98 protein-coding genes, 1 tRNA gene and 2 pseudogenes (1 of these 101 running past the window's edge) are annotated in these 115343 nt (G+C 70.1%); 53 read left to right on the top strand and 48 right to left on the bottom strand.

Going from position 1 to position 115343, the window contains the following annotated elements; genetic code table 11:
* Positions 1 to 227 precede the first annotated feature (227 nt).
* Positions 228 to 1688 (top strand): hypothetical protein, encoded by a 1461-nt coding sequence (locus ABD908_RS00005; RefSeq protein WP_344989104.1) that lies wholly within the window; start codon positions 228 to 230, stop codon positions 1686 to 1688.
* A gap of 24 nt (positions 1689 to 1712) precedes the next feature.
* Here the strand turns inward: ABD908_RS00005 and ABD908_RS00010 are convergent, their stop codons facing one another.
* Positions 1713 to 2027 (bottom strand): hypothetical protein, encoded by a 315-nt coding sequence (locus tag ABD908_RS00010; RefSeq protein ID WP_344989107.1) that lies wholly within the window; start codon positions 2025 to 2027, stop codon positions 1713 to 1715.
* 131 nt (positions 2028 to 2158) lie between these two features.
* Here ABD908_RS00010 and ABD908_RS00015 point away from each other — a divergent pair, with 131 nt between their 5' ends.
* The gene (locus tag ABD908_RS00015) at positions 2159 to 2524 is read left to right on the top strand and encodes a DoxX family protein (RefSeq protein WP_344989110.1); all 366 of its coding nucleotides are present in this window, start codon (positions 2159 to 2161) and stop codon (positions 2522 to 2524) included.
* 18 nt (positions 2525 to 2542) lie between these two features.
* Here ABD908_RS00015 and polA read toward each other — a convergent pair whose 3' ends face one another.
* The 9 genes from polA to ABD908_RS00060 all read right to left on the bottom strand — a co-directional run bounded on the left by polA (position 2543) and on the right by ABD908_RS00060 (position 17038).
* Entirely contained in the window at positions 2543 to 5302 is a 2760-nt protein-coding gene (polA, locus tag ABD908_RS00020; RefSeq protein WP_385920478.1) for a DNA polymerase I, read from the bottom strand.
* A 51-nt stretch (positions 5303 to 5353) separates the two neighbouring features.
* Positions 5354 to 7330, bottom strand: coding sequence for an ArnT family glycosyltransferase (locus ABD908_RS00025; RefSeq protein ID WP_344989113.1), 1977 nt, complete (start codon positions 7328 to 7330; stop codon positions 5354 to 5356).
* Between the two features lie 69 nt (positions 7331 to 7399).
* Complete coding sequence (locus ABD908_RS00030) at positions 7400 to 8170, bottom strand: ABC transporter ATP-binding protein (protein WP_344989116.1); 771 nt, start codon at positions 8168 to 8170, stop codon at positions 7400 to 7402.
* Positions 8154 to 9065: an ABC transporter ATP-binding protein gene (locus tag ABD908_RS00035; RefSeq protein ID WP_385920473.1), complete on the bottom strand. Its 912-nt coding sequence runs from the start codon at positions 9063 to 9065 to the stop codon at positions 8154 to 8156. The genes ABD908_RS00030 and ABD908_RS00035 overlap by 17 nt, the downstream gene beginning before the upstream one ends.
* Complete coding sequence (locus ABD908_RS00040) at positions 9062 to 10291, bottom strand: branched-chain amino acid ABC transporter permease (RefSeq protein WP_344989119.1); 1230 nt, start codon at positions 10289 to 10291, stop codon at positions 9062 to 9064. The genes ABD908_RS00035 and ABD908_RS00040 overlap by 4 nt, the downstream gene beginning before the upstream one ends.
* Positions 10288 to 11328 (bottom strand): branched-chain amino acid ABC transporter permease, encoded by a 1041-nt coding sequence (locus tag ABD908_RS00045; RefSeq protein WP_385920470.1) that lies wholly within the window; start codon positions 11326 to 11328, stop codon positions 10288 to 10290. Before ABD908_RS00045 ends, ABD908_RS00040 begins: the two co-directional genes overlap by 4 nt.
* 3 nt (positions 11329 to 11331) lie before the next feature.
* Positions 11332 to 12567, bottom strand: a complete 1236-nt coding sequence (locus ABD908_RS00050) for a branched-chain amino acid ABC transporter substrate-binding protein (protein ID WP_344989123.1) — start codon at positions 12565 to 12567, stop codon at positions 11332 to 11334.
* Positions 12568 to 12798: 231 nt separating this feature from the next.
* On the bottom strand, positions 12799 to 14880 hold the full coding sequence (locus ABD908_RS00055) for an ArnT family glycosyltransferase (protein ID WP_344989126.1): 2082 nt from the start codon (positions 14878 to 14880) through the stop codon (positions 12799 to 12801).
* An 82-nt stretch (positions 14881 to 14962) separates the two neighbouring features.
* The gene (locus ABD908_RS00060; RefSeq protein ID WP_425584323.1) at positions 14963 to 17038 is read right to left on the bottom strand and encodes an ArnT family glycosyltransferase; all 2076 of its coding nucleotides are present in this window, start codon (positions 17036 to 17038) and stop codon (positions 14963 to 14965) included.
* A gap of 412 nt (positions 17039 to 17450) precedes the next feature.
* Here ABD908_RS00060 and ABD908_RS00065 point away from each other — a divergent pair, with 412 nt between their 5' ends.
* A complete protein-coding gene (locus ABD908_RS00065; RefSeq protein WP_344989132.1) occupies positions 17451 to 17603 on the top strand; it encodes a hypothetical protein in 153 nt (50 codons plus the stop codon).
* A gap of 97 nt (positions 17604 to 17700) precedes the next feature.
* Here the strand turns inward: ABD908_RS00065 and ABD908_RS00070 are convergent, their stop codons facing one another.
* The 3 genes from ABD908_RS00070 to ABD908_RS00080 form a co-directional block, all read right to left on the bottom strand.
* Complete coding sequence (locus tag ABD908_RS00070) at positions 17701 to 18855, bottom strand: N(5)-(carboxyethyl)ornithine synthase (RefSeq protein WP_344989135.1); 1155 nt, start codon at positions 18853 to 18855, stop codon at positions 17701 to 17703.
* The gene (locus ABD908_RS00075; RefSeq protein WP_344989140.1) at positions 18852 to 18980 is read right to left on the bottom strand and encodes a hypothetical protein; all 129 of its coding nucleotides are present in this window, start codon (positions 18978 to 18980) and stop codon (positions 18852 to 18854) included. Before ABD908_RS00075 ends, ABD908_RS00070 begins: the two co-directional genes overlap by 4 nt.
* A gap of 141 nt (positions 18981 to 19121) precedes the next feature.
* Positions 19122 to 19304, bottom strand: a complete 183-nt coding sequence (locus ABD908_RS00080) for a hypothetical protein (protein ID WP_385920460.1) — start codon at positions 19302 to 19304, stop codon at positions 19122 to 19124.
* A 29-nt stretch (positions 19305 to 19333) separates the two neighbouring features.
* On the opposite strand from ABD908_RS00080, the gene ABD908_RS00085 reads away from it, so the two are divergent.
* From ABD908_RS00085 to ABD908_RS00100, 4 genes are all read left to right on the top strand, one after another.
* Positions 19334 to 19594, top strand: a complete 261-nt coding sequence (locus tag ABD908_RS00085; RefSeq protein WP_385920457.1) for an integrase core domain-containing protein — start codon at positions 19334 to 19336, stop codon at positions 19592 to 19594.
* Between the two features lie 202 nt (positions 19595 to 19796).
* On the top strand, positions 19797 to 19985 hold the full coding sequence (locus ABD908_RS00090) for a hypothetical protein (protein ID WP_344989143.1): 189 nt from the start codon (positions 19797 to 19799) through the stop codon (positions 19983 to 19985).
* A gap of 142 nt (positions 19986 to 20127) precedes the next feature.
* Positions 20128 to 20286 (top strand): hypothetical protein, encoded by a 159-nt coding sequence (locus ABD908_RS00095; protein WP_344989145.1) that lies wholly within the window; start codon positions 20128 to 20130, stop codon positions 20284 to 20286.
* 320 nt (positions 20287 to 20606) lie between these two features.
* Positions 20607 to 20688: transfer RNA gene (locus ABD908_RS00100), tRNA-Leu, on the top strand.
* Between the two features lie 81 nt (positions 20689 to 20769).
* Here the strand turns inward: ABD908_RS00100 and ABD908_RS00105 are convergent.
* A complete protein-coding gene (locus ABD908_RS00105; RefSeq protein WP_344989148.1) occupies positions 20770 to 21879 on the bottom strand; it encodes an alpha/beta hydrolase in 1110 nt (369 codons plus the stop codon).
* A gap of 133 nt (positions 21880 to 22012) precedes the next feature.
* On the opposite strand from ABD908_RS00105, the gene ABD908_RS00110 reads away from it, so the two are divergent.
* Positions 22013 to 22621 (top strand): ANTAR domain-containing response regulator, encoded by a 609-nt coding sequence (locus ABD908_RS00110; protein WP_344989151.1) that lies wholly within the window; start codon positions 22013 to 22015, stop codon positions 22619 to 22621.
* Here ABD908_RS00110 and ABD908_RS00115 read toward each other — a convergent pair.
* A complete protein-coding gene (locus ABD908_RS00115) occupies positions 22596 to 24161 on the bottom strand; it encodes an alpha/beta hydrolase (RefSeq protein WP_344989154.1) in 1566 nt (521 codons plus the stop codon). The two genes, ABD908_RS00110 and ABD908_RS00115, sit on opposite strands and share 26 nt — an antisense overlap.
* Before the next feature lie 75 nt (positions 24162 to 24236).
* A complete protein-coding gene (locus ABD908_RS00120) occupies positions 24237 to 24530 on the bottom strand; it encodes a hypothetical protein (protein WP_344989157.1) in 294 nt (97 codons plus the stop codon).
* 133 nt (positions 24531 to 24663) lie between these two features.
* Between ABD908_RS00120 and ABD908_RS00125 the strand changes: the two genes are divergently transcribed.
* Positions 24664 to 25710 carry a cytochrome c oxidase assembly protein gene (locus tag ABD908_RS00125; RefSeq protein ID WP_344989160.1) on the top strand — a complete coding sequence of 349 codons (1047 nt, stop codon included), beginning with the start codon at positions 24664 to 24666 and terminating at the stop codon, positions 25708 to 25710.
* Between the two features lie 17 nt (positions 25711 to 25727).
* Here ABD908_RS00125 and ABD908_RS00130 read toward each other — a convergent pair whose 3' ends face one another.
* The 6 genes from ABD908_RS00130 to lgt form a co-directional block, all read right to left on the bottom strand.
* Positions 25728 to 26459, bottom strand: coding sequence for a rhomboid family intramembrane serine protease (locus tag ABD908_RS00130; RefSeq protein WP_344989163.1), 732 nt, complete (start codon positions 26457 to 26459; stop codon positions 25728 to 25730).
* A 26-nt stretch (positions 26460 to 26485) separates the two neighbouring features.
* A complete protein-coding gene (locus tag ABD908_RS00135) occupies positions 26486 to 29347 on the bottom strand; it encodes a DUF2232 domain-containing protein (protein ID WP_344989165.1) in 2862 nt (953 codons plus the stop codon).
* Positions 29348 to 29355: 8 nt separating this feature from the next.
* Positions 29356 to 29670 (bottom strand): hypothetical protein, encoded by a 315-nt coding sequence (locus ABD908_RS00140; protein WP_344989167.1) that lies wholly within the window; start codon positions 29668 to 29670, stop codon positions 29356 to 29358.
* Positions 29667 to 30602, bottom strand: a complete 936-nt coding sequence (locus ABD908_RS00145) for an acyl-CoA thioesterase (RefSeq protein ID WP_344989170.1) — start codon at positions 30600 to 30602, stop codon at positions 29667 to 29669. Before ABD908_RS00145 ends, ABD908_RS00140 begins: the two co-directional genes overlap by 4 nt.
* 98 nt (positions 30603 to 30700) lie before the next feature.
* A complete protein-coding gene (gene pyk / locus ABD908_RS00150; protein ID WP_344989172.1) occupies positions 30701 to 32119 on the bottom strand; it encodes a pyruvate kinase in 1419 nt (472 codons plus the stop codon).
* 70 nt (positions 32120 to 32189) lie between these two features.
* On the bottom strand, positions 32190 to 33182 hold the full coding sequence (gene lgt, locus ABD908_RS00155) for a prolipoprotein diacylglyceryl transferase (RefSeq protein WP_344989470.1): 993 nt from the start codon (positions 33180 to 33182) through the stop codon (positions 32190 to 32192).
* A gap of 85 nt (positions 33183 to 33267) precedes the next feature.
* Here lgt and ABD908_RS00160 point away from each other — a divergent pair, with 85 nt between their 5' ends.
* From ABD908_RS00160 to ABD908_RS00175, 4 genes are all read left to right on the top strand, one after another.
* Entirely contained in the window at positions 33268 to 34347 is a 1080-nt protein-coding gene (locus tag ABD908_RS00160; protein WP_344989175.1) for a lycopene cyclase family protein, read from the top strand.
* Between the two features lie 138 nt (positions 34348 to 34485).
* Positions 34486 to 36738, top strand: coding sequence for an EAL domain-containing protein (locus tag ABD908_RS00165; RefSeq protein ID WP_344989178.1), 2253 nt, complete (start codon positions 34486 to 34488; stop codon positions 36736 to 36738).
* Between the two features lie 113 nt (positions 36739 to 36851).
* Complete coding sequence (locus tag ABD908_RS00170; RefSeq protein WP_344989181.1) at positions 36852 to 37730, top strand: 1-acyl-sn-glycerol-3-phosphate acyltransferase; 879 nt, start codon at positions 36852 to 36854, stop codon at positions 37728 to 37730.
* Entirely contained in the window at positions 37727 to 39808 is a 2082-nt protein-coding gene (locus ABD908_RS00175; RefSeq protein ID WP_344989185.1) for an AMP-binding protein, read from the top strand. Before ABD908_RS00170 ends, ABD908_RS00175 begins: the two co-directional genes overlap by 4 nt.
* Before the next feature lie 113 nt (positions 39809 to 39921).
* Here the strand turns inward: ABD908_RS00175 and ABD908_RS00180 are convergent, their stop codons facing one another.
* Positions 39922 to 42432, bottom strand: coding sequence for a helix-turn-helix transcriptional regulator (locus ABD908_RS00180; protein ID WP_344989188.1), 2511 nt, complete (start codon positions 42430 to 42432; stop codon positions 39922 to 39924).
* An 82-nt stretch (positions 42433 to 42514) separates the two neighbouring features.
* On the opposite strand from ABD908_RS00180, the gene ABD908_RS00185 reads away from it, so the two are divergent.
* From ABD908_RS00185 to ABD908_RS00195, 3 genes are all read left to right on the top strand, one after another.
* Positions 42515 to 42673 (top strand): hypothetical protein, encoded by a 159-nt coding sequence (locus ABD908_RS00185; protein ID WP_344989191.1) that lies wholly within the window; start codon positions 42515 to 42517, stop codon positions 42671 to 42673.
* 423 nt (positions 42674 to 43096) lie between these two features.
* Complete coding sequence (locus ABD908_RS00190; RefSeq protein ID WP_344989193.1) at positions 43097 to 45019, top strand: DUF222 domain-containing protein; 1923 nt, start codon at positions 43097 to 43099, stop codon at positions 45017 to 45019.
* Positions 45020 to 45352: 333 nt separating this feature from the next.
* Positions 45353 to 45628: a hypothetical protein gene (locus tag ABD908_RS00195; RefSeq protein ID WP_344989196.1), complete on the top strand. Its 276-nt coding sequence runs from the start codon at positions 45353 to 45355 to the stop codon at positions 45626 to 45628.
* Positions 45629 to 45708: 80 nt separating this feature from the next.
* On the opposite strand, the gene benC is transcribed toward ABD908_RS00195, so the two are convergent.
* From benC to benA, 3 genes are read right to left on the bottom strand one after another with little or no spacing between them, the layout of a single operon-like run.
* Positions 45709 to 48357: a benzoate 1,2-dioxygenase electron transfer component BenC gene (benC, locus tag ABD908_RS00200; RefSeq protein ID WP_344989199.1), complete on the bottom strand. Its 2649-nt coding sequence runs from the start codon at positions 48355 to 48357 to the stop codon at positions 45709 to 45711.
* A gap of 12 nt (positions 48358 to 48369) precedes the next feature.
* Positions 48370 to 48921: a benzoate 1,2-dioxygenase small subunit gene (gene benB / locus ABD908_RS00205; protein WP_344989202.1), complete on the bottom strand. Its 552-nt coding sequence runs from the start codon at positions 48919 to 48921 to the stop codon at positions 48370 to 48372.
* The gene (benA, locus tag ABD908_RS00210; RefSeq protein ID WP_344989205.1) at positions 48918 to 50438 is read right to left on the bottom strand and encodes a benzoate 1,2-dioxygenase large subunit; all 1521 of its coding nucleotides are present in this window, start codon (positions 50436 to 50438) and stop codon (positions 48918 to 48920) included. Before benA ends, benB begins: the two co-directional genes overlap by 4 nt.
* 245 nt (positions 50439 to 50683) lie before the next feature.
* Here benA and ABD908_RS00215 point away from each other — a divergent pair, with 245 nt between their 5' ends.
* The 10 genes and pseudogenes from ABD908_RS00215 to ABD908_RS00260 all read left to right on the top strand — a co-directional run bounded on the left by ABD908_RS00215 (position 50684) and on the right by ABD908_RS00260 (position 59036).
* Positions 50684 to 51586, top strand: a complete 903-nt coding sequence (locus ABD908_RS00215; RefSeq protein ID WP_344989208.1) for a LysR family transcriptional regulator — start codon at positions 50684 to 50686, stop codon at positions 51584 to 51586.
* A 5-nt stretch (positions 51587 to 51591) separates the two neighbouring features.
* A complete protein-coding gene (locus ABD908_RS00220) occupies positions 51592 to 52695 on the top strand; it encodes a mandelate racemase/muconate lactonizing enzyme family protein (protein WP_344989473.1) in 1104 nt (367 codons plus the stop codon).
* Positions 52696 to 52768: 73 nt separating this feature from the next.
* Positions 52769 to 53665: a catechol 1,2-dioxygenase gene (catA, locus tag ABD908_RS00225; RefSeq protein WP_344989211.1), complete on the top strand. Its 897-nt coding sequence runs from the start codon at positions 52769 to 52771 to the stop codon at positions 53663 to 53665.
* Complete coding sequence (gene catC, locus ABD908_RS00230; protein ID WP_344989214.1) at positions 53665 to 53946, top strand: muconolactone Delta-isomerase; 282 nt, start codon at positions 53665 to 53667, stop codon at positions 53944 to 53946. Before catA ends, catC begins: the two co-directional genes overlap by 1 nt.
* 94 nt (positions 53947 to 54040) lie before the next feature.
* Positions 54041 to 54736 carry a 3-oxoacid CoA-transferase subunit A gene (locus ABD908_RS00235; RefSeq protein WP_344989217.1) on the top strand — a complete coding sequence of 232 codons (696 nt, stop codon included), beginning with the start codon at positions 54041 to 54043 and terminating at the stop codon, positions 54734 to 54736.
* A gap of 77 nt (positions 54737 to 54813) precedes the next feature.
* A complete protein-coding gene (locus tag ABD908_RS00240) occupies positions 54814 to 55410 on the top strand; it encodes a 3-oxoacid CoA-transferase subunit B (protein WP_385924284.1) in 597 nt (198 codons plus the stop codon).
* A gap of 25 nt (positions 55411 to 55435) precedes the next feature.
* Positions 55436 to 55591 (top strand): annotated as a pseudogene (locus ABD908_RS00245) (acyl-CoA dehydrogenase family protein); the annotation flags it as partial.
* 16 nt (positions 55592 to 55607) lie between these two features.
* Positions 55608 to 56066 carry a MarR family winged helix-turn-helix transcriptional regulator gene (locus tag ABD908_RS00250; protein WP_344989222.1) on the top strand — a complete coding sequence of 153 codons (459 nt, stop codon included), beginning with the start codon at positions 55608 to 55610 and terminating at the stop codon, positions 56064 to 56066.
* A complete protein-coding gene (locus tag ABD908_RS00255; protein WP_344989225.1) occupies positions 56063 to 57655 on the top strand; it encodes a chloride channel protein in 1593 nt (530 codons plus the stop codon). The genes ABD908_RS00250 and ABD908_RS00255 overlap by 4 nt, the downstream gene beginning before the upstream one ends.
* 70 nt (positions 57656 to 57725) lie before the next feature.
* Positions 57726 to 59036: an aryl-sulfate sulfotransferase gene (locus ABD908_RS00260; protein WP_344989228.1), complete on the top strand. Its 1311-nt coding sequence runs from the start codon at positions 57726 to 57728 to the stop codon at positions 59034 to 59036.
* A gap of 5 nt (positions 59037 to 59041) precedes the next feature.
* Here ABD908_RS00260 and trxA read toward each other — a convergent pair whose 3' ends face one another.
* The gene (gene trxA / locus ABD908_RS00265) at positions 59042 to 59407 is read right to left on the bottom strand and encodes a thioredoxin (protein ID WP_344989231.1); all 366 of its coding nucleotides are present in this window, start codon (positions 59405 to 59407) and stop codon (positions 59042 to 59044) included.
* A 196-nt stretch (positions 59408 to 59603) separates the two neighbouring features.
* On the opposite strand from trxA, the gene ABD908_RS00270 reads away from it, so the two are divergent.
* From ABD908_RS00270 to ABD908_RS27525, 9 genes and pseudogenes are all read left to right on the top strand, one after another.
* The gene (locus ABD908_RS00270; protein ID WP_344989233.1) at positions 59604 to 60140 is read left to right on the top strand and encodes a GNAT family N-acetyltransferase; all 537 of its coding nucleotides are present in this window, start codon (positions 59604 to 59606) and stop codon (positions 60138 to 60140) included.
* 187 nt (positions 60141 to 60327) lie between these two features.
* On the top strand, positions 60328 to 61110 hold the full coding sequence (locus ABD908_RS00275; protein WP_344989235.1) for a GntR family transcriptional regulator: 783 nt from the start codon (positions 60328 to 60330) through the stop codon (positions 61108 to 61110).
* Positions 61107 to 61334, top strand: coding sequence for a 4Fe-4S dicluster domain-containing protein (locus ABD908_RS00280; RefSeq protein WP_344989237.1), 228 nt, complete (start codon positions 61107 to 61109; stop codon positions 61332 to 61334). The genes ABD908_RS00275 and ABD908_RS00280 overlap by 4 nt, the downstream gene beginning before the upstream one ends.
* Positions 61335 to 61405: 71 nt before the next feature.
* Positions 61406 to 62776 carry an ABC transporter substrate-binding protein gene (locus ABD908_RS00285; RefSeq protein WP_344989240.1) on the top strand — a complete coding sequence of 457 codons (1371 nt, stop codon included), beginning with the start codon at positions 61406 to 61408 and terminating at the stop codon, positions 62774 to 62776.
* Positions 62773 to 63654 carry an ABC transporter permease gene (locus ABD908_RS00290; protein WP_344989243.1) on the top strand — a complete coding sequence of 294 codons (882 nt, stop codon included), beginning with the start codon at positions 62773 to 62775 and terminating at the stop codon, positions 63652 to 63654. Before ABD908_RS00285 ends, ABD908_RS00290 begins: the two co-directional genes overlap by 4 nt.
* Positions 63651 to 64397 carry an ABC transporter ATP-binding protein gene (locus ABD908_RS00295; protein WP_344989246.1) on the top strand — a complete coding sequence of 249 codons (747 nt, stop codon included), beginning with the start codon at positions 63651 to 63653 and terminating at the stop codon, positions 64395 to 64397. Before ABD908_RS00290 ends, ABD908_RS00295 begins: the two co-directional genes overlap by 4 nt.
* A 22-nt stretch (positions 64398 to 64419) precedes the next feature.
* Complete coding sequence (locus ABD908_RS00300; protein WP_344989249.1) at positions 64420 to 67107, top strand: fumarate reductase/succinate dehydrogenase flavoprotein subunit; 2688 nt, start codon at positions 64420 to 64422, stop codon at positions 67105 to 67107.
* Positions 67108 to 67159: 52 nt separating this feature from the next.
* Positions 67160 to 67663, top strand: a complete 504-nt coding sequence (locus tag ABD908_RS27520) for a hypothetical protein (RefSeq protein ID WP_425584326.1) — start codon at positions 67160 to 67162, stop codon at positions 67661 to 67663.
* Positions 67564 to 67800: pseudogene (locus tag ABD908_RS27525) on the top strand (RNA ligase family protein); the annotation flags it as partial. The gene ABD908_RS27520 and the pseudogene ABD908_RS27525, both read left to right, overlap by 100 nt.
* Before the next feature lie 287 nt (positions 67801 to 68087).
* On the opposite strand, the gene ABD908_RS00305 reads toward ABD908_RS27525, so the two are convergent.
* A complete protein-coding gene (locus tag ABD908_RS00305; RefSeq protein WP_344989252.1) occupies positions 68088 to 69623 on the bottom strand; it encodes an AMP-binding protein in 1536 nt (511 codons plus the stop codon).
* A 935-nt stretch (positions 69624 to 70558) separates the two neighbouring features.
* On the opposite strand from ABD908_RS00305, the gene ABD908_RS00310 reads away from it, so the two are divergent.
* Positions 70559 to 71365 carry an EAL domain-containing protein gene (locus tag ABD908_RS00310; protein WP_344989253.1) on the top strand — a complete coding sequence of 269 codons (807 nt, stop codon included), beginning with the start codon at positions 70559 to 70561 and terminating at the stop codon, positions 71363 to 71365.
* Positions 71362 to 72441 (top strand): Helicase associated domain protein, encoded by a 1080-nt coding sequence (locus ABD908_RS00315; protein ID WP_344989256.1) that lies wholly within the window; start codon positions 71362 to 71364, stop codon positions 72439 to 72441. The genes ABD908_RS00310 and ABD908_RS00315 overlap by 4 nt, the downstream gene beginning before the upstream one ends.
* 54 nt (positions 72442 to 72495) lie before the next feature.
* Here the strand turns inward: ABD908_RS00315 and ABD908_RS00320 are convergent, their stop codons facing one another.
* From ABD908_RS00320 to ABD908_RS00365, 10 genes are all read right to left on the bottom strand, one after another.
* On the bottom strand, positions 72496 to 72837 hold the full coding sequence (locus tag ABD908_RS00320; protein ID WP_344989259.1) for a metal-sulfur cluster assembly factor: 342 nt from the start codon (positions 72835 to 72837) through the stop codon (positions 72496 to 72498).
* Positions 72834 to 73292, bottom strand: coding sequence for a Fe-S cluster assembly sulfur transfer protein SufU (gene sufU, locus ABD908_RS00325; RefSeq protein ID WP_344989262.1), 459 nt, complete (start codon positions 73290 to 73292; stop codon positions 72834 to 72836). The genes ABD908_RS00320 and sufU overlap by 4 nt, the downstream gene beginning before the upstream one ends.
* Positions 73292 to 74590 (bottom strand): cysteine desulfurase, encoded by a 1299-nt coding sequence (locus tag ABD908_RS00330; protein ID WP_344989265.1) that lies wholly within the window; start codon positions 74588 to 74590, stop codon positions 73292 to 73294. Before ABD908_RS00330 ends, sufU begins: the two co-directional genes overlap by 1 nt.
* A 28-nt stretch (positions 74591 to 74618) precedes the next feature.
* Positions 74619 to 75389 carry a Fe-S cluster assembly ATPase SufC gene (gene sufC, locus ABD908_RS00335; RefSeq protein ID WP_344989268.1) on the bottom strand — a complete coding sequence of 257 codons (771 nt, stop codon included), beginning with the start codon at positions 75387 to 75389 and terminating at the stop codon, positions 74619 to 74621.
* Between the two features lie 60 nt (positions 75390 to 75449).
* On the bottom strand, positions 75450 to 76682 hold the full coding sequence (gene sufD, locus ABD908_RS00340; RefSeq protein WP_385924279.1) for a Fe-S cluster assembly protein SufD: 1233 nt from the start codon (positions 76680 to 76682) through the stop codon (positions 75450 to 75452).
* Between the two features lie 12 nt (positions 76683 to 76694).
* Positions 76695 to 78167 (bottom strand): Fe-S cluster assembly protein SufB, encoded by a 1473-nt coding sequence (gene sufB, locus ABD908_RS00345; protein WP_344989271.1) that lies wholly within the window; start codon positions 78165 to 78167, stop codon positions 76695 to 76697.
* A complete protein-coding gene (locus ABD908_RS00350; protein ID WP_344989274.1) occupies positions 78164 to 78940 on the bottom strand; it encodes a helix-turn-helix transcriptional regulator in 777 nt (258 codons plus the stop codon). The genes sufB and ABD908_RS00350 overlap by 4 nt, the downstream gene beginning before the upstream one ends.
* 104 nt (positions 78941 to 79044) lie before the next feature.
* Positions 79045 to 79845, bottom strand: coding sequence for an alpha/beta fold hydrolase (locus ABD908_RS00355; RefSeq protein WP_344989277.1), 801 nt, complete (start codon positions 79843 to 79845; stop codon positions 79045 to 79047).
* 180 nt (positions 79846 to 80025) lie between these two features.
* Complete coding sequence (locus ABD908_RS00360) at positions 80026 to 84942, bottom strand: DEAD/DEAH box helicase (protein WP_344989280.1); 4917 nt, start codon at positions 84940 to 84942, stop codon at positions 80026 to 80028.
* Positions 84935 to 88324 (bottom strand): hypothetical protein, encoded by a 3390-nt coding sequence (locus ABD908_RS00365; protein WP_344989283.1) that lies wholly within the window; start codon positions 88322 to 88324, stop codon positions 84935 to 84937. Before ABD908_RS00365 ends, ABD908_RS00360 begins: the two co-directional genes overlap by 8 nt.
* Positions 88325 to 88407: 83 nt before the next feature.
* Between ABD908_RS00365 and ABD908_RS00370 the strand changes: the two genes are divergently transcribed.
* The 4 genes from ABD908_RS00370 to ABD908_RS00385 all read left to right on the top strand — a co-directional run bounded on the left by ABD908_RS00370 (position 88408) and on the right by ABD908_RS00385 (position 92660).
* Complete coding sequence (locus tag ABD908_RS00370; RefSeq protein WP_344989286.1) at positions 88408 to 90630, top strand: 3'-5' exonuclease; 2223 nt, start codon at positions 88408 to 88410, stop codon at positions 90628 to 90630.
* 96 nt (positions 90631 to 90726) lie between these two features.
* Positions 90727 to 91731 carry a hypothetical protein gene (locus ABD908_RS00375; protein ID WP_344989289.1) on the top strand — a complete coding sequence of 335 codons (1005 nt, stop codon included), beginning with the start codon at positions 90727 to 90729 and terminating at the stop codon, positions 91729 to 91731.
* Between the two features lie 216 nt (positions 91732 to 91947).
* A complete protein-coding gene (locus tag ABD908_RS00380) occupies positions 91948 to 92178 on the top strand; it encodes a nucleoside/nucleotide kinase family protein (protein WP_344989292.1) in 231 nt (76 codons plus the stop codon).
* A gap of 20 nt (positions 92179 to 92198) precedes the next feature.
* A complete protein-coding gene (locus tag ABD908_RS00385; RefSeq protein ID WP_344989294.1) occupies positions 92199 to 92660 on the top strand; it encodes a nuclear transport factor 2 family protein in 462 nt (153 codons plus the stop codon).
* Positions 92661 to 92665: 5 nt separating this feature from the next.
* On the opposite strand, the gene ABD908_RS00390 is transcribed toward ABD908_RS00385, so the two are convergent.
* Together ABD908_RS00390 and ABD908_RS00395 are read right to left on the bottom strand one after the other, a co-directional pair.
* The gene (locus tag ABD908_RS00390) at positions 92666 to 93601 is read right to left on the bottom strand and encodes a dienelactone hydrolase family protein (RefSeq protein ID WP_344989297.1); all 936 of its coding nucleotides are present in this window, start codon (positions 93599 to 93601) and stop codon (positions 92666 to 92668) included.
* Between the two features lie 53 nt (positions 93602 to 93654).
* Positions 93655 to 94476 carry a hypothetical protein gene (locus ABD908_RS00395; RefSeq protein ID WP_344989299.1) on the bottom strand — a complete coding sequence of 274 codons (822 nt, stop codon included), beginning with the start codon at positions 94474 to 94476 and terminating at the stop codon, positions 93655 to 93657.
* Between the two features lie 83 nt (positions 94477 to 94559).
* Here ABD908_RS00395 and mptB point away from each other — a divergent pair, with 83 nt between their 5' ends.
* Genes mptB through ABD908_RS00415 form a run of 4 tightly spaced genes read left to right on the top strand, consistent with a single transcriptional unit; the run spans position 94560 to position 99246 of the window.
* Positions 94560 to 96416, top strand: a complete 1857-nt coding sequence (mptB, locus tag ABD908_RS00400; protein ID WP_344989301.1) for a polyprenol phosphomannose-dependent alpha 1,6 mannosyltransferase MptB — start codon at positions 94560 to 94562, stop codon at positions 96414 to 96416.
* A 6-nt stretch (positions 96417 to 96422) separates the two neighbouring features.
* Complete coding sequence (locus ABD908_RS00405) at positions 96423 to 97373, top strand: ABC transporter ATP-binding protein (RefSeq protein WP_344989303.1); 951 nt, start codon at positions 96423 to 96425, stop codon at positions 97371 to 97373.
* Entirely contained in the window at positions 97370 to 98176 is an 807-nt protein-coding gene (locus tag ABD908_RS00410) for an ABC transporter permease (RefSeq protein WP_344989306.1), read from the top strand. Before ABD908_RS00405 ends, ABD908_RS00410 begins: the two co-directional genes overlap by 4 nt.
* A 56-nt stretch (positions 98177 to 98232) precedes the next feature.
* On the top strand, positions 98233 to 99246 hold the full coding sequence (locus ABD908_RS00415; protein ID WP_344989309.1) for a COX15/CtaA family protein: 1014 nt from the start codon (positions 98233 to 98235) through the stop codon (positions 99244 to 99246).
* On the opposite strand, the gene ABD908_RS00420 is transcribed toward ABD908_RS00415, so the two are convergent.
* Positions 99185 to 99520 (bottom strand): hypothetical protein, encoded by a 336-nt coding sequence (locus tag ABD908_RS00420; RefSeq protein WP_344989312.1) that lies wholly within the window; start codon positions 99518 to 99520, stop codon positions 99185 to 99187. The two genes, ABD908_RS00415 and ABD908_RS00420, sit on opposite strands and share 62 nt — an antisense overlap.
* 65 nt (positions 99521 to 99585) lie before the next feature.
* Here ABD908_RS00420 and ABD908_RS00425 point away from each other — a divergent pair, with 65 nt between their 5' ends.
* The gene (locus tag ABD908_RS00425; RefSeq protein ID WP_344989315.1) at positions 99586 to 100551 is read left to right on the top strand and encodes a quinone oxidoreductase family protein; all 966 of its coding nucleotides are present in this window, start codon (positions 99586 to 99588) and stop codon (positions 100549 to 100551) included.
* Between the two features lie 77 nt (positions 100552 to 100628).
* Here the strand turns inward: ABD908_RS00425 and ABD908_RS00430 are convergent, their stop codons facing one another.
* Positions 100629 to 101642 (bottom strand): heme o synthase, encoded by a 1014-nt coding sequence (locus ABD908_RS00430; RefSeq protein WP_385920397.1) that lies wholly within the window; start codon positions 101640 to 101642, stop codon positions 100629 to 100631.
* 238 nt (positions 101643 to 101880) lie between these two features.
* On the opposite strand from ABD908_RS00430, the gene tkt reads away from it, so the two are divergent.
* The 5 genes from tkt to pgl all read left to right on the top strand — a co-directional run bounded on the left by tkt (position 101881) and on the right by pgl (position 108453).
* Positions 101881 to 104001, top strand: coding sequence for a transketolase (tkt, locus tag ABD908_RS00435; protein ID WP_344989321.1), 2121 nt, complete (start codon positions 101881 to 101883; stop codon positions 103999 to 104001).
* Positions 104002 to 104088: 87 nt separating this feature from the next.
* The gene (gene tal / locus ABD908_RS00440) at positions 104089 to 105240 is read left to right on the top strand and encodes a transaldolase (protein WP_344989324.1); all 1152 of its coding nucleotides are present in this window, start codon (positions 104089 to 104091) and stop codon (positions 105238 to 105240) included.
* On the top strand, positions 105240 to 106802 hold the full coding sequence (zwf, locus tag ABD908_RS00445; protein WP_344989327.1) for a glucose-6-phosphate dehydrogenase: 1563 nt from the start codon (positions 105240 to 105242) through the stop codon (positions 106800 to 106802). Before tal ends, zwf begins: the two co-directional genes overlap by 1 nt.
* On the top strand, positions 106799 to 107722 hold the full coding sequence (locus tag ABD908_RS00450) for a glucose-6-phosphate dehydrogenase assembly protein OpcA (RefSeq protein WP_344989478.1): 924 nt from the start codon (positions 106799 to 106801) through the stop codon (positions 107720 to 107722). Before zwf ends, ABD908_RS00450 begins: the two co-directional genes overlap by 4 nt.
* Positions 107719 to 108453, top strand: coding sequence for a 6-phosphogluconolactonase (pgl, locus tag ABD908_RS00455; protein ID WP_385920393.1), 735 nt, complete (start codon positions 107719 to 107721; stop codon positions 108451 to 108453). Before ABD908_RS00450 ends, pgl begins: the two co-directional genes overlap by 4 nt.
* A 105-nt stretch (positions 108454 to 108558) precedes the next feature.
* Here pgl and ABD908_RS00460 read toward each other — a convergent pair whose 3' ends face one another.
* The 5 genes from ABD908_RS00460 to ABD908_RS00480 form a co-directional block, all read right to left on the bottom strand.
* A complete protein-coding gene (locus tag ABD908_RS00460; protein ID WP_344989330.1) occupies positions 108559 to 109350 on the bottom strand; it encodes a VOC family protein in 792 nt (263 codons plus the stop codon).
* A gap of 28 nt (positions 109351 to 109378) precedes the next feature.
* Entirely contained in the window at positions 109379 to 110341 is a 963-nt protein-coding gene (locus ABD908_RS00465; RefSeq protein WP_344989332.1) for a hypothetical protein, read from the bottom strand.
* Complete coding sequence (locus ABD908_RS00470) at positions 110338 to 110685, bottom strand: hypothetical protein (protein WP_344989335.1); 348 nt, start codon at positions 110683 to 110685, stop codon at positions 110338 to 110340. The genes ABD908_RS00465 and ABD908_RS00470 overlap by 4 nt, the downstream gene beginning before the upstream one ends.
* Positions 110682 to 111017 (bottom strand): YbaB/EbfC family nucleoid-associated protein, encoded by a 336-nt coding sequence (locus ABD908_RS00475; protein WP_344989338.1) that lies wholly within the window; start codon positions 111015 to 111017, stop codon positions 110682 to 110684. The genes ABD908_RS00470 and ABD908_RS00475 overlap by 4 nt, the downstream gene beginning before the upstream one ends.
* 111 nt (positions 111018 to 111128) lie before the next feature.
* Positions 111129 to 111908 (bottom strand): hypothetical protein, encoded by a 780-nt coding sequence (locus tag ABD908_RS00480; RefSeq protein WP_344989341.1) that lies wholly within the window; start codon positions 111906 to 111908, stop codon positions 111129 to 111131.
* 188 nt (positions 111909 to 112096) lie between these two features.
* Here ABD908_RS00480 and ABD908_RS00485 point away from each other — a divergent pair, with 188 nt between their 5' ends.
* Positions 112097 to 113242 (top strand): acyl-CoA dehydrogenase family protein, encoded by a 1146-nt coding sequence (locus tag ABD908_RS00485; protein WP_344989344.1) that lies wholly within the window; start codon positions 112097 to 112099, stop codon positions 113240 to 113242.
* 95 nt (positions 113243 to 113337) lie between these two features.
* On the opposite strand, the gene ABD908_RS00490 is transcribed toward ABD908_RS00485, so the two are convergent.
* On the bottom strand, positions 113338 to 113781 hold the full coding sequence (locus ABD908_RS00490; RefSeq protein WP_344989347.1) for a limonene-1,2-epoxide hydrolase family protein: 444 nt from the start codon (positions 113779 to 113781) through the stop codon (positions 113338 to 113340).
* A 179-nt stretch (positions 113782 to 113960) separates the two neighbouring features.
* On the opposite strand from ABD908_RS00490, the gene ABD908_RS00495 reads away from it, so the two are divergent.
* Positions 113961 to 115343 carry the 5' portion of a serine/threonine-protein kinase gene (locus ABD908_RS00495; protein ID WP_344989350.1) on the top strand. It continues 270 nt past the right edge of the window, so 1383 of the gene's 1653 nt are visible here — the first part of the coding sequence; the start codon lies at positions 113961 to 113963; the stop codon falls past the right edge of the window.

The raw sequence follows: 115343 nt of genomic DNA on the forward strand, positions 1-115343 counted from the left end.
AGGCCGTCGACCGCGCCCGACGCCTTCAACGCCGCCGCGACATCCGCTGTCGTCTCCGCGGACCGCAACTGATGCGACAGGCCTTCAGCCGCTGCCTCAGGCTCCCGCTCCACCGTGTTCGTCATGCTGTCATCCTTCCGTGAGGAGGACTTACACAGACCATTTGACACGCCCCGTTCCGCTTGATCGCGCGACTGACCGATCCACGACGCCGCGGACCGGTCTTCGTGGCGGCCGCCGACTTCATGCGGGACAACCACGAGCAGATCCAGCAACACGTCCAGGACCTGACCCGCGACACCGTCGGTACCGCCGCGGCTTTCGTGCTCACCGGACGCGCGTCCGGACGATTCGCCGAGTTGATCGGCGATAGCCACGCCGTGCAGTGTGGCACCCTGCGTACGTTCCTGCCCCGTGTGGTCCCGCGGGACGCGAGCGACGGCCGGCGACACCGGTTCCTTACCAGGAGATCGTTCCTGGACTCGATGCGCGACCCGAAGCCGACGGCGCGGATCCTCTGGGCCCGGTCCCGCGACCTCGCACTCACCACCCGCCTCCCTGACGGGGTCTTGGCCGTCGACCGGGAGCTTCGCCGCAGACTCGACGACCTTCTTCTGGCATCGCTGCTGCAGGTGGACGAGGCACCGGTACTGCCAGCCGAAGAACTCGCCACCGCCGTCGCTGAGCCGCCCATCGAGGAGAGCCCGCAGGAGCCCGAGCCCGGCGAGACGGTTGCCCGCGCGACGCCCCTCGATCTGTTCAAGCATCGTCCCCGTGCGCCCAAGTCCGCGCCGCAATCGACGTCCACGGCGCGACCGACCGAGGCCGAAACAGGCGCATCGCCCGCCTCAGGTGTCCTGACGTCGATCAAGGCCGTCGTCGGTCGCGTGCTCGGTGGCGTCCCGGTCACCGTAGAGGCGATCCGACGACTCGGTGATCTCGCCGTGGCCGGCGCGGCGGCGAGTGCCGCCCACGCCGATCTGAAGGCACGTATAGACGGACTCGAGACCGAACTGTTGGTGGCCAGCGATGAACGCGATTCCCTCCGCGCCGACTTGGAGGGCGAGCAGCTGGACCACGCCATCGCATCGGATCAGGTGCGCGAACTCGAGCGCCAGACCCGGTCCCTGCAGATAGAGCTGAGTCGGGTGGGACTGGCAGAGCAGGCGTGGTCGGTACCGGACGTCGCCCCACGAGACATCGCACCGGACAGCTTCGCCGATCTACTCGACCGTTTCGATGAACTCGAGTACCTGCGGTTCACCGGTGACGCCTCCGAGGTCCTCGAACTCGGCGAGCGCGACGCGGTCGGCACCTGGGCCAAGAAGACCTGGGACGCACTTCTCGCGCTGGACGACTACGCCGCTGCGCGACTCGGCAGCTATCGGGGCAGCATCGACCAGTTTCTCCAGAACCCGCCGCACGGCAGCCACGTCTTTCCGCCCAACAAGCATGCTTACACCGAGTCCGAGACCGTCCAGAACAATCCGAAGATGCGGCGAGAGCGCATGCTTCCTGTACCGAAGGCGGTGCACCAGGCCGGCGTCGTCTTCATGCCCGCGCACTTCAAGATCACCATTTCGGGAACGATCAGCCCACGCATGCACTACTACGACGACCTGTCCGGCACCCGCAAGATCTACGTCGGGTACATCGGCTCACATCTGACGAACACGCAGACGAACTGATCGCAGTGCAGCATCGACCATCGTTCAGCGCGCCTCGAGGATCTCCAAGATCCGGTCGAGCTTCGAACTGTGCTCAGCGAGCAGAACACCTTGCTCAGCAAGCAGAACACTGTGCTCGGCAAGCAGAACACTGTGCTCGGCAAGCAAACCGCCGTGCTCGTTCAACCGACCGTCGATCCCGTCCAACCGACCATCGATGCTGTCGAGTCTCTCGTCGTGGCGCTTCAGGACCTCCCCATGCTCCTGCTGCGTTTCGGCGATGCGGTCCACGATGTCGTACACGTCATCGACGTCGTGCCGTAGTCGCCGGACGTCCTTCTCGATGTCTGTTCTCCCCATCGGCTCAGTTTAGCCCCGCCACGACTCACCGCATGTTCAAAATGCCCGGAATGCCGCGCAGGTGCACGACAACGCAACGCCGACGGCCGGGCGTAGCCTGGAAGCACCGCAAGCACCGGAACGAGGCGCACATGACCGCGATCATCCTCTCCATCGTCCTGGCCCTGATCAGCGCGGGCGCCGGGATCCCGAAGCTGATCCTCAAGGGCACGCCCGTCGACAACCTGCGCGGCCACGCCTTCACCGACACCCAGATCCGGCTGATCGGCGGGGCCGAGGCCGCGGCGGCCGTCGGGCTGCTGATCGGCATCGCGGTGCCCTGGCTCGGCGCGGCCGCGGCGGCCGGCATGACGATCCTGCTGCTCACCGCCACCGGCTTCCACGTCCGGTGGGGCGACTACGGGAGGGGACGTGCCGGGGTCATCGAGTCCCTGCCCGCTCTCATCCTCGCCGTGTTCGCCGCCGTCACACTGGGTTTCGTGATCGGCCAGACCTAGAATCCCCGTGCGCGGCGGTCAGTGCGCCGCGTCGTCCCAGCTCCGCCCGTACCCGACGGACACGTCCAGCGGCACGGACAGTTCGATGGCGTGACCCATCTCCTGCCGCACCATGGCCTCGAGCTCGGCGCGCTCGCCGTCCGCCACCTCGAGCACCAGCTCGTCGTGCACCTGCAGCAACATCCGCGACCGAAGCCCCCTCTCCCGCAACGCTTCCTGCACGCCGATCATCGCCACCTTGATGATGTCGGCCGCGCTGCCCTGGATCGGCGCGTTGAGCGCCATCCGCTCGGCGCCCTCCCGGCGCATCCGGTTGGTGTTGGTCAGGTCGGGTAGATACCGCCGCCGGCCGAAGATCGTCTCCGTGTACTCCTTGCGCGTGGCGTCCACCACCACGTGCTGCAGGTAGTCGCGTACCCCGCCGAACCGCGCGAAGTACGCCTCCATCTGTTCCTTGGCCTCGTCACGCGAGATCTTCAGCTGCGCAGCGAGACCGAAAGCCGACAGCCCGTACGCCAGACCGTACGACATCGCCTTGACCCGGCGGCGCATATCGGGCGTCACCTCGTCGATCGGAACGCCGAACGCCCGCGACCCCACGAAGTTGTGCAGATCCTCGCCGGTCTGGAACGCCTCGATCAGCCCCGCGTCCTTCGACAGGTGCGCCATGATCCGCATCTCGATCTGGCTGTAGTCGGCGGTCATCAGGGTCTCGAAACCGTCGCCGGCCACGAACGCGTGCCTGATCTGCCGGCCCGCCTCGGTACGCACCGGGATGTTCTGCAGGTTGGGCTCGGTCGAGGACAGGCGCCCGGTCGCGGCCACCGTCTGGTTGAACGTCGAGTGGATGCGGCCATCGAGCGCAACGGATTTCAGAAGCCCCTCGACGGTCACCTTGAGCCTGGTCGCGTCACGGTGTTCGAGCAGGTACCGCAGGAAGGGGTGCTCGGTCTTCTCGTACAGCCCCTCCAGCGCATCGGCGTCGGTGGTGTACCCGGTCTTGGTCTTCTTGGTCTTGGGCATGTCGAGCTTGTCGAACAGCACCACCTGCAACTGCTTCGGCGAGCCGAGGTTGATCTGCTCGCCGATCTCCTCGAACGCCGCCGTCTCGGCCGCCCGGATCCGGTCGGCGAAGTCGCTCGCGAGGCCCTCGAGATGGTCGACGTCGACCGCGATTCCCGTCTCCTCCATCACCGACAGCACCTGCAGCAGCGGCAGTTCCATCTCCTCGAGCAGCGGCAGCGACTCGATCTCCGTGAGCTCGGTATCCAGCGCGGCGGCGAGGTCGACCACAGCCCGCGCGCGCAGCAGTTGTTCTCGTGCCTTCGCCCCGTCGATGGTGTCGGGGTCGTCGAGCAGCGACAGCTGGGCATCACCGTCACCGTCGCCCTCCACCCGCAGCTCCCGCTTGAGGTACCGCAGTGACAGGTCGTCGAGGTTGAAGCTGCGCTGCCCGGGCCGCACCAGGTAGGCCGCGATGGAGGTGTCGGACGTGAGCCCGCCCAGCTCCCAGCCGCGGCTGTGCAGCGCGTGCATGGCCCACTTCGCCCCGTGCACCGCCTTCGGCTCCGCGGCATCGGCGAGCCACGCACCGAGAGCCGCCTCGTCCTCGGGGGTCAGCGTGGATGTGGCGATGTACCCGCCCTCGCCGTCCGACGCGGCGATCGCGACGGCCTCTACGTCACCGTCGACCACCACCTCGGCGCCGATCACCCCGAGCCCGTGCCGCTGCCCCGTCCGCGCATGCGCCGCGAGCCAGACGCCGACGGTGCCTGCCGGCACGATCCCACCGGATATCTCGAAGCCCTCGTCGACCTCCGGCTCGGTGGACGCGAGGTCGGTGAAGATGCGGTCCCGGAGCACCCGAAACTCGAGGTCGTCGAACAGGCGGTGGATGGCGTCGCGGTCCCACGGCTGCAGCGCGAGATCGGAAGGCGTGAACGGCAGCGTCATGTCGCGGACCATCTCGGTGATCTGCCGATTGAGCTGCACGCTCGCGAGGTGCGCGCGGAGGTTGTCGCCCACCTTGCCGCGCACCTCGTCGACGTGCATGACGAGGTTCTCGAGGTTGCCGTACTGCTGGATCCACTTGGTGGCGGTCTTCTCCCCCACGCCGGGGATGCCCGGCAGGTTGTCCGACGGGTCGCCCCGCAGCGCCGCGAAGTCGGGGTACTGCGCCGGCGTGAGGCCGTACTTCTCCTCGACCGTGGCGGGTGTGAAGCGCGTGAGATCCGAGACGCCCTTGCGGGGGTAGAGCACGGTGACGTCGTCGTTGACCAGCTGCAGCGAGTCGCGGTCGCCGGTCACGATGAGCACCTTGAACCCCTGTTCCTGGGCGCGGGTCGCCATCGTGGCGATGACGTCGTCGGCCTCGTACCCCGCCTCCGCCATGACCGGGATCCCCATCGCGCCGAGCACGTCCTTGGTGACGTCCACCTGCCCCTTGAAGTCGTCGGGCGCCGACGACCGCTGCGCCTTGTACTCCGGGAACATCTCGCTGCGAAACGTCTGCCGGGACACGTCGAACGCCGCACCCACGTACCCCGGCCTCTCCTCCTTGAGCAGGTTGATCAGCATGGCCGTGAAGCCGTACACCGCGTTGGTCGCCTGCCCCGACGACGTGCGGAACTTGCCCCCGTCCAGCGGTAACGCGAAGAACGCCCGGAACGCCATCGAGTGCCCGTCGATCAGCAGCATCGTCGGTCGCTCACCGGCACCGTCGGGTTCGACGGTGCCGGTGCCGGCCGGAGCGGAGGCGGAAGCGTTCGGTGCGGTCACATCGGCAGTCTAGTGCGGGCCACCGACAGGCCGGGCCTGGCGAACGCCGGGCTACCGCCCGCCGAACGCCGCCGCGGGCGGGTTCGCCAGGTCGTACACGGTCATGCCGCCGACGGTGACGGGCGTGAAGTACTTCTGCACCCACGCGGTCACCTGGTCGGTCGCCGCGTTGCCCGATCCCCACCCGGTGTTGCACGCCGGATTCGTCTCCGCCTGATCCGGCTGGTCGCTCGCCGGGTCGGACGCGGCCCCGCCGCCCCAGCGATTCGGCGCCACGATGAAGTAGCGGACCTCGCGGGCACGCACGTAGCCCTGGAACTGCGTGAGGTTCGGGGAGGGATCCTGGCCGGTGAACCCGCCGACCGCGATCAGCGAGGTGTGCGTGTTCAGCTCGAGGGTGGCCGCCTGCATCGAGCCGTTCACTGCCGCCGACCAGTGGGTATCGGTCTTGGAGAGCAGCGTGTCGACGTCGTCGTTCGGCGTGTTGAAACCGAACCCGCCGAAGCCCGACACCGGCCGCAGCGTGAGACCCGGCCCGGCGTGCGAGTTCGCGACTGCGGCCACGGCGTACGACGCGGAGCCCCCGACCACCGCCACCGCCGCCAGCGCGAGGCCCACGACCGTCAGCGCCGTCCGCGTGCGGACACCCGCGACCCGCTCCCCGGGAACGAGCGCCGCCACCACCGCCGCGACGGTGGCGACCAGCACGATCCACCGCATCGCCGGAGCGAACGAGGTGTCCCGGGACAGCAGGACGAACCCCCAACCGCCACCGATCGCGATCAGCAGCGCCAGGCCCGCGCGGCCCGTCCACCGGTCCCGCCGACGCCACATCTCCACGACGCCGAGCGCGAGCGTCGCCGCAACGGCCGGTGCCATCGACAGGCTGTAGTACGACGCGGCGCGCTTCATCTCGGCCAGGACCAGACCGTCGACCAGCATCCACACACCGAACACGAGCACGCCGACGCGCATCAGGTCGGTGCGCGGCGCGCGCCCACGGGAGACCAACGCCAGCACGAACGCCACCAACGCCACGGGCACCAGGAAACCGATCTCGAGGCCCCACTCGCCGGTGAACAGCCGAGACAGACCCGGCTGCGCGCCGAACGGGCCGAAGCCGCCGTGGTGGTGGGCCAGCCGCTCGCGCATCTGCTCGATGAACTCGGGCACCGGGCAGTCCGCCGGACGCGATCCCCATCCGCCCCCGCCGTTATGGCTGCCGAGCAGCCGCCCGAACCCGTTGTATCCGAAGACGAGATTCATGAACGAGTTGTCCGTCGAGCCGGCCATGTAGGGCCGGGAGTCCACGGGCCACAGCATCGTCAGCACCACGTACCAGCCGGCCGACACCACCAGCGCGGCCGCCGCCCCGAGCAGGTGCTGGATCCGCTTGCCGACGGTGACGGGCGCGGCGATCAGGTAGGCCAGGCCCAACGCAGGCAGCACCATCAGGCCCTCCAGCATCTTCGCGAGGAAGGCGAACCCGAGCGCGACCCCTGCGAGAGCCAGCCACCGTCCGCCCCGGCCCTGGACCGCCCGCACCGTGCAGTACGCGCCCAGGATCATCAGCGTCACCATCGCGCCGTCCGGGTTGTTGTACCGGAACATCAGCGCCGCCACGGGCGTCAGGGCCAGCAACGAACCCGCGATCAGGCCCGCCCCTCGACCGGCGACGCGACGCACGGCCCCGTACAGCAGGCCGACGGATACGACGCCCATCAGCACCTGCGGGAGCAGCATGGACGCGCTCGAGAACCCGAAGATCTTGCCCGACAGGCCCATCACCCACTGCGATACGGGCGGCTTGTCCACGGTGATCGAGTTCCCGGGGTCGAGCGAGCCGAACAGCAGCGCCTCCCAGCTCCGCGAGCCGGCCCACGCCGACGCCGCGTAGAAGGAGTTACCCATCTGATTGACGGTGATGTTCCAGGCGTAGAACACCGCGGTGGCCAACAGGAGCAGGACGACGGGGCCGTGCTCGGAGAGCACCCGTCGCGCGCGTTCTTGATCCAGAGAGCGATTCACCGAGCCAGCGTCGCTGTGGTTCGTGCCAGCCGGCTGCCTGGTTCCCGGGAGTTACCTATGAGCCCGGTGTCAGGCGACGCCCAGGTAGGCCGCGCGGATGGCCGGGTCGCCGAGCAGCGTGCGCCCCTCGCCGGTGACGGTGACGTCGCCGGTCTCGAGCACGTACCCGCGGTCGGACCGGCTCAGCGCCTGCTGCGCGTTCTGCTCCACCAGCAGGGTGGTGGTGCCCTCGTCGTGGATCTTCGCGATGATCCCGAAGATCTGCTGGATCACCATGGGCGCCAATCCCATCGACGGTTCGTCGAGCAGCAGGAGCTTGGGGCGGGCCATGAGCGCGCGCCCGATCGCGAGCATCTGCTGCTCGCCGCCGGACATGGTGCCGCCGGCCTGCTTGCGCCGTTCGGCGAGTCGCGGGAACAGGTCGAAGACGTAGTCCAGGGTCTCCCGGTACGCGGTCTTGTTCGGGAACTTCCGCCCGTGGCAGCCCATATCGAGGTTCTCCTGGACCGTCATACCGGGAAACACGCGGCGGCCCTCGGGGACCTGCACGATGCCCTCCTTGACCCGGATGTGCGCGGGCATGTGGGTGATATCACGCCCCTCGAACAGGATCCGGCCGTGGGCCGGGGTGAGCAGCCCGGACAGCGCGCGCATCGTCGTCGACTTACCCGCGCCGTTGGCGCCCAGCAGGGTCACCAGTTCGCCGGGCGCCACCGTCAGGCTGATCCCGTGCAGCGCCTCGATCCGGCCGTACCGCACCACGAGGTCACGGACCTCGAGCATCGCGTCGGTCGACGTCGCGTCGCGGGAACCCGGCTGCTTCTCAGGCGGTCTGGTCATCGGGCACCCCCAGGTAGGCCGCGATCACCGCGGGGTTCTCGCGGATCTCGGCGGGCAGACCCTCGGCGATCTTGCGGCCGAACTCGAGCACGACGATGCGGTCGCACACCCCCATCACCAAGCGCATGTCGTGCTCGATGAGCAGGACCGTGTAGCCGTCGTCGCGAATCTTGCGGATCAGCGCCATCAGTGCCGACTTCTCGCTGGGGTTGAACCCGGCTGCAGGCTCGTCGAGGCACAGCAGCTTGGGCTCGGTGGCGAGCGCGCGGGCGATCTCGAGCCGGCGCTGGTCACCGTAGGGCAGGTTGCGCGCCCGCACCGCGGCGCGGTGCCCGATCCCGACGAATTCGAGCAGCGCCATGCCTCGTTCGGCGGCGTCGCGCTCCTCGGCCCAGTGCCGCGGCAGCCGCAACGCAGCCCCGACGACGGAGGTGCGGTGCCGCGCGTCCGTGCCCACCACGACGTTCTCGAGCGCGGTCATCTCGGAGAACAGCCGGATGTTCTGGAAGGTACGCGCGATTCCGAGGCGGGTGATCTGGTTGCGCTTGACCTTGGCGAGCGCGGCACCGTCGAACAGCACCCGTCCGCCGCTGGGCCGGTACACACCGGTGATCGCGTTGAAACAGGTCGTCTTGCCCGCGCCGTTGGGGCCGATGAGCCCCAGGATCTCGCCGCGGCGGATGTCGAAGGTGACGTCGTCGAGCGCCTTGAGGCCCCCGAACGTGACCGAGAGATGCTCGACCCCGAGCATCGTCTCGCCGACGTCGACCGCGACGTCCCGCTGCGGCGCGACCACCTCGGCGACGATCTCCTCGTGCGTCTCAGGCTGTGCGTCCGGCTCAGGCCCCGCGTGCTTCTGGGGCCGCTCGGAGTCCTCCGGCTGCGGCCCGGTCACCGGGTCCCTCCCGGTGCGAGGCCGCGGTACACCTGTCGGCCGAAGGCGATCAGCTTCTGCCGGGCGGGGAACAGGCCCTGCGGCCGGAAGATCATCAGCACCACGAGGGAGATGCCGAAGAACAGGTATTTGTAGTCACCGAGCGACTGGCCGCCCACCTGGATGCCCTGCACCCGCGCCGGCAGGTACACGATGAGGAACGCGCCCACGATCACGCCCAGCTTGTTGCCCTGGCCGCCGAGCACCACCGCGCAGAGGAAGAGCATCGAGTTGATCACGTTGAAGTTCAGCGGGTCCACGTACTGCACCTGACCCGCGTACAGCGCGCCGGACAGACCTCCGATGCCGGCGCCGATCACGAACGCCCACAGCTTGAATCGGAAGGTGGGCACGCCCATGATCTCGGCCGCGTCCTCGTCGTCTCGGATCGCGACCCACGCACGCCCCACCCGCGACCGCTCGAGGTTCCCCACCACGAGCAGCACGGCGATCACCAGGATCATCCCCAGCCAGTACCACCACACACCGAAGTTGGCTGTGCTGGAATGGTTTCCATTCGACAGCACGCCCGCGTAGTTGTTGGACGCCGACTTGCCGATCGGCGGGAACGCCAACTGGTCGAGCCCCGGGGAGCCGTTGGTGATGTCGGTGAGGTTCTCGGCCGACAGGCGCACGATCTCGCCGAACCCGAGCGTGACGATCGCCAGGTAGTCGCCTCGCAGGCGCAGCGTCGGGGTGCCGAGGATCAGGCCGGAGATCGCGGTGAACAGCATCGCCAGCGGCAGGCACGCCAGCCACGCCCACGCCCCGGTGTTACTGAACAGCCCGTGCGAGCCCCCGTTGAACAGGGGGCTCGACGGGCTGGTGAGGATCGCGACGGTATACGCCCCGACCGCGTAGAAGCCGACGTAGCCGAGGTCGAGCAGCCCCGTCTGGCCCACGACGACGTTGAGGCCGATGGCGATCAGGGCGTACATCGCCACCTGCGCCATCACGGCACCGAAGTCGATGGCGGTCGTGGAGATCAACGGCGGGTGGATCACGGGCAGCAGGGCGAGGATCAGGACCACCGGCACACCGACGCCCCACTGCGCGGGCCGGGACAGGCCGTCCCACCAGTCCCGAATCGGGTCCGCGAGGCCGCGACCGCGCCGCGCGGCCCCGCCCGGGTTCGGCCCCTCGTCCGGCGGTGCCCCTCCGCCGGGCTCCGACGTCGTAGCGGTCATGCGCGCGCCCTCCCCAACTTCTCCCCGAGCAGCCCGCTCGGGCGGATCATCAGGACCAGCACCAGCAGAACGAACGCGATGACGTCCTTCCACTGGTTGCCGAACAGGATCGCGCCGTAGTTCTCGAACACGCCGAGCAGCAACCCACCCAGCAGAGCGCCGCGGACGTTGCCGATGCCGCCCAAGACAGCGGCGGTGAAGGCCTTGATCCCCAACAGGAATCCGCCGTTGTAGATGATGGCCGACGTCTGCCACGTGGCGTACAGGATGGCGGCGGCGCCCGCCAGGACCCCGCCCAGCAGGAAGGTGAGCATGATGACCCGCTCGCGGGAGACCCCCATCAGGGTCGCCGCGTCCGGGTCCTGCGCCACCGCTCGGATCGCGCGCCCGAATCCTGTGCGGTTGATCAGCACGTCGACCAACGCCGCCAGCACCAACGCGGAGATGATGATGACGATCGCCGTGTTGCGCACGGCCGCCCCGAACACCGTGAACTCGGTGACCGGTGAGACGAGCGCGATGCCGGGCTGCGCGCTCGACCCGCCCAGCGTCGGCGTCGTGTTCAGGTTCGGCAGGACGTACTGGACGATCTCCTGGAGCACGAACGACATACCGATCGCGGTGATCAGGAACACGAGCGGCTTCGCGCCCCGGCGCCGGAGCGGGCGGTAGGCCACCCGCTCCAGGCCGAGTGCGACCAGCCCCGACGTGACCATCGCGGCCAGGCCGGCGACGATCAGGTACCCGATCGTCGTCACCAGGCCCTCGTTGTAGGCGTTCCCGTTCGGAGTGAACCCGAGTGCGAGGAGCGCAACGTACTGACCGAACATGCCGACCATGAACACTTCGGAGTGCGCGAAGTTGATCAGCTTCAGCACGCCGTACACCAGCGTGTAGCCGACGGCGACGAGGGCGTAGATCGCGCCCCACGTCAGCCCTTCGACGGTCAGCCCCCAGAAACCGTGTAGCAGCCCCGACGGGTTGAACTGGATGGACGAGGCGTGTGCCGTACCGCCGACGATCAGTGCGAGGTGCACGCGCTACTTGACCTCGTACATCCAGATGAGCGCGTTCGTGAGCTCACCCTGGTCGGTCCACTGGTAATGGCGGGCCAGGCCGGTGCCGTTATAGGTCTTCACGAAGTCCAGCAGCTCGGGACGGGTGCGCTTGCCCTCCTCGATGCCCTTCATCAGGATGGTCGCCAGGTCGTACGCCTCGACGGAGTACACGCCCGGCTCCTGGTTGAAGGCCTTGGTGTAGTCGGCCTTGAACGGGTCCTTGGCGGGCCCGCACGGGCAGGACAGGTAGGCGCCGCCGGCCGCGGATCCGGCCTGTGCCACGAAGTGCGGATCGTTGACACCGTCGCCGGAGACGAACTTGGCGGTCACGCCGCCCTGGCGCAGCTGCTGAACGAGCGGCGACGCCTCGGCGTAGTACCCGGAGTAGAACACCGCGTCGGGCTTGGCCTGGGAGACTGTGCTGACGACCGCGGAGAACGACCTGTCGCCGGTCTTCACCGAAGAGTCGCACGACGCGTCATGCGCCGAACCGAGCCCGGCGGCGACGGCCTTCGCCAGTCCCACACCGTAATCCGAGTCGTCCTGGATCACGCAGACCTTCTTGAAGCCGAGCGTTCCGGTGAGGTACTTCGCGACCGAGGGACCCTGCACGTCGTCGTTGGCCAGGCCCCGGAAGAACGTCTTCCACCCCTGCTTCGCGAGGTCCGGGTTGGTGGCCGATGCGGTGGTCGCGACCAGGCCGGCTTGGTTGAACATCGGCTCGGTGGCCTTGGTCTCGCCGGAGAAGGCGGGGCCGATCACGCCGACGATCGACTGGTCCGCGACCACGGTGGGTACGACCTGGGTGGCCTTCTGCGGCGTGCCCTCGGTGTCGAAGGTCTTGAGCACGATCTTGCACTTGGGGTTGGCGGCATTGTGCTGGTCGACCGCCAGCTGCGCGCCGTCGCGGATGTTGATGCCCAGGGCGGCGTTCGAGCCGGTGAGCGCTCCGACCATCGCGAGGTTCGTGTCGGGACACGCCGCCGTGCCGAGCTGCGACGGCAGCAGGGGCGTCGAGCTCGTATCGACCGGCACGGTCTTCCCCGAGGTGTCGATCTGGGCGAGTGGCGTGATGGTGAGGTTCGACCCGCCCGCGGAGCCGCTCGCCCCGGACGATTCCGAACCACCTCCGGACGCGGACTTCGAGCCGCAGCCGGACACGGTGAGGACGGCCGCGGCACACAACGCGACCCCTCCGGTTGCCAATCGACGATTCATTCCCAGCCTCCACGGGTTTCCGGAGGACACGGCATCCCACCGCGCCCCACCTGCACTTGCCGATCTGCTGGAAACCTAGTCCGGATCAGGGCGGTATGCGTCGACATTCACAGAGAAGGAGTGCGATTGGTTACACAGAGTTGACACAGCGGTGCCGGTGCCCCCGGAGATCTCTCCCCGGGGGCACCGGCACCCCTGCGACCGTGGACTACTCGGCTCAGCCGACGGCTGTTATCCGGCGAACGCCGCCGCGGGCGGGTTGGTGAGGTCGTACACCGTCTGCCCGCCGACGGTGGTGGGTGTGAAGTACTTCTGCACCCACGCGACCACCTGGTCGGTGGTGGAGTTGCCGCGGCTGTAGACCTGGCACACGGCCTCGGTGGCGGCCTGCTGGGCGGACAGGGCGGGCGTGCCGGACGTGTCGCTCGGGCTGGTCCGTCCGCCCCGGCCGGTGGCCATCACGTAGTAGCTCACGTCGTGATTCCGGACGTAGCTCTGGAACTGTGCGAGCGAGGGCGAGGGGTCCTGACCGGTGAAGCCGCCGACGGCGATCACCGACTTGCCCGTGCTCAGCTCGAGCGAGGCTGCCTGGGACGAACCGTTCACGGCCGCAGCCCACTTGGTGTCGGTGCTCGCAAGCATCGAGGTGAGCTCGGTGTTGGTCTGCTGGTTGCCCCAGCCGCCCTTACCGCCACCGTCGGACTCGACGGTGACCGACGGGTTACCCCCCTGCTGGTCGTGGCCGACCGCGGAGGCGACGTACGCGGCCGGGCCGCCGAACACCGCGAGCGCGGCGAGCAGTAGTCCGGCGACGGTGGCCGCGCGCGGCGCAGCGCGGCGAAGCGGGACGAGCGCGGCGATCACCGTGAGGACGGTCGCGGCGAGCACCAGCCAGCGCAGTACCGGAACGTACGAGGTGTTGGTCGACAGGAGCGCGAAGCCCCAGCCGCCGGCCACCGCGAGCTGCACGGCCAGAGCGATCCGGCCGCCCCAACCGGTGCGGTGCCGCCACGCCTCGGTGAGGCCGAGCGCGACCAGCCCGCAGATACCCGGGACCAGCGACAGGCTGTAGTACGGGTGGACCATCTGCTTCATCTCGGCCAGCAGCAACCCGTCGACGACGACCCACACGCCGAACAGGATCGCGCCGGCCCGCACCAGGTCGGTGCGCGGCGCGCGACCGCGCAGGACGAGCACGGCGACGAACGCGACCAGCGCAGCCGGCAGCAGGAAGCTCATCTGCAGGCCGAACTCACCGGTGAACAGCCGCGCCAGGCCGGACTGGCCGCCGAAGCCGCCCCAGCCCCCGCCACCGTGGCCACCGTGCCCGCCGTGCCCACCGTGTCCACCCCAGCCGCCGCCCTGCTCGACGTAGGCGAGGCACTCCTGCGGCAGGCTGGCCTGCTGACCGCCGTGGTGGTTGGTGCCCAGCACCCGGCCGAAGCCGTTGTAGCCCAGCACCAGGTTCATGAACGAGTTGTCGGTGGACCCGGCCATATACGGGCGGGAGCTGGTCGGCCACAGGATAGTGAGCACCACGTACCAGCCCGAGCTGACGATGAGCGCCGCCGCCGCGACCAGCAGATGCCGGATCCGCTGCCAGAAGCCGAACGGCGCGGCGACCAGGTACACCAGCCCCAGCGCCGGGAGCACCATGAGGCCCTCGAGCATCTTGGCGAGGAAGGCGAAACCGAGGGCGACGCCCGCCAGCGCCAGCCAGCCGGCCGCCCGGCGGCTCGCGCGAACACCGTCGTGCTTCTCGAGTGCCCGCACCGTGAAGTACGCACCCAGGGTCATCAGGGTGACCATGGCCGCGTCCGGGTTGTTGAACCGGAACATCAGCGCGGCCACCGGCGTCAGGGCGAGGGCGAGACCAGCGATCAAGCCGGCGCTCTTGCCCGCGATGCGGCGGACCATGCCGTACATGAGGCCGACGGCCAGGACCGCCATGAGCGCCTGCGGGATCAGCATGCTGGCGCTGGAGAAGCCGAAGATCCGCCCCGACAGCCCCATCACCCACTGCGACACCGGCGGCTTGTCCACCGTGATGGAGTTGCCCTGGTCCAGGGAGCCGAACAGCAGGGCCTCCCAGTCGTGGGACCCGGCCCACGCGGCGGCGGCGTAGAACGTATTGCCCATCCCGTTCCGCGTGATGTTCACGAGGTAGAGGACGGCGGTGAGGATCAGGAGCAGGCCGATCGGGCCGTGCTCGACGGCAAGTCGGCGGACGCGGCCGCTCGGGGGCGGGGTGGCGGCGTGGGTCGGGCCACCGGGGTCCCCGAGCGGCCGCACGCTGAGTTCGGAAGTAGTCACACCACGATGGTGTCGGTGCCCCGTCCGATCACACTGGGATGTCCCCGAGATGATCCTGTGAACGATACGGGCGATTCGTCCGTCACTTCGCGAAGGCGGCCGCCGACGGCTTGGTCAGGTCGTACACCGTGTCTCCCCCGACGGTGACCGACGGGAAGTTCTGCGCGACCCACGCGGCCGCCGCGTCGGTGGTCGGGTTCGTCCGGTTCCAGGGGAAGACGCGGCAGCGCTCCGGCACTTCCTGATCCGACGACGAACCGAAGCCGTTCTGCGCGACGATGTAGTAGCTGATCTCGTGGCCCTGCACGTAGCCGCGGAGCTGATCGACGCTCGGCGAGGCGTCCTGCCCCATGAAGCCGCCGACCGCGATCACAGCCTTGTGCGTGGCGAGCTCGAGCCCCGCGGCCTGCATCGACCCGTTGATCGCTGCCGCCCAGCGGGTGTCCGTCTTCGACAGCAGCTGGGTGATGTCCGGATTCGGCGCGCCACCGAACCACCCGGCCCCGCCGGCCGTGTCGTTCGTGTCCGCGGCGTCCCCGTCACCGTCGTGCTTGTGCTCGTCGTCCGTCGCCGCCATGCCACCCCACCCGTACTTGTCGCTGACGGTGGGTCCGCCGCCGGTGTGGCTGGTGCTCACGGCGGAGATCGCGTATCCGGTGGAGCCGCCGAGGACGGCGACCGTACCCAGTACGCCGACGACCGTAGCGACGGCGGCGGGGCGCGGAGCGTGGGGGCCGGCGAGCACGAGGGCGACGGTCACGACGGTGGCGCCCAGCACGACCCAGCGCAGCGGAGGGGCGAACGCCGTGTCCCGCGACAGCAGCACGAAGCCCCACCCACCGCTCGTCGCGACCAGCAGCGCGAGTCCCGCGCGGCCGGTCCAGCGGTCACGGCGGTGCCACATCTCCGCGAGCCCGAGGGCCAGCGTGCCGGCGACGCCGGGCACCATCGACAGGCTGTAGTACGGGTGCGCCTGCTGCTTCATCTCGGCGAGGACGACGCCGTCGACCAGCATCCACACCCCGAATGCGATGACGCCGGCCCGCATCAGGTCGGTGCGCGGTGCGCGGCCGCGGGAGACCAGCACCAGGATCAGCGCGAGCAGCGCAGCGGGCAGCACGAAGCTGACCTCGAGCCCGAACTCGCCGCTGAACAGGCGCCCGAGGCCGGGCTCGCTGCCGAAGCCGCCGTGGTGCCCCTTCGCCCGCTGCTCGATGAGCCGCTCGATGAACGCGGGTACCGGGCAGCCGTCCAGATCCGCGAGGCCACCCCCGCCGTGGTGGTTGGTGCCCAGCACCCGGCCGAAGCCGTTGTAGCCCAGCACCAGGTTCATGAACGAGTTGTCGGTGGAGCCGGCCATATACGGGCGGGAGCTGGTCGGCCACAGGACAGTGAGCACCACGTACCAGCCCGAGCTGACGATCATCGCCGCCGCGGCGCCGAGCAGGTGCAGCAGCCGCTTACCGAGGGTGAACGGCGCGGCGATCAGGTACGCGAGGCCGAGGGCGGGCAGCACCATGAGACCCTCGAGCATCTTCGCCAGGAAGGCGAAGCCCAGGGCCACACCGGCGAGCGCCAGCCAGCCGGCGGCTCGCCGGCCCGCGTGGTGACCGTCCCGCTTCTCGAGCGCGCGGATCGTGAAGTATGCGCCGAGGGTCATCAGGGTGACCATCGCGGCGTCCGGGTTGTTGTACCGGAACATCAGGGCGGAGACGGGGGTCAGCGCGAGCGTCGCGCCCGCGATCAGGCCCGCGTTCCGCCCCGCGATGCGCCGGACACCGTCGTACATCAGAGCGACGGTGCCCACCGCCATCAGCGCCTGCGGGATCATCATGCTGGCGCTGGAGAAGCCGAAGATCCGCCCCGACAGCCCCATCACCCACTGCGACACCGGCGGCTTGTCCACCGTGATCGAGTTCCCCGGATCCAGGGATCCGAACAGCAGCGCCTTCCAGTTCTCCGATCCCGCCCACGCCGACGCGGCGTAGAAGGAGTTACCCATCTGATTGGCGGTGATGTCCCACAGATAGAGCACAGCGGTCGCGATGAGGAGCAGAGCGATCGGGCCGTGCTTCGCTGTGAGTGCGCGGGCACGATGCTCAGGGCGTGCGGGCATGCTTGCGCCCGGGCCGACGGTTTCGTTGGTCACCCCTCGCATACTGCGACCGCGGATTGGGCGGACCTGAGTGATCCCTGGGAGCAACCTGGAAAGTCCCCGAACCGTGCGAAAGCGCCTACGCGCCGCGGAGCTCCGGCAGAACTCGCCGTGGTGCGTGTCCGGCATCAGCCGAGGGACTAGACTGCGTTATAGTTAATATCGTCAGACAGTCCCGGGTGAGGGATTCCACCTGCGTCGACCCCGCGAAGACGCTCCGACGGCTTCTCGACTCATGTCGACTCAATCCCACGACCTGCATAGATTCGGGATATCGGTGAACGCGGAGTGAACATCACGTGACCCAGGTCACGCCATCGGATGTCTCGGGGTATGGTTAACCAACCTGCACTAGCGGGAAATAAAAGTGCATCATCTTCGATGCTGCATTTCCGGAGCCGCGAAAGGGGCCCAGATGGATCAGGGAGATCGCGTGCGGCTTCTCACCGAAGCCGCGACGTTCGGAACGGTGCTCGCCGTCGGCGTCAGCCCGCACACCGTCGCCGTGAAGTTCGACGACGGCCGGGCGATGACGGTGGAGCGCGACACGGTAGCCACGTTGCGCTGACCGCGACGGGGTCGACGACCCGCTCGAGCTCCGGCCGGGCGGGCGTCGACACCGACGGTGCCGGGTGGCGCCGACGGTGGCAGGCGAGGCCCCGGCATTACGCCGCGAGGTGTGGAAACGCTGCTGAACGCCCCTGGAACGAGAGGATGTTCGGGTTCTCGATGTGACCGTCGCGGATCTCGATCGCGCGACTGATCGTCTCGTCGTCCTTCCACGACGCCGGCCCTCCCACGACCGTCTCGATGAACGGCAGGAGCGCCTCGCTGTTCTCCCACGTGGCCGAATTCCACAGATACGACGGGCTGTGGTCCACCGCGTAATAGTCGATGTGATCGCCGACCTCGAACATCGGATGCTCGAACGACGTCGGGCGCGCCCAGCTGAAACCCATCCCCTCGTCGCATGAGACGTCGATGATCAGCGTGCCGCGACGGAACTCGGTGAGGTCGTCTGTGGTGAGGTAGATCAGCGGGTGCTCGGTGTCCTGCAGGGTGCAGTTGACGATGATGTCGCGCTGCGCGAGGAAGGGCGCCAGCGGCACCCGCCCGCGGTCGGTGATGACATGACTCAGGTGTGGCGCCTCGACGTCGTGGTCGAACTGCGTGATCCGCACCGAGTGGATCGGCGAACCCACTGCAGCGACACCCCGATTCGTCAGCACGTGTACGTCGTGCACACCGTGCGCATTCAGCGCGGTCACCGCCCCGCGGGCGGTGGCGCCGAAGCCGATGACCACCGCGTTCAGCCGTCGGCCGTAATCGCCGGTGGAGCCGGTGAGTTCGAGCGCCTGCAACACGGAGCAGTAGCCCGCGAGCTCGTTGTTCTTGTGGAAGACATGCACGCCGACCGCCCCGTCGACCGTCCAGTGGTTCATCGCCTCGAACGCGATCAGCGTCAGCCGACGATCGATGGCGAGTTGGGTCAGCACCGGGTCCTGGACGCAGTGCGGCCACCCCCAGAGCACGGCCCCCTCGCGGAGCGCGACGATGTCCGAGTGCTGCGGCTTGGGCAGAACGACGATGTCGGACTCGGCCAACACCTCGTCCCGATCCGCGAAGCCGCCCACCAGATGGGCGAGATCCTCGTCCGCGTACCCGAACCGCGCCCCGTAGCCGCGCTCGAGCGTCATCCGGCCGCGGATCGTCTCATCGATCCGGTCCAGGTGGGCCGGGTGCAGTGGCAGCCGGAATTCGTTCTCCTTGGCCGACGTCCCGACGATCCCGAGCCGCGGGATCGTCGTCGGGGCGGTCACTTCTTCGACACGAGCTGATCGTGGAACGACCGCGCAGCAGCCTTCGCGTGCTTCTCGGCACGCTTCTCTTTGAGGGTCTTGCCGGGTTTCTTGGACGTCTCGTGCCGTGGCGACTTGTCGCTCATCATGGTTTCCCTTGTTAGGGAGCCGCATACGGCCCCACACCTGACGCTACGCCTCGACGGGACAGACCGGGCCCGCACAACCGATCGAACCTCCGACACCCGGACGTTCGCCTGCCCGGGTACCGACGAGCGATCGAGGGCCTATTCGCCGCCCTCGGCGAGGATGCGCATCTCCGTGTCGGTGATCTGGAGGGCAGGAGCCGCCGCGACGGTAGATCCGCTGGTGCTGGGAGGCGTCCGGGGCGGCAGGACGTTGAAGAGCAGATTCAGTAGCACCGCGGCGATCGCGGTGGCGCTGATGCCGGAGTCGAGGATGGTCTGCACCCACGAGGGGAAATGCGACCAGAAGTCTGGTGCGACGACGGAAGCAGAAGAACTGCTCGCCCGGCCACCCGCAGACACAGGGTGGGGTCGAGCGGTTCCACCAGACCCAGAAGCGCTACCTCGCCGCACGGACATTGCCCGAGCTGCAGAAGCAACTCGACCAACTGCGCGAGCACTACAACGAGAACCGGCCCCACCGCGCCCGCGACCGCAGTACGCCAGCAAACGCGTCGTCGCCATCGCCGACGACACCACCGTCACCGTCGTCCACCTCGACACCGGCCACGTGATCGCAACCAACGACATCCAGCCCGACAAGACCTACTGGCGCAACGCAGAAGGCCCCGGGCCGATGGCCGAGGACCTCCCGAAAGCGACCCATGACGCGACTCATCACAACGGTGCCCCCGGCGAGGCTCGAACACATCCCCAGCCCCAGGTACGACTCCGGCGAGATTCCGATCGGCGCTCGCCCCCGTCGCAGTCGGGTCCGTGCACCTCGACGATGCCAGGCACCAGCAGCTCGGGCGGAACGCTGGCCGCATCGCGCGGGTTCGCGGCATGGCGATGGAGGGTGAGCCTGTCCGGATCAGTCGGGACCCGGTCAGTGGACTTCCGGTGATGCACCTCGGTCGCGTGATCACCTCCCAGGACGTGGCCGACGCGTTGGACGACGAGTGAGCGACGCGTACCTGGTCGACGCGAACGTGCTTATCGCTCTCGCCGCAGATCAACACGAGCATCACCGCCGCGCCGCCGACTGGGCGTCCAGGGTGCAGGCGATAGCCGTGTGCCCCATCGTCGAGGGCGCGCTGACCGGTTCATGGTGCGGACCGGTACTCGATCCGACGACGTCACCATGTGGCTCGAGTCGCTCTACAGCGACCTCGCCGCGTTGGCCTCAGCGAACAGCGCGCGGCTCGCGACGTTCGACGAGGCGCTCGCCCGGACACTTCCCGACCATGTGGTCGCGGTCCCTTAAGGCGTCGGAGTCCCCGACGACGGTCGGTCCCGGTCGTTGGGGGCGGTCCTGGTCACGGGCGTGCTGAGCCGCTCTGCGGGACACACCCACGCCGCCGGAGTGTGCACACCACCGCCGAACTGTCCCGTTCCGCCGATCGGAGCAGCGCGAGGGAGGCGCGGCTGGGAAGTCTTTCCGCCGCCGCGTCACCAGCCACGGCAGAATCGCTACGGGGCACGCCGATTCCGAACACTCACCGATGCCGTCGCCCACCCGGATACGACGCTGCAGTGCCACGGTTGGAGTCTCCACGAGCCGACCCGCTATGCTCTTGGACGCAAGCCCCAATGGCGAAATTGGCAGACGCGCCGCACTCAAAATGCGGTTACTTCGGTAGTCCCGGTTCGAGTCCGGGTTGGGGCACGGTCGCGGGTGGGCCAGCGGTCCGAATCTCCCAAACATGCAGGTCAGACCGTACTACGTGCCGTTGTTCGAGCCCCGAGATCAGCCTGCGGCGGGGTCTCCCACCGGCGCGAGCGAGTCGAGGAAGGCATCGATCGCCGGCCAGGTGCGCTCGACCGCGTCGGGCCCCGCGATCAGACCGAGGTGACTCGACTCGATGGTCTCGAACTGGACCCGCGGCGACCCCTCGAACAGATCGACGCCGTGCCGCGCCGCCCGCCACGTGCACAGCGCGTCCCGGTGGCTGCCGAACAGCTGGATGGGCACGTCGATCGACCGCAGGTCCACGTCGACGCCGTCCAACCGGACCAGACCCGCGGCCAGCTGACCCCGGTAGATCAGCCGCTCCCACAGCTGCTGCGTCAGCCGCCCTGGATAGCCGGGGAACGTGCGCTGGAAGCGGTTGATCACCTCCATGCGGGCGAGCTTCTCCGTCTCCCCCAGGTTCTGCAGGATGAACCACGGCTTCTTCAGCTCCCGCTGCCACGACGTGGCGCGGTACGCCAGCTGCACCGCTGGGGCGGGGATGCCGCCGGCCAGCCCGATCACCGCCGACGGCAGGACCCCGCCGGTCGGGCGGTTGGCGGCGATGGCCAGCGGGTAACCCCACAGCGACATGTAGTCCAGCGGTGTCGCGACCGCGGTGACCGAGCGGATCCGCCGCCTCACGGCACCGGCCGTGAGGAACGACAGCGTGCCACCCAGGCTCCACGCCACCAGGTCGACGTCACCGGCACCGTCGGCACCGTAGAAGTCCGTCACGGTGCGCGCGATAGCCTGCGGGATGATGTCGAGGACGAAGTCCTCGAGGCCCATGCGCCGGTCGCGGAATCCGATCTCGCCGAAGTCCACGACATAGGGCACTCGGCCGGTGTCGGCGAAGTGCCGGACCATCGAGTACTCCTCGGACAGGTCGTAGCAGGTCGCCGGCGCCGCGATCGGCGGGACCAGCAGCACCGGTGTGCCGCCCGCCACCCGGGCGGCCGCCCGGGCACCGTCGTCGGCGAACCGCAACAGCGTCCGGTGCTCCCCCACGCCCACCACCACGTGCGGCGTACGCCGCTCCGGGCGGATGCCGTCGCCGACCGTCAGCGCCCACAGGTTGCCCGCACGCTCGCGGACGTCACCGATCATCGCATCGATCACCGTCATCACTCCTGCTCTGAGTTCGGTACTGGCATCCAGTCCGTTATCACCGCGCACAGTACCTTCGTCCGTGGCAGCGTCCCAATCCTGGCCGGTAGGGTTCATCTGTGCCGTGGGGCACGGGAGGCGAAGGGATCCGATGGCTGACGTGACCGAGGTACCGCCGCGCCGCGTTCTCGTGGCGGAGGACGAGGCGATCATCCGGCTCGACCTGGTGGAGATGCTCCGCGAAGAGGGCTACGAGGTGGTGGGCGAGGCCGAGAACGGCCAGGTGGCCGTCGAGAAGGCCCAGGCGCTGCGACCCGATCTGGTGATCATGGACGTCAAGATGCCCGTCCGAAACGGCCTGGACGCGGCGACCGAGATCGCCCGGGAGCGGATCGCTCCCGTGGTCATGCTCACGGCGTTCAGCCAACGCGAGTTCGTTGAGAAGGCCCGCGCGGCCGGGGCGATGGCCTACCTGGTCAAGCCGTTCAGCAAGGCGGACCTGGTGCCGGCCATCGAGATCGCCGTCAGCCGGTTCGGCGAGCTCGCGGCGCTCGAGCGTGAGGTCACCGACCTCACCGAGCGGCTCGAGACGCGCAAGCTCGTCGACCGCGCCAAGGGCATCCTCATGGAGCGTCAGGGGATGACGGAGCCGCAGGCCTTCCGCTGGATCCAGCGGACCGCGATGGACCGCCGGACCAGCATGAAGACCATCTCGCTCGTGGTCATCGACACGCTCAACGCGGCGCCGACGACGGACTGACAGCCGCCGACGTCGGGTCCGCCGCCTGCGTCGGATCGGCGACCGGTGCCGGTGCGGCCGCGGGCGTCGTGGTCGCGGAGGACGACGATGCCGGGGTCGCGGACGACGGTGCCGGGCTCGCCGGCGCAGCGGCTGCGGGTGTGCCGGTAACGGCCCCCGTGCCCACTGCGGCGCTGATGATCGGGAACGCCACGTTGAGGGCCGACGTCGCCGACTGCCAGGTGTGGCCGTCGCCGACCGACTTGATCTGGCAGTCGATCTTCACGGACTTCATGGTGGTGCACAGCTTCTGCGAGCTGCCCTGTTCGCCCGGATCATTGAAGTCGTCGTCGCCGGCGTTGCCACCGAAGCCGGCCGGAGCCTGGTTCTGCGGAGCCTGCTTCTGCCATCCCTTGAAGTCCTTGGGGAAGTGCATGCCCTTCATACCGGGACGCTGCCCGTCGGCGTCCACGAACACCCCGGAGATCCCGGTGTACGCGCCGTGCTTGGTCATGACGGTGGTCGGGTCGTAGGCGTCCCACGCTGCGGCGTTGCCGCCGAACAACCGGGAGATCGTCTGCGCCTTGGTGCCGGTGTTCGGGCCCATGTCACCGCCGATGTCGACGAACGAGGTGAACAGGTCAGGGTGCGTGACCACCAGGTCCATGGCGCAGGTGCCACCCATCGACCAGCCGATGATCCCCCAGTTCGATGCCGCGGACGAGGCGTCGAACGTGTTGATCACATAGGGCCGGACATCCTTGGTCAGGTGCGACGCGGCGTTGCCACGCGGCCCGTCGACGCACTCGGTGTCGTTGTTGAAACTGCCGCCCGAGTCGACGAACACCAGGATCGGGGTCACCCCGTTGTGGGCCTTCGCGTAGCCGTCCGCGGTCGCGGTCGCATTACCGAGGCGGATCCAGTCGGCCGGGGTGTTGAACTCGCCGCCGATCATCTCCAGCGCGGGCAGCTTGGGCGGTGTCGCGCCCTTGAACCACGCCGGCGGGAGATACACGTACTCGGTGCGGTGCTTGAAGCCGCTGGCGTCGTCGGGGATGGTCACGGGCACGACGCGACCGACGGGCTGGTTGGTGTTACGCAAGGACGCGAGCTGGTCCTGATCCACCTGATTGGGCAGCGGGCCTGCGGTCAGCGACGCCCACGCGACCTGCCAGGTGCGGTAGTACCCGACCCACTGGTTGACCACCAGCAGCGACGCGAGCAGCGCACACGCGACGGCGATCAGCGGCACCGTGCGGCCGAACCAGCCGCCGCGCCGGAGGCTCCACAACCAGGCGGCGAGCGCGGTGCCGGCGGCGCCGATCCAGAACCACAGCCAGAAGGGCGCCGGGTCCCCCGCGAGTCCCTCGGAGTTCATGTACGTGCGTGCAGCCAACGCGCATACGACGCCGACCACCAGCGAGGTCGGCAGGGCGATCAGGTACCAACGGACCTTCCTGCGCACCAGCGCCAGGGCCACCAGTACCCCGGCGACGATGAAGATCGTGACGGGCAGCCACCCCGTTAAAAGCGAGGTCCCTCCGCGTGTCCAGTTATCCACGGCCGCCACACTGCCGGGCGACTCTCGAGACTCTTTGGCAGAGAGCTGTGAAGGGGCGTGGAGGGCCTCGCCCGGTCAGACCACGCGGATCGAGCGCGGCATCGCCCCGCCACCGGGCAGGTAGCCGGCCCGCAGCGGCGAGGGATCCGACGGCGTCTTGTCGTTCTGGCGGTCGATGACCTTCTTCACCGCCTGCGGCGAGGTGCCCGTGTACCGAGCGATATGGACGATCGGGATCCTCGCCGCGTACGCGGCGAGGATCGTCTTGCGGTACTGGTCCTCGGCGTTCGCCTTGAGGTGTGCCCAGTGCGAGATCGGGCTCAGGAAGTCACGGACCTCTTGCGGTGTGGGCTCGGGCACCTTGGGCATTCTCGGTTCCTTCCGTCACGTCGACTCGTCCGTCCGACACCGGCTGAGTGGGGTCGGAGAATTCATCGCCACCGCGTATCGGTTTGTTACACGCCGGTTGGATTAATTTTGACAGGGTGGTACAACGACCCCGATGACTACCTACCCCTTGCACCCGTCCGCCGCATTCGCGGACAGCCCGCCGCCGCTCCTGGGCACCTGGGTCGCCACCCCGATCGTGACGACGGTGATGGTGCTCGCCACCGTCGCATACCTGGTCGCGACGGTGGTCGCGCGGCGCCGCGGCAACCGTTGGTCGCTGCTGCACGTGGGCTCGTGGGTCATCGCGATGGCTCTGCTGGTGGTGGCACTCAACAGCTGCCTGCGCGTCCTGGCCGACCACCTGTTCTGGGCCCACATGGTGGTGCACTTGATGCTGATCACCGTGGTTCCGCTGTTCCTGGTGCTGGCCCAGCCGATCCGCCTGACCGCCGCGACCGGGGCGCGCGTCGACCGGGTGCTGCACGCGATCCTGGGCAACGTCGTCGTCCGCGTGTGCACCAGCCCGATACTGGGCCTGCCCCTGTACGCGGGAGTTCTGGTGGGCACGCACCTCACCGGTTTCCAGGACTACGCCCTCGCGCATTCGTGGGCGCAGAACCTCGAGTACCTGCTGTACCTGGTGGCCGGCTGGCTGTTCATGCTGCCGCTGATCGGCGACGAACTATGCGGCCATCGGCTGAGCCATCCGTTGCGTTTTGCATCCTTCCTGGTGTCCATGGGGCCCGACACCCTGGTCGGTGTGACGCTGATGATGACGAGCTCCGAGATCGCGCCCCGGTACGCCCTCTCGCATCCGGGCTGGGGCCCGTCGGGGCTCTCGGATCAGTCGTCCGCCGGCGCGATCATGTGGTTCGGCGGTGACGGCCTGATGATGATCCTGCTGCTGGTCGTGGCGTGGCTGTGGATCAGTGCGGAGGGCGTCGGGGACCGCCGGGACCGGGGCGGCTCGATGGGAACGTGGCTCGACTCGGCGCGCCGGGGCGCGCTGTTGGGCGACGCTGCCGGGCCCGCTCCGACATCCAGGTCCGACGGTGCCGGGGGCGAGGGTACCGACACCGACGACATCGACGCCGACGATGCCGCGCTCGCCGCCTACAACGCGCGGCTGCAGGAGCTCAACCGGCGCCAGCAGCGGTGACCCCGGGGAACAGGCGGTCACCCGCCGAGCGTGTAGATCCGCACGCCGTGCAGGTCCTCGAACCGAACGACCACCGCGACGACGATCACGGCGGCCGCCGCCACGGTCACCGCCCAGCCGATGCGTGCGGCGCTACGGGCGGTGCGGGCCTGCCCGCGCAGCAACCGCGGGCCGTAGACGAAGCCCGCGGCCACCACGACGCCGGTCACCAGGCCACCCAGGTGCGCGTACAGCGACACCCCGGGTACGGCCATCGAGACGACCACGTTGGCGACGATCACGATCAGGATGTTCGCCGGATTGAGACGCATCGCCAGCACCATGACCAGCTCCGCACCCATCACGCCGAAGATCGCGCCCGACGCACCCGCCGTGACGCCGCCCGCCTCGATGGCCCACCAGAGCACCGCGGCGCTCCCGCCGAGCAGGGAGATCGCGTACACGGCCAGGTAGCGTGCCCGGCCCAGCCCCGCCTCGACCGTCGCGCCGAGCACGTACAGCGAATACATGTTGACCAGCAGGTGGACGGGCCCGAAGTGTAGGAAACCCGAGGTCATGGTGGTCCACCACCAGCCGGCAGCGGTCGCGGGGAACGACAGGCACAGCTTCAGGAACGTCGCGCTGTCCTGGTTGTCGACGACGCTGTGCGCGATGGCCGCGGTCCACGCATACGCGAGCACATTGGCCGCGATGAGCCCGAACGTCACCGCGGGGCGCCACCGGCGGCGGGTCTGCAGCGGTGCGATCACCGCGTGGATTCCGTCCGAGTCACGCCCTAGTTCACCATGCCGGGCAGCGTCAGCCCCAGGGCCACCCCGACGCCCAACACCGCTGCCGCCGCGAGCGCCACGAGGATGTCGAGGCGTGTGGGGCCGTCGGCGGGGCGCGCGACCGCCCCGATGCCGCCGCGGGACGCGATCGCGTCGGCGAGCTCGCCGGCGCGGCGACACGACTGGACGGTGGTGAGCGTGAGCATCTCGAACAAGTCCTCGAGATCCATGTGGTGGCGCCGTCGACCGCGGCGCCGACCGCGCCGGACCACCCGCCGCCGCTGCTGCGCGAGCCGCCACATCGTCTGCACCTCCGACAGCACCAGGGGGCCGAGCCGCACCGCCAGAGCCACCGCGGTGGCGGTGGCTACGCTCGCCCGCCCGAGTCGGCCGAACCGGTCGAGGCACTGCTGCAGGAAGCCGGGCAGCTGACCGAGCGGCGTGGTCCAGCAGAACAGCAATGCGGCGGCGAGCGACAGCAGCGTCGCGGCGAGGCCCCGCGCCAACACATCGACTCCGGACAGGTTGACGGTGACACCCAGCAGCCGCGCCGTCGTCGCGCCCGAGCCGATCCCGGTCAGCACGAGGCTGATCAGGGCGAACGTGCCGAACAGCCGCGGCAGCCGCGGCACAGCCCGCCACGGCGCCCCGGCGAGCGCGAACCAGCCGGCGAGCAGCACGGCGGACGCACCGATCACCCACCAGTCGGTCCACACGCCGATCACCACCCCCATCGCGGCGAGCACCGCCAGCTTCGTGCCGACCCACACGCGGTGGGCGGGCGTGGGGTGCGGCAGCGGCCGGCCGAGCACGGCGGACATGTCGGGGCGCCCGTGCCGCGCACGGCGAGGCGAGGGCGCTGCGGTGGAACGGCGCACTTCGTAGACACCGTCGACCAGCTCGCCGAGCCCGGGCAGGTCGTGGGTGACGATCACGAGGGTCGTGCCCGACGCCTTGACCGACCGCAGCGCCGCGATCATCGCGGTGGTCGCGGCGGCGTCCAGGCCGGCGAGCGGCTCGTCGAGGACCAGGACCCGCGGGCCCGCCCCGTCCCCGGAGCCCGCGAGCAGGCCGGCGAGCACAACCCTGCGCTGCTCACCGCCTGACAGCTCGTCTGCGCGGCGGTCGACGAACGCATCGGGATCGAGGCCGACCCTGCGCAGGGCCCGCCGCACCGCGAGGCCGTCGGGGCCGGTCGGGTCCGTCGGGTCGCCGAGCCCGGCCGCATCGGCCACGTCGCGTCCGACGGTGGCGCGCAGCACCTGCAGGCGAGCGTGCTGCACCGCGATCCGCACTGCACCGTCGGCCACGGGCTCCCCGTCGACGGTGACGGTGCCCGCGGTGGGCTTCAGTAGGCCGGCCATCAGCCACGCGAGCGTCGACTTGCCCGCCCCGTTCTCCCCTATCACCGCCGTCGCCGTACCGCCGAGCACGGTGAGGTCGACGCCGCTGAGCACCGGCCGGTCCCACGGTGTGCCGCCGTCGCGGACGTACCCGACACCGTCGAGCACCAGGGTGCCCGTCGGGCTGCCGCGGCGACGTCGCACGCCGTGTGGCGGCTCGGATGCCGGAGTCTGCGCTGCGGCCGCCGACGCGGGCCCGACGGTGACGACCCGGTCGCCGGCCCGTGCCTCGGCTTCATGGTGCGTGATGTGCAGGACGGCGGTCCCCTCCGCGGCGACGCGCTGGTAGAGGGCCATCACGTCGGCGCGTCCGCGGGTGTCGAGCATGGCGGTCGACTCGTCGCTGATCAGCAGCGCCGGCTCCCGTGCCAGCGCGGAGGCGATCGCCAGCCGCTGCAGCTGCCCCCCGGACAGCGCGACGGTCTCGCGCTCCTGCATGCCTGCGAGGCCGACCCGCGCCAGCAGTCCGTCGACGTCGGTCCCCGGCCCCGGGATTCGACCGAACCACAGGTCGTCGGCCACACGGACACCCAGCACCTGCGATTCCGGACGCTGGAAGACGATGGCCGTCCCGCCCGGTGCGCCGAGGCCCGCGGGCCCAGGCCGGACGACGGTGCCGGCCGTCGGCGGCACGCCGGCCACCACCCGTGCCAGCGTCGACTTCCCAGCGCCGTTGCGGCCGGTCACCGAGACCAGCTCGCCGGGCGCCAGGTCGAACCTGTCGATCTGCAGCGCGGTGTGCTCGCCGAACCGCACGCGCACGTCGCGGACCGCCACGGGGACGGGCCCGGGCGGCGCACCCGAGTCGATGACGGTGTCGAGCGCGGAGCCCCCGCGCGGCAGGACCCGTAACGCGGCGACCAGCGCGTGCCCCATCGACGCGCGGACCAGCCACACTCCGAGCACCACCGCCACGACCACCAGCAGCGGTACCGCGATCGGCCAGTTGCGGATCGACCAGTCGAGCACCGCGGTCGCCGCGTCGGCCGGGGTACCCAGTCCCGCGCCGGTCAGCAACCGGGCCGCTCCGGTCCACGTCGAGCGCGTCGTCTTGAAGGCCACCTCCCGAAGGCCCGGGAGGGCGGCCAGACCGACCAGTGCTGCGGCGCCCGCGGGCAGCGCGAGCACGGGCACCGTCAACGCCAGCAGCGTCGGCTGGGACCAGCGCCTCCGGATCGACACGCCGACCAGGCCGCCCACCGCGGCCGCGGCCACGGTGGCGGTGACCGTCGACGTGCCGCCCAGCACGAATGCGATCACCGCGCCCGCGGCCAGGGCGATCCCGATCGTGCGCAGCCGGTGCCGTAGACCCACGACCGCGAACGGGAAGCATGCGGCCAGCGCCAACCCGCCCGCGATGGGGAACACCTGCGCGATCAGGCAGAGCACCGCGCCGACATCGGCGAGCGCCGCGGCCTCGGCGATCTGGCGCGCGCCCGCCCGTCGGGACACCGGTGCTGCCACTGCCCGAGTCAGCGCGCGGCGGGAGCGATGTCGGACCGGTACCCGGCGTCGCCGATCAGGTAGCCGGTGTGCTGTTGAACGACCGGCCTCGGCCTGCTGTCGACCTCGTTGACGGCACCGATCACCAACGCGGTCAGCGTCACGGCGGCCAGCGCCACGCAGGCGACGACGGTGACCACGACCACCCATCCGCGGGTCCCGGGGCCGAGCCGCCGCCATGGGAGCTGCGAACCGTCCGGTAGGGGCGCGGGAAGCGCCGCGCGCCAGTCCCGACCGGGGGTACCGACGGGGACGGGCAGCACCTGGTGATGACCGCCGGTCACGACCGGGCCTTCGCGGGGAAGTACTTGAGCACACCCTCCTGGGTGACCGACGCGATCAGCTCGCCGCCGCGCGAGAAGAACTGCCCGTGGGCGGTGCCGCGGCCACCGGCGGCGACCGGCGAGTGCGTGGCGTAGAGGTTGAACTCGTCGAACCGCACGCGGCGGTGGAACCAGATCGACTGGTTGAGCGTCGCCGCCATGATCCGATCGAATCCCCATGACAGACCGTGGCGGGTGATGATCGAGTCGAGGATGGTGGTGTCCGACGCGTAGGCCAGGGCGGCGTCGTGCAACACCTGGTCGTCGGGCAGGTCACCGTCGGTCTTGATCCAGACGCGGTTGAAGTCCAGCGACCCACCCTTGGACTTCATCACCCACGCCGGGTCGTTGGTGTACCGCATGTCCATCGGGTGCGGAGCGTCGACGAACTGGCGGATGGTGTCCTCGTAACCGCCGAACAGGTCGTAGATCGACGGCAGCGTCTCCGGCTCCGAGACCTGTGGCATCGGGTCCCCGTGCTCGAGTGGGTTGCGGGCGTCGGTCTGGTAGCCCAGCAGCACCAGCGCCACCACCTCGCCGCCCTGCTGCACCGATACCTGCCGGTTCGCGGTGTTGCGGGTGTCCCGCAGGCGCGTCACGTGGTACTCGAGATCCGCGTCCACCTGGCCACCGCGGATGAAGTGGGTGTGCTTGACGTGCAACGGCAGCTCGGTGGTGCGGCCGGCCGCGACGATCGCCTGCGACATGATCTGTCCGCCGAAGGTGCGGGGGCCGACCTGGGCCGGGTGACGGCCCGCGAACGCGTCCTCACCGATCGGCGTCAGGTCCAGCGTGTCGAGGAACTGCGCGAAGTAGCTCTCGGGCGCAGCCACGGATCCACCCGCCGCACTCCAGCCCACTGCGGTGCCGGCGCCGCCGGTCGAATTGGTCATGCCGGCCAGCCTACTAGGGGACTGCGACACCCCCGGCTGGACGAATCGCCGACAGACCTGTGGGCGGCGACTCGGCAGCCACCGCCCACAGGGTCGTACTAGTGGTCCTGCTCGCCGATCCGGTGCACGTGGATCAGGTTGGTGGTGCCGACCGTCCCGGGGGGCGCTCCGGCCACGATCACGACCTGATCGCCCGGCTCGTAGCCCTCGAGGCCGGTCAACGCCTGATCGACCTGGTCGATCATCGCGTCGGTCGACGCGACTCGGTCGACGAGGAACGTCTCGGTGCCCCACGACAGCGCGAGCTGGCTGCGTACCTCCGGCAGCGGTGTGAACGCGAGCAGCGGCAGCCGGGTGTGCAGGCGTGCGAGACGGCGCATCGTGTCCCCCGACTGGGTGAACGCCACGAGGGCCTTCGCCCCGAGCCGCTCGCCGATGTCGCGGGCGGCGTAGGAGATGATCCCGCGCTTGGTCCGCGGCACGTGGTTGAGGCCGGGCACGTCGATCGGTCCCTGCTCCACGGTCGAGACGATGCGAGCCATGACGCGCACCGTCTCGATCGGGAACTTGCCGACCGACGTCTCGCCGGACAGCATCACGGCGTCCGCGCCGTCCAAGACGGCGTTCGCGACGTCGGACGCCTCGGCGCGGGTAGGCCGGGAGTTCTCGATCATCGACTCGAGCATCTGGGTGGCGACGATGACCGGCTTGGCGTTCTCACGGGCGATCTGGATCGCCCGCTTCTGCACCAGCGGCACCTCGTCCAGCGGCAACTCCACGCCGAGGTCGCCGCGGGCCACCATCACCGCGTCGAACGCGAGGATCACGGCCTCGAGGTTCTCGATCGCCTCGGGCTTCTCGAGCTTGGCGATCACCGGCACGAACCTGCCCACGCGGTCCATCACGGCGTGCACGCGCTCGATGTCGGCGGGCGACCGCACGAACGATAGCGCGATGAAGTCGACGCCGATCTTCAGCGCGAACTCGAGGTCGGCGATGTCCTTCTCGCTCAGAGCGGGCACCGAGACGTTCATGCCGGGCAACGACACGCCCTTGTTGTTGGAGACCGGGCCGCCCTCGACGACGGTGCAGACCACGTCGTTGCCGTCCACCGCGGCGACGGTCAGGCCCACCTTGCCGTCGTCGACGAGCAGGCGGTCACCGGGCTGCGCGTCCTTCGCGAGCTCCTTGTAGGTGGTGGAGACACGGTCGTGGGTACCGACGACGTCGTCGACGGTGATGCGAACGGTCTCGCCGTTCTCCCACACAGTCTTACCGTCGGCGAAGCGGCCCAGGCGGATCTTCGGACCCTGCAGGTCGGCGAGGATACCCACGGCACGGCCGGTGGTGTCCGACGCCGCTCGCACACGGTGATAGTTGGCCTCATGGTCGGCGTGTTCGCCGTGGCTGAAATTGAGGCGGGCGACGTCCATGCCGTTCTGGACGAGGGCCAGCACACCTTCGTCGGTTCCGACGGCGGGGCCCAGGGTGCACACGATCTTGGTTCGACGAGTCACCGCAGTAGCCTAGCCGCCCGCGGCGCGCCGCACGGCGCCCCGGGGGAACACGGTGTGACGGCGGGCCGAACTATCGGTTTCCCTCGGCGTCGGCGCCCGGTTCGGCGTCTGCCGGCGCAGTAGCACGAGGCTCGGCCTCGTCCTGCTCGTCCTGCTCGTCCGCGCGGGACTCGGCGGGCGTCGGCGTGACATCGGTCCGTCCGCCGGCATCGGGCGTGCCGACCGACCGACCGACCGGTGAGTTGCGGCGCACCACGAAGTACGCGACCGCACACACGAATACGATCGCTGCGGTGAACACGTTGATCCGGATACCGAACACGTGCGTCGCGTGGTCGTCGCGCAGCAACTCCACGACGAAGCGGCCCGCGCAGTAGCCGGCGACATACAGCGCGAACAGCCGGCCACCGCGGATGCGGAAGCGGCGGTCGACCACCACGACGGCGATCACGATCAGCAGGTCCCACACCATCTCGTACAGGAACGTCGGCTGCACCACCGAGAGCAGCACACCGTCGCTGCGGCCGTCCAGCACGCTGGGGCCGCGCTCCCCTGCGGCGTTGACCCGCTCGAATATCTCGAGCCCCCACGGCAGGCGCGTCAGGTTCCCGTACAACTCCTGGTTGAAGTAGTTGCCCATCCGCCCGATCGCCTGCGCCAGCAGGATGCACGGCGCGATCGCGTCGCCGAAGTCGCCGAGCGAGATCCCCTTCTGTCGGCAACCGATCCAGGCGCCCACCGCGCCCAGGGCCACCGCACCCCAGATCCCGAGGCCGCCGTCCCAGATCTTCAGCGCCGCCACGAAGCCGCGGCCGTGCGCGCCGAAGTAGGTGGTGAAGTCGGTGCACAGGTGGTAGAGCCGCCCGCCGACGAGGCCGAACGGGACCGCCCACACCGCCACATCCACCACGTCGCCCGGCCGGCCGCCGCGGGCGATCCAGCGGCGGTCGCCCCACCAGCAGGCGACCACGATGCCGACGATGATGCACAGCGCATACGCGCGGATCGGCAGCGGACCGAGGTGCCAGACGCCCTGCGGTGGGCTGGGGAAGCTCGCGATCATCACGGGCCACACCCTACTTGCGCACGCTGGGGACACGCCCGCTCACGCTCGGGTGCCTGTTGCACCGGCATCCTACGATCGGCGGATGACCGCCCGGAGCGCCCCCGATGTCGTCGTGCTCGGGCTCGGCCCGGCCGGCCGCGCGTTCGCGCACCGGGCGGCGGCGGCGGGCATGCGGGTGCGCGCATTCGACCCCGACCCCGGTCGACGGTGGCGGCAGACGTTCGGGCTGTGGGCGGACGAGGTGCCGAGCTGGCTTCCATCCGAGGTCGTCGCGGCGCGCTCGCGGCCGGACGTCATCGCCCACACTCGCCGCGAGCTGGGCCGCGAGTATCTGGTCCTCGACACCCCCGCGCTGCAGGGCGGGCTCACGCTCGACCGTGTGGAGGTACGCACGCAGCAGGCGGGCCGATCCGGGCACGGCACGGCGTTCGTCCTGGACGCCCGGGGCGGCGCACCGAGCTCCGGCCGCCCGCGGCAGACCGCCGCGGGCGTCGTCGTGCCGCGCGGAACCCATCCGGAGCTGTGGATGGATTGGCGTCCTGTTCCCGGGGTCGCGGCCGAGGCGCCCGCATCCTTCCTGTACGCGGTCCCGGTGTCGGCCGACGCGCTCCTGCTCGAGGAGACCTGCCTGGCCGGGGCGCCGCCGGTCCCCGTCGGCGCCCTCGAACGGCGGCTGCGGGCGCGCCTGGTCGACCGCGGCGTGGTCGCCGGCGCGGTGGACGAGCGGGTCGACTTCGCCCTGACCACCCCGGGGCGACGACGCGGCCGGGGCTGGGCCGGGGCCGGCGTGCGGGGCACGACATTGCACCCGGCGACCGGGTACTCGCTGGCCGCGTCGCTAGCCCTCGCCGACGACGGTGTCACGCGCGTGCTGTCCGGCGCATCACCGGTCACCCGGGCTGATATCACCGCGCACCGCCTCCGTCTGATCGGGCTGCGCGCTCTCCTCGCGCTCACCGCCGACCAGCAGCGCGACTTCTTCGAGCTGTTCTTCGGCCTGCCGGACAGCCACGTCCGGGCGTTCCTGTCGGCGCGCAGCGGCGCCTCGGCGACGGCAGCCTCGATGGCGGCGACATTCGCCGCCGCCCCGCCCGGGATCCGGCGCACGCTCGCCCACGCCGCACGGCCCGGGTGCGTGGGAACGGGGCGCCCCGGGAGATAGGCGGACCTTACCGCGGGGCACATGGTGAACATTGGCAAAATCCGCCTGGAGACGCACTTTTCGACGCATGTCGGATGTGATCTACACCGATTCCGATCTACACCAATACTGTCTATGCAACACACAGGAGGTCCGCAAGTGACGCTGGAGCCCACCCCGCAGCGGCGCATGTCGGCGCCCGCTGCCGCGGGATGGGCGATGCTGACCGTCACCATCGCGGTCGCCGCCACCTCGATCGTCCTATCGTCGGTGCGGCTCGCGCAGGGGCTCACCTGGGCGGTCGCCGGGGTCACAGCGGTCATCGCGACCGACGCGGTGCTGTTCCGCGCCGCGGCGGCCGCGGACCGAGTCCGGATCGCTGCGACGGCGACCGCGGTCGTGGTCTCGGTGGCGGGCGGCTTCTGGACCTGGCGGGAGTACTGCGCGCCCTGGCTGGCCGCAGCGAGCCAGATCACGACCGCGCTGAGTCACGTGGTGCTCGCAGTGAGCGCCGCGACCTGGCTGCGTACAGCAGGACGTGAGTCGGGTCTGCGAGCGACCCGCCGGATGCTCACGCTGTGGCTGGGCATCGCGGCCGTGCACAGCGTCGCCGTGATCGGCACCGCCGCCGCGGGCCGCGCGGAGTCGCCTGTGTCGGCTGTGACCCGCCTGGCCCTCGACGGTGCACTGCTGGTGCCGATCATCGGTGTGCTGTTCCGCTCGACCCGCCCGCACCGCGCGGCGGCGATGATGGTGTACGCGTTCGGACTCATGACGGCCGCCGCCGCGCACCGCTTCGTCCTGTCGCTCGGAAGCGCCCCGCCTCCGGCCCTACTGCCGGCGGCCACTGCGTCCGCCATGGTGCTGTTCCCCTGCGCCTATCTCGTGGCCCGGAGCCGGGCTGGGCGGTCGGGGGCGGACGCCACCCTCGCCACGGCCGTCGACGCGGCGGTGAACAAGACGCCCTACCGCATCCTCGGCATGGCGCTGGTGTGCGTCATCGTGGTCGCGATCCCGATCGACACGGCCCCCTCCGGCGACCGCGGCGACGGCGTCCGGATCGTGGTGTTGATCGTGCTGCTCGTCATGGTGATGCTCTGGATGGACCGCATGGTGCGGGCGCTGAGCCGTTCGACCCTCGCCTCGATCGACGATGCACAGCACGACGCGGAGAGCGGCCTGCCCAACCTGGTCGGGTTGCACGCGGACATTCAGGCCGGTGTCTGCGACGATGCCCGCTCGGTGACGATGGTCCGGGTCGACGGCCTCGACGCCGTCACTGCGACCTACGGGCACGAGGTCCGCGCGATGCTCACCGCTCAGCTGGCCGACCGCCTGCGGTCGGCGGGCCTGAGCCGCGTGCGGCTCTACCGCACCGACCGCCACACCTTCGTCATCGTCTCCCCCGCCTCCGCGTGCGAGGTCCAGCGGTCGGTCGGCACGACGCTGGCCGCGCTCGGCGACCCGTACCATGTGGCGGGGTTCACGCTCCTGATCGAGACCTGGCTCGGCACCGCGGGCGGCGTCGTGACCGCCGACACGATCGACCGGCTGGTCCGGGACGCGGAGTCCGCCACCCTCGCGGCGCAGCGGTCGGGGACGCGCGTGGAGATGTTCGACGCGGGTGCGCGGGCGGAGCTCGACCGCGACATGCGGGTCGCGGCCGGGCTGCGCAGTAGCGCAACCGACGGGTCGCTGGAGCTGTGGTATCAGCCCATCATCGAGCTGGCCACCGGGCGCGCCGCGGCATACGAGGCGCTACTGCGCTGGCGCTTCGACGGCGAGCTACGCACTCCGGCGTACTTCCTCGACATCGCCGAACGCACCGGCGAGATCGTCGAGATCGGCGACTGGGTGCTCGACACCGCAGTCGCACACCTGGCGAAGATCCGGGCGGTCGACGCGGTGGCCGTGTCGGTGAACGTGTCCGCGCGGCAGCTGCAGGCCCCCGGCTTCGCGGACCGCGTGTTGGCCGTCCTCGACGCGCACGCCGTGCCAGCGTCGGCACTGTGGCTCGAGCTCACCGAGACCGCCCTGATCTCCGACGTCGACCACGCGCAGCGGGTCCTGCGGCCGCTCGCCGACCGCGGCGTGCGGGTCACCCTCGACGACTTCGGTGTGGGCTACTCCGCGCTGTCCAACCTGAGCGACTTCCCGATCGGCATCCTGAAGATCGATCGGTCGTTCACCGCGTACGCCGCACAGTCGGCGCCCGAGTCTGCCAAGCGGCGCGTCGTCATCGGGGCGGTCGTAGCGATGGCCCGACAGCTCCGTATCGACGTGGTCATGGAGGGCGTCGAGACCGGCGACGTCGACGCCCGGGTCCGGGAGCTCGGCGTCCGGTACGGACAGGGCTGGCACTACGGCGTGCCCGAGCCGCCTGCCGCGTCCGGCGGAGCCCTGGCCCGCTGAGTCGGTAGTCGGCGCCGGCCCGGCACCGTCATTCTGCTGAACCGCCGATGTGCGCCCGCGAACCCGACTACAGTTCTGCGGCGTCTGCCATCCCCCGACGCCGAAGGACCCCGATGGCCTCCGATTCAGGTCTCGCCGCGGCGGGCCCAGCAATTCTCTCCCTGGTCGGCCGGCAGGCCCGCCGGCTGCTCCCCCGCCTGCGCGTGGGCGATCTCGACGATCGTGACCCGGACGCCATCCGCGAACTGCTGCCCGGGCTGTGGCTGGCCGTCAGCGCGTGGTTCCGGCCCGATGTGCGGGGCCTGCATCACATCCCCGCGGAGGGCGCGGCCCTGATCGTCGGCAACCACACGGGCGGGATCATGTCGCCCGAGGTGATGATCAGCCAGCTCGCGATCACGTCCTACTTCGGCGTGGAGCGGCCGTTCTACCAACTCGCCCATCGGATGGTGCTCAACTCGCCGCTGGCGCCGATCCTGCGCCGGTTCGGCACGGTCGAGGCCGACCCGGACAACGGGCACGCGGTGCTCTCCAGCGGCGGCCTGCTGCAGGTGTTCCCCGGCGGCGACTACGAGAACTACCGCCCGTCGCGGCAGTCCGGGGTGGTCGACTTCGGTGGACGTAAGGGCTTCCTGCGGCTCGCGTTGGGGCACGATGTACCGATCGTCCCGCAGGTCACCATCGGGGGCCAGGAGACGGCACTGTTCCTGGCGCGCGGCGACAAGCTGGCCCAGTTGCTGGGCCTGGACCGCATCATGCGGATCAAGGTGCTGCCGCTGGTGCTGTCCGCGCCGTTCGGCGTGACGCTGCCGTTCGCACCGTTCGTGCCGCTGCCCGCGAAGATCACCATCGCCTACCTGCCGCCCATCGACCTGCGCGCCCGCTACGGCGAGGACCCCGACCTCGACCAGGTGTACGACGACGTGGTCGCCGAGATGCAGGACGTACTCACCGCCCTCGAGGCCGAACGGAAGCTGCCGGTGATCGGATGAAGATCGAGCATCATGAGGTGTTCGCCGCCCCGATAGAGGACGTGTGGGCCACGTGCGCCGATCCCACGGCGCTGGCGCGGTTCGGCGGCTCGCAGATCGAGGTGACGCCCGAGCAGCCCGGCCGCACGCCGGAGCGCAACGCACGCTACCGCGTGCTGGTGCGGGTGGGCGGCGCGCTGGTCGGCGGCGACGTCATCATCACCGAGATGTCGGAGCCGCGCGAGATCGCCTGGTCCGGGGTGACGGGCGTGTCCCACCGGGTCCGGCTGCGGCTGCGGCCCGTGCCCGGCGGAACGGCCGTGACACTGCGGTTCAGCTACGACGCGCCGGGCATCTTCGGTGCGATCGCCGATATCGCGGCATACCCGGGCCTATGGGGGCTGATGCGCGATGCGCTCACCGGAATGAGGCTCGAGGTCGAGGGCGACGGTGCCCGGCGGCCGGGGAAGGGACTGCCCCAACGCATCGCAGATGAAGCGGTGAACGCATCACTGCTGGCACGCGCGGGGATCATCGCGCCGATGCGGCCGGACCGGGCGGTGCGGATCGCGTTCGCGGCCCGCAACTGGGGACTGACGCCGGCGGCGCTGGTCGCGGTCGGCGAGGCCCGCCATCCCGGCCGGCCGGCCGTGATCGACGAGGACGGCAGCCTGACCTACGCCGAGCTGGATCGTCGGTCCAGCGCGATCGGCGCGGGGCTGCGGAGCCTCGGTGTCGCGGAGGGCGACGCCATCGCCCTGCTCGCGCGCAACCATCGCGGTTTCGTGCTGGCGATGGCGGCCGCAGCCAAGCTGGGCTGCGACCTGCTGCTGCTCAACACGGGGTTCTCTGGCCCGCAGATCACCGACGTGTGCCGCCGGGAGCAGCCCACCGCCATCGTCTACGACGCAGAGTTCGCCGACCTGATCGACCAGGCCGCGACCAACCGACGGCGGGTGCTCGCGGACGGCTCCGCCGACCCGGCGGCCGACCTGCCCTCGCTCGCCTCCCTTGCGGCGGTGTACGACGGTGCCGCGCCGGCCACCCCGGGCCGCGCGGGCAAGGTGATCATCCTGACGTCCGGCACCACCGGTACCCCCAAGGGCGCGAGCCGCGGCGCGGTGTCGGCCGGAGGCGGCGGCCCCACGCTGGAGGCGCCGGCGGCCCTGCTCGAGCGCATCCCCCTGCAGGCGGGCATGCCGATCGGACTGGCGGCGCCGATGTTCCATGCCTGGGGGCTGTCCAACCTGCTGCTCGGGCTGGCACTCGGCGCCACCGTCGTATGCGTCCGGCGGTTCGATCCCGAGGCGTGGCTGGCGGCGATCGCCGAGCACCGGATCGAGGCCCTCGCGGTGGTGCCCGTGATGCTGTCACGGATCGTCGACCTGCCGGGCGAGGTGCGCGGACGGTACGACACGTCGTCGCTGACCGTGGTCGCCGCATCGGGGTCGGCCCTGCCGGGTGACCTGTCGGACCGGTGGATGGACGAGTTCGGCGACAACCTCTACAACCTGTACGGATCCACCGAGGTCGCGTACGCGACCATCGCGAGACCGTCGGACATGCGCCGCGCCCCCGGCACCGCCGGCCGGCCGACGCGAGGCACCACCGTCAAGCTGTTCGACGACGCCGGGATCGAGGTGCGGCAGGGGGAGGTGGGGCGCATCTTCGTCGGCAATTCGCAACTGTTCGAGGGCTATTCGGGCGGTGGTGACAAGCAACGCCGGCACGGGCTGATGGCGACCGGCGACGTGGGCCGGTTCGACGCGGCCGGGCGGCTGTTCGTGGTCGGCCGGGACGACGACATGATCGTGTCCGGTGGCGAGAACGTCTTCCCCAAGGAGGTCGAGGACACGATCAGCGGGCATCCGGCGGTCGCCGAGGTCGCCGCGATCGGCGTGGACGACGACCAGTTCGGGCAGCGCCTGCGCGCGTTCGTCGTACTCCGCCCCGGTATGACGGTGCCGGCCGACGAACTCAAGGTGCTGGTCAAGGGCGAGCTCGCCGGTTACAAGGTGCCGCGCGACATCGTGTTCCTGGATGCGTTGCCGCGCAACGCGACCGGGAAGGTGCTGCGCCGCGAACTCGCAGAGCAGTAGGGGCCGCACGCGCCATCGGCACGGTCCGACGTGACGACGAGCGGCCGACGGCCGCCAGGACCCGCCGACGGCATCCCCGCCCGGTGAGCCCTATCCAGACGTTGCTGCAGCGGTCAGAAGCTCTGTGCATACCGCGCGGCCAGCTCACCCCGGGTGCGGACGCCGAGCTTGCCGTAGATGCGGGTCAGGTGGAACTGCACCGTCTTCGGCGAGAGGTACAGCTCCTGTGCCACCTCCCGGTTGGTCCGTCCCGCTGCGACGAGCCGGGCGACGTTCCACTCGTGCGGGGTCAGTTCACCCAGGCGCCCGGCCGGGCCCGCCTGCTCCCCCAGCTCCCGTGCGGACCGGTCCCCGAACGCCCGGGCGTCGAGCGATTCGAAACCTGCTCGCGCCGAGGACAACTGGACGTCAGCGTCGCGGCGTCGGCCCGCCCTGCGCAGCAGCATACCCAGGTCCAGCTGGAGTCGGCTGCGGAGCGCGGGCAGTGGCAGCCCGGCGATATCGGCGAGCGCGACCTCGACTGCGGCGATGCCACCGTCGGGATCTGCGACGGCCGTCAGCATCCCGGTCGCGGCGGCGACCCGCGCAGCCCCCACCGACGACCGGCATTCCGGGATATGCGCAGCGAGATCCCTTGCCGCATCGACATGCCCGATCACCAGCAGTTGCCGGACGGCCTGGTGGTGCCACGGCCAGAAGTCGGGCGAGACGGCGAGCGCGGCCGGGTCCCGGACGAGGGCCTCGAAGGCCGCAGCGGAATGCTCCCGCTCACCTGCCGCCTCGGCCGCAGCCGCCTCGGCGCACGCCGCCGGGATCCGTTGCGAAAGGTACCCTTCCGCACCGCGTCGCGCTCCCTCGGCGTGCCGCCGGGCGGCGACGGTGTCACCGCGGTACGCATGCACCTCGGCGGCGGTCCAATGCGCCAGTGGCGCACACAGACTGATGCCCGTCCGGTCGGCGAGGTCGATCGCCGCCTCGGCCGACGCGAGCGCGTCGTCCCACTCGCCGAGTTCGAACTGGGCCCGCGCGAGCCACCCGTACGCCCACAGCGAGACGCGATGCGAGCCGCCCGATCCGCGCCCCTCCCGCGCCCGTGCCAGAGCATGCCGAGCCCGCTCCGGGTGCCCCATCCCGAGCTCGATCCACCCCACCCCGAGTAACGCCCGCTGCTCCACCGCCACAGGCCGATCCGTCTCCCGCAGTGCCGATTCCACAGATTCCAGGGCCGCCTCCGGGTCCCCGGACGCGGCGTAGCCGAGCCCGATGAAGGCCCGCGCCTCGACCGCGGGCGGCGCGTCGCCACCCAGGTCGATGGCGCGCTGTGCCCACTCCACCAGGGCGGCGCCCTCCCACCTGGCCAGAGCGTCCAGCGCGATCCGGTGGCACAGCGCCGCCGCATGCACCGGGTCATGCCGCGGGTTCACCGCGCGCCACGCGCCACGCAGCCGGCTTGCAGCCTCGTCGGGCCGCCCGGACTGGATCGCCACATAGCCGAGCGCGCCGTCCCGCTGCGGGCTCGCGTCCATCGCCTCGACGCGCGGCGCGAGGTCGGCGGCCGCCACGAGGTCTCCCGCACCCGCGAACGCGTCGACCGCCGCGGTCAGCAGATCCCGGGCGCGCTCCCGTTCGCTCGCCAGGCCGCTGGCCAGCTCCCACTGCCGCGCGGCCGCACCCCACTCCCCGGACCGCGCGAGATCCTCTGCGTCGAAGGCGAGTTCCGATGCGAGCTCGGGATCCGGTCCGCCGGTGGCCAGCGCCAGGTGGGTCAGCCGCGCGTGCCGGTCGCCGACGGTGGCCGCGCGCGCGTGCAAGTAACGCCGCTCGCCCGCACTCGTCGCAGCCACGATCGCGTCGCCTGTCACCGGGGCCGGTGGCGCGAGATACGCCACGCCACCGATCCGCCCGAACCACACCAACCCGCGCCGCGCCAACCGATCGACGAGGTCCACGCTCACAACACATCCCGCGACCGCACCGGCCTGCAGCTCGGTGCACCGCCCGAGCACCGCGACCGCTCGCGCCACCGTCGCATCGGATTCCGTCGCCCGCCCGGCCGCCACCTCGCGCAAAGCATCAGCGACGCGGAACGCCTCACGCGCCGGCACGGCGTGCGCGTCGAGGCGGCCGGTGCGCGCCGCATCGTCGAGCAGCGCCAGGCACTGCGGGACGAGTCCTGCCGCCCGCTCGCGCAGCCGGATCGCGTCGGTGCGCGGCAGATCCAGCCCCCGGGCCGACGCGAGCGCCAGCACCTCGTCGGCCGTGAACCGATCGACGGCCTCCACGTGCTGCACGCCCAGGGCTGCGCCACCGTCCGCCAGTAGCGGCGACCGCGGGGCCTCGGCCATCCTGCGCACCAGAACGACGATGCCGTCCGCACGGTGCGCGCCTTCGGCGAGCCGGCGCAGCAGGGCGTCCGAGCCCCGCTGCGCATCCAGGACGACGACGGTGCCGGATGCCAGCGCCGCGGCGAGCGCCGCCTCGCCCGGCTCGTCCCAGTCGAGCACCTGCACCGTCGCCGCGTCCGGGTAGGCGAGCGCCGCGAGTTCCCGTGCGCCGGCGCCCGTCTGGTCGGCGACCACGACCAGGCGGCACTGGCGGATGCGCGCGACGCTGACAGGTTCCACCCCGTCAACCTAGCCCGAGGGGGGTGCTGCCGGCGCCGCCCTCGCCGTGGCGGGTGACCTCGGCATCCGCATCGGAGCCGACATGGCCACTGACGACGCGACGCACATCAGGACACTGGGCCAGGGGCTCGAGGTATCGGCGATCGGGCTGGGCGCCATGGGTGTGTCGCGGAGCTATGGTCCCGATCCTGGTGACCGGGACGACACGATCGCGATGCTCCGCCGTCGACCTCGGCGGTGAACTTCTTCGACACCGCCGACACCCGAACCTCATGAGTCGACGGTGCCATCCGCGCCACGATTCCCCGCTTCTCCGAGGAGAACCGCGCCGTCGACGCAGCCCTGGGTCGTCCCGATCCCCGGCACCCGCCGCACCGCCCGCATCGAAGAGAACGCCCGCGCCACCGGCGTCCCACTCTCGGCGGACGAACTCGCCGATCTCGAGTCGCTGGCCGCGTCGGCGTGCGCGGCGACCGCTACAACGCGACGCCGATAGGCCTCGTGAACGCTGAGGCCGCTCTACCATCACTCGCGCACACGATCGAACGCCGTAACTCAGCGCCGAACCGTTGCGCCGCATCTCTCCTGTTCAGACGGGAACTGATTCGAACACAAATACCATAAATGGTTGCACTGTTCGATATATGGGTGTAATGTAGATCACATGGACACACTCACACACCTCGACCCGGGCCTGCTGCCCGGGGACCTCGCCGCGGTCGGTGACCGCGCCGGGGCAGGGGATGTGCTGCGCGCGCACGTGATCGCGGAGAACCAGGCCTGGGCGGAGCGGGTCGTCGCGCTGTACGTGTTCTTCGAGGAGTGCTACGCCCGGCACGAGCGACGGATCCTCGCCGACGGCGGCGACCTCGGGCAGCGGCTCGCCCTGTCACGGCAGGAACGCTACGCCTATACCGCCATCGCCGCCCGACTGCGGGTCACCACCGGCGCCGCCCGCGGCAAGATCGACGAAGCCGTCGGACTGATCGAACGGCTACCCAAGACGTTCGCGTACATCGCCGCAGGCGGGATGCCCACCTACCGAGCACGCGACGTGCTGCTGCGGTCCCGCACTCTGAACGATGAGCAGACGCGCGCGTTCGACACCCGTCTGGCGGACGAGCTGGGCCGGTCAGAGGCGATCGTCTCGCAGACCGAGCTGATCCGCATCTGCGACGCACTCGTCATCGCGATCGACCCCGACGCCGCGGAGCAGCAGCACGAGTATGCGAAGAACGACCGGCACGTGGACTTCCGGGCGGAGTTGGACGGGATGGCACGGATGTTCGCCGTGCTGACCGCCAGTGAGGCACGCAAGATGCACACCCGGCTCGAGCAGATCGCCAACACCGTCTGCCCGCAGGACTCGCGTAGCAAGCGGGCGCGGATGGCCGACGCCCTCTCCGCGGTGTTCGACGGCTACGCCACCCTCGCCTGCGACTGCCCTGCCGCCGACTGCCCCAACCGGGAACGCCGCCGCGGGGTGGGTTCGCAATTGAAGACGGCGATCGAGGTGCTCGTGGTCGCCAACGCCTCCACGCTCGCGGGGCTCGACGACGATCCCGCCTACCTCCCCGGCCACGGGGTGATCACCGCCGCCCACGCCCGGGATCTCGCCGCCCGCGACGAAGCCCGCCTCCGCGGTGTGGAGATCCCCGACTACGACTTCACCGCTGGTGAAGCCGAATTCACCACCACGACAATAGAGGACTGCGCCGACGACCCAGCACAGGACAGCGCAGCCGAGGCCCACGTCGAGGACGAGACCAGGCACGAGACCCCCGCCGAGAAGGACACCCCAAGCGGCGCCCACGGTGAGACCGCCCCGCAGCAGGCCGACGTCGCGGCAACCGACACCACCCAACCCCCAGCACCGGACGCGACCGAGGGCGCGGACGGCGACGTCGCCCACACGCACCGCGCAGACCAGACCCACACAGACGACACCGAGCCGGAGGGCGCCGAAGCAGACAGCGCCGAAGCAGACGACGAGGACCGAGAGAACGCCGGCCAGGACGGCTCCATCCCAGCCGCATACCGGCCCAATACCGCGCTCGCGCGGTACATCCGCGTCCTCTTCCCCACCTGCTGCTTCCCCTCCTGCGACCGGCCCGCGCAGTTCTGCGAACTCGACCACCGCATCCCCTACAACCACACCGATCCCACCGCCGGCGGGCAGACCGACGCCCGAAACATGCAGCCGCTCTGCAAATTCCACCACCAGGCCAAGACCGAAGGCCTGTGGAGCTGCACCCGACGCCCCGACGGCGCCATCGTCTGGACCGATGCCGACGGCGCCCAATTCGTGTGCAACCCGTCCACGACGATCCTGCGGCTGTTCCCCGACCTCGCCCCACACAAGGCCGAGTTCGCCTTCGCCACCCACGGCCCCACCATCACCGGCCCCGACACCACCCGACGCGAACGCGCCGAGAACGCCCGCAAGCGCCGCCTCGCCGAAAACCGCCGCATCCTGCGTCAACTCGAGCAAGAACTCGAGAGCCGCGACGACGACCACGACGGCGAACCCTCACCAGACCCCGACCTGCCCTACCACCTCCGGGACACCGGACCACCACCGTTCTGACCTGGCCACCCTCGCGGCCGGCGTCCAAGGGCTGGCGCCCTCCGACGTCCACTGCCGAGGCGTGAACCACCCCGTAGTCCGGGCGCGCCGTCACCGGTGATCATCACCTCCACGAGCGGCTGCGTACTCGCAGTGCTCGGCGCCTGTCGGTCCGCTGCGAGCCCGGTCACGCGCACGGGATGCTCGCCGAAGCCGAACTCCATCGACAGCGGGCCGGCGGTCCATGAGAAGGTCCATGAGAATCTGTGCGCGGTCGGCGCAGGGGTGCTGGTGATCGTCCGCGGCGACGCGGCCATGTCCACATCGAGTGCGCTCATCACTCTCCTTACATCTATGAACACGCTGGTCGACGGTGGAGTACGCCTCGGAGACACCGTGATCTCTGTCCTGCGTGACATCGTCACCGACCGTCCCCAGATCACGGTCGGCATCCGCCCTGAGGACCTGATCGCTGCCGATCACGGCATCACCATCCAGGTGGACATCGTCGAAGATTCGGATCCGACGCCTATGCCTACGGCCGCGCGCAAGCCGGTGACCAGGAGCCGCCTTTCGTCGCCCGCGTCGATTGGCGGACACCTCCCGCCGTCGGGAGCCAGATCACGCTAGCGCCCAGTTCCCCGGCCGCCGTCCACCTCTTCGACACCGCCACGGGCGCCCGATTGACGCCCGATTGAACTGACAGCCGATCACCCCAGGTCCCCACCGGCCACCGGCAGGACGCTGCCCGTGATGTAGGTGGCCTCGTCGCTGGCGAGGAAGCAGATCGCCGCGGCCTGCTCGTCCAACGTCCCGTACCGGTGCATCAGCGACGACTCCAGCGTCTGGTCGATGTGCGCCTGGAACCACTCCTGCTCCCGCGCGGTCTGCGGTGCCGGCGTGCCACGCGAGATGCGTCGGGCGGGGGCGTCGGTACCGCCCGGCGCGGTGGCCACGACCCGCACACCGTAGTCGGCGTACTCGAGCGCCAGCGACGCAGTCAGCGCGTTCACGCCGCCCTTCGCCGCCGAGTACGGAATCCGGTGCACGCCACGGGTCGCCGCCGACGACACGTTGACGATCACCCCGCCCCCGCGGCGCACCATGGACGGCAACGCCGCGCGGCAGGCGAACAGCGTGGTGAGCAGCGAGCGGTTCACCTCCGCGACGATCTGCGCCTCGGTGAACTCGGTGAACGGCTTGAACGCGATCGCGCCGCCCACGTTGTTGACCAGCACGTCGATCCGCCCGAACCGCTCCACCGCCTGTGCTATCACATCCTGTGCGCCGGTGAGTGATTCGAGGTCGGCCACGGCGGGGAGAGCGAGCCGGTCTCCGTCGGATCCGGTCAACTCCCCCGCGAGCTCCCGGACCAGCTCGGAGCGGTCGGCCAGCACCAGTTCGCCACCCTCCGCGTGGATCCGGCGGGCGACGCGTTCGCCGATGCCCTGCGCGGCACCGGTGACCACCACGACCTTGCCGTCGAACCGGCCGGGGCTGATGAACGCCGGCCGGCGCGCCATGTCCTGCTCCCTCATCGCCCGCCGCGTGGTCTCCATCGACCGCTGCGCGTGTTCGGCGAACAACCGCCGCGCCTCGCCGCGGTCGCCCGCACCCAGGGCCGCGACGATGTCGAGGTGGTCCTGCGCACACAGCGGGTGGATCCACGTCGCCTTCGACAGCGTCGAATCCATGTGGTTCCTGACCCCGAGCCGCTGGTAGGCGCCGAGCAGGTGTTCGTTCCCGGTGAGCGTGAACAGGTAGTCGTGGAAGGCCGCGTTCGCCTCGGTGTATCCGGCGGCGTCGGTGAGGCGGTCCCCGTCGAGGTACGGCACCGTCGCCTCCGCGAGCAGGCGGTAGCCCGCCAGCTGCTGCGACGTCAGGCGTCCGACCACCAGCTCCAGCGCGCCCAGCTCGAGTGCCTCGCGCGCCTCGAACACCGCGTCGGACCTGCGGATGTCCGGATGTTCCTCGCCTATCTCGTACCGGTGCTCGAAACCCGACGCCTCCGCTGCGGCCACGACGAGCGGTGTGAGCTCCTCGTCCAGCGGCAGCAGCTCCTGGCCCGCGAGGCGGCGCGCGTCCGGGTTCTCGAGCAGCGTCCCGCCCGCCGGCACCGGGTACCCCGGGACGGTGAGCGGAGCGAGTTCCGCTGCCACGGTGTCGATCTCGACCGGCATCTCGGGCGCCGACGGTGCCGGCACAGCCACCTGGGCGGGCCGCGCGACTGCGGCAGCAACGACGGCGGCAGGAACGACCGGCTCAGCCTTCTTGGTCGGTCCAGCCTTCTTGGTCGGTCCAGCCTTCTCGGTCGGTCCAGCCTTCTTCACCGGCTCAGCAGGGAGGAACTTCTCGTAGTAGAAACCCGTGGGGGTCACCCCGCGCTCGGCGACCTCGGCGCGCACGGCCTCGACCATCGGCGGCGGCCCGCACAAGTATACCGCCACGTCACCGTCGTGCAGGTGGTCGCGCCGCAGCACATCGCCGACGTGGCCGCGCCGCGCAGTCGTCGCCGCATCGCTCACCACGTAGTCGAAGTCGAAGCCCGGCAACGCGTCCGCGAACTCGGCGAGGGTGTCCAGGTGCACGAGGTCGGTGTCCCGGCTGACCCCGTAGAGCAGGTGGACCGTCCGGTCCGGCTGCCGCGTGCGCATGGCCCGCAGCATCGACAGCATCGGCGCGAGGCCGGTGCCACCCGCGACGAGCAGCGCCGGCCGGTCGGTCTCGCGCATGAAGAACGACCCGAGCGGTCCGCGGAAGGTCACCCGGTCGCCGACGGTCGCGCGGTCGGTGAGCCACCGCGACATCACACCGCCGGGCGTCAGCTTGACCAGGAACTCGAGCACCACCTCGTCGGGGTGCGACGCGAACGAGTATGAGCGCTGCGCTTCGGCCCCGGACGCTGCCTCCGATTTCGTGCCCGGTACGGAGATGTTCACGTACTGCCCGGGCAGGAAGGCGAGCCGCTCCCTCTCGTCGGCCTCCAGCCGCAGCGCAACGGTGCTGGGTGAAAGTCGCTCGGCCCCGACGACGGTGGCGCCGAACTCACCGACCTGCGTCTTCGCGGCGGCGGAGGTGCTCGCGATCTGCAGAACCAGATCCGACTTCGGCGTCATCGAACACGGCAGGCAGTAGCCCTGCACCGCCTCGGCCGGCGAGAGCGCATCGTCGACGTAGGTGCCGCCGTCGAAATCGCCGGACTCACACAGCGCCTTGCACGTCCCGCACGCGCCGTCACGACAGTCGAGCGGGATGTTGATGCGCTGGCGGTATGACGCGTCGGCCACCGTCTGGCCCGGCTCGACGGTGATGAACCGAGTGATGCCGTCCTCGAAGGACAGCGCGACCTGGTAGGTCATCTCGAGCCCTCCTCAGACGTGGTAGATGTCCACCACGTGGTGGATGTAGTCGTTCTTGAGCACCACCGTCTTCTTGCGGAACACCGGCCGCTCGCCCGAGAAGTCGATGGTCGCGAACGTCGTGCCGTAGTACGGGTCGATGGTGTCGTAGCGGAAGTACATGGTGTGCCAGTTGAACCGCACGTCCACCAGATCGCCACGCCGCTCTATGCATTCGACGTTGGTGATGTTGTGGCTCGTGCGGGGCTCGGGCAGCGAGGTCGCGGACGAGCGCTCGGTGCGGATCCGGAACACGCGGTCGGCGAGGCCGGACTTGTCGGGGTAGTAGATGAGCGAGATCTCGGTCTGCGGGTCGCGGGTCAGCTGGTCGTCGTCGGCCCACGCCGGCATCCAGAACTCGCAGTCCTCGGCGTAGCACTCGAGCCACTTCTCGAACTCGCGGTCGTCGAGATGCCGCGCCTCGCGGTACAGGAACTGCTCGATGGCATGCTGGTCGATCGCGCTCCCCCCGCTCACCGTGTGCCCGGCGGCGGCTTGTGCGCTGTTGTTCTCGACGGTGGTCATCGCCCCGCCACCTCCGCATCAGCAGCCGCAACACGCGGCTCGCTCGCTCCGCTCCCGGCGCCGGCAACACGCGGCCCGCTCGCTCCGCTCCCGGCGCCGGCAACACGCGGCCCGCTCGCTCCGCTCCCGGCGCCGGCCTCAGCATCCGCCTCGGCCCGCCCACCCTCGATCAGCAGAGCCGCCTGCATCACCTGCTGCCAATACCCGTGCTGTGCGGGATACAACCCCTCGTCCTCATTCTTCACGCCGGCCGAGATCACGCCGTCCATGCCCAACCGCCGAGCGACCTCGTCCGGCCCCGTCAGCCAGTGCTCCGCACCGCGGCTCATGTCGTTCCACTTCGCGGCGGTCGCGAGGAACGTCTTCTGGCAGCTGCGGAACTCCTCGAGGTCATCGGGCGTCGCCATGCCGGACGCGTTGAAGAAGTCCTCGTACTGCCGGATCCGCCACGCGCGCGACTCGCGGGACTCCCCCTTCGGTGCGATGCAGTAGATGGTCACCTCGGTCTTGTCGACGGAGATGGGACGGAAGTGCCGGATCTGGGTGGAGAACTGGTCCATCAGGTACACGTTGGGGTATAGGCACAGGTTGCGGGAGCCGCGAACCATGAAGTCGCCCTTCGCCTCTCCGAACCTCTCCATGAGCAGGTCCAGCTTGTCCCACAGCGGGCGGTCCTGCGGGTTGCCGGTCCAGGTCCACAGGCACAGATGCCCGTTGGGGTACGACCAGTAGCCGCCGCCCGACTTGCCCCACTGCCCGGCGTCGACGGTCTTGGTGGTGTTGTGCGAGTCGCCGGTACCCCGCCGACTGGTGGTCGCCGCGTAGTTCCAGTGCGTGGCGGTCACGTGATAGCCGTCAGCGCCGTTCTCCGCCTGCACCTTCCAGTTGCCGTCGTAGGTATAGGTGGACGCACCGCGCAGCACCTCCAGCCCCTCCGGTGACTGGTCGACCAGCATGTCGATGACCTTCGTGGTGTCACCCAGGTGCTCCGCGAGCGGCAGCACGTCCGCGTTCACCGAGCCGAACAGGAAGCCGCGGTAGCTCTCGAAGCGCGCCACCTTCGTCAGGTCGTGGCTGCCGTGGGTGTCGAACTGGGGCGGGTACCCGGCACCGTCGGGATCCTTGACCTTGAGCAGCGTCCCGTCGTTGCGGAACGTCCAGCCGTGGAACGGACAGGTGAGCGTCTTGCGGTTGTCGGTCTTGCGGCGGCACAGCATCGCGCCGCGGTGCGCGCAGGCATTGATCAGGCAGTTCAGCTCGCCGTCCGCGCTCCGCGTGATCACGATCGGCTGCCGGCCGATGTAGGTGGTGAAGTAGTCGCCGGGCTCGGCCACCTGGCTCTCGTGCGCGAGGTACACCCAGTTGCCCTCGAAGATGTACCGCATCTCGAGCTCGAACAGCTCCTCGTCGGTGAAGATCCGGCGGTTCACGCGGTACAGGCCGTCGCCGGGCCGCTCGACGAGTGCCGCGTCGAGTTCCTTCTTCACGCGGGCGATCGTGTGGTCTGTCACGGTCATGGGCTGCTCCAGTTCGACGGGCTGATGTTGTGACTGGCATCACCGTGCCCCCGGGGCGGCAGCGAGCGCGCCGGGCATATCCCTAGTCGTCCACCAGGCGGTTATTGCGATCACACAGGTATCAATAGTGACTAAATGAGTCCTTGTCTGTCTGAATCCCCAGGCATAACGTGTTCGCTGAGAGGTGCATCACAGCACCGGCGGGCGGAGAGCACCGGCCGACCCGAGACCCCGAGGAGGCGGCGATGGAGCTGCGACACCTGCGTTACTTCCTCGCGGTGGCCCGTACCGAGCACTTCGGGCGCGCCGCCGAGCAGCTGCACGTGGCCGGTCCCCCACTGTCCCGGACCATCCGCCAACTCGAGGCCGAGGTGGGCACCGCCCTCTTCACGCGGACCACCCGGCAGGTCGAGCTCACCGACGCCGGTCGCCTGTTCGAACGCGAGACCCGCGCCCTGCTGGCCGGGCTCGACGATGCCGTCGCCCGAGCCCGTCTGGTCGGCGAGGGCGCCCTGGGCGTGCTGCGCGTCGGCTTCACCGGCTCCGCCAGCTACGGGGTACTGCCCGAGCTGGCGCGGCTGCTGCAGCGCGAGCTGCCGGGCGTCAGCCTCCAGATCCGCACCGAGATGCTCACCCCGGACCAGGCTTCCGCCCTGGTCGACGACCGACTCGACCTCGGTGTCCTGCGCCCACCCGTCGCGGTCGAGGGGATCGCGACCCGCACCCTGCACAGCGAGCCCCTCGTCCTCGCGCTCCCCGCCGGCCACCGCCTGGCCGGCGACCCCGCGGTCACCGTCGCCGACCTGGCGCACGAGGACTTCGTGACCTACCCGCCCGACACCGGCTCGGTCGTCGATGGTGCCGTGGTACGCACTTGCGCTGCATCGGGTTTCGCTCCTCACCGCGCATACCGGGTCGGAGAGACCGCCACCATGCTGGCGCTGGTCGCCGCCGGCCTGGGCGTCGCGCTCGTGCCGCGCAGCGCCACTGTCGTCAATCTGCCCGGCGCCGTGTTCACCGAACTACCCGATACGGAGTCCGTCGAGCTCGCGCTCGCCTGGCGCAGCGGTGACCGCTCGCCGCTCATCGCCGCGGTACTCGACGTACTCGACAGCCACCCCCTGCCGACCGAAGGACAAGCCGCATGAGCGACCTGACGATCACCCGCATCGAGGCGATACCCTACCGGATCCCCTACCGCAAGTCCCTGAAGTTCGCGTCCGGCGAGGTGAGCCATGCCGACCACGTCCTGGTCCGAGTACACACGGCGGGCGGCCTGACCGGATGCGCCGACGCCCCGCCGCGGCCGTTCACATACGGCGAGACGCAGCGCGGAATCGTCGCGGTGGTCGAGGATGTCTTCGCCGGGCAGGTGATCGGGCTGGACGCCACCGAGCGGGCCCGGCTGCACGCGCGACTGCACCGCACCATCGGCAATCCGGCCGCCAAATCCGCTGTGGACATGGCTGTCTGGGACCTCCTGGGCCAGGCCTGGGGACAACCGGTGACGCGGCTGCTGGGCGGCTACACCGACCGCATGCGGGTCTCGCACATGCTCGGCTTCGACACCCCGACGGCGATGGCGCAGGAGGCCTGCGCGATACGCGACACCTATGGCATCACCACGTTCAAGGTCAAGGTCGGCCGCCGACCGATCGAGCTCGACGTCGAGGTGGTGCGCGCCCTTCGGAACACCTTGGGCGACAAGGTGGAGCTGTACATCGACGGTAACCGCGGCTGGACCGCGTCGGAGTCGGCACGCGCGCTCGAGCAGTTGCGCGACGTGGGCCTCACCCTCGCGGAGGAGCTCAACCCCGCCGACGACGTGCTCGGCCGGCGCTGGCTCGTGAAGGGCTGCGCGGTCCCGTTCGTCGCCGACGAGTCGGCCACCACCCCCGCAGAGGTCACCCGCGAGCTGCTCGGCGGCTCGGCCACGGCCGTCTCGATCAAGACCGCCCGCACGGGATTCACGATCTCCGAGCAGGTCCTGGCCCTCGCCCAGGGGCTCGGCGTGGAGGTCGTCATGGGCAACCAGATCGACGGCCAGCTCGGCACGGCGTGCACGGTCGCCTTCGGTGCCGCCCACGAGCCCACCGTCGCCCGCGCCGGGGAGTTGTCCAACTTCCTGGACATGTCCGACGACCTGCTCACCGAGCCGCTGCGGATCACCGGCGGCGAGCTGGCGGCGCCCACGGCGCCGGGCATCGGCGTCACCGTCGACCCGGACAAGCTCGCGCGCTACCGGATCGACACCTGAGCCACCTCACCCGACCAGACACACCGATCCCGACAACCCCGACCCGAACCCACCGATGATGGAGGAGAACATCATGACCTCGACCGAGTTCGACGCCAAGGCCGCAGACTCCGGCGCCGGCGCCACCCAGCAGTTCCTCAACAAGCAGGGTGCGGCAGCCGACACCCCGCCCGAGCGGGTGTCGATGCTCGCCCGCGAGGTGCTCGGCGCCGTGCACGAGACGATCCGCAGGCACAACGTGACCTACCCCGAGTACGACGCGCTCAAGGCATGGCTGATCGGCGTGGGCCAGGACGGCGAGTGGCCGCTGTTCCTCGACGTGTGGGTCGAGCACGTCGTGGAGGAGGTGGCCAACGCGCATCACAAGGGCAACAAGGGCACGATCGAGGGCCCCTACTACGTGCCGGACGCTCCCGAGCTCGGCGCGACGGGCAGCCTCCCGATGCGCGCCGACGAGCCCGGGGTCCCGCTGCTGTTCAGCGGCCAGGTCCGCACGCTCGAGGGCACCCCGCTGGCGGGCGCCAAGATCGAGCTGTGGCAGGCCGACGCGCACGGCTTCTACTCGCAGTTCGCCCCCGGCCTGCCCGAGTGGAACCTGCGCGGCTGTTTCACGGCCGACGACGAGGGCCGGTTCGCGATCAGCACGATCCGCCCGGCGCCGTACATGATCCCGACCGACGGCGCATGCGGCAAGCTCGTGTCGGCGGCCGGCTGGCACCCGTGGCGCCCCGCCCACCTGCACCTGAAGGTCTCCGCCCCCGGCCATGACCTGCTCACCGCCCAGTTGTACTTCCCCGGCGACCCGCACAACGGCGACGACGTCGCCGACGCCGTGAAGCCGGAGCTGATCCTCTCGCCCCAGCCCGCCGTGGACGGCGACGGCGAGGTCGTGGTCTACGACTTCGTGCTCGATCCGAGCTCGGCGCCGGGAGCGCAGCGAGCGGGCCTGTCCAGCACTGAGGGCCGCTGATGCCGCTATACGCGGTCCGGATGGACGTCGCGATCCCGGACGGCGTCGACCCGTCCGTTCGGGACGAGACGATCGCCCGGGAGCGGGCCTACAGCCAGGAGCTTCAGCGCACCGGCGAGTGGAAGCACATCTGGCGGTGCGCCGGGCAGTACTCCAACATCTCGATCCTCGATGTGGCCGACAACGAAAGACTGCACGAGATCTTGTGGGGGCTACCGCTGTTCAAGTGGATGACAGTCGACGTGACTCCCCTCGCGAAGCACCCGTCCGACATACACTGAGACCTGCATCACCACGGTCGGCCCGCGCGTGACGCCCCATCCACGGGCGCACGCGTGGGCCGTCCGTGACCGAACAGAGCTGACAGGAGGCACGATGGGCGCACCACGCGTGGTCGACGACGTCGACGCGGCGGTCGAGGGTATCGCGGACGGGGCCACCGTCCTGGTCGGCGGATTCGGTCTCGCGGGCATGCCGTTCGACCTGATCGACGCCCTGATCCGGCAGGGGGCCACCGACCTGACCGTGGTCAGCAACAACGCCGGCAACGGCGATCACGGCCTCGCCGCACTGTTGGCCGCCGGCCGCGTGCGCAAGGTGATCTGCTCGTTCCCCCGGCAGTCCGACTCGTGGGTGTTCGACCGGCTGTACGGCGAGGGGCGGATCGACCTCGAGGTGGTGCCGCAGGGGAACCTCGCGGAACGCATGCGGGCCGCGGGCGCCGGGATCGGCGCGTTCTTCTGCCCCACCGGCGTCGGCACACCGCTCGCCGAGGGCAAGGAGACGCGCGAGATCGACGGCCGCACATACGTTCTCGAGTACCCGATCCGCGGCGATGTGGCGCTGATCGCCGCCGACCGCGCCGACGGGATGGGCAACCTCACGTACCGCAAGACCGCGCGCAACTTCGGCCCGGTGATGGCCTCCGCCGCCCATCGCACGATCGTCCAGGTGGACAAGCTGGTGGAGACCGGCAGCATCGACCCGGAGATCGTGGTGACCCCCGGCATCTACATCGACACGATCGTCTGTGTGCCCACTCGGCGCATGGCTGTGGAGGGAGCACGATGAACGAGACCGTCCTGGGCACGCTGCGGGTCGCCGACGGCGTCGTCGAACACGGCGGCGACCGACTCTCCAAGGGGGACATGGCTGCCCGCGTCGCATCAGACATCCCGCCGGGCTCCTACGTCAACCTCGGCATCGGCCAGCCGACTCTCATCGCCGACTACCTCGCGCCCGCGGACGGCGTCGTCCTGCACACCGAGAACGGCATGCTCGGCATGGGACCGGCTGCCAGGGGCGACGAGGTCGACCTCGACCTCACCAATGCCGGGAAGGTGCCCGTCACCGAGCTCCCGGGTGCGTCATACTTCCACCACGCCGACTCGTTCGCGATGATGCGCGGTGGGCACCTCGACGTCTGCGTTCTCGGGGCGTTCCAGGTGTCGTATGTCGGCGATCTCGCCAACTGGCACACCGGTGCCCCCGGCGCGATCCCCGCCGTGGGTGGTGCGATGGACCTCGCGATCGGCGCCAAGAGCGTCTACGTGATGATGACGCTGTTCGCCAAGGACGGCGCCGTCAAGCTCGTACCCGCGTGCACGTACCCCCTCACGGGCCTGCGCTGCGTGAACCGTGTCTACACCGCCGAGTCCGTGATCGACTGCGGCCCAGACGGTGCGGTGATCACCGAGACCTTCGGAATCGGCGCGGACGAGCTGCTCGCGAGGCTCACGGCGTGACACGCGCTCCGGCACAGCCGGTGTCGCCGGCATCCGGAACGATCTCGAGGCGGGCATGGCCAGATACCTCGCCTGCGAATACTGCCGCGACGTGGTCGAGGACTCGTTCCGCATCCACGGCGGCTACGGCTACGCCCAGGAGTACGAGATCGAGTGGCGCCGCGCGCCGAGGCTTTGCATAGTGCAATACTCTCGACGTGACGACAGCACCAACCGACCTCCTCGACACCTACCTGCGTGCGACCCGTGAGTTCGCCGCGCTGGCTGAACGCAGCGCCGAGGCCGCCGGCCTCACGCTCGCCCAGATGCGACTGCTGCTGACGCTGCACGACGCCGGCACCGCCAGTTGCTCCGCCCTCGCCGCGCGCCTCGGCGTGAGCGTCTCGTCGGTCACCCGGCTGATCGGGCGCGCCGGGATGGCGCCGCTCGTCCACCGGAAGACCTGCGCCACCAACGCATCCGCGATCGACTTGAGCCTCACCGCCGCAGGGGCCGACATCGTCGCCCGCGTCACCGCCCGCCGGGCGGACGTGCTGCGGGAGGCCCTGTCCGGCCTCACCCCGCTGCAGGCCGAAGCCACCGCAGAGGGCCTCGCCGCGCTCGCCGCGGCGCTGGCGGACACCACCGGCGCACGCACCACGGAGGCCGGGGCGTGACGGACGAACTCGGCGACTTCGCCGTCGACCGCCGCATGCTCGTCACCACCGGACTCGCGCTGCCGGTGGGGGCGCTGACCGCGGGTGCCGCGTGGTGCCTACTCCGGCTGATCGGCGCCGTGACCAATCTCGTGTTCTACCAACGCTGGTCGACGCAGCTCGTCGCGCCCGGCGCGCAGCACCACCCGTGGTGGCTCATACTCGGGGCGCCGATCGCGGGCGGCCTTATCGTAGGGCTCATGGCCCGCTTCGGCTCGGAGAAGATCCGCGGCCACGGGATGCCCGAGGCGATCGAGGCGATCCTCACGAAGAGCAGCCGCATCGATCCGAAAGTCGCATTGCTCAAGCCGATCTCCGCGGCGGTGAGCATCGGCACGGGAGGGCCGTTCGGCGCCGAGGGTCCGATCATCATGACCGGCGGCGCCATCGGATCGATCCTCGCCCAGCACCTGCACCTCACGGCCGACGAGCGGAAGATCCTGCTGGTCTCCGGCGCCGCGGGCGGCATGGCCGCCACATTCAACTCGCCCGTGGCCGCCGTCCTGCTCGCGGTCGAGCTGCTGCTGTTCGAGTGGCGGCCCCGCAGCTTCATCCCGGTGACCGCGGCGGTCGCGGTCGCGACGATCGTGCGGCACCCGATCCTGGGTGCGGGCCCCGTCTTCCCCGTCGCCGCGCACGTCGGCACCCCGTCGTGGAGCATCGACACCCTCGCCCTGGTCATCGGCGTGTGCGGCGCCGTGGTGGCCGTGCTGGCGACGCGACTGGTCTACCTGTCCGAGGATGCATTCCGCCGCCTGCCCATCCACTGGATGTGGTGGCCGAGCATCGGCGGCGCGATCATCGGCGTGGGCGGTCTGATCGAGCCCCGCGCGCTGGGCGTGGGCTACGACGTGATCGACCAACTACTCACCGGCCGCGCGACGATGTCGCTGATCGTGGGCATCCTGGTGGTCAAGACCCTCATCTGGTCGATGTCGCTGGGGTCGGGCACGTCGGGCGGAGTGCTGGCCCCGGTGTTCATGATCGGCGGCGCGCTGGGCGCCCTGGTCGGGCACGTGCTCCCGTTCGAGTTCGCCGGGTTCTGGGCGATCCTCGGCCTCGCAGCGGTGGTGGGCGGCGTGATGCGGTCACCACTGACGGGGGTGGTGTTCACGCTCGAGCTGACCCACGCGTGGCCGGCGATGTTCCCCATGCTCATAGCGTCGACGACCGCTTACGCCGTCTCCGTCCTGGTGCTCAAGCGCTCCGTGCTCACGGAGAAGATCGCGCGACGCGGCCTGCACCTGACGCGCGATTACAGCACGGACCCACTCGAGACGTTCTTCGTCGCCGACGTCGTCCACCCGGGCGCGCCACCCGAGCCCTCCAGCGGCACCGTCGGCCCGCGCGACACGCTGCGGCACGCCGCGAACGTCCTGGCCGCGTCTGACGGCCGCCCGCTGCGGGTGGTCGACGGTGACGGGCGCGAGCTCGGCCACGTCGTGCTCGCGGACCTGCTGGTCGCGCGCCGCCACGACCTCTCGGAGGCCACCGACCGCAGCCGCCACCTCACCGCGGTGGCGCTGCCCGCGCGCGAACGCCGGAAGTGACCCGAGCCGTTGGAATCCTGGCCGCTCGAACCCTGGACGGCGGCCCACACCCCGGATAGATGTAACGGTCATGGCATATGTTCGATTCACCGGCGTCACGTACTACGACCCCGAGCGCGCGTACAACAGCTACGTCCTCTACAGCGGCGCCGACTCGGTCACCCGCCTGATCGACCTGAACGGCATCGTCCGCCACGAATGGCCGTATCCCGGCCTGCCGTCGCGAATCATCGACCCGGCCGCGAACGACGGCCGGGTCGGCGACGTCGGCCTGCAGCTGTCGCAGGGGCCCGACCCGCGGGGCGGCATCTACGGCAACCGCACCGTCGGGCAGGTGTCGTGGACCGGCGAGAAGCTGTGGGAGTGGGGCACCGAGGCACCCGGCGGCGCCGCGCGGCAGAACCACGATTGGGAACTGCTGCCCAGCGGAAACAGGCTGCTGCTGGTCACCGTCCCGCGGGTGGTGCCCGGCCTCGGTCCCGACGTGATCGGCGACCAGGGCCTGTACGAGGTCACCCCCGACGGCGCCGTCGTCTGGGAGTGGAAGGCGGGCGATCACCTCGACGAGCTCGGTCTGTCCGAGGAGGGATTCGACGACCTCCGCGCCACGGTCGCGCGCAATCCCGGGGACATCTGGGGCTATCTGGAGATCAACAGCGCCAAGACGATCGGGCCGAACCGCTGGCACCGGGCCGATCCCGACACCGTCTTTCAGCCGGACAACATCCTGATCGGCTCCCGCAAGGCCAACGTGGTGGCGCTCATCGACAAGCGCAGCAGGTCGATCGTCTGGCGGCTCGGGCCGTACTTCCCCGACAGCGCGGGCATGCAGCACCAGCGTGTCACGCGGCGCCGGGTGCCGCGCCCGCTCGACCAGATCTCCGGCCAGCACAACCCGCACGTCATCGCCGACGGGTTGCCAGGCGCGGGCGACATTCTCCTCTTCGACAACCAGGGCGGCGCCGGGTATCCGCCCGCGCCGCTCGGCATCTACGCCGGATCGCGGGTCCTCGAGATCGACCCGACCACCCGGGAGATCGTGTGGCAGTACACCGCAGAGGACTCGGGGCTGCCGCCGTGGACCTTCTTCAGCTCGTTCGTCAGCAACGCGCAGCGACTGCCGAACGGAAACACGCTGATCACGGAGGGCATGCAGGGGCGCATATTCCAGATCACGCCGACCGGCGACGTGGTCTGGGAGTACCTCACGCCGTTCGAGGCGTACGCGCCCGACGGTGCGTCGGACGCCGACGAGGCCGCGGATCCGGCGGTCGACCGTAGTATCCGCACCCCCCTGATCTACCGATCGCAGGCCGTCCCGTTCGATTGGGTGCCCGCCGACACTCCGCGGTCACAGGAGCCCGTCGACCGCCGCGGGTGATCGGTTCAGGCGTCGGCCTCTCCGGCGGTGGCTGGAGCGGCCTGCTCGATCTCGAGATCCTTCGCCTGCTGGATCAGGTCCTCGAGCGCGGCGGGCGGCAGCGCGCCGGCCTGGTTGTAGACGAGGTTGCCCTTCTTGAAGACCATCAGAGTGGGGATCGAGCGGATGTTCGCGGCCGACGCGAGGGCCTGCTCGGCCTCGGTGTCGACCTTCGCGAACACGACATCGGGGTGGGTCTCGGAGCTCTTCTCGAAGGTCGGCGCGAACTGCCGGCACGGCCCGCACCAGGAGGCCCAGAAGTCCACGAGCACGATCTCGTTGTTCGTCACCGTCTCGTCGAACCGGTCTGCCGTGAGGTTTTGCGTCGCCATGCCTGCAACAACCGATCACGGCCGCCCGGGATTCCCGGAGTCGGCATCGCGAACCCTGAGCGGCGCCTGTGTGCCGACGTCGCAGGACGCTGCGCACCGGGTGTGCTCGAGGACCGATACCTCTCGCGGGACAGGCCGCTCGGACAGGCCGAGTACGAGGAGCTGGACCGGCGCTCCGAACACCACCGCCGAGGAGATGCCGGCCCCACTGGACCCACAGCAACGGGAGCGTCTGGTGGCCGCGATGGGCGAGGTGGAGCGGCTCCTGCTGGCCTCGCAGGTGCGTGTCGCGGAGGCGGATCCCCTGACCCCCGCGGCGCAGTTCTGTGCGCGCGAATACTACGCGGAGTCGGCCTCCCGCTTCGCCACCGGCTTCGACCCGGCAGTCGGCGGCGCCGTCGCCGACTCGTCGATCACACCGCCGCGTGGCCTGCTCCTGCTCGCGACCCGACGTGGTGAGCCCGTCGGCTGCGGCGCGCTCACGCTGCACGGGCGCGGCCTGGCCGAGATCAAGCGCGTGTGGGCATCGCCGTCGGTCCGCGGCCTGGGGCTGGGCCGCCGCCTGCTCCGCGAGCTCGAGTCCCGCGCCGCGGCGCATGGTTGTCGGCGCGTGCAACTCGACACCAACGGCTCGCTCACGAGGCGATCGCGCTGTACCGCGCCACCGGGTATCACGAGGTCCTGCCGTACAACGACAACCCCTACGCGCAGCTGTGGTTCGCGAAATCCCTGACAGAAGACTCTGCGTGATTCCAATCCCCCGACGGCGCCGCGACCCGGCGTAATGACGCCGCGGTCCGGGGGAACACGCAGGTAGGCGGTCGCGCACGGGTGACCGGGGTGGCGCAATCGCGCACCCGCCTCCGGGCCGGTCCGGCGGCACCCCGGCGGTACGCGAAACCGTTCCTATTCTGACCGCCATGGAATCGACGACCGACCCGACGCAGCCGGGCCACCCGGTACCGACGCGCCGGACGGCGCGGGCCGACAACGCGCGGCCGGTGGCCGACGTGATCCGCCAGACCATCGTGGACGGCGGGTTCGACGGCGGCCTGCCGTCCGACGACACGCTGGCGCGGGAGTTCCGGGTCTCGCGCAACACCGTCCGGGCCGCCCTGGCCCTGCTGCGCGAGGAGGGCTGGATCGACCGGGCCCCGCGGCTCGGCACCACCGTCGCGCAGCGCACCGTCGACCACCGGCTCGACTCGCTGCGCGGCCTCAAGGAGACCCTCACCGGGTACGGCGAGGTGCGCAACACCGTGCGAGTGGCGACGGTACTGGTGCCGCCACCCGTGGTCGCCCGCAAGCTCGAGCTCGCCGCCGACGAGCCCGTGGTCTACTTGGAGCGGCTGCGGCACCTCGACGGCGAGACCATCAGCCTGGATCTCACCTACCTGGCGAGCGATATCGGCGTGGCGCTGCTCAAGCAGGACCTCGAGACCAACGACGTGTTCCCGCTCATCGAGCGGGTCGCCGGCAGGCCCCTCGGCGACGCCGACCTCAGCCTCACCGCCGCAGCCGCCGACGCCCACTCCGCCGCCACCCTCGACATCGCGGCAGGCGCTCCGATCCTGCTGCTGGAGCGGCTCACCCGACTCGATGACGGCCGGCCCGTCGATCTCGAGTACATCCGCATGCGCGCCGACCGGATCACCATGCGCGGCACCGTTTCCCGTACCCACCACGAAAGCGAGAACCCATGACCCAGGTAACCCAGCGGGTCGATGTGCCCGTCACCGTCGACCAGTCCCTCTGCATCGAGGGCTGCAACATCTGCGTCGAGGCCTGCCCCCTCGACTCGCTCGCTCTGCACCCCGACAACGGCAAGGCCTACATGCACGTCGACGAGTGCTGGTACTGCGGCCCGTGCGCCGCCCGCTGCCCCACCGGCGCCGTCACCGTCAACATGCCGTACCTGCTGCGCTGACGACGCTCTCCCCCGCTTCCCGCCTTCCCACTCTCCCAGCCCGTTCCACCCGACACTCGCGAGGCTCAGCCATGCCGCACCTCCCCCGTCCCGCTCTCGCCGCGCTCACGGTCGCCGTAGCGGTCGCCGCCGCCGGCTGCTCGGTGGCGCCCGACTCCTCCGGCCCCACTGACGCCACCACCATCGTCGTCGGCTACCAGTCCAAGACCATCGACACGGTCACCGCCGGAACCCTGTTACGCGACAAGGGATTCTTCGAGAAGCGGCTCGCCGCGCTCGGCGGCCACTACCGCGTCGAGTGGCAGGATTACGATACCGGCGCCCCCATCACCACCGGCATGATCGCCGGCAAGATCCAGATCGGTTCCATGGGCGACTACCCGCTCCTGATCAACGGATCACGCACACAACAGGATCCGGCCACCGAGACGCAGTTGCTGTCGGTCACCGGGTCCAGCGCGACCGGCGCCCTGAACGACGTCGTGGTGGCGCCGTCGTCACCCGCCCGCACCCTGGCGGACCTGCGCGGCAAGCGGATCTCCGCATCGGTCGGGTCGGCCGGGCACGGCACGCTGGTCAACGCACTCACGCGGTTGGGGATCGACCCCGTGACCGGCGTATCGGTGGTCAACCAGCAACCCCAGGTGGGCGCCTCAGCGCTCGACTCCGGCCAGGTCGACGGGCTCGCGCAGTTCGTCGCCTGGCCGGGGCTGCTGGTCTTCCAGAACCGCGCCCGCCTGCTGTACGACGGTGGCGCGCTGGGCATCCCGACGCTGCACGGCGTCATCGCGAACAAGCGGTTCACGGACACGCACGCCGATGTGGTGCGGGCATTCCTCGAAGCGCAGCTCGACGCCACCGACTACCTGCAGCAGCACCCGCTGGACGCCGCGCTCGCCGTGGCCAAGGACACCGGCCTACCCGCGGAGGCGGTGTACCTCTACAACGGCCCGGGCGGTACCGATTTCGACCCGGCGCTGCGCACCGACCTCATCGATGCCCTACGCGGCGACACGACCTACCTGAAGTCCATCGGCCAGTTCGACCACCCGCTCGACGTGGCGCGCTTCGTCGACCCCGCTCCGCTGCAGCAGGCGTACGCCGACCACGGCGGTGCCACCTACCAGGCGGCGCTCGCGGCCGGCGCCCCGGCGCGTGTGAACGAGGTGTGGTTCGACGGCGCGACCACCACACAGACCGAAGCCACCCCCGAGCTCCTCCTGAAGGCGCTCGCAACGGCCGGCGGCCGCAAGGTCCGCGCCGCCTACGTGCCCGACACCGTCACCGGAACCCGGTGGTTCGCGGACCGATCGGTGTGGCTCCGCGACGGGCGGCAGCTGCTGCCGTTCGCGACCCAGGACACCGCCGACCGCTACCGCACCGAACACCCCGGAGCGCAGCAGATCTCGCTCGCCGACGCGGAGCGGGAGGCGGACCGATGACCGCCGCGACCGACCGCACTGCCGGCGGGCACCTCGCCGTCGCGGTGCCCGCGACCGCCGACGCCGCCGCGCTCGCACCCACGGCCCCCACGATCCGTCTGCGCTCGCGCCTCGCGTCGTGGACCACCCGCGCCGCGGTCCTCGTCGGCACCGCGCTGGTGTGGCAGCTGCTCACCACACACCACGTCGCCGCGTCCTGGATCCGCTTCGACACCTTGCCGTCGGTGACCGCCGTCGCCGCGGAGTTCGGCCGGGCGCTCGGCACCCGTACGTACTACCTCGACCTCGTGCAGTCGCTCATCCGGATCGGGACCGGGTTCGCCGTCGCGGCGGCGCTCGGAATCCCCGCGGGGATCGCACTGGGCCGGTCGGCGTGGGCGCAGCGCACCCTCGGCACGCTGTTCGAGCTCGCGCGCCCCGTGCCGGCCATCGCGCTCGTGCCGATCGTGATCCTGATGTTCCCCAGCTCCGAGGCCGGGATGGTGGCGATCACCGCGGTCGCCGCGTTCTTCCCGATCGTGGTGAGCGTGCGACACAGCGTCCGCGCGCTGCCCACGGTGTGGGAGGAGTCGGTGCGCACCCTGGGCGGCGGCCGCGCCGCCGTGATCAGCCGCGTCGTCCTCCCCGGAGCATTGCCGGGCATCTTCTCCGGGCTGTCGGTGGGGATCGGCGTGTCGTGGATCTGCCTGGTCTCGGCCGAGATGATCTCGGGCCGCCTCGGCGTCGGTTACCGAACGTGGCAGGCGTACACGGTGATCGACTACCCGGGTGTGTTCGTCGGGATCATCACCATCGGCGTCCTCGGATTCGCGACCTCGGCGCTGATCGAACGGATCGGGCGCCGCGCCACCCGCTGGCTGCCGAGGGGCGAGCGGTGACCGCCGCGCCCACCGCGGCGGATCCGCTGACCCTCGAGCTCGACGGGGTGTCCGTCTCGTACCGGGGCGTCCCCGCGGTGCGTGACCTGCACCTGACGGTCCGCCCCGGGGAGCGGCTGGTGCTCACCGGGCCTTCGGGCTGTGGTAAGTCGACGGTGCTGCGGGCGATCGCCGGGTTGCTGCCCGCGGCCGCGGGCACCATCCGCGCCGACGGCGACCCGGTCCGCTCCACGTCTCGCGACCGCGCGATGGTGTTCCAGGAGGACGCCCTGCTGCCCTGGCGGACGGTGCGGTCCAACGTCCTACTGGCGCTGGGCCTGCGCGGGGTGCCCCGCTCCCAGCGCCCGGCGCAGGCCGACCGCTGGCTCGACGAGGTGGGCCTCACCGCGTACGCGCGACACCTGCCGCGGGAGCTCTCGGGCGGGATGCGTCAGCGCGTGCAGCTCGCGCGGGGTCTCGCGGGCGCACCGCGGGCGGTGCTCGCCGACGAGCCGTTCGGCGCCCTCGACGCGCAGACGCGGGCGACCATGCAGTCGCTCCTGCTCCGCACCCTCGACGCGCATCCCGCCACCGTCGTGTTCGTGACGCACGACGTCGACGAGGCGCTGCTGCTGGGCCACCGCGTCGCCGTCATGGGCCGGCGCGGCGAGTCGCTTCGCGAGTTGATCGAGGTCCCCGACTCCGACGGGCCGGCACGCGCCGCCGTGCGCGCCGCGATCCTCGCCGCCCTCACCGACCACTGACCGACGAAAGACGCATCCTCTCATGACATTCGAGATCCCCGATCCCTCCCTTCGCGAGCGCCTCACGTGCGACGTGCTCGTGATCGGCGGCGGCACCGCCGGCACGATGGCGGCGCTCACCGCCGCCGAGGCCGGCGCGCAGGTGCTGCTGCTCGAGAAGGCCCACGTGCGTCATTCCGGCGCGCTCGCCATGGGCATGGACGGCGTGAACAACGCCGTGATCCCGGGCAAGGCCGAGCCGGACGACTACGTCGCCGAGATCACCCGGGCGAACGACGGAATCGTGAACCAGCGCACCGTATATCAGACGGCGACGCGTGGCTTCGCCATGATCCAACGACTGGAACGCTACGGCGTGAAGTTCGAGAAGGACGAGTACGGCGAGTACGCGGTGCGGCGCGTGCACCGGTCCGGCTCGTACGTGCTGCCCATGCCGGAGGGCAAGGACGTCAAGAAGGCGCTGTATCGCATTCTGCGGCAGAAGAAGATGCGGGAGAAGATCCGGATCGAGAACCGCATCATGCCCGTCCGCGTCCTCACGGCCGGCGAGGGGGACGAGCGCCGCGCGGTGGGCGCGGCGGCCTTCAACACCCGCACCGGCGAGTTCATCGAGGTCGCCGCCGGCGCGGTCATCCTCGCGACGGGGCCGTGCGGCCGCCTCGGCCTCCCCGCGTCCGGTTACCTGTACGGCACGTACGAGAACCCGACCAACGCGGGCGACGGCTACGCGATGGCCTACCACGCGGGCGCCGAACTCAGCGGCATCGAGTGCTTCCAGATCAACCCGCTCATCAAGGACTACAACGGGCCGGCGTGCGCGTACGTCGCGAATCCGTTCGGCGGCTACCAGGTGAACGCGGCCGGCGAGCGCTTCGTGGACTCCGACTACTGGTCCGGCGACATGATGAAAGAGGTGAAGGCCGAGATCGATTCGGCGCGCGGGCCGATCTACCTCAAGGTCTCGCACCTCCCGGACGAGACGATCGACGCGCTCGAATCCATCCTGCACACCACCGAACGGCCCACCCGCGCGACGTTCCATGCCGGCCGCGGCCACGACTACCGCACCCACGACATCGAGATGCACATCTCCGAGATCGGGCTGTGCAGCGGGCATTCGGCGTCGGGGGTGTGGGTCGACGAGAACGGTGCGACGACGGTGCCGGGGCTGTACGCGGCAGGCGACCTCGCGTGCGTGCCGCACAACTACATGATCGGCGCGTTCGTGTTCGGCGAACTCACGGGTGCGGACGCGGCCCGGCGCGCCGCGGAGACGCCCGTACCCGAGACGCTTCCGGAGGATCAGGTACTCGCCGCGCACGAGCTTATCTACCGGCCCGCACGACAGCCCGACGGTCCGCCCCAGCCACAGGTCGAGTACAAGCTGCGGCGATTCGTGAACGACTATGTGGCGCCGCCCAAGACGGCGACCAAGCTGACCATCGCCGTCGAGACCTTCGAGCGGATGCGGGACGACGTCGCGGGGCTCGGCGCACGCACCCCGCACGAGCTCATGCGGTGCGCCGAGGTGGGCTTCATCCGCGACTGTGCCGAGATGGCCGCGCGTAGTTCGCTGGTCCGCACGGAGTCCCGGTGGGGGCTGTACCACGACCGCGCCGATGCCACCGAGCGGGACGACGCCCGCTGGGGGCGGCACCTGAACCTGCGCAAGGACGGCGACGGGCGGATGGAGTTCCTCACCCGCCCCGTCGCGCCGTACCTGGTGGCGGTCGACGAGTTCGACCACATCCCCTCCGCCGCAGGGGGTCTCGAGGTTCTCGGCCCGATCGAGGTGGCGTCGCGCGGCGTGCCCGCCACCGAGCCCCGCCCGGCCGAGCCGGAGGTACTCTCCCCGCGGCTGCGCGAGGTCTTGGCGCTGGACTCCCCCGACGCCGTGGACCTCGCGCCGTTCCTCGGCGACGCGGACCCACTGGTGCGCCGCACCGCCGTCGAGACACTGGTCGAGGGCGCTCCGGAGGGCTACCTGCCCGCCCTGCGCGACGCGCTGGCCGACGGTGATGCGCGGGTGCGGCGTTCGGCCGCCGAGGGGCTGACGGAGCTGGTCGAAGTGCTGCCGTCGGCGGACGGCCTCGCCACGCACCTGGCGTCCGGCGACGCGGTCGTCCGTGCCCGGATCGGTGATCTGCTGCGCGCGCTGCGCGCGGGCAGTCTCGCCGAATTCGCCCGGCTGGCACACGATCCCGACCATCGCGTGCGGATAGTGGGGATCCGCGGGTTGGTGTCGTTGGACGCCTGGGAGTCGGTCGCGGACGCGGCGGCCGATGTGAACCGCGAGGTCCGCATCGCGGCCGCCGCGGGCCTCGCCACCGTCGGTGCCGGCGGCGCCGACGCCGTGCGCTCCCTCGTCACCGACCACGACCCGCTCGTCCGTGCAGCCGCCCTCGCGGCGCTCGGCCCGCTCGGCGACTCCGGCGACGCCGACCGCATCGCTACAGGGCTGGCCGACGCGGCGTGGCAGGTGCGGCAGGGCGCGGCCCGCGGCGCCACGTGCCTGGGACCCGACGGTGCCGCGACCACGCTGCGACCGAAGCTGGCGGACCCGCACCTCGACGTCCGCAAGGCCGCGGTGCTGACGCTGCGGACCTGGCCGGAGGCACCCGACGTGATCGACGCCCTGGCCACCGCGCTCGACGACTCCGACGCCGATGTTCGGGCGCACGCGCGCCTGGCGCTGGCGAGTGTCCGGTAACTGCCGAAAACCGGTAGCGATATGTCCGACCCCGCGGCTATGACCGTCTTCCATGAGCAGAGAACTGGTCACGGTTCGGACCGTGGATGCCGTCGACCCGATCGCCGGGGCCGACGCGATCGAAGTGGCGACCTTCGGAGGGTGGCGGATAGTGGTAGGCCGCGGGGCCGCAAGATCATCGACGGGCGCGCGTTCCACGTGCTGCGCACCATCACGCTCCGCGGCGTGCTGTCGCACGGCCTCGTGCTGCCCACGCGAGAGGTACCGGAGGCCGACGGTATCGACGACCTCGCTGCCGCGCTCGGAGTGCGGCTGTACGAGCCTCCCCTGCCGGCCGAGCTGCAGGGCACCGCCCGGGGCATGTATCCGACGGTGCTCGCGCGCACCACCGACGCCGAACGCGTGCAGAACCTGGCCGCGACGTATCCGTCGCTGGAGCCCGCCGAGTGGTATGCGACCGAGAAGATCGACGGCACCTCCACCACCTACATCACGACGCCGCACGGCCTGCGGGTGTGTGGGCGGCACTACGAATGGGAGCCCACCGAGGACCTGACCTCGGTGCAGGTCGCGACCCGCGAGGGTCTACTCGACGAGGTCGGGCCCGGTTGGGTTCTCCAAGGTGAGCTGTTCGGGCCCGATATCCAGGGCAACCGCCTGCACATGCCGCGGGTCGAGTTCGCGGCGTTCGCCGCGTGGGCGCGACGGTGCCCAGGTTCCGCGCGCCGAATGGCCGGCCTGGGCGGCCGCGCGAGCCGCGCCCGTCTACCCGGACCTGCGGCTACCCGCCACCATCGATGCGGCGGTCGCACAGGCCGACGCAGCGCGTTCGCTCGTTGCTCCCGGACGCCCGGCCGAAGGCATCGTGTGGCACCACTGCGATGCCCGGCCGCTGGCCGAGTCGGGCGACCGACCATGCTTCAAGGTCGTGTCCAACCGGTGGTTGCTGACGTCGCACTAGCGGGAGTGGACGGGGTCGATCAGTTGACCTGCTTGTCTCGGCCCTCCCAGAACGGCCGGCGCAGGACGAACTTCTGGATCTTGCCGGTCGCAGTACGTGGCAGGGCGTCGACGAACTCGATCCGCTTGGGGCACTTGTACCCGGCGAGCAGGGTACGGCAGTGCGCGACGATGTCGGCGGCGGTGACGGTGCTCCCGTCGGTCACGACGATGGCGGTCACCAGCTCACCCCATTTCTCGTCCGGGATGCCGATCACCGCGGCCTCCCGGACGGCGGGGTGCGCGATCAGCGCGTCCTCGACCTCGATCGACGTGACGTTCTCGCCGCCCGAGATGATGACGTCCTTCTTCCGGTCCGCGATCGTGAGGTAGGCGTCATCGAGGCTGCCCTTGTCGCCGGTGTGGAACCAGTCACCCGCGAGCGCCTTCTCGGTCTCCTCGGGCTTGTTCCAGTACGCGTCCAGAACGTGGTTGCTGCGGGCGAGCACCTCGCCGTCCTCGTCGATGGCGATCCGCACGCCCAGGGCGGGTGCGCCGGCACGACCCAGTCGCCGGGCCTGCTCCATCGGCTCGTCGGCCTCCCATTCGGAGCGGAAGCGGTTCACGGTGAGCAGCGGCGACGTCTCGGTGAGACCGTAGATCTGGATGAACTCCCAGCCGAGTTCCGCACGGACACGGTGGATCACGCGCGTCGGGGGCGGCGCGCCGGCGACGATGATGCGGACGGTGCCCCGGCCGGGGATCTCGCCGGGCCACGCGGCGGCCGCGTCCAGGGCCGCGGTGACCACGGCCGGGGCCGCACACATGATGGTCACGCCGTGCTCCGCGATGCGCCGGAGGATCTCGCCACCGTCGACCTTGCGCAGCACGATGTGTCGGGCACCCACTCCGGTCGCCGCATACGGCATGCCCCAGCCGTTCGCATGGAACATCGGGAGTGTGTGCAGCAGTACATCGTTCTCGGTAAGAGCGACATGCAACGCGAAGGTGACGGCGTTCAGCCACAGGTTGCGGTGCGTCAGCTGGACGCCCTTCGGCCGGGCGGTGGTGCCGGACGTGTAATTGATGGTGGCGGTGGTGTTCTCGTCGCCCGACCACTCGACCGGCGTGGCGGTGGACCCCGGTACGCCGAAGATGTTCTCATCGTCGCGCCCGATCACGAACACGTGCTTCGCGGTGACGGTGTCGAGCAGGTGCTCGACCTCCGGGTCCACGATGAGGACCTCCGCGCCGCTGTCGGCCACGATGTACGCGACCTCCGCGGCCGCGAGTCGGAAGTTGATCGGCACCAGGATCCGGCCCCGGCCCGAGACGCCGAAGAACGAGACGAGCAGCCGGGCGGCGTTCTGCGACACGATCGCGACGCGTCCGCCGGCGGCGACGCCCAGTGCGTCGAGCACGGCCGCCTGCCCGCGGGCGAGCCGGGCCATGTCGCGGTACGTCACCTCGCCCCACGACGGTGCCGGCTGATCCGGCTCGTCGACCACAGCGACCCGGTCGGGATAGACCAGTTCCGCGCGGTCGAGGAAGTCACGCACACCGAGATCGACGAACATGACATCACCCTACGATCCGAGCGGGCGATCCGCGCCGGTACCGAATCATTCAGAGTATCCCTCGACTGCGCGGTCCGGCGTAGGCGATTGAGTCGATCTCACGCGAACCGCGACGAGGTCGACTCAGGCCACCCGAGGACATCTACACAGTGTGAGAGCGCGATTCCCACATAGCGCGTGCTCTGATTCGAACTATCGGCGGATTCGGGATTTCCGCTCATGGGTCGCAGATATCCGATGAACCATTTCGCCGGTTCGATAATCGCTGACCTCGATCGTAGGCCGGTCCAGGGCGAAGCGCCGCCAGCGGTGCAGGTCGGGGTCGATCCGAGCAGAGAGGAACGGCAACGATGCGAGATGCGATTCGTTTATGGTCGGCGTTCCGCGCCTAGTCTTGACCGATCCGATCACGTATGAGAAATCGAACGAACGAGAATTCCGCCGGGCCCGACTGTGAAACAGATCGACCACTCGTCCCATGTCCCGTCTCATTTGTGCTCGGAGCAACGCTCCGGTATCAACGTTCTATGGTCGACAGGTCGTCTCGCACAGTCAGCCGGGTGATGCGATACCGGAAGAAGGATTCATGGACGCGGACACGAGAGGCAGTGCCGTCCGACTTGCCGGATGTGGCACGGTGACAGCCGCCCCTTTCGGAGGCGGTCGAATCGTGACCGGATCACGTGGGGAGAAGGCCAGTTGACGGCCGGCGTGAACTGGATTCCAGAGGATACGGACCTGCGCGCGGACCGCGTCGAGATCATCGAGTCGGACGGACGGCCCACCCGAGTCGACTCCACCGGGCGACGAGCGATGGGACAGCCCACCTGCGCGCAGACGGCGCAGGTCCGGATCCCGCTCCACCGATCACGCTCGCGCAGTCGCACGCCGACGCCGATCCAGGACGCGCTGATCCGGACCGGGGACGGGTCCCGGTGACATCCGGTGAGGCCGCGCCGCGCGGCCGGACCGAAACATCCCGACCCCGTGGTGTCGGGATCGACGTCTTCTACCAACCCATCGTCGCGGTCACCACGCGCCGCACGGTCGCGATCGAAGCGCTGATGCGCTGGAACGACGGCGATTCGACCTGGCGAACCCCCGAGGCTCTGGAAGCCGTCGCCGACTCCGCTGGAATCAGCGCCGCGATCGGCGCGCACGTCACCGACATCGTCCTGGCCGACCTGGCCTACCTGAACGCGATGGGCGGAAGCACGTACGCGTCGATCAACGTATCGGCGACTGAACTGAGCGACCCTGCCTACGTCGAAGGTCTCATCCAGACGGCGGGTCGATACGGTGTGGATGTCGCCGATCTGTGGATCGAGCTGACCGCGACACGACCGGTCGCCGACATAGGACGACTCGCCGAGGTGTTCTCAGCGCTTCACGACGCCGGTGCGACGATCTGCATCGACGACTACCACCCGGATCGCACCAGCCTCGATCTGGAGGTACTGAACGATCTGGACGTCGACATCGTCAAGATCGACGAGTCCGTCACGGGCCACCACGATCTGGGTGAGCACGTATGCCCTACCGACCGCCGGCCGCCGCTGCCGGAGATCGTCTCCGCTGTCGCTGCCGCCGGCATGGAGACCGTCGCCGAGGGGATCGAGACGGACGACGCCCATCGGCGCGCACATCGAGCCGGTTGCACGTATTCGCAGGGCTGCCATTACGCCGCAGCGGCACCGCGCGACGTCGCCTTCGCGCAGCTCATCGAGGGAGGGATCACGTGAGCGACGACGACTCGGATGCGCAGGCGTGGGGCAGGGGACAGTGGTGGCTGGACCCGTCGCTCGAATCCCACCCCGACTGCATCAAGGTGATCGGCCTCGACGGTGCGCTCCTGCACATGAACGGGGCCGGCCGGACAGCGTTGCAAACTTCTGCCGAGGACATCACACGGGGCGTACTGTGGGTCGACCTCCTACCCGCATCGGCCCGTGGCAAAGGCCGTCGCGCACTCGTCGAGGCGGCAGGCGGTGCGCCGTCGCATTTCCTGGGACGCACCGGCGACCCGGACGGTCGCGCGACGGAGATCCAACGGTGGGACAACCTCCTCGTCCCCCTGACTGCTGATGACGGCGAACGCCGGATCCTCTGCGTATCCCGCGAGATCACCTATGCGCACGTCAGGAACAACGCGTTCGGCCTGGACGACGCACGGGGCGCTGAGACCGGGCAGGAGCAACGCTGGGTGGACGGTTTCTCACGGCTCGTGGAGCACGTGGAGGAAAGCGGTTCCGTGCCGCCTTCACGTCACGTGACCGCGGACGGCTACCGCCTCGGAGCGTGGATGATGGCGCAGCGCAGCGCGCACAAGGAGGGGAGGCTGTCGCCACGGAGATCTGCCGCGCTCGCGTCCATCCCGGGGTGGCAGTGGGGCCGCCCGGGGCACTCGTCGTGGACCGACGGTGTCGCAGCACTGACGCAGTACGTCGACCGCAACGCGGACGGCGCTCCGCCGCAGGGGTTCGTCGATGAGGCAGGCTATCCGCTCGGGAAGTGGGTCGCCTATCAACGGCAACGCCACCGGTTGGGAGCGTTGAGCTCCGCGCGGATCGCCGCCCTCGAGGCAATCCCGGGATGGACGTGGAGCGTACGGGAAACCGGCTGGGACCGAGGCCTCACGTACCTGACGCTGCACATGGTGGAGAACGGCGGCCGGCTCCCGGCCCGATCGCTCGTGTCGGCGGACGGCTTTCCTTTGGGCCGGTGGGCCCACTACCAACTCCAGCGGCTGCGCGCCGGAGATCTCGATCCGACGCGGGCCCGACAGCTCACGGGCGTGATCGGCACAGCCGGCGGGTGATCGGTACGCCGCGAGAACCGGGCAACCGCACTCCGGCGGTGCCGCCGAGCGCAGCTATACCGTGAAGCCGAGGGCCCGCAGCTGCTCGCGGCCGTCGTCGGTGATCTTGTCGGGACCCCACGGCGGCATCCAGACCCAGTTGATCTTGGCGTCGGTGCACAGGCCGCTGGAGACGAGCGCATTGCGGGTCTGGTCCTCGATGACATCGGTCAGCGGACACGCCGCGGAGGTCAGCGTCATGTCGAGCAGCGCGGCCGCATCGTCGTCGACCCTGATGCCGTAGACGAGGCCCAGGTCGACGACGTTGATCCCCAACTCGGGATCGACCACGTCGCGCATGGCCTCCTCGACGTCGTCGAGTGACGGCAGGTTGGGTGTGGTGATGGGCTCGGTCATGCCGATCGTTCCTCCGAATCGATGATCTGGGCGAGGGCGTCCTTGAAGGCCATCCAGCCGAGTAGTGCGCACTTCACGCGTGCGGGATACTTGGACACCCCGGCGAAGGCGACGCCGTCACCGATCAGGTCCTCGTCTCCCTCGACTCTGCCCCGCGACTGAAGCATCTCGGTGTAGCCCTGCAGCATCTTCAACGCCTCACCCACGGGTTTGCCGATCACCTGATCGGTCAGCACGGACGTCGATGCCTGCGAGATCGAGCAGCCCTGGCCGTCGTACGAGACGTCGACCACGGTCTGGCGGTCGTCCGAGAGCTGCACGCGCAGCGTCACCTCGTCACCGCAGGTCGGGTTCACGTGGTGCACCTCGACGCCGAACGGCTCACGCAGGCCACGGCCGTGCGGGTGCTTGTAGTGGTCCAGGATCACTTCCTGGTACATCTGTTCCATCCGCATCAGGCGGCTCCGAAGAAGCTCTGCGCCGCGACGATCGCGTCCGCCAACGCGTCGACCTCGGCGATCGTGTTGTAAGCGGCGAACGACGCACGCGCGGTGGCGGCGACGCCGAACCGGCGGTGCAGCGGCCACGCGCAGTGGTGACCCACGCGGATCGCGACACCGGCATCGTCGAGCACCTGACCGACGTCGTGCGCGTGGATCCCGTCCACCACGAAGGACACCGCGGAACCGCGGTCGACGTTCTCCGCGGGACCGATGATCCGGACCCCGTCGATGGCGCTCAGCCGCGCGAGTGCGGCGCCGACCAGCGCGTGCTCCTGCGCGGCGATGTCGTCCATCCCCAGCCGATCGAGGTATTGCACGGCTGCGCCGAGACCCACGACCTGCGAGGTCATCGGCACGCCCGCCTCGAACCGCTGCGGCGGCGGCGCGTACGTGGAGACCTCCATCGTGACGGTCTCGATCATCGACCCACCGGTGAGGAAGGGCGGCAGCTGCTCGAGCAGCTCGCGCTTGCCGTAGGCCACGCCCACTCCGGACGGCCCGAACATCTTGTGCCCGGAGAACGCCGCGAAGTCCACGTCGAGCGCGTGGAAGTCGACCGTCATATGCGGCGTGGACTGGCACGCGTCGAGCACCACCAGCGCCCCGACCGCGCGGGCCCGGCGCACCAGCTCCGCGACCGGGGCGACGGCACCGGTCACGTTGGAGACGTGGGTGAACGCCACGATCTTGACGGTCTGGTCCAGCTCGAGCGAGTCGAGGTCGATCCGGCCGTCGTCGGTCACGCCGTACCACTTCAGCGTCGCGCCAGTGCGGCGGCAGAGCTCCTGCCAGGGAACGAGATTCGCGTGGTGCTCGAGCTCGGTGACGACGACGGTGTCGCCCTCCCCCAGCCGTTTGCCGCCCAGCAGCGGCGCGCTGCGGTCGTCGCCCAGCGTGTAGGCCACCAGGTTCAGCGACTCGGTCGCGTTCTTGGTGAACACGATCTCGTCGACGTCGGCGCCCACGAAGCCGGCGATCGCCGCCCGGGCGTCCTCGTAGGCGTCGGTCGCCTCCTCGGCGAGCTGATGCGCGCCGCGGTGGACCGCCGCATTGTGGTGCGTGAGGAAGTACCGCTCCGCGTCCAGCACCGCCAGCGGCCGCTGCGACGTGGCACCCGAGTCGAGGTAGACGAGAGGCTTGTCGTCGCGCACGGTGCGCGAGAGGATCGGGAAGTCGGCGCGGACGGCGTCTACGTCGATGGCGTCCCGGAATTCCACGCGGGTTCCGCGTCCGTCGGTCTCCACCGTCATCGCTTCTCTCCCTTCGCCATCCGGTCCGTCAGGCTCCGACGGCCTGGGTGAACTTGACGTAGCCGTTCTCCTCCAGCTCATCCGCGAGCTCGGGACCGCCGGATGCCACCACGCGGCCGTTCACGAAGACGTGCACGAACTCCGGGTGGATGTAGCGCAGGATCCGGGTGTAGTGCGTGATCAGCAGAATGCCGCCGTGCTCGCGCTCGGCGTACCGGTTGACGCCCTCGGACACGATGCGCAGCGCATCGACGTCGAGGCCCGAGTCGGTCTCGTCGAGGATCGCGAACTTCGGCTTGAGCAGGCCCAGCTGCAGGATCTCGTGGCGCTTCTTCTCGCCACCCGAGAAGCCCTCGTTGACGGAGCGCTCACCGAACTGGGAGTCGATGTCGAGCTCACTCATCGCCTCCCGTACCTCCTTGACCCAGGTGCGCAACTTGGGCGCCTCGCCGCGCACAGCGGTCGCCGCGGAACGCAGGAAGTTCGACGTCGAGACGCCGGGAACCTCGACCGGGTACTGCATCGCGAGGAACAGGCCGGCCCGGGCACGCTCGTCGACGGTCATGTCGAGCACGTCCTGGCCGTCCAGGGTGATCGAGCCCTGGGTCACCTCGTACTTGGGGTGACCCGCGATCGCGTAGCTCAGCGTCGACTTGCCGGAACCGTTGGGGCCCATGATCGCGTGGGTCTCTCCGGAGTTGATGGTGAGGTCCACACCCTTGAGGATGTTGATCGGCTCGGCGTTCTCGTCCGCCTGCACGACGTTCACGTGCAGGTCGCGGATCTCGAGGGTAGACAATGTGCTTCCTAGTCTTCTCTGGTGGCGTCTTCTCTGGTGGCGTCTTCTCTGATGGCGTCGTCAGACGCCGGCGGTGGCCAGTTCGGTCTCGATGGCGGACTCGAGGCGGGTGCGCAGCTCGGGCACCGTGATGCGCTCGATCAGCTCCTGGAAGAAGCCGCGCACCACGAGGCGGCGCGCCTGGTCCTCCGGGATACCGCGCGAACGCAGGTAGAACAGCTGCTCGTCGTCGAACCGCCCGGTCGCCGACGCGTGGCCCGCGCCCTCGATCTCGCCGGTCTCGATCTCCAGGTTGGGCACCGAGTCGGCACGGGCACCGTCGGTGAGCACCAGGTTGCGGTTGGTCTCGAAGGTGCTGGTGCCCTCTGCCTCCGCCCGGATGAGGACGTCGCCCACCCAGACGGTGTGGGCGTCGGGCGTGGAGCTTGCGGAACGCCCATCAGAGCGGGCCTTCTTTCCGCGCTCGATCCCCTGCAGCGCGCCCTTGTAGACGACGTTCGACTTGCAGTAGGGCTGGCTGTGATCCACGAGCAGACGCTGCTCGAGGTGCTGGCCGGCGTCGGCGAAGTACAGGCCGAACATCTCGGCGTGCCCGCCGGGGCCGGCGAACTGCACGTGCGGCGTCATGCGGACCAGATCGCCGCCGAGCTGCACGGCGAAGTGCTTGATCGTGGCGTCGCGGCCGACGCGGGCGTGGTGCTGCGTGACCCATACCGCGTCGTCGGCGAAATCCTGGACGTCCACGACGTACAGCGTCGCGCCGTCGCCGATCACGAACTCGACGTTCTCCGCGACGGTGCCCGATCCCTTGTGGTCCAACACGATCACCGCGCGCGCGAACTGTTCGACGCGGATCTGCAGGTGGCCGAACGCCGTCCGGCCCTCGCCCGGGCCCGCGACGGTGACCGTCAGGCCACCGTCGACGGCGACCTCGCGCCCGACGGTGACGACGGTCGCCTCGGGGAAGGACGTGTATGCCTGCGCCGCAACGCGATCGAACGGAACACCCGCGGTGCCGAGGCGCGCGTCGTCGCGCCCGACGGTCTCCACGGTCACGCCGTCGGGCACCGCCGAGGTGCTGACGGTGACGACACCGTCGGCCACCGCAGAGCCGTCGTGCAGCCCGCGCAGGCGGCGCAGCGGGGTGAACCGCCAGGCCTCGTCGCGGTGGCTGGGGATCTCGAAGGCGTTGACGTCGAACGACGTGAACAACTCGCCCTTGTTGGCGACCGGGCGGGCGGCCTCGGCGGCCACGGCCACGTTGTTGTCGGTCGCCACAGCGGGTCGCGAAATCGATTCCGTCACTTAGCCCACGGCCCCTTCCATCTGCAGCTCGATCAGTCGGTTGAGCTCGAGGGCGTACTCCATCGGCAGCTCCTTGGCGATGGGCTCCACGAAGCCGCGCACCACCATCGCCATGGCCTCGTCCTCGGTGAGGCCGCGACTCATCAGGTAGAACAGCTGATCGTCGCTCACCTTGGAGACGGTGGCCTCATGGCCCATGGTCACGTCGTCCTCGCGGATGTCGACGTACGGATACGTGTCCGACCGCGAGATCGTGTCCACCAGCAGCGCATCACACTTCACCGTCGACCGCGAGCCGTGCGCACCCTTGTTCACCTGCACCAGGCCGCGGTACGAGGCCCGGCCGCCGCCGCGTGCGACCGACTTGGAGATGATGTTGGACGAGGTGTTCGGCGCGAGGTGCACCATCTTGGAGCCGGTGTCCTGGTGCTGCCCCGGGCCCGCGAAGGCCACCGAGAGCACCTCGCCCTTGGCGTGCTCGCCCACCATCCACACCGCCGGGTACTTCATGGTGACCTTGGAGCCGATGTTGCCGTCGATCCACTCCATGGTGGCGCCGGCCTCGGCCCTGGCGCGCTTGGTGACCAGGTTGTAGACGTTGTTCGACCAGTTCTGGATGGTCGTGTAGCGGCAGCGGCCGCCCTTTTTCACGATGATCTCGACCACCGCGGAGTGCAGCGAGTCCGACTTGTAGATCGGCGCGGTGCAGCCCTCGACGTAGTGGACGTAAGCGTCCTCGTCGACGATGATCAGGGTCCGCTCGAACTGGCCCATGTTCTCGGTGTTGATCCGGAAGTAGGCCTGCAGCGGGATGTCGACGTGCACCCCCTTCGGCACGTAGATGAAGGAGCCGCCCGACCACACCGCGGTGTTCAGCGCGGAGAACTTGTTGTCACCGGCGGGGATGACGGTGCCGAAGTACTCCCGGAACAGCTCCGGGTGCTGCTTGAGCGCGGTGTCCGTGTCGAGGAAGATGACCCCCTGCTGCTCGAGGTCCGCGCGGATCGAGTGGTAGACCACCTCGGACTCGTATTGCGCCGCGACGCCCGACACGAGGCGCTGCTTCTCGGCCTCCGGGATGCCCAGCTTGTCGTACGTGTTCCTGATGTCCTCGGGGAGGTCGTCCCACGACTCGGCCTGCTTCTCGCTCGACCGCACGAAGTACTTGATGTTCTCGAAGTCGATGCCGTCGAGGTTGCTGCCCCAAGTCGGCATAGGCTTCTTACCGAAGATGTTGAGTGCCTTCAGCCGCGCCTCCAGCATCCACTGGGGCTCGCTCTTCTTGGCCGAGATGTCGGCGACGACCGCCGCCGACAACCCGCGCTGCGCCGAGGCGCCCGCGATGTCGGTGTCGTGCCACCCGTAGCCGTACTTGCCCAGCGACGCTATGGTCTGCTCCTGGGTGAGCGGCCCCGAGTTCGGCGGCTGGCCGACCGGGGCCAGGGCCGCGGTCTCGTTCTCGGTGGTGGTCATCCTCGCTCCTTCGGCTGCCCCGTGATGAGGGGCACATGGGTCGTGCATGCGCGGTCCCCGTTGGCGATGGTCGCCAAACGTTGGACATGGGTTCCCAACAACTCTCCGATGACCTCTATTTCGGCCTCGCAGAGTTCCGGGAACTCGGTGGCGACCTCCGACACCGGGCAGTGGTGTTGGCAGATCTGGACGCCGGTCCCGACGGTGCGGGTATCGGCTGCGAATCCGGCGTCCGACAACGCGAGAGCGATCCTACGGGCGGCCTCGCCCGTGTCCCGACTCGCGTCGTCCTTGGCGGCCGCGACTGCGGCCTCTGCGCGGCGCCGGGCGAATGCTCGGACCGCGTCCTCCCCGCCCACCTCACGGAGGGCACGGAGGGCGTCCTGTGCGAGGGCGTCGTAGCCCTGCGCGAGTTGCCGGCGCCCGGTCTGCGTGAGCAGGAACTCCCGGGCGGGCCGACCCCGCCCGCGGGCGCTGTGGCCGGACGGTGTCGCAGTGGTCACCTCACCGGCGTCGACGAGGATGTCCAGGTGGCGGCGGACCGCCGTCGGCGTGATGTCGAGGGCGGCACCGATGTCCACGGCGGTGCACGCACCCCGCTCCATGAGCAGCGACACGATCGCGTGCCGGGTGTCCCCTTCCGCGGGACGTGTCACCGATTCGCGGGCCGTTGCAGGGCCCCCGCCGGCGACTCGCCCGCCGGCGACTCGGCGCATGACGACCGCGCGCGGCGCGGGTGCGCCGACGCGAGAAGCCGCCTCGTGTGTTTTCACAACACCATTGTTTCGTAAATGAGCCGGGCATGCTAGCAAGGCAAGCCTTAGCTCGCTACACGTCGGCCGGAACTCCACCTCGGTCGCCGGATCCGCAGTCTCCGTCAGCCGGATACCGCGAACCCCGGGTCGACCGCGTCGGCGTGCAGAAACCACAGGAGCAGCGGGTTCACCACGGCCGGCGATTCCAGCGGCAGCAGGTGCGATCCGGGCAGCACCGCCAGCCGCGCATCACCGAGCGCCTCCACCACCGCGAGGCTGTGCGCGACGCTGACCTCGTCGCGGTCGCCCTGGAGCACGAGCGTCGGGCTCGCGACCGACGAGAGGCTCGCGAGCTCGATCTCGGGCTCCGCCTCCCACATCGCGAGGACCTTCTCGTACACCACCCCGAAATGGTCGGGCCCGTCCGGCGAGTACGGATCGTAGCCCTGACGCAGCAGTGCGACCGCATCGTCCGAGCGCAGCCAATCGTCGACGTCACCGTCGGTGATCCGACCGTCGGAGTTGTAGTACTGGCCGATCAGGACCATGCGGTCGACGAGATCCGGCCGACGCTGCGCCACCAGCAGCGCGACCACGGCTCCGTCGCTCCAGCCGACCAGGTGCGCGGGACGGCTGACCACGGCATCGAGGTAGGCGATCGTGTCGTCGGCCATCACGGCGTAGGTCAGCGGTCCGTCGACGTCGGGGGTGTGCGCGTGGCCGCGGCGCTCCGGCACATGCACCCGGAACCCCGCGTCCACCAGCGCCTGCGCCTGTCCCCACCACCCGAGCGCCCCGGCGAGCCCGCCGTGCAGCAACAAGACCGGCGGGCCGTCGCCGCGGACCTCGTGCCAGGTACGCAGGCCGCCGGCCTCGACATATCCGGCGGTGAATCCGTCGAGCGTCGCCACTGGTATGGTCATGCCCTCCTGCCTACCACGCGCCGCGGGCCGCTGCGCGGCGGTCGGACGGGACCGTCCTCCGTCCTGACCACGATGTCGCCGCCGACCATCGGCCCGGGCAGCGCCGGCACCGACGTCGCCCGGCCACCATCCAGGAACTCCCGTCCGGCACTCGCACACACGCGCCGTCCCCTTCCGTTGTCACACAGGCCCTTCCGGAGCCGCTCCCGAGATCGCGTCGGCGATGTCGCGTGCGGAGTCTGCAGCGTGGAACACCCTGAACCCGGACGCAGCCAGGTCTGCGTCGCGGTCGACGTGCGTGGCGTCGACCAGTACTACGCCCGGTCCGGCCCACCGGGCGACCACCGGCCAGTTGTCGCGACCACACTCCGCGCCGATCTCGGGTTCGCACACTCCGCGCGCATGGAGTTCGGCGAGCAGGTTCGCGAGTCCGTCGTCGAAATCCGACAGGTCGTGCCCCCACGGGCGGTTGCGGCCACGGTCGGATCGGCCGCCGACGCCGAGGTGCTCGAGCACCTCCAGCGCCCCGGCGCGCGAGAGCCGGTCGTGGACACGGCCGTTGCGGTGCGACCGCAGGCAGCCGTAACACGAGGTCTCCGGGCCGCATTCGCATCGCGCAACGCGGGCATGGGCAGCGTCGAGCACCTCCGGCAGACGCGCCGCGATCTGCGCTGCGGCACCGGCACCACCAGGGACCGTGTCGAACAGGACGATGCTGCGCTGCTCGCCACTCCAGGCGAGTGTGCCGTCGATATCGTCGCGGGCGATCTCCAGGGCCTCCGAGGCGCCCTCCAACAGCGCGAACAGGGCGGAGTGCCAGCGGGCCTCGGCATCGCGGTGGTAGCTCACCACGTCTCGCGGGAAGGTGAACTCGGCGATGTCGGTCTGGTAGCGGTGCGCGAGGGAGACCCTGCTGGGGATGCCGTCGCAGGTGCGACCCGTGACCGGGTGGTCGTGAGCGTCCGATTTCGCCTTCGCGGCACCGCCTTTCGTCGCGGCCCCGATGACTTCGGCCCAGCCGCACGAGTTGCAGAGGCGGAACCCCCGGCCGCCGGCATCGGCGACGACAGCCATCCAGGCGGCGGTGCTCGCCCGGACGTCGACCGTCTTGCGACCTCGCGGTGGCCAGGTGTTGTGTGCGCTCTCCGCGCCTGGGCTGTCGAGATAGCTCGAGCCTCCCCAAACGCGCTGCGGCACGTCGGACCCGACGGGCTCGACCCTGCGATCGGCGATGAACCCGAATTCGGGGATCACCATCTGCAGAACCTGCGACGCCGACTCGCCGCAGGTCTCGCACTGCGTCTCCGCCAGTTCGCCGACGTCACAGCTGAACCGACCACATGCCTCGCAGATGCGGTAGTGGTACCGCGGCAGCGCCCGCTTGGGCACCTTCTGCAGCCCGCGTGAAGTCCACAGCCACCCGCCTGCAACCACCTGTGATCCGGGTGCGTAGTCGAAGATCGCCTGGCTCAGGTCGCGCGACAGGTCGAGGTCGCGCCCGGCCGCCTGGTCGCAGTGCGCGGTGCTCATCTCGACGGTGTCCACGGGGAAGCCGTACTTGGGCAGAACGTTGTGGTTCGCGAGGAAGCCGATGAGATCGCGGGCGCGGACGGTGTTCATCGCTCGCTCGAGCGCGGAGGCCACCTGATACTTCTTCGCGGCGACGGCCTCGTTCTGCAGGTCGGTGAAGACGTCCAGGTCGTGTCGCACCCCCGCCTCTGCCTTCGCTAGCAGGTCGGCGAGTTCAGCGACCCAGCCGTCACCCGCGACGTCGACGTGCAAGGCCGTCGCCTCCGGCAGGATCTGGCCGAGCGCAGCCCGGATCCCGTCGGGAACCGGGCTGAGGAAGCCTGCGACCCGGGAGGCGGGCGAGTCGGTTCCGTCCTCGGGCGCGAAGAACTCACCCACCTTGCGCCACTCGCCGATGCCGGCGTCTGCACAGTGCCGGAAGTATGCGGCGAGCGCCACCGAGTGCGCGTGACGCCGCCCGATGCGCAGGTTCCCGACGGGCACCCAGGGGATGCGCATGCGACCCGCGATCATGGTCTCGGGGGACGCGTACTGGGTGAGGTCGTGGGAGTTGCGCCGGGCGTACGTCAGTACGAAGGCCGCCGAACCCGTACGCCGTCCCGCGCGGCCCGCTCGCTGCACGTAGTTGGCCGTGCGCGGGGGCATGTTGCGGAGCATCACCGACTGCAGGTCGCCCACATCGACACCCAGCTCGAACGTCGTCGAGCAGGACAGCACGTTGACCTTGCCCTCGATGAACTCGCGCTGCACCTCCGCAGCCTTTGCCGAGGTCAACTGCGCGGTGTGCTCGCGCGCCGTGAGCGGCGCCTCCCGCAGGGTCCGATAGAGGACGCGGTAGTGGTTGGTGTCGTCGCCGAGCGGCGGTACCTCGTAGGGTTCGACGGTGCCCCCGCACGGGCCGTATGGACACACGCCGTGCAGGTCGCTGGGTGTGAGTCGGCGGCACACGGCGCAGCGGAACCACGAGACCGACCCGCCGGCCGTCATCCTCAGCATGCGGTGGTCGACCTGGTACACGACGCCGGCGCTGCCGCCCGCGACCTCGACGATGTGCCCCGCCTTGACGAGCAGCTTCCACGCCGCCTCGAGCATCCGGTCCTCGAGCGCCTCCGCAGCCAGGCGACCCAACACCTTTCGCACCAGCAGCAGTCGCGCGTTGGTGGTACCCGCCTTGCCGCCGGGCTTCCAGCTGATGATCCCCTTCTTGGGGTCCGGCCCGCTCGTCCGGATCGAGACACGTCGGTTCCGCGGCGCGAAGCGGTCGTCGGCGATGTCCACGTGGTTCAGCGGAGTAACCGCGCCTTGCAGCCGCAGCGTGCGTACGAGCTCGTCCAGCAGCGACCACACCTGGTCGGTGGTGAGCCCGAGCTGGGTGAAGGCGCGGGGGATCTCGACGGTGCGCACCAGCCGCACCGCGAGCAGGCCCAGCCCCTCCAACGACTGACGCTGGTCCATCGCGATCAGCTCCGCGGTCACCCACGGGTTGACCTCCTGGCGTCGGCTGATGTCGGTGGCGTGACGCGCGAACAGGCCTGCCCCGTCGGCGGTCAGGCGCACTTCGCCGGCCATGTCGTCCGGGGAGAGCTCCGCGCCGGCGTGTGCGCGCAGCACGTCGACCAACAGCCGCCGTTCCAGCGCCCTGCTGTATGTCCGCTCCAGATACGGCGCCGCGAACGCAGCCTGCTGCCGGGAGTCGGAGAACGCCAACAACTTCCGACCGCCACCCGGCAGGTCGGCGGCGGCATCGTCGCCCGCAGCCGGCAGCCTGGTGTACAGGGCGGTGGTGAGGACAGCGGGGGCCGCGTTCTGGTCGGTGCGCAACCTCCGGATCACCTGATAGGCCCGCGCGCCGCATTCGGTGCACGTACTCATGACGCTGGACTTCCGCGGGTGCTCACGCACCCGGAGTTGCTGCACGTCGGCGCATCCTGGATCGGCGCAGCCGTCGGCGCCGAGCGCACCGCATCCGGTGCACAGCCACTTCAGTCCCGATCTCGCTGCGGCTACCTGCTTCTCGGCGAGAGTCTCCTCGTCCTCGTCGACGAACTCATCGCCGGCGTCGGTGAGCACCAACCAGTGCACCGCCTCCTCCGACTCGGCCGGGACGAAGAACGTCCGACCGGCCTCGCGCCGGGGGGCACCGGCGAGATGCACCGCGCCGCAGCGCTGACAGGTGCCGAACTCGAACACCGCGCGGCCCGTGTCCGGGTGGATCTCGTGCCGCGACAGCAGCACATCGGGTCCGGCATCGGTGAAGCCGACGTACGCACCCTCCGTCGCGCGGACGAACATGTGATATCGCGCCGACAGGACAGGGGGGCCACCGTCGACCCCACGTCGCGCGCCGAGCGCCACGAGCGCATCGAGCAGGTTCGACCGGCGCGCGTCACCGGGCCACAACGCACCGGCGAGCACGGCCGCCCCTACCGGCCCTTCAGCCAGCGATCGCCGCAGCTCGACGATGTGCCGCTCCGTCTGCAGGCGATCGGCGTCGACCCGGCCCGCATCGGCGAGCGCAAGCAGCTCCTGCGGGGTCAGTTCCCACGTGACCTCCGCCGGGGCGACGACGCGGTGCGCGCGCACCAGGTCCTCCCGCTGGGGTTCGCCGTCCACGTACTCGAAGGGCGCATCGAACAGGTTGCGCGCGAACGCCGTCGCCTCCTCCCCCTGCAGCTCGCGCGTCGAGCCGTCCAGAGACGCCGAGGTGGCGATGCACTGCAAGCCGACCTCGGGCGCCACCCGGCCGCGCAGCCGCCGCAACAGCAGCGCCACCTCCGCACCCTGAGCACCGTCGTAGACGTGCGCCTCGTCGAGCGCGATGAACCGCCAGTGCCCGGCATGCGGTCCCTCGAACAACTCGACGTCCTTGGGGCGCAGGAGCAGGTATTCGAGCATCGCGTAGTTCGTCAGCAGGATGTGTGGAGGAGTCGCGCGCATCTGCTCCCGGCTGAGCAGCTCGTTCGGCAGCGGACCGCGCGCGTGGGCCCCCGTGAACGCGGCGAGCGCCTCGCGGTCGCGCTCCTTCGTCTCACCGGTATACCGCCCGAACGTGATGTCCGGAGCGTCGGCGAGCAAGTCACGCAAGCGCGCGACCTGATCGTTGGCGAGCGCGTTCATCGGGTAGAGCAGGATCGCCCGGACGCCGGGCCCGAGCGTGCCCGCATCCCGCTCGGCGAGCAGTGAATTCAGGATCGGGTAGAGGAAGCTCTCCGTCTTACCCGAGCCGGTACCCGTGCTCACCACCAGGTTTCGACCGGCGACGGCCTTGCGGATGGCCTGCTCCTGGTGCCGGTAGAGCGGCCGGTCGACTTCGATCCCCGAGCCGAGCGTGAGCATGCCCGACCCCAGGACGCGCTCACGTACCAGATCTGCGACCGACGCACCCGGCTCGTACGGCGGTGTCAGTTCCAGCAGCGGCCCCTTCGTCAGTGCGGTGGTCGCGTCGATCGCGCGGTCGAACGCCGCGGAGAGCGCGGGATCGCGTGGCGCCAGAAGCGTTTTCAGGTACCGCTTGTACGTCTCCTCGACCGCGCGACCCGCCGCGAGGGCATCCAAGGTCTCAGTCATCGTGTGCTCCTGTGGTGGGACCCGCTCCGATCATGCGCGGGTGTTGCTGGTGGGCGATGGCGGCATCTGCGATCAGCAGGTCCGCCGCCACCACATCGGGGAAGAGTTCTGCCATCCGGGACCACGCCTCGCGAACCCGCTCCGGCAGGATCGCCTCGGAGCGCAGGCCCCAGGCGATGAGCCGCGCGGCCGCGGCCAGCGACAGCGACTGGACCGAGAGCAGCAGCCACCGCCGGTTGTCGAGTCCGGAGACGCCGTCGAGGGCCTCGTTGCGGAGGTCGATGAGGTCGGCGAGATCGGGACATGCTCGGCGAACCTCCCGTAGCAGGCTGCGTGTCGCGCCGAGCAGCGCGGCGACGGCAGGATCGTCGTTCCAGTCGGTGCGGTGGTCGAACGCACCGACCACCGCCTCCAAACGTGAATCCGGGTGTAGCAGCCCGACCGGAACCAAGTTCAATGTGGACAACATCTCGTCGACCGCTCCGCGCGGCATCTCCGCCAGCTTCGCAGCGGTCTCGTCCATCACGCCGTCGACCGGCCGCATCATGCGCCCCGTACGCAGCAGGTTGATCATCTCGTCGCCGCCGTTGGCGCGCAGGTACGCGACGATCTCACCGCGCTCGCCCTCGTACTCCTCGGCGAATTCCGTCTCGGTGAGGTCTGCCAGTCGGACCAGGCAGCCGACGAGCGGGTTGGGGTACGTGCCGGAGTAGGTGAATTCGGGAGTGAATCCCCGTGTCGCGAGACCACTCCCCACCAGCCAGCGCACCATCTGCGCATGCGTCATGGTGGCGTCGCCGAGCGACTCGACGCCGCGGCGCGGGTGGGCACAGAGGTGTCGCGTGAGGACGTCGACGGTGTCCCGGTCCAGGAGCTCCGAGCGGAGGGCGTCCCAGACGACGTCGAGCGCGCCGGTGAGGTCGTCGAGGTCGCCGTCGCCGGAGAGGAAGCGCGAGAGCGCCTCCCGCCCCGCGTCGTCGTCGAGCGGCCAGCCCGGTTGCAGCACGCGAAAGGCATCCTCGCCGGGATGTTCGGGTGCCGCGCCGAGGGCCCAGGGATCGTCCACGAAGACGTCGACACGCAGCGGCCCCGCGCCGATCGATTCCTCCGGGAGTGCCGCACGGCCATCAGCGATCTCCACCGTCTGCGCGCCGCGCCATGGTGCCGCCTCGAGCCACACCGCGGCCGCGACGTCCGACGATGCGGACAGATCGGCGAACACCAGGTGACCGTCGACCAAGTCGACACGCGAGCAGAGTCGGGCCGGCCCGACTCTGGCGACCACGACCGAACGGGTCCCGCCGTCGTGCACGATGCGCGCGATCACATCGCAACGGATCAGCGCGACGGCAGTGTCTGCGAGCAGCCGCGTGGATACGCGATACAGGCCCTCGGGGGTGCGTTTGACGTCCTCGCGCTGGCGTTCCACCTTCGCCGTGTCGCGCACGACGAAAGTCACCACCGCGTCCACCGGCACACGCAGCTCGAAGAACCCCTCCGTCGCCAATTCGTCCGGCACCACCTGCACGGCCGTCGACCGCCACGGACCGGGCACCGCGCCGTCGCGGTATCGGAGCTCGACGTGCAGCGGCGTCACCATCAACCGGGCGGAGTGGCCCTCAGCGCACACCTCCAACGGCAGGGTGCGGTCCGCCGTGCCGAACGGGATCCGTGTCCGATCCACCGACACGCCGGGCTTCGTCGAGAACTCCGCGGTGACCTCCGACAGTCCACCGGCCACGGGGATCCGCAGCGGGCTGCTGAACCGTGCCGTCAGTCCCACCGCGACGAAGCACTGCACCACCTGTTCGTCCCCCACCGCCCGTCGCACGCGGACATCGAAGTGCCCCAGGCCGGCGGACAGGGCGTCGAACGGGCTCACCTCGTGGGCCACACCGGTGACCGGGAGATCCACCGAGGTGAGGACGCGCAGGTCGCCGGTCCGGTTCACCGTCACGGTGCAGGCCCCGGCGCCGGCGGGAAGCGACACCACCGGACCGTCCGCGAACACCGCCGCACCGCCGGTGGTCCGGACACCGGGCACCGGCGGTCTCAGCGTGACCCGCGGCGCCCCGGCAGCGGCGGCCCGGCGGACCGGGCCGAGCAGTTCGCCACGGACGACCCGCAGACCCGCGCAGCCGGCGATGTCGATCGTCGCGCGACGCCATCCCCGCCAGCCGTCCGGAGGCGACAGCTGATCGATCACGCGTACCGGGGCCTTCGCACCGTCGTCGGCCACTCCGACGACGGTGGCGTCGCCCGGCCACACCGCGGTCACCTCACCCTGCGGCAGCACGGAGGTCGGCCGCAGCAGTCGCCCATCGAGGCGAAACAGCAGCAGCGGGTCGGCGGGGTCGACGACGGTGACGGCCCGCGCAGGCTCGGACTCCCAGCGCGCGACCACATTCGGGACCGGGCCCGGTACCGCCACCGGCGTCGGCGGCTGATCCCCGGCATCGATGACGCCCCACTCCCGAGCGACGGGAACGGCCTGCGTCGACCCGCCCATCGTGACTCGCCACGGGCTGTCCCCACCCGGATACGGCAGCAGGACCTCGACGGCACCGTCGTCGGCGGACAGCCGCAGCTCAGGTGTCCGCGCGCGGCGCGCACCGTCGGCCGAGCCACCGTCGGCCTGTGCGAGGAAGGGCCGACGATGCACCCGGTCGATCAATGCGTCGAGCAGGAGAGTGGGCAGGCCGGTCGTCTCGGTGACGAGTTCCAGGTCGTTCCACACCTCGGGGCTGGTCTGGGTGAACTTCAAGAACTCGATGATGCGGTCGAGGATCGCGCGTGCGGTCACCCCGCCGTGACGGAGGAAGTTCTGCACCGGTGCATCCAGCACCGTGAGGCGATGCTCCATCCCGGAGGCGGTGAGCCAGGCCAGTACCTCGGCGCCGGACTCCTCCCGCCCCGCCCGCACGTGGTCCTCGATCACGCCCACCAGATCCTCGAGGCAGTGCACCGGGATCCCCGCTTGCATCGCCAACCGCGCGAGGTACTCGGGCCCGGCGAGGCCGTCGAAGTCGACGAGGCCGAACTTCGCCAGCAGCCCAGGAACCGCATGGCGCACCTGCTCTTCGCGACGCTGCTCGCGCGGGACTTCAGCCCGCTCCCAGAACGATTCCCAGAACGCACCAGCCTCGTAGCCCAGCGCCGCATGACCGCACAGCGCGCACAGTGTGATCGCGGGGTACCTCGCAGCCACCTGGCCGAACACACCGTGGTCGACCGCGGAACGGGCAAGCCTTCCGTACAGTTCCTGCACGCGGCGGATCTCGTTCTCGTCGTGATTGAGCTCGAGGTAGAGGCGCGCCGTCTCCAACCGCTGTGCCAGCCCGAACTCCATATCCGAGGCCAGATCCTGCATAAACGACGACATCGCTCCCCCTTTCCTGTACGACTACGGGAAGATTGCCACACAGGTGCGACACGTATCCGGGAACGGGAGCGAAGGAGCTTGCGATGCCGACGCTGGTGTGGGCGTCCAACAACCGCGCGATGCCGAAGTTGGACAAGTCGATCGACAGCAAGCTCGTGACCTTCCTTACCAAGCTGAGCGCCGACGACACGCTCCCGGGCCTGCACATCGAACCCATCCACGGCTCCGCCGATCGCCGCGTACGCACAGGTCGAGTCGACAAGTTCTGGCGCGCCGTCCTGTTCCGGCTCGATACCCCACACGACCCCACGTACATCTACATGGGCGTGTGGCCGCACGACGATGCCATCGCGTTGGCGAAGACGTCACGGCTACAGATCAACCCCGCCACGAAGGTCGCCGAGGCCATCATGGGTGAGCTCGACGGTGTGGACGACCGCCGCAAGCGGGTCAGCGTCCCGGACGACGGCACCGTCGGGCGTGCCATCACCCGCCCGCAGCCCGGCTACCTCGAGTCCGCCGGATACACCAGCGCGGAACTCGTCGAGCGGCTGGGCTTCGAGCCCGACGTCGCCGCAGCCGTGGTGGGCGCACCCGACGAGAACGCCGCCTGGGCCCTCGGCGACCACCTGGCACCGTGGCAGGCCGATGCCCTGCTCAACCTGCTGACCGGTACATCACTCGACACCATCACCGAGCAGCTCGAGCTGCAGCGAGCCGCAGTGACCACCTCCAGCTCGCCCCAGAGCGAGGACGAACAGCTGGCCGAGGCGCTGCGGCACCCGGCCGCCCGGATGCAGTTCGCGTTCATCGAGGACGACGCAGAGTTGCGGCGGGTGATCGAAGGCGGAGACTTCGCTGCGTGGCGAACCTTCCTGCACCCGGAACAGCGCGCGCTCGTCGAGCGCTCGTTCAGCGGTCCTGCGCGCGTATCCGGCGGGGCAGGGACCGGGAAGACGGTGGTGGCGATCCACCGCGCCGCGCTGCTGGCGCGGCGCGATCCGACCGCGCGGATCGTCCTGACGACGTTCAACCGGACGCTCGCGGACAACCTGCGCCGGGATGTCGCGCTACTCGCCCCGGACCTGCCGGTGCACAACCGGATCGGCGACCCGGGGATCTATGTCGGGGGTATCGACTCCCTCGCGAGTGCGGTGTTGAGACGCACGCCGGACCAGTCCGCGGCAACCGCGGCCCTCTTGGGTAGCCCGACAAAGAAGCTGGGCCCCGACCGTAGACGCACGGACCATATATGGAGGGAGGCGGCACGCACGGTCGGAAACCTCGAACCCCGGCTTGCGACCCCGGCGTTCCTCGACGCCGAGTACACCGCGGTCGTTCTCGCGAACCGGATCATCACCCTCGAGCGGTATCTGACGATCCCCCGTCCCGGCCGCCGCGTACGCCTGTCGCGAGCGCAACGGATGGCGGTGTGGCATATCGTCGAAGAGTTCCGCCGTCGCAGCGTCGAGGCCCGCGCGGCGACCTACGCCGAGGTGCTGGCGCTCGCGGCCGAGCAGGTGCGTATCGACGGTGCACGCGGCGCCACGGTCGCCGATCACGTCGTCGTCGACGAGGCACAGGATCTCGGCCCGACACACTGGCGGCTGCTGCGTGCCCTCGTGCCGGAGGGGCCGGACGACCTGTTCATCGCCGAGGACGGCCACCAGCGCATCTACGGGCAGCCGGTGACGCTCAAGCATCTCGGCGTGCACATCGTCGGGCGCGCGACGCGTTTGACGCTCAACTATCGCACCACAGCCCAGAATCTCGCCTTCGCGCTCGGGATCCTCGCCGGTGCGCAATTCGCTGACATCACCGACGAGCCCGACTCCACCACGGGATACCGATCCGCGCGCCGCGGGCCCGCGCCGGAACTCGTCGAATGCGCCTCCACGGCAGCGGAAGTGGACACCGTCGTCGGCCGCGTCGCGGCGTGGCTCGACGACGTTACGGCTCCCGGCTCCGTCGCGGTGCTCACACGGACGAGCAAGGACCGGGATACCTTCACCGCCGCCCTGCAGAGCCATGGAATCAGCGCGGCTGCAGTCGATTCCGATCCAGCACCCGAAGGCGCCGTGCAAGTGCTCACCATGCACCGCGCGAAGGGAATGGAATTTCGCAGGGTCATCCTCGCCGCCGTCACGGAGCGCCATCTGCCGTCCGACACCGTGGTGTGCTCTGTGCCCGATGAGGAGCGCAACGACGCACTGCTCCGGGAGCGTTCGCTGCTGTACGTCGCGGCCACCCGCGCACGGGACGAGGTGGTGGTCACCTGGAGCGGGCCGCGCTCGAGCCTCCTGTAGCTGCGCGCCGCCCCGGCGGTCCCGGTGCTCGTCCGACGGCGAACCTGTCGGCATGCCGGAATACGATCGACGGACATCATCGAGGCAGGGGGCGGAATGGACGACCGGGGAGTGATCGACACCGGTGGCCGGCGCTTGACGCTCGATGCAGCGAGCGCCGACGAGGTCGACACTGCCAAGGCAGCAGTGGATCCGGTGCAGGCTGCGCTCGATCGTGAAGCATGGCACACACGGACCCGCCGCGTCATCGACTTGTCCGCTCTGCCCGCACCACTCGTCGCGAAGCTCGAGACCAGCAGGCGCCTCGGCGCACGCGACGCCGCCGCACGGGTCGATCCGCCGACGCCCCTCGCCGCCCCGGCACCCGTCCGTTGGCGGATTCGTCGCCGGCAGGACAGACCCGCCGTGGATGCAGCAGCGGGAGCGTCGCGGACGGACCCGACGCGCCCACAAAGCCTCGACCTCTCCGAGGTGGAACGTCGTCTCGTCGAACGCCATACCCACGAGGTCCGCCCGATCTCGGCACGCGCCGACTGGCTCGGCAAGGTCCGGCGGCCGCACATCACGGTCGACTATCCCGAGGTCGTGCTCGACTGGATCGCCTCGTCGATCGTGCGGCAGATCCGCTCCGAGCGCTCCTGGGACGACCCCCGACTCGCGCATCACCACGCGCTGTTCGACCCGCTGGCCGAGCGGCGCGAGATCGGCAGGCACGCCGATTCGATCGCGCGGCTCCGCTGGCGTGCTCTCTCCATCGATCCGGACAGCCAACCCGAACCGCTGCGGCAGGGGGCGCGCGATCGGCAGTCGTCCGAGCTGCGGACCATCGATGTACTCGCGGACTCTCTCGCGCGCCGTGTCGCCGCGTTGTGGTTGTATCACCACTCGCTGGAACAGCTCTCGCTCCGCATCCTCGAGTTCGAAGCGATCGAGGCGAGCCTCGCCCGCGAGTCCGAGGCGATCGACCTCGCGCGGCAGCTCGGAGCCGACGAGATCGCCATCGACCGCCTCACGGCGCTGCAGGAGGACAGCGAATCCCTTGCTCGCCAGGTGGCGATCCTCAGAGAGATCGCCGACCGCTCCCTGTCGGCGGGTGGCTGACATGGAGCGGAAGCCACAGCCGCTCCTCGGCTTCGCCGACGCGATCGCGGCGGCGCGCGCTGGTCCGGGCGGAGAGGCCTGTCGCGCTCGTGATCTGCGGCGCGCCGGGAGCCGGGACCGCAAGGGCGCCCCCGACACCTTCGATGCCGACGGGTACGCGGCTCTGGTGCGCCGCCTCACCGAACCCGGTCGCAGCCGGGTCACCTACGCCCCGCCTTGGAGCGGACCATCGAGCAGCCCGTCGCCGGGGCGATCCCCGTCGATCCGCGTTGCCGGCTGGTGATCTCCGAGGGCAACTACCTGCTGCACGACGGCCCCTGGGCCGGCGCGCGCGAGTGGGTCGCGCGCGTCGACGAGGCCAACGCACGGGCGATCCTGGGCCGTGCCCACCGCGCGGATCGGACGATCGACGTCTCCGTCGTCGCCGACCCGACCCCGCATCCCTGACCAGCGCCTACGCTGACGCTATGAGCGAAGACCGCCCGCCCCTCCCCCCGTTCACCGAGAACACCGCCCTACAGAAGGTCCAGGCAGCCGAGGACGCATGGAACACGCAGGACCCGCACCGGGTATCGCTGGCGTACACGCCCCAGTCGGTGTGGCGGAACCGGGACGAGTTCATCACCGGCCGGGCCGAGATCGTCGCCTTCCTCACCGACAAGTGGGCGCGGGAGCGCGACTACGCACTCCGCAAGGCGCTGTGGGGATTCCGCCGCAACCGCATGGCCGTCCGGTTCCAGTACGAGTGGCACGACGCGCACGGCCAGTGGTGGCGAAGCTACGGCAACGAGCTGTGGGAGTTCGACGAGCACGGGCTCATGGCGCGCCGCGAGGCCAGCATCAACGACATCGCGATCGCCGCTGCCGACCGACGCATCTTCGGCCCGCGGTCGGAACGTGAGCGGGGCCTCGAGCTCCCCATGCGGTAGCCGGACTACTCTACGTAGTGGGTCAGCCAGCCGCCCAACCGTTTCCACGCATCGGCGGACGCGACCGGGTCGTAGCGGTCTCCCGTGTCGTTGAAGAAGGCGTGGTTCGCCCCCTGCTCGACCACCAGCTCGTGCACGTTGCCCGCCTGCTCGAGCGCCGCCCGGGCAGCGGCCTCGGTCGACGTGACGCGCCTGTCCAGCGAGCCGTAGAAGGCGAGCACCGCCGCCTGCCTCGACCTGGCGAAGTCGGCACCCTCGGGCAGCGGGCCGTAGAACGGCGACGCGGCCGCGAGTCGCGGCTCGCCCGCCGCGAGCAGCTGCCACACCAGGCCGCCGCCCATGCAGAACCCGACCACGGCGAGCTTGCGACCAGGTACGCGACGCACGATCTCGTCCAGGCCCGACTTCATGTTCGCCACCTGCGTGGCAGCGGGGATCCGGCCGAGCGCGGCCGTCGCGGCGGCGGGATCGGTGAAGCTCGCCGTGCCGCCCTCCGGTGCGAGGAGATCGATCGCCAGGGCCGAGTAGCCGATGCCGGCGAACCGCCCCGCGATGCCCCGCACCCAGTCGGTGAGCCCCTTGTTCTCGTGGATCACGAGTACCGCGCCCTTCGGGGTCGATGCGGCGGCCCAGGCACCCGAGAGCTTCGCCGTCGGGCCGGCCCAGCCGATCGTCGTGGTGGGCAGGGCGCCCCGCGCGCCCGGGGGGAGTGCCGACGGTGGCGCTCCGCTCGCACCCGCCACCACGGCGCCGGGCCCGGACGACGAGCCCCCGCCGGCGGCGGGTTGCGCGTTCTCTGCGCAAGCGGCTATCAGCGCGGAAGCGGCGACGGTGCCCAGCCCTAGCAGGCCCAGCCGGCGCATCGCCTCGCGACGCGACAGGAACCCGTCGACGTGGTCGGTGGCGATCTCCTCGGCGATGTACCTCTCGTAGTCGGTCACCTGCCCGATTCTGCGCCCGCCCGCCGCCCCCGGCTCGGCGAAGGCGCTACCTCTCAGTCACCTGACAGCATCCCCCCACCACGACCGTCGGCGGGCCCGAGCAGCACGTCCCGCGGGTCCTGCTCGAGCTCGCCGACGGTGTGCGCCACAGCGACGAACACCGTGTGGAATCGCGGCCGACCGACACCGTCGAAGGCCAACGCCAGACGCGCGAGGCGGGTCGTGAACGACCATCGCGCCGGCTCGTCGACCACCACGGCGAGCGTCGCGACGCAATCCCGACACCGACCGTCGGGCTCTGTCCAGGTACGCGCGTGGTAGTCGCAGGGGCGCATCGGCGCGATCACGATCCGCCCCGCGGTCTGCAGTGCCGCGACCGGCGGCCAGTGCACATCGATCCACTCCCCCGGTCCGAGCCCGAAGTCGGCGATGTACGCATCCATCACCAGCTTGCGGTCGGCCGCCGTCCAGGGGACGTGCGGTGGCACGGCGCGAGCCGCGATCGGTGCGCTTCCGGTGTACTCGGCCGGGTCGCCCAGGTACTCGACGGCGACCCCCGCGGCGCGAGCCGCGACCAGGCGATCGTGGGTCGCGCGCCGCCCGGTCTCCACGCGTCGCAGATCGAGTGGCACCGAGAACTGGGCCTCGAACTCGGCCCACTTCTGCATCCGCTCGTGCACCGCGCGGGGCGGGATCGCCGCCACGACGATCTCCTGCAGTGCCTGGTCCTCCCCCACCTCGTCGGCGCGGCACCGCGTGAACACGTACACGGCCTCCAACAGATCTTCGGCCGCACCGTCGCCGGCGGCACCGTCCCCGGCCGGTGGCATGTAGTCCGCCCGGACGTGCCGGATCGCCGCGCGCAATCGATCCATCCCCATCACCCCGGATCCGACCGTAGCGCAGCGGTGCGACAGGTTCCGCGGCGCGGAACCAGTGGGTGGGTACGCTGCAACCCGTGCCACCGACCGTCCGTACCCCTGCAGCCGTGAAGGCGGTCGGCGACTACCTCGGTATCCGCCGTGACCAGGCGCGCCGGCCGACGGACCTGGGCGACACCGTCAACCGCCTGCACGGCGACGAGGGCGAGTACCCGCCGTTGCGACCGAACGAGATCCGGGCCGCGCGGCGGATCGCCTTCTTCGGCGGCGTCGGCGCGGTGATGATGGCGTTCGGATCGCTCGGCGCCGGTGCGTTCCCCGTCGTGCAGAACCCGATCGCCGGCGTCCGCGTCCTGGGGTTGATGTTCCGCATGCTGCCGACCGCGCTGACCGTGACGATGGTCGGCACCGCGATGCTCATGCTGGCCTGGGTGCTGCTGCGCCGCTACACCGTCGGTTACCTCACACCGGGCGTGCACCATCGGGCCCCTCCGCCGCGCCGCCTCAGCCGTAGGCAGTTCGACCGGATCCTCGCGCTGTGGTGCGTCCCGTTCCTGTTCGCGCCGCCGATGTTCAGCAAGGACGTCTACTCGTATCTCGCGCAGAGCGAGATCACCGCACGCGGAATGGATCCGTACAAGATCGGGCCCGCCGCCGCGCTGGGGATCGACCACGTGTTCACCAAGTCGGTGCCCAACATCTGGCGAGACACACCCGCGCCGTACGGCCCGTTGTTCCTCTGGCTGGGCCGCTGCATCACGGCCCTGACCGGCGAGAACATCGTCGCCGCCGTGGTGGCGCACCGCATGCTCGCGCTTGCCGGTGTCGCGATGATCGTGTGGGGCCTGCCCAGGCTGGCCCGGCGCTGCGGCGTCAGCGAGGTCGCCGCACTGTGGCTGGGCGCCGCCAATCCGCTGCTGATCTTCCATCTCATCGCGGGTATCCACAACGAGGCCTTGATGCTGGGGTTGATGCTCGTGGGCATCGAATGGTGTCTGCGCGCCATCGACTCCGGGCTTCCGCTGCTCCGCGGGGCACCCGCCGCACGCTCCCTCACCGCGTGGCTGCCGTCCCGCACGGGGTGGTGGCTGGTCGCGGGCGCCGCCACGATAGCCGCGTCGAGCCTGATCAAGATCACCTCCGTGCTCGCGATGGGGTTCGTCGGCATGACCCTGGCCCGCCGCCTGGGCGCGACCTTCCCCGACCTCGGTTCGCGCGCCGGTGGATGGCGCGCCGCATTCCGGGAACTGCGGCCCACCTGGCGGCGGTCGACGGTGGCGCTGGTCACCTCGGCAGGCCTGCTGGCCGCGATCCTCGTGATCGTGGTGATCGCGGTGTGCGAGTTCACCGGCCTGGGCTACGGCTGGCTCGACGCCAGCACCCTCGGCACGGCGAACAAGGTCCGGTCGTGGATGTCGATCCCCACGATCCTCGGGCTGGCCACGGGACAGGTCGGCGTGCTGCTCGGACTGGGCGACCACACGACCGCGATCCTCGCACTCACGCGCCCGCTCGCGGCGGCGATCGCCGCGGTGATCGTCCTGCGCATGCTGCTCGGCACCCTGTCCGGCCGCATCCACCCGGTGGGCGCGATCGGCGTGTCGATGACCGCTCTGGTCCTTCTCTTCCCGGTCGTCCAGCCGTGGTACCTGCTGTGGGCGATCATCCCGCTCGCCGCATGGGCTACCGCGCCCGGGTTCCGGCTGTCGGCGGTCCTGGCATCCTGCGTCGTGTCCCTGATCCTCATGCCCAACGGGGGCGAGATCGCGCCGTACGTCATCGCGCGGTCGGCGATGACCACCGCGATCGTCGTGGGCCTGCTGATGTTCCTCGCCTTCGGTTCGGGGCGACGGTACGTCACCGCGATCACCCCTCGGAGATTCCGCCGTAGCGGGCTCCCCGGCGGGGAGCCCGGCGACCAGACGGTAGGCTGAAGCCCCGTGGTCAACTCCGGGGCAGCGCTGGCGACACACAGCGTCACCAAGCGATTTCGCGACCTCACAGCCGTCGACGGCCTCGATCTCGAGCTGCCCACCGGCACCGTCCTCGCCCTGCTCGGGCCGAACGGCGCAGGCAAGACGACGACAGTCGAGATGTGCGAGGGCTTCAGCGCTCCGGACGACGGGATCATCGAGGTCCTGGGCCTCGACCCCGTCGCCGACGCCGCTCAGCTGCGGCCGCGGATCGGCGTCATGCTGCAGGGCGGCGGCGCCTACCCCGGAGCCAAGGCCGGCGAGATGCTGCGTCTGGTCGCCGCCTACTCCGCGAACCCACTCGATCCCGACTGGCTGCTGTCGACGCTCGGTCTGGCCGATGTCGTCAAGGTCGGTTACCGCCGGCTGTCCGGCGGGCAGCAGCAGCGCCTCGCCCTCGCGTGTGCCCTCGTGGGTCGCCCCGAACTGGTGTTCCTCGACGAGCCCACGGCCGGGCTGGACGCCCAGGCTCGGCTGCTCGTGTGGGATCTCATCGACTCGCTGCGCCGCGACGGAGTCTCCGTACTGCTGACGACCCACCTGCTCGACGAGGCCGAGGAGCTCGCCGATCAGGTCGTCATCATCGACCACGGCAGGACCGTCGCCGCCGGAACGCCTGCGGAGCTGACTCGCGCGGGTGCCGACAACGAGCTCCGGTTCACCGCGCCCTGCGGACTCGACGCACGGTCGCTGGCGCTGCGGCTGGGCACCGGTTTCGACGTCGACGAGGCCGCGCACGGCGGGGCCGACGGACAGTCCGTCTACGTCGTCCGCGGAACCACGGTGACACCGCGCGAGGTGGCCGGCGTGGCCGCCTGGTGCGCGAGCGAGAACGCGCTGATCAGCAACCTGCAGGTGGGGGCGAAGAGCCTCGAGGACGTATTCCTCGACCTCACCGGGCGAGACTTGAGGGGATGACGGTGAACGGATCCAGACCGATCGCAGGATCCCGGTTCGCGCCGGGGACGTTCGAGCCGGCGCCCCGGCCGGCCGCGCCGACCGCGATGCTCGCCGCGCAGACCCGCATGGAGCTGATCCTGCTGCTGCGCAACGGCGAGCAACTGCTGCTCACCATGCTGATCCCCATCGCCCTGCTCGTGGGTCTGTCGCTGCTTCCGATCGGCGACTACGCCGAGACACGCGCCAACGTCTTCGTGCCCGCCATCATGGCTGTCGCCCTGACGTCCACCGCGTTCACCGGCCAAGCGATCGCCGTCGGCTTCGACCGCCGCTACGGGGCTCTCAAACGCCTCGGGGCGACGCCGCTGCCGCGCTGGGGGATCATCGGTGGCAAGACCCTCGCGGTGGTCGCGGTCGTGATCCTGCAGTCGGTGATCCTGGGCCTGATCGGCGCGGCGCTCGGCTGGCGGCCACACGCGCCGGGCCTGGTGATCGGCGCGGTGGTACTGGCCGTGGGCATCTTCGCGTTCTCGTCGCTCGGCCTGCTGCTGGGCGGCACCCTCAAAGCAGAGGTCGTGCTGGCACTGGCCAACCTCCTGTGGTTCGCGCTCGCTGCGATCGGATCGCTGGTGGTAATGCAGCACCGTGTCCCCGGCGCGGCGCTCACCGTCGCGCGCCTGATCCCCTCCGGCGCCCTCACCAACGCGCTCACCGCAGCGACCGACCGCGGGTCGATCGACTGGTTCGGGCTGATCGTGCTGGTGATCTGGGGCATCACCGGTGCCGCAGCGGCGGTCCGGCTGTTCCGATTCACCGGCTGACCGGGCGGCCGCCGTCCGCTTCAACGACAGCCTGTAGTAGCCCGTAGGATGGGCGAGTGCTGTACCGAGGGTTTCTCCGTCTTGTCGACCTCCTGCCGCTGCCGAGTGCACGGGCGCAGCGGATCATCGCCCTCCTCGTCATCCTGAGCCAGGCGCTCATCGCCGTCACCGGCTCGATCGTGCGCGTCACCGCATCAGGGCTCGGCTGCCCCACATGGCCCAAGTGCTTCGACGACTCGCTGGTGCCGATCGCGCGACAGGACGTGCCCTGGTGGCACCAGGCGATCGAGTTCGGCAACCGGCAGATCGCGGTGTGGATCGTGATCACACTGTCCGCGGCGATCGTGCTCGCCGTGACCAGGGCGCGGCGGCGCCGCGAGATCCTCGTCTACGCGTGGATCATGCCCGCATCCACCATCGTCCAGGCGGTGCTGGGCGGCATCACGGTGCTCACCGGCCTCAAGTGGTGGGTGGTAGGAGCGCACATGCTCGCTTCGTGCGCGATGGTCTGGATCGCGGCGGTGCTGTTCGTCAAGATCGCGCAGCCCGACGACGGTGGCCGAACCCCCGCGGCTCCGGCCACCGCCCGGCGTCTGGTCGCCTGGGCCGGGGCGGCGATGGCACTAGTCCTCGCCGCGGGCACGACGGTGACGGGCGCGGGCCCGCACGCCGGCGACCGCACCAACCCCGAGGCGATCGACCGGCTCAAGGTCTCGATCCCGCTGCTGGCATCGATCCACGGCGGGCTCTTGGTGGTGTTCCTGGCGATCCTGAGCGCTGCCGCTGTCCTCATCGCGCGAGGCCCGTCCGACGAGCCCGTGCGCCGGCGGGTCCGGATCACGCTTCTGGTGGTGTGCGCGCAGGCACTCATCGGCGTGGTGCAGTACTTCACCCACGTGCCCGGTGTGCTCGTGGTGCTGCATGTGGCCGGTGCCTGCTCGGTGGTCGCTGAGACGGCGATCCTCTACCAGCTGATGGCGCCGCGAATCGCTCGGCCGGGGTTCCCGGCTACTTCGAATACGCGCGGTATCCGGCCATCCGCCGGAAGTGCAGCGGCTCCACGGGAGTAGCGGTCGAGATCAGCTTCCGGTCCCAGTCGGAGGTCTCCACACCCGCCGCCGACGCGACCGCCTCGGCTGTGGCGCGGTCGGCGACCACCTGGTCGCCCATGATGCCGTCCTCGGTCCCGACGAGCGTGATCCGGACGCCCTCCTCACCCATGTCCTGCAGCACCGCGGTCGCCCCACCGTGGCGCGCCGCGAATGCCTTCACGCGACCGACGACCTTCGCGGGGGCTGTCGCCTTCGCGGGGGCCACAACCTGGGCGGGAACGTGTTCCGTCATGGCTCGAGCGTATCGAATCGCTCCCCGCGGGAATTCAGGGGCCGGGCACCGCGTAGAACCAAGGCATGCGCGCGATCACAGTTCACGAATACGGCGGCCCCGACGTCCTGCAGTACGGAGAGTCCCCCGATCCGGTCGCCGGTCCGGGGCAGGTGCTGGTCCGCACCGCGGCGATCGGTGTCAACTTCATCGACACGTATTTCCGTGAGGGCAGGTATCCCACCGCGCTGCCGTTCGTACCGGGCCAGGAGGCGACCGGCACCGTCGTCGCCGTGGGCGAGGGCGTCGCCCACCGGTCGGTCGGCGACGTCGTCGCGTGGTCGAACCTGCCGGGCGCCTACGCCGAGCTGGTGTCTGTACCCGCCGAGCGCACCGTCCCGGTGCCCGCCGGCGTCTCCCCTCAGGTCGCCGCGTCGGTGCTGCTGCAGGGCATGACCGCTCACTACCTCGCGTTCGACTCCTACGCTGTACAGCCGGGCGACACCGTCCTCGTACACGCCGGCGCCGGCGGGGTCGGTCTACTGCTGACGCAGATCGCCACCCACCTCGGCGCGCGCGTGATCACCACCGTGAGCACCGACGCCAAGGCCGAGCTGTCCCGCGCGGCCGGCGCCGTGGAGGTACTGCGCTACACCGACGACGTCCCGGCGCGAGTGCGCGAGCTGACCGGCGGCGCGGGCGTCCCCGCGGTGTATGACGGTGTCGGGCGCGACACATTCGAGGCCTCGCTCGCGTCGACCCGCCCGACGGGTGTGGTGGTCCTGTTCGGCGCAGCCAGCGGGCCGGTGCCCCCCTTCGACCTGCAGCGCCTCAACGGCCTGGGGTCGCTGTACGTGCAGCGGCCGACGCTGGGAACGTACGTGGCCACCACACACGAGCTGCGCCGCCGCTCGGCGTACGTGTTCGCCGGGCTGGCCGAAGGATGGCTGCACTTCCGCGTCGGCGCCACCTACCCGCTCGCGGAGGCAGTCCGGGCACACACCGACCTGCAGGCGCGCCGGACCACGGGTTCGGTCGTGCTCATCCCCTGACCGGCGCCCCCTGGACCGACGCCACAGAACCACAGCGCCCGGGCATCATCGATGCCCGGGCGCTGTGGTTTCTCGTGCTACCAGCCGAGCAGGTGACCGATCGTGGGGGTGGCGACGATCGAGTCGACCGACAGCGCACAGAACAGCACGGCCAGGTAGTTGTTCGACTGCAGGAACACCTTGAGCGGCTTGATCTCCTGCCCGGCTTTGGTCCGCGTGTACAGCCGATGTACCGCGAACAGGAACCACCCGCCGCACAGGACGGCCGCAACCAGGTACACCGGGCCCGCAGCGGGCACCACGGTGAGGGTCGCCGCGACAGTGGCCCACGTGTACCAGACCATCTGCCGCGCCACTGTCGTCTCGGGCGCGACCACCGGCAGCATCGGTACGCCGGCCGCCTTGTAGTCCTCGCGGTACCGCATGGCCAGCGCCCAGGTGTGCGGCGGCGTCCAGAAGAAGATCACGAGGAACAGCGCCACCGCAGGCCAGCCGATGTGGCCGGTCGCCGCAGACCAGCCGACCAGGGTGGGCATGCATCCCGCGGCGCCGCCCCATACCACGTTCTGCGAGGTCCGACGCTTCAGCAGCATCGTGTACACGAACAGGTAGAAGGCGATGGTCACGAGGACCAGGACCGCCGACAGCAGGTTCGCACGCCAGGCCAGCCAGGCGAACGACGCCACCGACAGCAGCAGCCCGAACACGAGGGCGTGCCGCGTGGGCACCGCCTGTCGCGCGAGCGGGCGTCGCTCGGTGCGCTTCATCTTCTTGTCGATGTCGGCGTCCGCCACCATGTTCAGCGTGTTCGCCGCAGCCGCGCCGAGCCAGCCGCCGAACAGCGTCGACAAGATCAGCGGAAGGTTCACGTGCCCGCGGTCCGCGAGCAGCATCACCGGGATCGTCGCCACCAGCAGCAGCTCGATGACCTTGGGCTTGGTCAGCGCGATGTACGCGAGAACCGTCTGCCATGCGCGCCCGGCCAGCCCCGACGGTGCCGGGCGACCGGCTCCGCCGGCGAGGGAACCGGACCCGTCCACGGGTCCGCCGGGGCTGAGCGCGCCGAACCCGTGCCCAGCCTTCTCCACCATCCGCACCCGCTTCTCCTGTCGCGCGCCGGCTGTGCGCGCTCACGTGAACCAGACCTGGTGTCGTCAGCAGGTCGGCTACAACCGGCCGCTTGCCATTCGACGACTACTACACAGCATGGTAGACCTTCGCCCCCGCGATTCCGGAATCCAGGTGGTGGGACGAGCCTCACGCGGCCCGGGTCCGCCGAGTAGGCTGATCGATTGGAATCACCCCTGCGAACAGGAGCGCCTGCAAGTCGTGACCGCCACCTCCGAGATCGAAGCCCTCACCCAGCCCTCGCACCCCGCGAACTGGTCCGACATCGACTCGCGAGCGGTCGACACCGTCCGCGTGCTCGCCGCCGATGCAGTTCAGAAGGTCGGTAACGGCCACCCCGGTACCGCCATGAGCCTCGCCCCGCTCGCGTACACCCTGTTCCAGCGCGCGATGGTGCACGATCCATCCGACACCCACTGGCTGGGCCGCGACCGATTCGTCCTGTCCTGTGGCCACTCGAGCCTGACCCTGTACCTGGAGCTGTACCTGGGCGGCTTCGGTCTGGAACTGAAGGACATCGAGGCGCTGCGCACCGAGGGCTCGCTGACGCCGGGCCACCCCGAGTACCGCCACACCCGGGGCGTCGAGATCACCACCGGCCCGCTGGGCCAGGGCCTCGCGTCCGCGGTCGGCATGTCGATGGCGTCGCGCTACGAGCGCGGCCTGTTCGACCCCGCGGCCGCGCCGGGCGCCAGCCCCTTCGACCACTTCATCTACGTGATCGCCTCCGACGGTGACATCGAGGAGGGCGTCACCGGTGAGGCGTCGTCCCTCGCCGGCGTCCAGGAGCTCGGCAACCTCATCGTCTTCTACGACGACAACCACATCTCGATCGAGCACGACACCAAGATCGCGCTGAGCGAGGACGTGGGCAAGCGGTACGAGTCGTACGGGTGGCACGTGCAGTACGTCGACGGTGGCGAGAACGTCACCGGCATCGAGGAGGCGATCGCGAACGCGAAGGCCGTCACCGACAAGCCGTCCTTCATCGTGCTGCGGACGATCATCGGCTACCCCGCGCCCACCAAGATGAACACGGGCGGCGTCCACGGCTCGGCGCTCGGCGCCGACGAGGTCGCCGCTGTGAAGAGGATCCTCGGCTTCGACCCGGAGAAGTCCTTCGAGGTAGCCGACGACGTGCTCGAGCACACCCGCGAGCTGGTCGGGCGCGGCAAGAAGGCACACGCCGACTGGAACACCCGCTTCGAGGCGTGGGCCGCAGCGAACCCCGAGCGCAAGGCGCTGCTGGACCGCCTCGAGTCGGGCGCGCTGCCCAGCGGCTGGGACGCCGACCTGCCCAGCTGGAACGTCGGTGACAAGGGGCCCGCGACGCGTGCCGCGTCGGGGGCGTTCCTGGCGGCCGCCGGCCAGACCCTGCCCGAGCTGTGGGGCGGCAGCGCCGACCTCGCCGGCTCGAACAACACCACGATCAAGGGCGCCGACTCGTTCGGCCCCACGGCGATCGCCACGTCGGACTGGAACGCGCAGCCGTACGGCCGCACCCTCCATTTCGGTATCCGCGAGCACGCGATGGGTGCGGTCCTGTCCGGCATCGTCCTGCACGGCCCGACGCGCGCCTACGGCGGCACGTTCCTGCAGTTCTCCGACTACATGCGCGGCGCGGTGCGTCTCGCGTCGCTGATGAACATCGACCCGATCTACGTGTGGACACACGACTCGATCGGCCTCGGCGAGGACGGCCCGACGCACCAGCCGATCGAGCACTACGCCGCGCTGCGTGCGATCCCAAACCTCTCGTTCGTGCGCCCCGCAGACGCCAACGAGACGGTGCACGCGTGGAAGACGACCCTCGAGCGCACCAGTTCCACCGGTCCCGTCGGGCTCGCGCTGACCCGCCAGGGCGTGCCGATCCTCGAGGGCACCTCCGCCGAGGGCGTCGCCCGGGGCGGCTACGTCCTCGTCGACACCGACGGCACTCCGGATGTTCTCCTGATCGGCACGGGCTCCGAGGTGCAGTACGCCGTGGGCGCCGCCAAGCTGCTGGCGGACAAGGGCATCAAGGCGCGCGTCGTCTCGCTCCCCTGTTTCGAGTGGTTCGACGCGCAGGACGAGGAGTACCGCGATTCGGTGCTGCCGCCGGCCGTGACCGCGCGCGTCTCCGTCGAGGCCGGCATCTCGATGCCGTGGTGGAAGATCCTCGGCAGCTACGGTCGGGCCGTGTCGATCGAGCACTACGGCGAGTCCGCCGACGCCGCGCTGCTGTTCAAGAAGTTCGGCTTCACCGCCGAGAACGTGGCCGCGAAGGCCGAAGAGTCGATCACCGCCGCAGGCGGCGCATCAGGTACCGCCGCGCGCGGCTGACCCACGTCGGGGTCCGGCCGCACCACCGCGGCCGGGCCCCGTTCCACAGCGAGACCTCCAGAAGAGAATCGAAGGGATTGACCGAACATGTCGCAGAACCCCAATCTCGCAGCCCTGCACGCCGCCGGTGTCTCCGTGTGGCTGGACGACCTGTCGCGTGATCTGATCAAGTCGGGCGCGCTCGCCGAGCTGACGCAGACCAAGTCCGTCACCGGCGTCACCACCAACCCGTCGATCTTCCAGGCCGCCCTGTCCAAGGGCGACGCCTACAACGACCAGGTCGCCGAGCTCGCACAGCGCGGCGCCGACGTCGATGCCACGATCCGCACCGTCACCACCGATGACGTGCGGGAGGCGTGCGACATCCTGGCGCCGATCTACGAGCAGACCGGTGGCGTCGACGGCCGCGTGTCGATCGAGGTCGACCCGCGCCTCGCGCACGACACCGAGCAGACGGTCGTGCAGGCGGTCGAGCTGTGGAAGATCGTCGACCGGCCCAACGTGCTGATCAAGATCCCGGCGACGCTGGAGGGCCTGCCCGCCATCACCCGCGTGCTCGCCGAGGGCATCTCGGTCAACGTGACACTGATCTTCTCTGTCGAGCGGTACCAGGCGGTCATCGACGCGTTCCTCGCCGGCATCGAGGAGGCGAAGAAGGCCGGGCACGACCTGTCCCGCATCCACTCGGTCGCCTCGTTCTTCGTCTCCCGCGTGGACACCGAGATCGACGCGCGGCTCGACAAGATCGGTTCCGACGAGGCCAAGGCCCTCAAGGGCAAGGCCGGCTTGGCCAACGCCCGCCTCGCGTACGTCGCGTACGAGGAGGCCTTCAACGGCACCGACGGTGTGCGCCCCGAGGACGGCACGAAGGACTCCGCCGCTCGGTTCCATGCGATCGGCTCGGGCGCGACCAAGCAGCGCCCGCTGTGGGCATCGACCGGCGTCAAGAACCCGGACTACCCCGACACGCTGTACGTCGCCGACCTGGTCGCGCCGAACACCGTCAACACCATGCCGGGCAAGACGATGGACGCGTTCGCCGATCACGGCACCCCGGACGCGGCTTCGATCGTCGGTAAGGGCAACGAGTCGGCGGCCGTGTTCGGCGCGCTCGAACAGGTGGGGATCGACCTCACCGACGTCTTCAAGGTGCTCGAGGACGAGGGCGTCGAGAAGTTCGAGAAGGCATGGCTCGAGTTGATCGACGCGACCGCCGAGCAGCTCAAGGCACAGGCCTGATGGCGGACTCCCCCGCCGGCACCACCGGTGCGGGGGCGGACGAGTGGGTCAATCCGCTGCGTGAGCCGCGCGACCGCCGCCTCCCCCGCATCGCGGGCCCGTCGTCGTTGGTGATCTTCGGTGTCACCGGCGACCTGGCCCGCAAGAAGCTGATGCCCGCGGTGTACGACCTCGCGAATCGCGGCCTGCTGCCGCCCAGCTTCGCCCTGGTGGGCTTCGCCCGCCGCGACTGGGATCACGAAGACTTCGCCGCCATCGTCCGCGACGCCGCGAAAGAGCACTCGCGCACACCGTTCCGCAAGGACGTGTGGGACAGGCTCTCCGAGGGCTTCCGGTTCGTGCAGGGCAGTTTCGACGACGACGATGCCTTCGACAAGCTCGCCGCCACGCTCAAGCAGCTCGACGTCGAGCGCGGGACCGGCGGCAATCACGCGTTCTACTTCTCCATCCCGCCCGGGGCGTTCCCGACGGTGCTGCAGCAGCTCAAGCGTTCGGGGCTCGCCGAGCAGAACGACGACTCCTGGCGCCGCGTCGTCATCGAGAAGCCGTTCGGCCACGATCTGGAGTCTGCGAAGCAGCTCAACGCGATCGTCAACGACGTCTTCCCCGAGCACTCGGTCTTCCGGATCGACCACTACCTCGGTAAGGAGACGGTCCAGAACATCCTGGCGCTGCGCTTCGCGAATCAGCTGTTCGACCCGATCTGGAACAGCCACTACGTGGACCATGTCCAGATCACGATGGCCGAGGACATCGGCCTCGGCGGTCGGGCGGGCTACTACGACGGCATCGGCGCGGCACGGGACGTCATCCAAAACCACCTGATCCAGTTGATGGCCCTCGTGGCGATGGAGGAGCCCACCAGCTTCCACCCGTCGGAACTACAATCCGAGAAGATCAAGGTTCTCTCGGCCGCACGACTGGCGGAGCCGCTGGACGAGACCACCGCCCGCGGTCAGTACGGAGCGGGCTGGCAGGGCAGCGAGCAGGTCGTCGGCCTGCTCGAGGAGGATGGTTTCGCGAAGGACTCCACCACCGAGACATACGCGGCGATCACCGTCGAGGTGGATTCGCGGCGGTGGGCCGGGGTGCCGTTCTACCTGCGCACCGGCAAGCGGCTCGGTCGGCGGGTCACCGAGATCGCGCTGGTGTTCAAGCGCGCACCGCACCTGCCGTTCGACGACACGATGACCGAGGAGCTGGGCCAGAACGCGCTCGTCATCCGGGTGCAGCCCGACGAGGGCGTCACGCTGCGGTTCGGGTCCAAGGTGCCAGGCTCGTCCATGGAGGTCCGAGACGTCAACATGGACTTCTCGTACGGCACGGCGTTCACCGTCGCCTCGCCGGAGGCGTACGAGCGGCTGATCCTGGACGTCCTGCTCGGGGAGCCTTCCCTGTTCCCCGTCAACGCCGAGGTCGAACTGTCCTGGCGGATCCTCGATCCGGCGCTCGATCGGTGGGCACAGGGCGGCCGGCCAGAAGAGTACGAATCGGGCACATGGGGCCCGAAGAGCGCGGACGAGATGCTCGCGCGTACCGGAAGGACGTGGCGCCGACCATGATCGTCGACCTTCCCGACACCGATACGGGTGCGGTCTCCAAGAAGTTGATCAGTCTGCGCGAGTCCGGCGGTGCGGTCACCATCGGCCGTGTGCTGACGCTGATCGTGTCGGCCGAGGAGGGCGAGCCCACCGAGAGCGCGATCGAGGCCGCGAACGACGCGTCCCGTGAGCATCCGTGCCGCGTGATCGTGATCGCCCGGGGCGCGCGCGACGAGCGGACGCGGCTCGACGCCCAGATCCGCGTGGGCGGCGATGCGGGCGCCTCCGAGGTGGTGGTGCTGCGCCTGTACGGTCCGCTAGCGGACCACGGCGACTCGGTGGTCCTGCCGTTCCTGCTGCCGGATACCCCGGTCGTGGCGTGGTGGCCCGGCCAGGCGCCGACGGTGCCGGCGGACGACCGGCTGGGCAAGCTGGCGACGCGCCGCATCACCGATGCGGCGCGGTGTGCCGTGACGCTCGGCGGAGACGCTCGCGCCGCCCTGTCGGCTCGCGAATCCGGCTATCGTCCAGGAGATTCCGACCTCACATGGTCGCGGATCACGCCCTGGCGTGCACTGCTCACCGCGTCGATCGACGAGCCCCCGCACAGCCCGATCACCGGCGCGCGGGTGTCCGGGCCGGCCGGCGCACCCGAGATCGAGCTCCTGGCGGGCTGGCTGCAGGCGCAGCTCGATGTTCCCGTGCAGCGGGTGGTCGGCAGCTTCGAGGTGCGGCTGCATCAATCCGACGGAACATTGACGCTCGCGGTGGATCAGAACAACACCGCGGTCATCAGCCGGCCGGGCCAACCGGACGGCAGGGTCGCGATCGCGCATCGCGACATCAGCGACTGCCTGGCGGAAGAGCTGAGACGGCTCGAGGACGACGTGATCTACCAGCTCGCACTGACCGGCGTACCCCAGGTGGAGGAGGCCTCGTGACCACGGTGAAGCGCTACGCCGACCCGGCCGAACTGGCCCGGGTGTCCGCGGCGGACCTGACAGCGGTGATCACGGCTGCGCAGGCCGCCCGCGGATTCGCCTCGATAGTCGTGACCGGCGGCTCCAACGGGATCGCGATCCTGCGCGAGCTGCGGTCCGCCGACATCGACTGGTCGCGCGTCGACGTGTTCTACGGCGACGAGCGCTTCGTGCGCGACGGGGACCCCGACCGCAACGACGGTCAGGCGGATGAGGCGCTGTTCTCGCACGTACGGGGCGCGCATGTGTACCGCTACCCCACCTCGGACGAGTTCGAGGGCGACATGGAGCTCGCCGCGCGGGTATACGCGGAGCAACTCGCGAGGAACGCCCGGGAGCGCGGCTTCGACGGTCCGGTGCCGTCTTTCGACGTGCACCTGTTGGGCATGGGGCCGGAGGGACACATCAACTCACTCTTCCCGCATACCGCCGCGGTGCGCGAGAAGAAGCAGCTGGTGGTATCCGTGTCCGACTCGCCGAAGCCCCCACCGAAGCGCCTCACGCTGACGCTGCCCGCGGTGGCGTTCGCGCGGCAGGTGTGGTTCCTCGTCTCCGGCGAGGCGAAGGCGGAGGCGGTGGCCGCCGGCGTGGGCGGCGCCGATCCCGACGACTGGCCGTGCGCCGGCGCCCGGGGCGCCGACGAGACCGTCTGGTACATCGACGAGGCCGCCGCGTCGAAGCTCCCTGCCTGACTCCCTGCTCCTCGGCTAGTCGCCCTCACCGATGTGCTCGCCCCGCATATGCCTGCGCATGCGGGGCGCGCGCGTCGGGACGGGGCGCCGCGATGGTGCCGGCGATCACCCCTGTTCGATGAGAAGTGTCGGCAGGCCCAGATCACGATCCTTCACCGTCGCCACGCGCGTCCCCGGCTTGTGGCCGCGGCGGATGTCGCCGACGGTGACGCCCACCGCCACCAGCCTCGCACAGGTGACGTCGATATCGGCCGTGCGCCAGGCGATCCCCCACATCAGGTCCGGCCCGGCGGGATCGGCGTCGTCTTGCAGCACGACCTCCACCAGCAGCGGCCCGCGGCGCAGGAACAGCTGGTGCACACCCCACGACTGCACCCGGTCGAGGCGCAGGTCGAAGCCGAGCCGAGCGCACAGTGTCGCCAACGTGCGGTCCCGGTTCGGTGACGTCAGCACGACGTGATCGACGCCGACGATCTCGCGGTCGGCCTGTCCGGCTGAGTTCTCGGTCGCCGCACCCTTGGCACCGGTCCCGGCCGCCGCACCGGTGGCACCGCTCTCGGCTGACGTACAGCCGGGAGCGAAGCCGACCGTCAGCCCGTTCACCTCAGCCGACCACAGCTGAGCGTCGCCGTCGCCGGACGGTACCGGCTGCAGCGTGAGGCCTCGCCGACCGAGCAGCCTCGCCGCCTCACCGACCGTGCCCGCGGCGCTCGCCTCGCCGTCGTCGGGTCCGCGCACTCCGAGCAACAGCCCCGGCGCGCCGGCCCAGGCCGGAAGTCCCACATGCACCCTCGTGTCGCCGACCGTGTACTCGTTCCCCGCGCCGGGCCACCCCAACAGACGCGCGTGGGCGCCGCGGGAGGCGGCGGGGACGTCGAGAAGCAGGTGATCGGTCACGTGCTCATCCTGCCCCAACCGGGGGAGGTCACCTCGGCGGCGCGCGCCCGCCCGCGGTCGAGGCCCCGGAATCGGTCGCCGCGAACGTCTTCCAGCCGTCGCCCATCGATTTGGCGACGGCGAGGGCTCCCGACTTGCCCGCATCCTTGGCGATCTCGACGAGGGACGGCGTCGCCGCCGCGTGTCGTGCGACGACCCCGGCTGCGGCGACGTCCGTCGCGGTGCCCGACTCACCGTGCACCCGGGCCCGGCCGACGGCCGCGTGGACGCGCCCGGAAGTCCTGCGCAGCTCACGCACCGCTTCCCCCAGCCGACCGAGATGCCCCACCAGGGCCTCGAACTTGCGCATGAGATCGTCGATCCGTCCGGTGAACCGCTGCGCCAGACGCGCCCCCTTCGCCACTGCACCGTTGATCCAGGTGGCCACGGATGCGCCGCCCGTCGGTACCGCCGATGCCGCGGCGATCGCGTAGCCGACGGCGAGCCACTCCGCGAACTGCGCGAGCTGGTCCCTGATCCACGTACGCACCTCGAGCACCAGGGTGCCCGCCATCCGAACGCCGGCAGCCGCGCCCCGGGCGGCGTCCGCGACCGCCTCCACGTGGCCGGCAAGCTCGGCACCGGCCGCGCGGTAGGCGTCGGCCGCCGGGCCCGTCCACGCGTCCTCGGTCCCCGACACCGCGTTCGCGAACGCCGCTGCGACACCGACCAGCGGTCCGGCGACATCGTCCGACCACGCCGTGCAGAGCGCCTCGACCGCGTTCGGATCCCCAGAGACCTTGTCGAGCGCCTCTCGGAGCACCGGAACGTGCTCGAAGATCCAGCCGAAGCCCGCACCCGCGATCGTCCCCACCGGGTCCGCGACCAGGTCGCCGACCGCTCCGATCACTCCCCAGCCGCCGCCGGCCACTCCCGCCCAACTGCCGTCGGACACGGCCGCCGCGGCGTCGCGCACAGCCTCTGCGAGCGGGATCCCGTCCACGAGACTCACCACGCTCTCCCTTCCGCATCCCCGCCCGCGCCCCGGCGCACATCGCCAGCCGCGGTATGCACGTCGGCCGCCCCGCCGTCGTCGGCGCCGCGCACCGCCGCGAGCGTCCGCTGCAGGTCGTCCGAATGCGCTGCCAGATCGGAAGCCCGGCGCCGCACGGCGTCTGCTACTTCCTCGAACTCGTCGTTCACCAGCCGTGTCACAGCGACGAACAGCGCACCCAGGTCGAGCCCGCCCAACCGGTGGGCCGTCGCCGTCTCGACCCCCGCAACGTCCCTCTGCAACGCGGCCACGACGCGCGCATGCTCTGCCATCGCCGGACCGTCCACGTGGAATCCGCTCACGTCAACTCCCCCCACATCTCGTGATCCGGATAGAACCGCGAGGCCACCGAGTGGACCTCCCTGGCGGCGGCCAGGCTCGCCAGGGAGGTCGCGGTCATGATCTCGGCGGCGAGCGCCGCCCCCGACAACGTCATCGCTCCCGCGCCGATCACCACCCCCGTGAGCCGTCCCCCCACCGCGACCGTCACCCGCACATCCCCCCGTGCGGCGGTCCCGGTACCCGAAACTCGGGCCAGCGACTCTCGGACCTCGTCTGCCCGCGACAGCGCCGGCGTGGTCGGATCCCCCTCCGGCCCGACCTGCGCCGTGTCGCAGGCGTGCGGTATCACCACGATCAACCTCCCCCGATCTCGTTGGAGCCCCGCATCAATTAGACGCACCGGCTACCCGATCGGTTCCGTCCGATTCGCGAAAATCTTCCCGAGGTCTCGGGCAGCGCTACGTCAGCCGCGCAGGCGCAGCCCGAAACGCCAGATCAGAACGGTCGCGATGGCCACCCCGAGAAGCCACAGCCCGGCACCGTCGACCACCGCCGCGACGCCGTGCTGCAGGGTTGCGATGTCTCTCCCGCCGGGCGTATGCCGGTGGACGAACCCGACGCCGGGGAAGACCTCCCGGTCGGCGTCGACCGGCACCAGGACCCAGATGCCGGCCAGCGGCACGGTCTGGCCCACGATCCACCAGCCCGTCTCACGCCAGTCGCGGCGGTGTCGCCACCGATCCATCAGGGGGCGTCGGACCGTGGGCAGCAGTGCCGCAGAGACCGAGCACAGCCCCATCCAGATCAGCACCTGCAGACCCACCACCGCCACCGAGATCGGCAGGAAGCGGTGCGGCGCGAGAAACCAGGTGAGCACGCCGGTGGCGACGCCCATCGGCACGCCGATCACCAGCAGCAGACTCACGTTACGGACCAACACGGCACCGGCGACGCTGCGCAACCTCAGCCTTCCCTGGCTCAGCGGCGCCAGATCACAGAACATGTTCGTGGTCGCGGAGTCCGCCAGCACGAACGTCGCGAAATAGGTCATGATCACCGACACCCTGTCGGTGCGGCCGTAGTCGAGCGGCTGTATCACCAGCCAGGCGAAGGCGAGCACCACGTTGAACACGACCCCGGCCCAGACCCGCGGCAACGTCCGCACCTCGACGACCGTCTGGCCCCACAACGCCCGCAGTGCACGGACTAACGGGTTCCCGGAGCGGGACAGGTCGGCGGTCACGGATCCGATCATATGGACCAGGGCGGACGGTGCCGCGACGCTCGCCCCCGCTTGCACGCGCCGAGGCACACCTCACCGGCCCACGGCGACCGCGGCGGCGTACTATGCCAAATACATGCAGCGGCGCTTGTTTTTATCGACGGCAGCGCCGTACCCTGCGAGACGCACAACGAGAGGTGACGATCCACATGGCCCGACGTCGTTCCAGCTGGATGGACGAGGAGATGGACCAGCTCCGCGAGATGGCCGACGCCTTCCTCGCCAAGGAGCTGACTCCGAACATCGAGAAGTACGCCGAGCAGCACCACGTCGACCGCGACCTGTGGAACAAGGCCGGTGAGGTGGGCCTGCTGTGCCTGTCGATCCCGGAGGAGTACGGGGGCGGCGGCGGCGACTTCCGCCACGAGGCCGTGCTGATCTCGGCGCAGGCCCAGGCGTTCGACACGTCCTGGGGCGTGTCGCTGCACAACGGTATCGTCGCGCACTACCTGCTCTCATACGGCACCGAGGAGCAGAAGAAGACCTGGTTGCCCAAGATGGCCTCGGGCGATGTGGTCGGCGCGATCGCGATGACCGAGCCCGGGACCGGGTCGGATCTGCAGAGCATCAAGACCCGGGCGATCAAGCAGGGCGACGAGTACGTCGTGAACGGCTCCAAGACGTTCATCACGAACGGGCAGCAGGCCGACCTGATCATCGTAGTCGCGAAGACCGACCCGACGCAGGGTGCCGCGGGCATCTCCCTGGTGCTGGTCGAGGCGGACCGCGAGGGGTTCCGCCGCGGCAACGTGCTCAACAAGATCGGCCAGAAGGGCCAGGACACCTCGGAACTGTTCTTCGACGACGTCCACATCCCCGCCGGCAACCTGCTGGGGACCCAGGAGGGTCAGGGCTTCATCCAGCTGATGCAGCAGCTCCCCCAGGAACGCCTCATCATCGGTCACGCGTGTGCGGCCGGCATGGAGGTCGCCTTCGAGGAGACCCTGCGCTACACCAAGGAGCGCGAAGCGTTCGGGCGCCCCATCTTCGGATTCCAGAACACCAAGTTCAAGCTCGCCGAGGCGATCACGGAGACGACCATCGCGCGCGTCTTCATCGACGACTGCATCGAGAAGCACGTGAAGGGTGAGCTGGACATCCCGACGGTGGCGATGGCCAAGTGGTGGACCTCCGACCGGGCGCAGCACGTCGCCAGCGAGTGTCTGCAGCTGTTCGGCGGCTACGGCTACATGGCGGAGTACCCCGTGGCACGGTTCTGGGCGGACAACCGCGTGCAGATGATCTACGCGGGTACGAACGAGATCATGAAGGAGATCATCGCCCGCACCCTGTAGCGGTCACGATCTCGGTCGGCGAGCGCCGGCATCCTCCGCACGAGGATGCCGGCGCTCCGTCGTATCGATCCTGACCCGGTCGGCGACTCGCGGGGTCAACGCTCGAACGGCACCAGCGGCCGCTGCACCGCAGGGACGACGAGGGCGACGATCCCCCGTACGACCCCCTTCAACACGTCGATGTTGTCGAAGTAGTCGCGCCACAGGATGATTCGGCCGTCGGAGACGTCGAACCGGCCGCACACCCAGAATCTCGCCCGCACAGGTCCGAACCGCAACTCGTCGACGCGCTCCGTGAGCACCGTCCCGGCACCGTCGGCGGCGACGGACCGCACCTCGACCCCGAACCCGAACACCGGCCGTTGCAACAGATTCAGCACCCGCGCCGCCTGCCGACGGCCACGCAGCGTCGGCAGCCCGACGTTCGTGTAGACCACGTCGGTGGCGAGTGCCTCCAGCGCCCCGGATATTCGGCGTCCCGCCATATCGGCCAGGAAACCGAGCACCACATCCCGATCCGTCACCGCTCCCGCAGTCATAGCGCCAGGATACCGGCGTCGCACGCGGCGACCACCCGCGCAACGGAATCCGACCGGAGTATCTGTCGGACCCCAGGAATATCATCTGCTCCATCGCCATTCGCGATGTGAAGGGGGGCAGACGGATGTCTGACGGTAAGGGTGAGGGTGCGAGGACGGGAACTACTCTCGGTCCGTATGTGATCGGAGGTCTCCTCGGGCGGGGCGGCATGGGCGAGGTGTACCGAGCGCACGACGAGAGACGCGACCGCGACGTCGCCCTCAAAGTCCTCCACGCGTCTCTCGCCGACGATCCGGAGTTCCGGAAGCGGTTCACCCGGGAGTCGCGGACCGTCGCGCGCCTCGCCGACCCGCACGTGATCCCGATCCACGACTTCGGCGAGATCGACGGCGTCCTCTACATCGACATGCGTCTCATCGAGGGGCAGAACCTCGCCGCCGCTCTCCGCCACGGACCGTTCCCGCCGGCCCGCGCGGTCGATCTGACCGAGCAGATCGCGGGCGCCCTCGACGCCGCCCACGCGCAGGGCCTGGTGCACCGGGACGTGAAGCCGGCCAACATCGAACTGACCGCGTCCGGCTTCCCGTACCTGCTCGATTTCGGGCTGGCCGTCACCGACCACGAGGCGCGGATGACCTCGGCGGGCACGTTCGTGGGCTCGCAGGCGTATGCGGCACCCGAGCGGTTCGACGGCGACTCGGCGACCCCGGCAGGCGACGTGTACTCACTCGCCTGCGTCCTGTACGAGATGCTCGCCGGGCACCCGCCCTACGAGGGTAAGTCGCTCGGTGTCGTCCTGAAGAAGCACCTCACGCAGGACGTCCCGCGCCCGTCCAGCGCTGCCGACGTCTCCCCCGCGATGGACGACGTCATCGCGCGCGGACTGGCGAAGGACCCGGCGGAGCGCTACCCCGACTGCGGCTCGCTCGCCGCCGCTGCCCGCAGTGCGCTTACACAGAGGTCCGGCAGCGCGGTCGCCGCCGGCTCCGATCCGTACGGGGACACCATGATCCGTCCCGCCCCCGAGCCGACCGTCGGCGTCGACTCCTACCCGACGACGGCGCTCTCGCAGCCCGGCCTCGGCTCGTACCCGGGTGTGTCTTCTCAGCCCGGCCCGGTCTCGCCCGGCGGCGCGAGCCGGCCGGTGCAGCCGGTCGCGTATCCCTCCGCGCCGCAGCGACGCAGCAACGTCGTGCCGGTGCTCTCCGGCGTCGCAGCGGCGCTGGTCATCGTCGTCGCACTGCTCGGATACCTCGTCGTGCTGAACAAGAAGCCGCGCCCGCAGCCGGCGTCGAGCGCAGGACCGGTCGTGCAGACCACCACCGTTTCAACCCAGGCTCCGCAGGTCACCGCAGCGCCGGGCACGGTCACGGTCGCCCCCGGCACCGTGACAGTCACGCCGAACACCGTGACCGCCGCCCCGACCACCACGGACACCGACTACGCCGCCGAGCTGGTGAGCCGGGCGTCGGCCGACAAGCCGTACGTCCTGGCCGCGCTGAACGACCACTGGGTGCCCGCCCTCTCCACGAAGTGGGTCGGTCAGCAGTTCGACGGTCGG

It is taken from the genome of Tsukamurella soli (assembly GCF_039541155.1).
GTDB classification, from domain to species: domain Bacteria; phylum Actinomycetota; class Actinomycetes; order Mycobacteriales; family Mycobacteriaceae; genus Tsukamurella; species Tsukamurella soli.

Excerpts from the sequence above, each read along its gene's own strand:
- ABD908_RS00010 (WP_344989107.1), bottom strand. The coding sequence starts at position 2,027 with ATGGGGAGAACAGACATCGAGAAGGACGTCCGGCGACTACGGCACGAC.
- ABD908_RS00015 (WP_344989110.1), top strand. The coding sequence starts at position 2,159 with ATGACCGCGATCATCCTCTCCATCGTCCTGGCCCTGATCAGCGCGGGC.
- ABD908_RS00030 (WP_344989116.1), bottom strand. The coding sequence starts at position 8,170 with ATGACCAGACCGCCTGAGAAGCAGCCGGGTTCCCGCGACGCGACGTCG.
- ABD908_RS00040 (WP_344989119.1), bottom strand. The coding sequence starts at position 10,291 with ATGACCGCTACGACGTCGGAGCCCGGCGGAGGGGCACCGCCGGACGAG.
- ABD908_RS00050 (WP_344989123.1), bottom strand. The coding sequence starts at position 12,567 with ATGAATCGTCGATTGGCAACCGGAGGGGTCGCGTTGTGTGCCGCGGCC.
- ABD908_RS00060 (WP_425584323.1), bottom strand. The coding sequence starts at position 17,038 with ATGCGAGGGGTGACCAACGAAACCGTCGGCCCGGGCGCAAGCATGCCC.
- ABD908_RS00065 (WP_344989132.1), top strand. The coding sequence starts at position 17,451 with ATGGATCAGGGAGATCGCGTGCGGCTTCTCACCGAAGCCGCGACGTTC.
- ABD908_RS00075 (WP_344989140.1), bottom strand. The coding sequence starts at position 18,980 with ATGAGCGACAAGTCGCCACGGCACGAGACGTCCAAGAAACCCGGCAAG.
- ABD908_RS00095 (WP_344989145.1), top strand. The coding sequence starts at position 20,128 with ATGGTGCGGACCGGTACTCGATCCGACGACGTCACCATGTGGCTCGAG.
- ABD908_RS00105 (WP_344989148.1), bottom strand. The coding sequence starts at position 21,879 with ATGACGGTGATCGATGCGATGATCGGTGACGTCCGCGAGCGTGCGGGC.
- ABD908_RS00110 (WP_344989151.1), top strand. The coding sequence starts at position 22,013 with ATGGCTGACGTGACCGAGGTACCGCCGCGCCGCGTTCTCGTGGCGGAG.
- ABD908_RS00120 (WP_344989157.1), bottom strand. The coding sequence starts at position 24,530 with ATGCCCAAGGTGCCCGAGCCCACACCGCAAGAGGTCCGTGACTTCCTG.
- ABD908_RS00125 (WP_344989160.1), top strand. The coding sequence starts at position 24,664 with ATGACTACCTACCCCTTGCACCCGTCCGCCGCATTCGCGGACAGCCCG.
- ABD908_RS00145 (WP_344989170.1), bottom strand. The coding sequence starts at position 30,602 with ATGACCAATTCGACCGGCGGCGCCGGCACCGCAGTGGGCTGGAGTGCG.
- lgt (WP_344989470.1), bottom strand. The coding sequence starts at position 33,182 with ATGATCGCGAGCTTCCCCAGCCCACCGCAGGGCGTCTGGCACCTCGGT.
- ABD908_RS00160 (WP_344989175.1), top strand. The coding sequence starts at position 33,268 with ATGACCGCCCGGAGCGCCCCCGATGTCGTCGTGCTCGGGCTCGGCCCG.
- ABD908_RS00170 (WP_344989181.1), top strand. The coding sequence starts at position 36,852 with ATGGCCTCCGATTCAGGTCTCGCCGCGGCGGGCCCAGCAATTCTCTCC.
- ABD908_RS00175 (WP_344989185.1), top strand. The coding sequence starts at position 37,727 with ATGAAGATCGAGCATCATGAGGTGTTCGCCGCCCCGATAGAGGACGTG.
- ABD908_RS00185 (WP_344989191.1), top strand. The coding sequence starts at position 42,515 with ATGGCCACTGACGACGCGACGCACATCAGGACACTGGGCCAGGGGCTC.
- ABD908_RS00190 (WP_344989193.1), top strand. The coding sequence starts at position 43,097 with ATGGACACACTCACACACCTCGACCCGGGCCTGCTGCCCGGGGACCTC.
- ABD908_RS00195 (WP_344989196.1), top strand. The coding sequence starts at position 45,353 with ATGAACACGCTGGTCGACGGTGGAGTACGCCTCGGAGACACCGTGATC.
- benC (WP_344989199.1), bottom strand. The coding sequence starts at position 48,357 with ATGACCTACCAGGTCGCGCTGTCCTTCGAGGACGGCATCACTCGGTTC.
- benB (WP_344989202.1), bottom strand. The coding sequence starts at position 48,921 with ATGACCACCGTCGAGAACAACAGCGCACAAGCCGCCGCCGGGCACACG.
- benA (WP_344989205.1), bottom strand. The coding sequence starts at position 50,438 with ATGACCGTGACAGACCACACGATCGCCCGCGTGAAGAAGGAACTCGAC.
- ABD908_RS00215 (WP_344989208.1), top strand. The coding sequence starts at position 50,684 with ATGGAGCTGCGACACCTGCGTTACTTCCTCGCGGTGGCCCGTACCGAG.
- catA (WP_344989211.1), top strand. The coding sequence starts at position 52,769 with ATGACCTCGACCGAGTTCGACGCCAAGGCCGCAGACTCCGGCGCCGGC.
- catC (WP_344989214.1), top strand. The coding sequence starts at position 53,665 with ATGCCGCTATACGCGGTCCGGATGGACGTCGCGATCCCGGACGGCGTC.
- ABD908_RS00235 (WP_344989217.1), top strand. The coding sequence starts at position 54,041 with ATGGGCGCACCACGCGTGGTCGACGACGTCGACGCGGCGGTCGAGGGT.
- ABD908_RS00240 (WP_385924284.1), top strand. The coding sequence starts at position 54,814 with ATGGCTGCCCGCGTCGCATCAGACATCCCGCCGGGCTCCTACGTCAAC.
- ABD908_RS00260 (WP_344989228.1), top strand. The coding sequence starts at position 57,726 with ATGGCATATGTTCGATTCACCGGCGTCACGTACTACGACCCCGAGCGC.
- trxA (WP_344989231.1), bottom strand. The coding sequence starts at position 59,407 with ATGGCGACGCAAAACCTCACGGCAGACCGGTTCGACGAGACGGTGACG.
- ABD908_RS00270 (WP_344989233.1), top strand. The coding sequence starts at position 59,604 with ATGCCGGCCCCACTGGACCCACAGCAACGGGAGCGTCTGGTGGCCGCG.
- ABD908_RS00275 (WP_344989235.1), top strand. The coding sequence starts at position 60,328 with ATGGAATCGACGACCGACCCGACGCAGCCGGGCCACCCGGTACCGACG.
- ABD908_RS00280 (WP_344989237.1), top strand. The coding sequence starts at position 61,107 with ATGACCCAGGTAACCCAGCGGGTCGATGTGCCCGTCACCGTCGACCAG.
- ABD908_RS00285 (WP_344989240.1), top strand. The coding sequence starts at position 61,406 with ATGCCGCACCTCCCCCGTCCCGCTCTCGCCGCGCTCACGGTCGCCGTA.
- ABD908_RS00290 (WP_344989243.1), top strand. The coding sequence starts at position 62,773 with ATGACCGCCGCGACCGACCGCACTGCCGGCGGGCACCTCGCCGTCGCG.
- ABD908_RS00300 (WP_344989249.1), top strand. The coding sequence starts at position 64,420 with ATGACATTCGAGATCCCCGATCCCTCCCTTCGCGAGCGCCTCACGTGC.
- ABD908_RS27520 (WP_425584326.1), top strand. The coding sequence starts at position 67,160 with ATGAGCAGAGAACTGGTCACGGTTCGGACCGTGGATGCCGTCGACCCG.
- ABD908_RS00305 (WP_344989252.1), bottom strand. The coding sequence starts at position 69,623 with ATGTTCGTCGATCTCGGTGTGCGTGACTTCCTCGACCGCGCGGAACTG.
- ABD908_RS00320 (WP_344989259.1), bottom strand. The coding sequence starts at position 72,837 with ATGACCGAGCCCATCACCACACCCAACCTGCCGTCACTCGACGACGTC.
- sufU (WP_344989262.1), bottom strand. The coding sequence starts at position 73,292 with ATGCGGATGGAACAGATGTACCAGGAAGTGATCCTGGACCACTACAAG.
- ABD908_RS00330 (WP_344989265.1), bottom strand. The coding sequence starts at position 74,590 with ATGACGGTGGAGACCGACGGACGCGGAACCCGCGTGGAATTCCGGGAC.
- sufB (WP_344989271.1), bottom strand. The coding sequence starts at position 78,167 with ATGACCACCACCGAGAACGAGACCGCGGCCCTGGCCCCGGTCGGCCAG.
- ABD908_RS00355 (WP_344989277.1), bottom strand. The coding sequence starts at position 79,845 with ATGACCATACCAGTGGCGACGCTCGACGGATTCACCGCCGGATATGTC.
- ABD908_RS00360 (WP_344989280.1), bottom strand. The coding sequence starts at position 84,942 with ATGACTGAGACCTTGGATGCCCTCGCGGCGGGTCGCGCGGTCGAGGAG.
- ABD908_RS00365 (WP_344989283.1), bottom strand. The coding sequence starts at position 88,324 with ATGTCGTCGTTTATGCAGGATCTGGCCTCGGATATGGAGTTCGGGCTG.
- ABD908_RS00370 (WP_344989286.1), top strand. The coding sequence starts at position 88,408 with ATGCCGACGCTGGTGTGGGCGTCCAACAACCGCGCGATGCCGAAGTTG.
- ABD908_RS00375 (WP_344989289.1), top strand. The coding sequence starts at position 90,727 with ATGGACGACCGGGGAGTGATCGACACCGGTGGCCGGCGCTTGACGCTC.
- ABD908_RS00385 (WP_344989294.1), top strand. The coding sequence starts at position 92,199 with ATGAGCGAAGACCGCCCGCCCCTCCCCCCGTTCACCGAGAACACCGCC.
- ABD908_RS00395 (WP_344989299.1), bottom strand. The coding sequence starts at position 94,476 with ATGGATCGATTGCGCGCGGCGATCCGGCACGTCCGGGCGGACTACATG.
- ABD908_RS00410 (WP_344989306.1), top strand. The coding sequence starts at position 97,370 with ATGACGGTGAACGGATCCAGACCGATCGCAGGATCCCGGTTCGCGCCG.
- ABD908_RS00420 (WP_344989312.1), bottom strand. The coding sequence starts at position 99,520 with ATGACGGAACACGTTCCCGCCCAGGTTGTGGCCCCCGCGAAGGCGACA.
- ABD908_RS00425 (WP_344989315.1), top strand. The coding sequence starts at position 99,586 with ATGCGCGCGATCACAGTTCACGAATACGGCGGCCCCGACGTCCTGCAG.
- ABD908_RS00430 (WP_385920397.1), bottom strand. The coding sequence starts at position 101,642 with ATGGTGGAGAAGGCTGGGCACGGGTTCGGCGCGCTCAGCCCCGGCGGA.
- tal (WP_344989324.1), top strand. The coding sequence starts at position 104,089 with ATGTCGCAGAACCCCAATCTCGCAGCCCTGCACGCCGCCGGTGTCTCC.
- zwf (WP_344989327.1), top strand. The coding sequence starts at position 105,240 with ATGGCGGACTCCCCCGCCGGCACCACCGGTGCGGGGGCGGACGAGTGG.
- ABD908_RS00450 (WP_344989478.1), top strand. The coding sequence starts at position 106,799 with ATGATCGTCGACCTTCCCGACACCGATACGGGTGCGGTCTCCAAGAAG.
- ABD908_RS00485 (WP_344989344.1), top strand. The coding sequence starts at position 112,097 with ATGGCCCGACGTCGTTCCAGCTGGATGGACGAGGAGATGGACCAGCTC.
- ABD908_RS00490 (WP_344989347.1), bottom strand. The coding sequence starts at position 113,781 with ATGACTGCGGGAGCGGTGACGGATCGGGATGTGGTGCTCGGTTTCCTG.